The sequence below is a fragment of the Streptomyces sp. NBC_01264 genome, assembly GCF_026340675.1.
GTDB lineage: Bacteria > Actinomycetota > Actinomycetes > Streptomycetales > Streptomycetaceae > Streptomyces.
Genome location: NZ_JAPEOX010000001.1, coordinates 4,780,676 through 4,892,964 on the forward strand (window position 1 = coordinate 4,780,676; position 112,289 = coordinate 4,892,964).

The 112,289-nt window shown below is 71.2% G+C and carries 107 protein-coding genes, 9 tRNA genes, 1 other RNA gene and 1 pseudogene (1 of these 118 cut by a window edge); 68 read left to right on the forward strand and 50 right to left on the reverse strand.

All coding sequences use genetic code 11. The annotated features are described in order from the left end of the window. The 3 genes in view from purL to purS are tightly spaced (at most 2 nt apart) and all read right to left on the reverse strand, a layout consistent with a single transcriptional unit that may run on beyond the window. Positions 1-792, reverse strand: the 5' portion of a protein-coding gene (gene purL / locus OG435_RS22130; RefSeq protein ID WP_266878998.1) for a phosphoribosylformylglycinamidine synthase subunit PurL. Its footprint begins 1,458 nt before the window's first position; only the first 792 of its 2,250 coding nucleotides appear in the window; it begins with the start codon at positions 790-792; its stop codon lies beyond the left edge, outside the window. Next, on the reverse strand, positions 789-1,469 hold the full coding sequence (purQ, locus tag OG435_RS22135) for a phosphoribosylformylglycinamidine synthase subunit PurQ (RefSeq protein ID WP_266878999.1): 681 nt from the start codon (positions 1,467-1,469) through the stop codon (positions 789-791). The genes purL and purQ overlap by 4 nt, the downstream gene beginning before the upstream one ends. Before the next feature lie 2 nt (positions 1,470-1,471). Then, positions 1,472-1,723, reverse strand: coding sequence for a phosphoribosylformylglycinamidine synthase subunit PurS (purS, locus tag OG435_RS22140; RefSeq protein ID WP_008740952.1), 252 nt, complete (start codon positions 1,721-1,723; stop codon positions 1,472-1,474). Between the two features lie 355 nt (positions 1,724-2,078). Between purS and OG435_RS22145 the strand changes: the two genes are divergently transcribed. From OG435_RS22145 to OG435_RS22170, 6 genes are all read left to right on the forward strand, one after another. Beyond that, positions 2,079-2,396: a histone-like nucleoid-structuring protein Lsr2 gene (locus OG435_RS22145; protein WP_266879001.1), complete on the forward strand. Its 318-nt coding sequence runs from the start codon at positions 2,079-2,081 to the stop codon at positions 2,394-2,396. Between the two features lie 86 nt (positions 2,397-2,482). Next, positions 2,483-2,554, forward strand: a tRNA-Gly gene (locus tag OG435_RS22150). Positions 2,555-2,633: 79 nt separating this feature from the next. After that, positions 2,634-2,706, forward strand: a tRNA-Gly gene (locus OG435_RS22155). A 127-nt stretch (positions 2,707-2,833) separates the two neighbouring features. Then, a complete protein-coding gene (locus OG435_RS22160; protein WP_266879003.1) occupies positions 2,834-4,078 on the forward strand; it encodes a sensor histidine kinase in 1,245 nt (414 codons plus the stop codon). Further along, a complete protein-coding gene (locus OG435_RS22165) occupies positions 4,075-4,686 on the forward strand; it encodes a response regulator transcription factor (RefSeq protein WP_250751962.1) in 612 nt (203 codons plus the stop codon). Before OG435_RS22160 ends, OG435_RS22165 begins: the two co-directional genes overlap by 4 nt. Before the next feature lie 24 nt (positions 4,687-4,710). After that, a tRNA-Gly gene (locus OG435_RS22170) sits at positions 4,711-4,783 on the forward strand. Between the two features lie 106 nt (positions 4,784-4,889). Here OG435_RS22170 and OG435_RS22175 read toward each other — a convergent pair. From OG435_RS22175 to ffs, 6 genes are all read right to left on the reverse strand, one after another. Further along, complete coding sequence (locus OG435_RS22175) at positions 4,890-5,792, reverse strand: phosphoribosylaminoimidazolesuccinocarboxamide synthase (protein WP_266879006.1); 903 nt, start codon at positions 5,790-5,792, stop codon at positions 4,890-4,892. A gap of 77 nt (positions 5,793-5,869) precedes the next feature. Further along, positions 5,870-7,357, reverse strand: a complete 1,488-nt coding sequence (locus tag OG435_RS22180) for a N,N-dimethylformamidase beta subunit family domain-containing protein (RefSeq protein WP_266879007.1) — start codon at positions 7,355-7,357, stop codon at positions 5,870-5,872. Between the two features lie 164 nt (positions 7,358-7,521). Then, positions 7,522-9,120 (reverse strand): hypothetical protein, encoded by a 1,599-nt coding sequence (locus OG435_RS22185; protein WP_266879009.1) that lies wholly within the window; start codon positions 9,118-9,120, stop codon positions 7,522-7,524. 309 nt (positions 9,121-9,429) lie between these two features. Further along, positions 9,430-10,683, reverse strand: coding sequence for a phosphoribosylamine--glycine ligase (gene purD, locus OG435_RS22190; RefSeq protein WP_266879011.1), 1,254 nt, complete (start codon positions 10,681-10,683; stop codon positions 9,430-9,432). 60 nt (positions 10,684-10,743) lie between these two features. Beyond that, positions 10,744-12,978: a DNA polymerase III subunit gamma and tau gene (locus tag OG435_RS22195; protein WP_266879013.1), complete on the reverse strand. Its 2,235-nt coding sequence runs from the start codon at positions 12,976-12,978 to the stop codon at positions 10,744-10,746. A gap of 176 nt (positions 12,979-13,154) precedes the next feature. Next, positions 13,155-13,253, reverse strand: an RNA gene (gene ffs, locus OG435_RS22200) — signal recognition particle sRNA small type. 142 nt (positions 13,254-13,395) lie between these two features. Between ffs and OG435_RS22205 the strand changes: the two genes are divergently transcribed. Continuing rightward, positions 13,396-13,483 (forward strand) — tRNA-Ser (locus OG435_RS22205). 132 nt (positions 13,484-13,615) lie between these two features. Here the strand turns inward: OG435_RS22205 and OG435_RS22210 are convergent. Continuing rightward, complete coding sequence (locus OG435_RS22210; RefSeq protein ID WP_266879014.1) at positions 13,616-14,044, reverse strand: type II toxin-antitoxin system VapC family toxin; 429 nt, start codon at positions 14,042-14,044, stop codon at positions 13,616-13,618. Beyond that, positions 14,041-14,316, reverse strand: coding sequence for a hypothetical protein (locus OG435_RS22215; RefSeq protein WP_266879015.1), 276 nt, complete (start codon positions 14,314-14,316; stop codon positions 14,041-14,043). Before OG435_RS22215 ends, OG435_RS22210 begins: the two co-directional genes overlap by 4 nt. Before the next feature lie 1,853 nt (positions 14,317-16,169). On the opposite strand from OG435_RS22215, the gene OG435_RS22220 reads away from it, so the two are divergent. The 7 genes from OG435_RS22220 to OG435_RS22250 all read left to right on the forward strand — a co-directional run bounded on the left by OG435_RS22220 (position 16,170) and on the right by OG435_RS22250 (position 23,850). Next, positions 16,170-18,599 (forward strand): helicase-associated domain-containing protein, encoded by a 2,430-nt coding sequence (locus OG435_RS22220; protein WP_266879016.1) that lies wholly within the window; start codon positions 16,170-16,172, stop codon positions 18,597-18,599. Positions 18,600-18,891: 292 nt separating this feature from the next. After that, positions 18,892-19,593 carry a histone deacetylase gene (locus tag OG435_RS22225; protein ID WP_266879018.1) on the forward strand — a complete coding sequence of 234 codons (702 nt, stop codon included), beginning with the start codon at positions 18,892-18,894 and terminating at the stop codon, positions 19,591-19,593. A gap of 9 nt (positions 19,594-19,602) precedes the next feature. Then, on the forward strand, positions 19,603-20,496 hold the full coding sequence (locus OG435_RS22230) for an RNA polymerase sigma-70 factor (protein WP_266879020.1): 894 nt from the start codon (positions 19,603-19,605) through the stop codon (positions 20,494-20,496). A 68-nt stretch (positions 20,497-20,564) separates the two neighbouring features. After that, the gene (locus tag OG435_RS22235) at positions 20,565-21,341 is read left to right on the forward strand and encodes an SDR family oxidoreductase (protein ID WP_266879022.1); all 777 of its coding nucleotides are present in this window, start codon (positions 20,565-20,567) and stop codon (positions 21,339-21,341) included. Between the two features lie 95 nt (positions 21,342-21,436). Next, the gene (gene aspT / locus OG435_RS22240; protein ID WP_266879024.1) at positions 21,437-23,137 is read left to right on the forward strand and encodes an aspartate-alanine antiporter; all 1,701 of its coding nucleotides are present in this window, start codon (positions 21,437-21,439) and stop codon (positions 23,135-23,137) included. Positions 23,138-23,215: 78 nt separating this feature from the next. Next, positions 23,216-23,431: a type II toxin-antitoxin system VapB family antitoxin gene (locus tag OG435_RS22245; protein ID WP_266879026.1), complete on the forward strand. Its 216-nt coding sequence runs from the start codon at positions 23,216-23,218 to the stop codon at positions 23,429-23,431. Then, positions 23,428-23,850: a PIN domain nuclease gene (locus OG435_RS22250; RefSeq protein WP_266879028.1), complete on the forward strand. Its 423-nt coding sequence runs from the start codon at positions 23,428-23,430 to the stop codon at positions 23,848-23,850. Before OG435_RS22245 ends, OG435_RS22250 begins: the two co-directional genes overlap by 4 nt. A 3-nt stretch (positions 23,851-23,853) precedes the next feature. On the opposite strand, the gene OG435_RS22255 is transcribed toward OG435_RS22250, so the two are convergent. Next, positions 23,854-24,699: a universal stress protein gene (locus tag OG435_RS22255; protein WP_266879030.1), complete on the reverse strand. Its 846-nt coding sequence runs from the start codon at positions 24,697-24,699 to the stop codon at positions 23,854-23,856. A 133-nt stretch (positions 24,700-24,832) separates the two neighbouring features. Between OG435_RS22255 and OG435_RS22260 the strand changes: the two genes are divergently transcribed. After that, positions 24,833-25,234, forward strand: a complete 402-nt coding sequence (locus OG435_RS22260) for a TOBE domain-containing protein (RefSeq protein ID WP_266879032.1) — start codon at positions 24,833-24,835, stop codon at positions 25,232-25,234. Between the two features lie 21 nt (positions 25,235-25,255). On the opposite strand, the gene OG435_RS22265 is transcribed toward OG435_RS22260, so the two are convergent. Continuing rightward, positions 25,256-26,734 carry a helix-turn-helix domain-containing protein gene (locus tag OG435_RS22265; RefSeq protein ID WP_266879034.1) on the reverse strand — a complete coding sequence of 493 codons (1,479 nt, stop codon included), beginning with the start codon at positions 26,732-26,734 and terminating at the stop codon, positions 25,256-25,258. A gap of 222 nt (positions 26,735-26,956) precedes the next feature. Here OG435_RS22265 and OG435_RS22270 point away from each other — a divergent pair, with 222 nt between their 5' ends. From OG435_RS22270 to OG435_RS22280, 3 genes are all read left to right on the forward strand, one after another. Beyond that, entirely contained in the window at positions 26,957-27,793 is an 837-nt protein-coding gene (locus tag OG435_RS22270) for an FAD binding domain-containing protein (protein WP_266879036.1), read from the forward strand. Beyond that, positions 27,790-30,600 (forward strand): molybdopterin-dependent oxidoreductase, encoded by a 2,811-nt coding sequence (locus OG435_RS22275; protein ID WP_266879038.1) that lies wholly within the window; start codon positions 27,790-27,792, stop codon positions 30,598-30,600. The genes OG435_RS22270 and OG435_RS22275 overlap by 4 nt, the downstream gene beginning before the upstream one ends. 116 nt (positions 30,601-30,716) lie before the next feature. After that, entirely contained in the window at positions 30,717-31,193 is a 477-nt protein-coding gene (locus OG435_RS22280; protein WP_266879040.1) for a molybdopterin-dependent oxidoreductase, read from the forward strand. Between the two features lie 186 nt (positions 31,194-31,379). Here the strand turns inward: OG435_RS22280 and OG435_RS22285 are convergent, their stop codons facing one another. Continuing rightward, positions 31,380-32,192: a VOC family protein gene (locus OG435_RS22285; protein WP_266879042.1), complete on the reverse strand. Its 813-nt coding sequence runs from the start codon at positions 32,190-32,192 to the stop codon at positions 31,380-31,382. 108 nt (positions 32,193-32,300) lie between these two features. On the opposite strand from OG435_RS22285, the gene OG435_RS22290 reads away from it, so the two are divergent. Further along, positions 32,301-32,945 (forward strand): HhH-GPD-type base excision DNA repair protein, encoded by a 645-nt coding sequence (locus OG435_RS22290; protein ID WP_266879044.1) that lies wholly within the window; start codon positions 32,301-32,303, stop codon positions 32,943-32,945. A 90-nt stretch (positions 32,946-33,035) separates the two neighbouring features. Further along, positions 33,036-33,512, forward strand: coding sequence for a cupin domain-containing protein (locus OG435_RS22295; protein WP_266879046.1), 477 nt, complete (start codon positions 33,036-33,038; stop codon positions 33,510-33,512). Here the strand turns inward: OG435_RS22295 and opcA are convergent. Continuing rightward, on the reverse strand, positions 33,458-34,393 hold the full coding sequence (opcA, locus tag OG435_RS22300; protein ID WP_266879048.1) for a glucose-6-phosphate dehydrogenase assembly protein OpcA: 936 nt from the start codon (positions 34,391-34,393) through the stop codon (positions 33,458-33,460). The two genes, OG435_RS22295 and opcA, sit on opposite strands and share 55 nt — an antisense overlap. Positions 34,394-34,447: 54 nt before the next feature. Further along, positions 34,448-36,031: a helicase HerA-like domain-containing protein gene (locus OG435_RS22305; protein ID WP_266879050.1), complete on the reverse strand. Its 1,584-nt coding sequence runs from the start codon at positions 36,029-36,031 to the stop codon at positions 34,448-34,450. Positions 36,032-36,119: 88 nt separating this feature from the next. On the opposite strand from OG435_RS22305, the gene OG435_RS22310 reads away from it, so the two are divergent. Together OG435_RS22310 and OG435_RS22315 are read left to right on the forward strand one after the other, a co-directional pair. After that, positions 36,120-36,416, forward strand: a complete 297-nt coding sequence (locus tag OG435_RS22310; RefSeq protein ID WP_266879051.1) for a type II toxin-antitoxin system VapB family antitoxin — start codon at positions 36,120-36,122, stop codon at positions 36,414-36,416. Between the two features lie 124 nt (positions 36,417-36,540). Beyond that, the gene (locus tag OG435_RS22315) at positions 36,541-37,185 is read left to right on the forward strand and encodes a LytR C-terminal domain-containing protein (RefSeq protein WP_266879053.1); all 645 of its coding nucleotides are present in this window, start codon (positions 36,541-36,543) and stop codon (positions 37,183-37,185) included. 82 nt (positions 37,186-37,267) lie between these two features. Here OG435_RS22315 and upp read toward each other — a convergent pair whose 3' ends face one another. Next, a complete protein-coding gene (upp, locus tag OG435_RS22320; protein WP_266879055.1) occupies positions 37,268-37,903 on the reverse strand; it encodes a uracil phosphoribosyltransferase in 636 nt (211 codons plus the stop codon). 194 nt (positions 37,904-38,097) lie between these two features. Between upp and OG435_RS22325 the strand changes: the two genes are divergently transcribed. The 10 genes from OG435_RS22325 (at position 38,098) to OG435_RS22370 (ending at position 45,068) form a co-directional block, all read left to right on the forward strand. Beyond that, entirely contained in the window at positions 38,098-39,063 is a 966-nt protein-coding gene (locus OG435_RS22325; RefSeq protein WP_266879056.1) for a universal stress protein, read from the forward strand. Positions 39,064-39,167: 104 nt separating this feature from the next. Beyond that, the gene (locus OG435_RS22330; protein ID WP_266879057.1) at positions 39,168-39,341 is read left to right on the forward strand and encodes a hypothetical protein; all 174 of its coding nucleotides are present in this window, start codon (positions 39,168-39,170) and stop codon (positions 39,339-39,341) included. Positions 39,342-39,604: 263 nt separating this feature from the next. Further along, positions 39,605-40,183, forward strand: a complete 579-nt coding sequence (locus tag OG435_RS22335; RefSeq protein ID WP_266881984.1) for a hypothetical protein — start codon at positions 39,605-39,607, stop codon at positions 40,181-40,183. A gap of 77 nt (positions 40,184-40,260) precedes the next feature. Beyond that, the gene (gene tadA / locus OG435_RS22340) at positions 40,261-40,689 is read left to right on the forward strand and encodes a tRNA adenosine(34) deaminase TadA (protein ID WP_266881986.1); all 429 of its coding nucleotides are present in this window, start codon (positions 40,261-40,263) and stop codon (positions 40,687-40,689) included. A gap of 47 nt (positions 40,690-40,736) precedes the next feature. Further along, positions 40,737-40,823, forward strand: a tRNA-Ser gene (locus OG435_RS22345). 102 nt (positions 40,824-40,925) lie between these two features. Further along, positions 40,926-41,246 carry a hypothetical protein gene (locus OG435_RS22350; protein WP_266879058.1) on the forward strand — a complete coding sequence of 107 codons (321 nt, stop codon included), beginning with the start codon at positions 40,926-40,928 and terminating at the stop codon, positions 41,244-41,246. Positions 41,247-41,636: 390 nt separating this feature from the next. Continuing rightward, positions 41,637-41,798: a hypothetical protein gene (locus OG435_RS22355; protein WP_214954785.1), complete on the forward strand. Its 162-nt coding sequence runs from the start codon at positions 41,637-41,639 to the stop codon at positions 41,796-41,798. A 217-nt stretch (positions 41,799-42,015) separates the two neighbouring features. Then, positions 42,016-43,032: an RNA polymerase sigma factor SigF gene (locus OG435_RS22360; RefSeq protein WP_266879060.1), complete on the forward strand. Its 1,017-nt coding sequence runs from the start codon at positions 42,016-42,018 to the stop codon at positions 43,030-43,032. Between the two features lie 246 nt (positions 43,033-43,278). Continuing rightward, positions 43,279-44,133 carry an RNA polymerase sigma factor SigF gene (locus OG435_RS22365; protein WP_243341827.1) on the forward strand — a complete coding sequence of 285 codons (855 nt, stop codon included), beginning with the start codon at positions 43,279-43,281 and terminating at the stop codon, positions 44,131-44,133. A 92-nt stretch (positions 44,134-44,225) separates the two neighbouring features. Next, complete coding sequence (locus OG435_RS22370) at positions 44,226-45,068, forward strand: hypothetical protein (protein ID WP_266879063.1); 843 nt, start codon at positions 44,226-44,228, stop codon at positions 45,066-45,068. Positions 45,069-45,074: 6 nt separating this feature from the next. On the opposite strand, the gene OG435_RS22375 is transcribed toward OG435_RS22370, so the two are convergent. Next, positions 45,075-45,314, reverse strand: coding sequence for a hypothetical protein (locus tag OG435_RS22375; protein ID WP_266879065.1), 240 nt, complete (start codon positions 45,312-45,314; stop codon positions 45,075-45,077). Positions 45,315-45,493: 179 nt separating this feature from the next. Here OG435_RS22375 and OG435_RS22380 point away from each other — a divergent pair, with 179 nt between their 5' ends. Next, a complete protein-coding gene (locus OG435_RS22380; protein WP_266879067.1) occupies positions 45,494-45,952 on the forward strand; it encodes a MarR family winged helix-turn-helix transcriptional regulator in 459 nt (152 codons plus the stop codon). Between the two features lie 14 nt (positions 45,953-45,966). Continuing rightward, entirely contained in the window at positions 45,967-47,571 is a 1,605-nt protein-coding gene (locus tag OG435_RS22385) for an MDR family MFS transporter (RefSeq protein ID WP_266879069.1), read from the forward strand. 12 nt (positions 47,572-47,583) lie between these two features. Here OG435_RS22385 and OG435_RS22390 read toward each other — a convergent pair whose 3' ends face one another. From OG435_RS22390 to OG435_RS22440, 11 genes are all read right to left on the reverse strand, one after another. Beyond that, positions 47,584-48,249 (reverse strand): TetR/AcrR family transcriptional regulator, encoded by a 666-nt coding sequence (locus OG435_RS22390; RefSeq protein WP_266879071.1) that lies wholly within the window; start codon positions 48,247-48,249, stop codon positions 47,584-47,586. An 89-nt stretch (positions 48,250-48,338) separates the two neighbouring features. Further along, the gene (locus OG435_RS22395) at positions 48,339-50,567 is read right to left on the reverse strand and encodes an ArnT family glycosyltransferase (protein WP_266879073.1); all 2,229 of its coding nucleotides are present in this window, start codon (positions 50,565-50,567) and stop codon (positions 48,339-48,341) included. Continuing rightward, positions 50,567-51,832 carry a glycosyltransferase gene (locus tag OG435_RS22400; protein ID WP_266879075.1) on the reverse strand — a complete coding sequence of 422 codons (1,266 nt, stop codon included), beginning with the start codon at positions 51,830-51,832 and terminating at the stop codon, positions 50,567-50,569. The genes OG435_RS22395 and OG435_RS22400 overlap by 1 nt, the downstream gene beginning before the upstream one ends. Before the next feature lie 25 nt (positions 51,833-51,857). Further along, complete coding sequence (locus OG435_RS22405) at positions 51,858-53,402, reverse strand: sensor histidine kinase (RefSeq protein ID WP_430625673.1); 1,545 nt, start codon at positions 53,400-53,402, stop codon at positions 51,858-51,860. Between the two features lie 131 nt (positions 53,403-53,533). Beyond that, positions 53,534-54,301, reverse strand: a complete 768-nt coding sequence (locus OG435_RS22410) for a response regulator transcription factor (protein WP_266879077.1) — start codon at positions 54,299-54,301, stop codon at positions 53,534-53,536. A gap of 76 nt (positions 54,302-54,377) precedes the next feature. After that, on the reverse strand, positions 54,378-55,259 hold the full coding sequence (locus tag OG435_RS22415; protein WP_266879079.1) for an amidohydrolase family protein: 882 nt from the start codon (positions 55,257-55,259) through the stop codon (positions 54,378-54,380). After that, entirely contained in the window at positions 55,240-55,581 is a 342-nt protein-coding gene (locus OG435_RS22420; RefSeq protein WP_266879081.1) for an antibiotic biosynthesis monooxygenase family protein, read from the reverse strand. The genes OG435_RS22415 and OG435_RS22420 overlap by 20 nt, the downstream gene beginning before the upstream one ends. Before the next feature lie 103 nt (positions 55,582-55,684). Further along, complete coding sequence (locus OG435_RS22425; protein WP_430625674.1) at positions 55,685-56,578, reverse strand: DUF2797 domain-containing protein; 894 nt, start codon at positions 56,576-56,578, stop codon at positions 55,685-55,687. After that, positions 56,575-57,009, reverse strand: a complete 435-nt coding sequence (locus OG435_RS22430) for an Lrp/AsnC family transcriptional regulator (protein ID WP_266879083.1) — start codon at positions 57,007-57,009, stop codon at positions 56,575-56,577. The genes OG435_RS22425 and OG435_RS22430 overlap by 4 nt, the downstream gene beginning before the upstream one ends. Before the next feature lie 114 nt (positions 57,010-57,123). Beyond that, positions 57,124-57,489 (reverse strand): PH domain-containing protein, encoded by a 366-nt coding sequence (locus OG435_RS22435; RefSeq protein ID WP_266879084.1) that lies wholly within the window; start codon positions 57,487-57,489, stop codon positions 57,124-57,126. A gap of 354 nt (positions 57,490-57,843) precedes the next feature. Next, positions 57,844-59,235 carry a hypothetical protein gene (locus tag OG435_RS22440; RefSeq protein ID WP_266879086.1) on the reverse strand — a complete coding sequence of 464 codons (1,392 nt, stop codon included), beginning with the start codon at positions 59,233-59,235 and terminating at the stop codon, positions 57,844-57,846. A gap of 124 nt (positions 59,236-59,359) precedes the next feature. Between OG435_RS22440 and OG435_RS50155 the strand changes: the two are divergent. Next, positions 59,360-60,199: pseudogene (locus OG435_RS50155) on the forward strand (tyrosine-type recombinase/integrase); the annotation flags it as partial. 79 nt (positions 60,200-60,278) lie between these two features. Here OG435_RS50155 and OG435_RS22455 read toward each other — a convergent pair. Further along, positions 60,279-60,351 (reverse strand) — tRNA-Arg (locus OG435_RS22455). Positions 60,352-60,612: 261 nt separating this feature from the next. Continuing rightward, positions 60,613-60,703, reverse strand: a tRNA-Ser gene (locus OG435_RS22460). 185 nt (positions 60,704-60,888) lie between these two features. Here OG435_RS22460 and OG435_RS22465 point away from each other — a divergent pair. The 3 genes from OG435_RS22465 to OG435_RS22475 all read left to right on the forward strand — a co-directional run bounded on the left by OG435_RS22465 (position 60,889) and on the right by OG435_RS22475 (position 65,481). Then, a complete protein-coding gene (locus OG435_RS22465) occupies positions 60,889-61,317 on the forward strand; it encodes an SSI family serine proteinase inhibitor (protein ID WP_266879091.1) in 429 nt (142 codons plus the stop codon). Between the two features lie 119 nt (positions 61,318-61,436). Continuing rightward, positions 61,437-64,889: a response regulator gene (locus OG435_RS22470; protein ID WP_266879093.1), complete on the forward strand. Its 3,453-nt coding sequence runs from the start codon at positions 61,437-61,439 to the stop codon at positions 64,887-64,889. A gap of 13 nt (positions 64,890-64,902) precedes the next feature. Then, positions 64,903-65,481, forward strand: a complete 579-nt coding sequence (locus OG435_RS22475; RefSeq protein WP_266879095.1) for an antibiotic biosynthesis monooxygenase — start codon at positions 64,903-64,905, stop codon at positions 65,479-65,481. Between the two features lie 18 nt (positions 65,482-65,499). Here OG435_RS22475 and OG435_RS22480 read toward each other — a convergent pair whose 3' ends face one another. From OG435_RS22480 to OG435_RS22520, 9 genes are all read right to left on the reverse strand, one after another. After that, positions 65,500-67,149 carry a long-chain fatty acid--CoA ligase gene (locus tag OG435_RS22480; protein WP_266879097.1) on the reverse strand — a complete coding sequence of 550 codons (1,650 nt, stop codon included), beginning with the start codon at positions 67,147-67,149 and terminating at the stop codon, positions 65,500-65,502. Positions 67,150-67,291: 142 nt separating this feature from the next. Then, the gene (locus OG435_RS22485) at positions 67,292-67,825 is read right to left on the reverse strand and encodes a SigE family RNA polymerase sigma factor (RefSeq protein WP_250738541.1); all 534 of its coding nucleotides are present in this window, start codon (positions 67,823-67,825) and stop codon (positions 67,292-67,294) included. Between the two features lie 200 nt (positions 67,826-68,025). Next, positions 68,026-69,192 (reverse strand): lipid-transfer protein, encoded by a 1,167-nt coding sequence (locus OG435_RS22490; RefSeq protein WP_266879100.1) that lies wholly within the window; start codon positions 69,190-69,192, stop codon positions 68,026-68,028. Beyond that, positions 69,189-69,587, reverse strand: coding sequence for a MaoC family dehydratase (locus tag OG435_RS22495; RefSeq protein ID WP_266879102.1), 399 nt, complete (start codon positions 69,585-69,587; stop codon positions 69,189-69,191). The genes OG435_RS22490 and OG435_RS22495 overlap by 4 nt, the downstream gene beginning before the upstream one ends. Then, positions 69,584-70,630 (reverse strand): acyl-CoA dehydrogenase family protein, encoded by a 1,047-nt coding sequence (locus tag OG435_RS22500; protein ID WP_266879104.1) that lies wholly within the window; start codon positions 70,628-70,630, stop codon positions 69,584-69,586. The genes OG435_RS22495 and OG435_RS22500 overlap by 4 nt, the downstream gene beginning before the upstream one ends. Next, positions 70,630-71,625: a bifunctional MaoC family dehydratase N-terminal/OB-fold nucleic acid binding domain-containing protein gene (locus OG435_RS22505; RefSeq protein WP_266879106.1), complete on the reverse strand. Its 996-nt coding sequence runs from the start codon at positions 71,623-71,625 to the stop codon at positions 70,630-70,632. The genes OG435_RS22500 and OG435_RS22505 overlap by 1 nt, the downstream gene beginning before the upstream one ends. Beyond that, positions 71,622-72,779 carry an acyl-CoA dehydrogenase family protein gene (locus OG435_RS22510; RefSeq protein WP_266879108.1) on the reverse strand — a complete coding sequence of 386 codons (1,158 nt, stop codon included), beginning with the start codon at positions 72,777-72,779 and terminating at the stop codon, positions 71,622-71,624. Before OG435_RS22510 ends, OG435_RS22505 begins: the two co-directional genes overlap by 4 nt. A 182-nt stretch (positions 72,780-72,961) precedes the next feature. Then, positions 72,962-73,273 (reverse strand): hypothetical protein, encoded by a 312-nt coding sequence (locus OG435_RS22515; RefSeq protein ID WP_243331303.1) that lies wholly within the window; start codon positions 73,271-73,273, stop codon positions 72,962-72,964. Positions 73,274-74,034: 761 nt separating this feature from the next. Further along, positions 74,035-74,445, reverse strand: coding sequence for a DUF6344 domain-containing protein (locus OG435_RS22520; protein ID WP_266879113.1), 411 nt, complete (start codon positions 74,443-74,445; stop codon positions 74,035-74,037). 305 nt (positions 74,446-74,750) lie between these two features. Between OG435_RS22520 and OG435_RS22525 the strand changes: the two genes are divergently transcribed. Further along, complete coding sequence (locus tag OG435_RS22525; protein ID WP_266879115.1) at positions 74,751-75,959, forward strand: FAD-dependent monooxygenase; 1,209 nt, start codon at positions 74,751-74,753, stop codon at positions 75,957-75,959. Between the two features lie 64 nt (positions 75,960-76,023). After that, positions 76,024-76,794: an alpha/beta fold hydrolase gene (locus OG435_RS22530; protein WP_266879117.1), complete on the forward strand. Its 771-nt coding sequence runs from the start codon at positions 76,024-76,026 to the stop codon at positions 76,792-76,794. A 91-nt stretch (positions 76,795-76,885) separates the two neighbouring features. Here OG435_RS22530 and OG435_RS22535 read toward each other — a convergent pair. Then, positions 76,886-76,989, reverse strand: a tRNA-Ser gene (locus OG435_RS22535). A 52-nt stretch (positions 76,990-77,041) separates the two neighbouring features. Next, positions 77,042-77,854: a class I SAM-dependent methyltransferase gene (locus tag OG435_RS22540; protein ID WP_266879119.1), complete on the reverse strand. Its 813-nt coding sequence runs from the start codon at positions 77,852-77,854 to the stop codon at positions 77,042-77,044. Positions 77,855-77,911: 57 nt separating this feature from the next. Here OG435_RS22540 and OG435_RS22545 point away from each other — a divergent pair, with 57 nt between their 5' ends. The 14 genes from OG435_RS22545 (at position 77,912) to OG435_RS22610 (ending at position 88,692) form a co-directional block, all read left to right on the forward strand. Continuing rightward, the gene (locus tag OG435_RS22545; protein ID WP_266879121.1) at positions 77,912-78,628 is read left to right on the forward strand and encodes a GntR family transcriptional regulator; all 717 of its coding nucleotides are present in this window, start codon (positions 77,912-77,914) and stop codon (positions 78,626-78,628) included. 541 nt (positions 78,629-79,169) lie between these two features. Continuing rightward, the gene (locus OG435_RS22550) at positions 79,170-79,436 is read left to right on the forward strand and encodes a DUF6284 family protein (protein WP_266879123.1); all 267 of its coding nucleotides are present in this window, start codon (positions 79,170-79,172) and stop codon (positions 79,434-79,436) included. Beyond that, entirely contained in the window at positions 79,433-80,269 is an 837-nt protein-coding gene (locus tag OG435_RS22555; protein ID WP_266879125.1) for a DUF2637 domain-containing protein, read from the forward strand. The genes OG435_RS22550 and OG435_RS22555 overlap by 4 nt, the downstream gene beginning before the upstream one ends. Beyond that, complete coding sequence (locus OG435_RS22560; protein ID WP_266879127.1) at positions 80,266-80,643, forward strand: RRQRL motif-containing zinc-binding protein; 378 nt, start codon at positions 80,266-80,268, stop codon at positions 80,641-80,643. Before OG435_RS22555 ends, OG435_RS22560 begins: the two co-directional genes overlap by 4 nt. Next, positions 80,640-80,900 (forward strand): hypothetical protein, encoded by a 261-nt coding sequence (locus tag OG435_RS22565; protein ID WP_266879129.1) that lies wholly within the window; start codon positions 80,640-80,642, stop codon positions 80,898-80,900. The genes OG435_RS22560 and OG435_RS22565 overlap by 4 nt, the downstream gene beginning before the upstream one ends. Continuing rightward, a complete protein-coding gene (locus tag OG435_RS22570; RefSeq protein ID WP_266879131.1) occupies positions 80,897-81,280 on the forward strand; it encodes a DUF6251 family protein in 384 nt (127 codons plus the stop codon). Before OG435_RS22565 ends, OG435_RS22570 begins: the two co-directional genes overlap by 4 nt. A 34-nt stretch (positions 81,281-81,314) precedes the next feature. After that, positions 81,315-81,482 carry a hypothetical protein gene (locus OG435_RS22575; protein ID WP_266879132.1) on the forward strand — a complete coding sequence of 56 codons (168 nt, stop codon included), beginning with the start codon at positions 81,315-81,317 and terminating at the stop codon, positions 81,480-81,482. A 76-nt stretch (positions 81,483-81,558) separates the two neighbouring features. Further along, a complete protein-coding gene (locus tag OG435_RS22580) occupies positions 81,559-81,798 on the forward strand; it encodes a DUF6257 family protein (RefSeq protein ID WP_266879134.1) in 240 nt (79 codons plus the stop codon). A 96-nt stretch (positions 81,799-81,894) separates the two neighbouring features. Next, a complete protein-coding gene (locus tag OG435_RS22585; protein WP_266879135.1) occupies positions 81,895-84,015 on the forward strand; it encodes an ATP-binding protein in 2,121 nt (706 codons plus the stop codon). 293 nt (positions 84,016-84,308) lie between these two features. Further along, positions 84,309-85,226 (forward strand): bifunctional DNA primase/polymerase, encoded by a 918-nt coding sequence (locus OG435_RS22590; protein ID WP_266879136.1) that lies wholly within the window; start codon positions 84,309-84,311, stop codon positions 85,224-85,226. Next, complete coding sequence (locus tag OG435_RS22595) at positions 85,223-85,540, forward strand: hypothetical protein (protein WP_266879138.1); 318 nt, start codon at positions 85,223-85,225, stop codon at positions 85,538-85,540. Before OG435_RS22590 ends, OG435_RS22595 begins: the two co-directional genes overlap by 4 nt. Further along, positions 85,537-86,979 (forward strand): DNA primase family protein, encoded by a 1,443-nt coding sequence (locus OG435_RS22600; protein ID WP_266879140.1) that lies wholly within the window; start codon positions 85,537-85,539, stop codon positions 86,977-86,979. The genes OG435_RS22595 and OG435_RS22600 overlap by 4 nt, the downstream gene beginning before the upstream one ends. An 82-nt stretch (positions 86,980-87,061) precedes the next feature. Next, a complete protein-coding gene (locus OG435_RS22605; protein WP_266879142.1) occupies positions 87,062-87,247 on the forward strand; it encodes a helix-turn-helix transcriptional regulator in 186 nt (61 codons plus the stop codon). Between the two features lie 65 nt (positions 87,248-87,312). After that, positions 87,313-88,692 (forward strand): tyrosine-type recombinase/integrase, encoded by a 1,380-nt coding sequence (locus OG435_RS22610; protein WP_266879144.1) that lies wholly within the window; start codon positions 87,313-87,315, stop codon positions 88,690-88,692. Between the two features lie 146 nt (positions 88,693-88,838). On the opposite strand, the gene OG435_RS22615 is transcribed toward OG435_RS22610, so the two are convergent. The 5 genes from OG435_RS22615 to OG435_RS22635 all read right to left on the reverse strand — a co-directional run bounded on the left by OG435_RS22615 (position 88,839) and on the right by OG435_RS22635 (position 93,306). Further along, positions 88,839-88,923, reverse strand: a tRNA-Ser gene (locus OG435_RS22615). 85 nt (positions 88,924-89,008) lie between these two features. Then, the gene (locus OG435_RS22620; RefSeq protein ID WP_266879146.1) at positions 89,009-90,067 is read right to left on the reverse strand and encodes a YeiH family protein; all 1,059 of its coding nucleotides are present in this window, start codon (positions 90,065-90,067) and stop codon (positions 89,009-89,011) included. Further along, positions 90,067-90,621 carry a cysteine dioxygenase family protein gene (locus OG435_RS22625; protein ID WP_266879148.1) on the reverse strand — a complete coding sequence of 185 codons (555 nt, stop codon included), beginning with the start codon at positions 90,619-90,621 and terminating at the stop codon, positions 90,067-90,069. Before OG435_RS22625 ends, OG435_RS22620 begins: the two co-directional genes overlap by 1 nt. Positions 90,622-90,730: 109 nt before the next feature. Continuing rightward, positions 90,731-91,636 (reverse strand): LysR family transcriptional regulator, encoded by a 906-nt coding sequence (locus OG435_RS22630; protein ID WP_266879150.1) that lies wholly within the window; start codon positions 91,634-91,636, stop codon positions 90,731-90,733. A 119-nt stretch (positions 91,637-91,755) separates the two neighbouring features. Continuing rightward, positions 91,756-93,306: a S1C family serine protease gene (locus OG435_RS22635; RefSeq protein ID WP_266879152.1), complete on the reverse strand. Its 1,551-nt coding sequence runs from the start codon at positions 93,304-93,306 to the stop codon at positions 91,756-91,758. Positions 93,307-93,554: 248 nt separating this feature from the next. Between OG435_RS22635 and OG435_RS22640 the strand changes: the two genes are divergently transcribed. The 3 genes from OG435_RS22640 to OG435_RS22650 all read left to right on the forward strand — a co-directional run bounded on the left by OG435_RS22640 (position 93,555) and on the right by OG435_RS22650 (position 96,160). Continuing rightward, positions 93,555-94,343, forward strand: a complete 789-nt coding sequence (locus OG435_RS22640; RefSeq protein WP_266881992.1) for a glycerophosphodiester phosphodiesterase — start codon at positions 93,555-93,557, stop codon at positions 94,341-94,343. Positions 94,344-94,523: 180 nt separating this feature from the next. Beyond that, the gene (locus OG435_RS22645; RefSeq protein WP_266881994.1) at positions 94,524-95,030 is read left to right on the forward strand and encodes an ATP-binding protein; all 507 of its coding nucleotides are present in this window, start codon (positions 94,524-94,526) and stop codon (positions 95,028-95,030) included. 155 nt (positions 95,031-95,185) lie between these two features. After that, a complete protein-coding gene (locus OG435_RS22650) occupies positions 95,186-96,160 on the forward strand; it encodes a DUF5926 family protein (protein ID WP_266879154.1) in 975 nt (324 codons plus the stop codon). A 263-nt stretch (positions 96,161-96,423) separates the two neighbouring features. Here the strand turns inward: OG435_RS22650 and OG435_RS22655 are convergent, their stop codons facing one another. Both OG435_RS22655 and OG435_RS22660 read right to left on the reverse strand, forming a co-directional pair. After that, positions 96,424-97,056, reverse strand: a complete 633-nt coding sequence (locus tag OG435_RS22655; RefSeq protein ID WP_266879156.1) for a hypothetical protein — start codon at positions 97,054-97,056, stop codon at positions 96,424-96,426. Between the two features lie 150 nt (positions 97,057-97,206). Further along, positions 97,207-97,905, reverse strand: a complete 699-nt coding sequence (locus OG435_RS22660) for a bifunctional DNA primase/polymerase (RefSeq protein ID WP_266879158.1) — start codon at positions 97,903-97,905, stop codon at positions 97,207-97,209. Between the two features lie 407 nt (positions 97,906-98,312). Between OG435_RS22660 and OG435_RS22665 the strand changes: the two genes are divergently transcribed. Continuing rightward, positions 98,313-99,920, forward strand: coding sequence for a PP2C family protein-serine/threonine phosphatase (locus OG435_RS22665; RefSeq protein ID WP_266879160.1), 1,608 nt, complete (start codon positions 98,313-98,315; stop codon positions 99,918-99,920). Positions 99,921-100,060: 140 nt separating this feature from the next. After that, on the forward strand, positions 100,061-101,527 hold the full coding sequence (locus tag OG435_RS22670; RefSeq protein ID WP_266879161.1) for an aminopeptidase P family protein: 1,467 nt from the start codon (positions 100,061-100,063) through the stop codon (positions 101,525-101,527). Between the two features lie 109 nt (positions 101,528-101,636). On the opposite strand, the gene OG435_RS22675 is transcribed toward OG435_RS22670, so the two are convergent. Then, complete coding sequence (locus tag OG435_RS22675; RefSeq protein ID WP_266879163.1) at positions 101,637-102,146, reverse strand: ATP-binding protein; 510 nt, start codon at positions 102,144-102,146, stop codon at positions 101,637-101,639. Between the two features lie 268 nt (positions 102,147-102,414). On the opposite strand from OG435_RS22675, the gene OG435_RS22680 reads away from it, so the two are divergent. The 9 genes from OG435_RS22680 (at position 102,415) to OG435_RS22720 (ending at position 112,252) form a co-directional block, all read left to right on the forward strand. Next, a complete protein-coding gene (locus tag OG435_RS22680; RefSeq protein WP_266879165.1) occupies positions 102,415-103,230 on the forward strand; it encodes a hypothetical protein in 816 nt (271 codons plus the stop codon). Between the two features lie 110 nt (positions 103,231-103,340). Then, positions 103,341-104,069: a YcnI family protein gene (locus OG435_RS22685; RefSeq protein ID WP_266879167.1), complete on the forward strand. Its 729-nt coding sequence runs from the start codon at positions 103,341-103,343 to the stop codon at positions 104,067-104,069. Between the two features lie 104 nt (positions 104,070-104,173). After that, positions 104,174-104,827, forward strand: a complete 654-nt coding sequence (locus tag OG435_RS22690; RefSeq protein WP_266879169.1) for an SCO family protein — start codon at positions 104,174-104,176, stop codon at positions 104,825-104,827. Then, entirely contained in the window at positions 104,824-105,315 is a 492-nt protein-coding gene (locus OG435_RS22695) for a copper chaperone PCu(A)C (RefSeq protein ID WP_266879171.1), read from the forward strand. The genes OG435_RS22690 and OG435_RS22695 overlap by 4 nt, the downstream gene beginning before the upstream one ends. 22 nt (positions 105,316-105,337) lie before the next feature. Beyond that, a complete protein-coding gene (locus OG435_RS22700; protein WP_266879173.1) occupies positions 105,338-107,347 on the forward strand; it encodes a copper resistance CopC/CopD family protein in 2,010 nt (669 codons plus the stop codon). Between the two features lie 71 nt (positions 107,348-107,418). Beyond that, positions 107,419-108,660, forward strand: coding sequence for an iron uptake transporter deferrochelatase/peroxidase subunit (gene efeB / locus OG435_RS22705; RefSeq protein ID WP_266881996.1), 1,242 nt, complete (start codon positions 107,419-107,421; stop codon positions 108,658-108,660). A gap of 42 nt (positions 108,661-108,702) precedes the next feature. Continuing rightward, on the forward strand, positions 108,703-109,638 hold the full coding sequence (gene pheA / locus OG435_RS22710; protein WP_266879175.1) for a prephenate dehydratase: 936 nt from the start codon (positions 108,703-108,705) through the stop codon (positions 109,636-109,638). 527 nt (positions 109,639-110,165) lie between these two features. Further along, positions 110,166-111,443 (forward strand): serine--tRNA ligase, encoded by a 1,278-nt coding sequence (serS, locus tag OG435_RS22715; protein WP_266879177.1) that lies wholly within the window; start codon positions 110,166-110,168, stop codon positions 111,441-111,443. Beyond that, entirely contained in the window at positions 111,440-112,252 is an 813-nt protein-coding gene (locus OG435_RS22720; protein WP_266879179.1) for an HAD family hydrolase, read from the forward strand. The genes serS and OG435_RS22720 overlap by 4 nt, the downstream gene beginning before the upstream one ends. Positions 112,253-112,289: the final 37 nt, after the last annotated feature.

Consider the following 112,289-nt stretch of genomic DNA (forward strand, 5'->3'; position numbering starts at 1 on the left):
GGTGCACTCGATGAGGAGCTTCTCCTGGAAGGGGTCGCCGACCTGCACCGCGGGGCGCTTGGTGGGCTTGGTGTCGTCGAAGGTCTCCGAGGCGAGGACGGAGACGCCGCCGATGCCGTCGCCGCCCGTGCGGGCGCCGTAGAGGATGACCTTGTTGCCCGGGCCGGAGGCCTTGGCGAGGTGGATGTCCTCGTGCTTCATGACGCCGATGCAGCCGGCGTTGACGAGGGGGTTGCCCTGGTAGCAGGCGTCGAAGACGACCTCGCCGCCGATGTTCGGCAGGCCGAGGCAGTTTCCGTAGCCGCCGATGCCCGCGACGACGCCCGGCAGGACGCGCTTGGTGTCGGGGTGGTCGGCCGCACCGAAGCGGAGCGGGTCGACGACGGCGATCGGGCGGGCGCCCATGGCGAGGATGTCGCGGACGATGCCGCCGATGCCGGTGGCCGCGCCCTGGTAGGGCTCGATGTACGACGGGTGGTTGTGCGACTCGACCTTGAAGGTGACCGCGTACCCCTGGCCGACGTCGACGACTCCGGCGTTCTCGCCGATGCCGACGAGCATGGCGTCGTTCTGCGGGACCTTCTCGCCGAACTGCTTCAGGTGGACCTTGCTGCTCTTATATGAGCAGTGCTCGGACCACATGACGGAGTACATGGCGAGCTCGGCGCCGGTGGGACGGCGCTCCAGGATCTCGCGGATCCGGGCGTACTCGTCCTCCTTGAGGCCGAGTTCCTTCCAGGGCTGGGAGGCGTCCGGGGTCTCGGTGGCGTTCTTGACGGTGTCGAGGCTCATGCGCTGACCAGCTTCTTCAGGACCGAGGTGAAGAACGGGAGGCCGTCGGTGCGGCCCGTCCCGATCAGCGGCTCGACCGCGTGCTCGGGGTGCGGCATGAGGCCGACGACGTTGCCCGCGGCGTTGGTGATGCCAGCGATGTCGCGCAGCGAGCCGTTCGGGTTGACGTCCATGTAGCGGAAGGCCACTCGGCCTTCGGCCTCCAGTTCGTCCAGCACCCGCTCGTCGGCCACGTAGCGGCCGTCCATGTTCTTGAGCGGTACGGAGATCTCCTCGCCGGCGGTGTAGTCGCCGGTCCAGGCGGTCTCCGTGTTCTCCACGCGCAGCTTCTGGTCGCGGCAGATGAAGTGCAGGTGGTTGTTGCGGAGCATCGCCCCCGGCAGCAGGTGGGCCTCGGTGAGGATCTGGAAGCCGTTGCAGATGCCGAGGACGGGCATGCCGCCCTTGGCCTGCTCGATGATGCTCTCCATCACCGGCGAGAAGCGGGAGATGGCTCCGGCGCGCAGGTAGTCCCCGTAGGAGAAGCCGCCCGCGAGGACGACCGCGTCGACCTGGTGCAGGTCCTTGTCGCGGTGCCAGAGCGATACGGGCTCGGCTCCCGCGAGGCGCACGGCGCGCAGCGAGTCACGGTCGTCGAGCGTTCCGGGGAACGTGACGACTCCGATGCGAGTGGTCACCGTCAGGCCTCGACCTTCACGGTGAAGTCTTCGATGACGGTGTTGGCGAGGAAGGTTTCGGCCATCTTGTGGATGCGGTCGAGGGCGGCCTGGTCGACCGGTCCCTCCACCTCCAGTTCGAAGCGCTTCCCCTGACGGACGTCGGCGATCCCTTCGAAGCCCAGGCGCGGCAGTGCACGCTGCACCGCCTGGCCCTGGGGGTCGAGGATCTCCGGCTTGAGCATGACGTCGACTACGACGCGTGCCACTGGCACTCCCGATGAGGTGGTTGGTGCGAAGGCGGTTCCCTCAGCGTACCTGGAGGAAATTTCTACGCGGGTAGATATCTCTCTTGTATGATCCTCCACGCCGTTTCGGCTTCACCAACGCTTCGCAAAATCCACCGGAAAACCACGTACCCGGGATTGCGGCGAGACACGCGGAGATAATTAACTGGGCTTCGCAATGCAATGAGAATCGGGGTACAAAGGAATCCTCCGGCGCGCCGGTATTTTCCGGTGCACGGCGATGCCAGAAAGATGCATTCCTCCGATACATCCACACAGGCGACATCACCGCTCCGTCCGCGCACATCAGCGGGAGCGGCGTCGCGCGAAGGGACCGATATCCGTGGCGCAGCGCGTAGTAGTCACGATCTCCGACGACATCGATGGCGGAGATGCATCGGAAACGGTCGTCTTCGGGCTGGACGGTAAGTCGTACGAGATCGACCTCAATGTGGCCAACGCAAAGAAACTGCGGAAGAGCCTCGCCCCCTTCGTGGCCGCCGGCCGCCGGCAGGCCCGCTCCGGCAAGACCTTCAAGCACACCTCCATCGCCCCCGACCCCGCGGTCGTCCGGGCCTGGGCCCGCTCCAACCAGCTCGACGTCCCCCCGCGCGGGCGGATCCCCAAGAAGGTCTACGAGGAGTACAACGCGGCTCACTGAGAGCCGATTTGCCATCCACCCCTACCGGTCCGCTAAGGTGTGGATCACGCCAAGGGGCGAGGCCGCAGGTCAGACCCCGAAGTCGTGCGGGTGTAGTTCAGTAGCAGAACATCCTCCTTCCAGGGGGAAGGCGCAGTGTGCGATCCCTGTCACCCGCTCTGCTCGCTTTACCGACCACGGTTGTGGATCAGGTAGAGTGATGCACGCATCGCACGGCATTTTTGTCGTGGGAAGCATGCGGACGTAGCTCAGTTGGTAGAGCACCACCTTGCCAAGGTGGATGTCGCGCGTTCGAGTCGCGTCGTCCGCTCAGCGTATGAAGGCCCCGGTCATTGACCGGGGCCTTTGTCGTATGTCCGGTCGCGGCTATTCGCCGGGTCCGAGATCCATGACAGGTGTCATGGCCACCCCGGCCCGGAGCCCGCGAGACTGGGGCCATGAAACTCAGCGGCTGGTGGAAGAACCGCAGCAGCGCGGGGAAGGTCGAGCTGTACACGCGCTGGTCGTTCCACTTCTTCGTGGTCATCGAGATCGTGTCGATCGGACTGGTCGCACTGGGATCGATGGTCGAGAAGACCGCCCCGGCGCTCGCGGTCACGCTCTTCCTGATGGTGTGCGCGCAGTCCGTGCTCGTCGGCTTCCTCTCCTCCCGGTCGATCGACTGGATCCTGGGCCGGCGCGAGCGCCCGGTGCGGCTCGCGGTCGCCGTCACCGCCGTGACCGCCGCCGCCTCCCTGGGCGTCCTCGGCGCGCGCGCGGCGGGCCTCGTCACCGGCCCGAGCGTGGCCCCGACCCTGGTGGTCGGCATGACCTGCTTCACCAGCGGCACGCTCGTCCTGTGCCTGCGCAAGGTCCGGCACATGCGCTACGTGGCTCCGGCCGCCGCGGCCTTCGTCGGCCTGGCGTCCCTCGCCTTCGGTGTTTCGGCGGGCGAATCCGCCGGTCTGGCCGTCGGGGTGGTGCTGACCAGCGCCTTCCTCTGCTTCGCCTGCGGGTTCTCCGGCTGGCTGCTCGACACGGTGTACGAGCTGGACCGGGCCCGCGAGGTCCAGGCGCAGCTCGCGGTGGCCGAGGAGCGGCTGCGGTTCGGCCGGGACCTGCACGACGTGATGGGCCGCAACCTGGCGGTGATCGCCCTCAAGAGCGAGCTTGCCGTACAGCTCGCGCGGCGCGAACGCCCCGAGGCCGTCGACCAGATGATCGAGGTGCAGCGGATCGCCCGGGAGTCCCAGAAGGAGGTCCGCGACGTGGTCCGCGGCTACCGCGAGGCGAACCTCGCGGTGGAGCTGGAGGGTGCGCGCGGGGTCCTGCACGCGGCCGGGATGGAGTGCCTGGTCGAGTACGAACGGGGCCACGAGCTGCCCGCCGAGGCCCAGTCGGCGCTCGGCTGGGTGGTGCGCGAGGCGACGACGAACGTGCTGCGGCACGGCGACGCCCGCAGTTGCGCGATCCGGCTGACGGCGGGTCCCTCGGGCGCGCTCACGCTGGTGGTGGAGAACGACGGTGCCCCCAAGGCCCCGGCCGGGCCGCCGGGCTCGGGGCTAGCGGGGCTGCGGGAACGGCTCGCGGTGCTGGACGGCACGCTGGAGGCCGGGCCGGTGGAAGGCGGCCGGTTCCGGCTGATGGCGCAGATCCCCGGCCCGGCGGCCGGTCCGATCCGAGAACTGGAGGCGCGGGCATGACCCCCGTACGCGTACTGCTGGCCGACGACGAGCACCTGATCCGGGGCGCGCTCGCCGCGCTGCTGGGACTGGAGGACGACCTGCTGGTCGTCGCCGAGGCCGCCTCGGGGCCGGAGGCGCTCGCGATGGCGCGGGCCCACCGGCCGGACGTGGCGGTGCTGGACCTGCAGATGCCGGGGGCCGACGGTGTGAGCGTGGCCACATCCCTGCGGGCCGAACTCCCCGACTGCAAGACCATGATCGTGACCAGCCACGGCCGGCCCGGGCACCTGAAGCGGGCCCTGGCCGCCGGCGTACGGGCCTTCGCGCCGAAGACCGTATCGGCGCAGCGGCTGGCCGAGCTGATCCGGACCGTGCACGCCGGAGGCCGTTATGTGGACCCGGAGTTGGCTGCCGACGCGATCAGCGCGGGCGACTCCCCGCTGACCGCCCGCGAGGCCGAGGTGCTGGAACTGGCCGGGGACGGGGCGCCGATCGCGGAGATCGCGGAGCGGGCCTCGTTGTCCCCGGGGACGGTACGGAACTACCTGTCCTCGGCGGCCACCAAGCTGGGGGCCGAGAACCGGCACACGGCGGTGCGTCTCGCACGGGCCCGGGGTTGGGTATAGTAGTTCTCGCGCTACGGCGCACCTGCGGACATAGCTCAGTTGGTAGAGCACCACCTTGCCAAGGTGGATGTCGCGCGTTCGAGTCGCGTTGTCCGCTCAGTAGTGAAGAAGTCCCGGTCCTCGGACCGGGACTTCTTTCGTTTCCGGACCCGGGCCGCACGGTGAAGGGGCCCCGTTTCCGGGGCCCCTTCACCGTTTTCGCCTCAGGCCCAGGTCTGGCCGGTGAGGCGCTCGTAGGCCTCGACGTAGCGGGAGCGGGTCTGCTCCACGACCTCCTGCGGGAGGGCGGGCGGCGGGAGTTCGCCCTTGGAGTCCCAGCCGGAGGCGGGGGAGGACAGCCAGTCGCGGACGTACTGCTTGTCGAAGGACGGCTGGCTGTGGCCCGGCTCCCATAGGTCGGCCGGCCAGAAGCGGGAGGAGTCCGGGGTCAGCACCTCGTCGGCGGCGACCAGGCTGCCGTCCTTGTCGAAGCCGAACTCGAACTTGGTGTCCGCCAGGATGATCCCGCGGTCGCGGGCGATGTCCCGGGCCCGGCCGTAGACGGCGAGGGTGGTCTGGCGCAGCAGGGCGGCCGTCTCGGCGCCCTGGGTACGGGCGACCTCCTCGTAGGAGACGTTCTCGTCGTGCTCGCCGACCTCGGCCTTGGCGGCCGGAGTGAAGATCGGGCCGGGCAGCTCGGAGCCGTCGACCAGGCCCTCGGGCAGGCCCAGTCCGCAGACCGTACGGGTCTTCTCGTACTCGGCGAGGCCCGAGCCGGTCAGGTAGCCGCGGGCCACGCACTCGACGGGGACCATGTCGAGGTTCCGGCAGACCAGGGCGCGGCCGGCCCAGTCGGCGGGGGCGCCGGCGGGCAGCTCGGTGCTGATGACGTGGTTCGGGACGAGGTCCGCGAGCTGGTCGAACCACCACAGGGAGAGCTGGGTCAGGATCCGGCCCTTGTCCGGGATCTCGGTGGGCAGCACCCAGTCGGCGGCGGAGATGCGGTCGCTGGCGACCATGACTAGATGGCCGTCCTCGTCGCGGTAGAGGTCGCGGACCTTGCCGGTGTGGAGGTGGACGAGGCCGGGCACCTGCACCGGCTCGGGCTTTTCGACGAATCCGGGCACGGAGTCTCCCTGTGGTTCTGTACGAGCGCGCGGCCCATTCTCCCGTACCGGTTCGCGAACAGGGACAACGGGTCCGGTCAGTCCCGCTTGCAGATCCGGTCGAGGAGATTGGCGGTGGCCCGCTGGACCCGCTCGTCCACGTGCCCGGGGCGGTCGAGGGCCGGGGACCAGGCGAAGGTTCCGGACGCGAAGACGAGCGCGCCGCTGGGGGCCCGGTAGAGGGAGGTCTCCTGGTGGCGGCGGTGGCCCTCGCCGTCCTCGTACGGGGAGTGCGCGAGCAGGATCCGGCTCTGGTGCTCGGGGAGCTGCGTGCGCGGGAAGTACCGGTCGGCCTCGCCCGCGACCAGGCCGGGGAGCTCGTCGTTCTCGGCGGCGCCGGTGGAGTCCCAGAGCCAGTGCGTGGAGTTGCGCACGATGAGCGGCGCGGGCTCGGGGACCCGTCCCGCGTACTGGATGCCCAGCAGTTGCTGCTCCGGGCGGTCCACCTCGCGCCAGAGGCTGGGGCGGCCGGGGCCGCGGCGTTTTCGGCACGTGAGGAGCCGGTCGTCGACCCCGGAGGGCGAGGGGGAGAGCTCGACCTGCCAGTACATGGTGTTGGCCGAGAGGAAGACGAGCGAGGTGCCGTGGTCGCGGGCGCGCTCGACGGTGCGGCGCATGGGGCCGGACCAGTACTCGTCGTGGCCGGGGAAGACCAGGCCGCGGTAGCGGGTGGGGTCGACGCGGCCGGCGTGCAGGTCGCGGGCGTCGGCGTAGGCGAGGTCGTAGCCGTAGCGCTCGGCCCAGCGGATGAAGTCGTAGGCGTGGCCCACGTGCAGGGGCAGGCCCGCGCCGGCGTAGGGGCGGTCGAAGGAGACCGTGATGGCGGCGTCGCGCTCGCCGAGCAGCCGGCCCTCCTCGTCCCAGGCGTGGTAGAGGCTCGCGCCCGTTCTGCCGTCCTCCGGGTAGAGGTTGTAGGCCTGCCAGGTGATGTCGGGCAGCAGGAGCAGCAGATCGGCCGGGTGGTCGTCGCGCACCGTGAAGGGGATGTGCGAGCGGTATCCGTCGGCGGTCGTCAGCACCGCCACGTAGGCGCCGACGCTCCAGTACGAGGGGACCTGGAGCCGCCAGGAGAGCCACCAGTGGTGGCAGGAGACGGTGCGGTCGGCGGTCAGGGGCGCCGGCTGGACGATGCCGGAGAGCCGGGGACTGGTGGTGATCTTGGAGGCGCCGTCGCCGCCGTAGTGCCCGATGCGGTAGACGTCCACGGAGAACTGCTGGGGCGGGTCCACGGTGATGTGGAAGTCGATGGCCTCACCGGGCGCGACGGCTCCGGTGGAGGCGAACCCCTTGATCTGCCGGTGCACGTCGTCGGCGGTGCGGGGGCCGCCCGCGCCCCGGGCGCGGGGGATCTGCTGCCCCGGCCCGGCGGCGACCGCCGGGTCCACGTACCAGGGCACGACCTGGCCGTTGTCGTCGTAGTAGAGCTCGCTCCCCCGGAACCACGGCAGGGGGCCCTGGCCGAAGGGATCGGTCACCGCGTGCGCGAGCGCACCCGACTCCCAACGCCTGATCTGCTCCGCACCCATACCGCTGCTCCCCTCCCTCGCTCCCCCGAACGCCGCGACCGGCCCCCAGCACATCACATAACGCACGCACTCCGTCACCCTTCGTCGCGAAAACTTCAACGGGGATCCCGGATGGGCCCGGCCCTGGGACCAGGGGTGCCAGGGGTACCGGACGGCCCAAAGGCCTAGACCAGGCGGACCGGCTTCTCGGGGCGTACGCCGACCTCCGCGAGCCAGTCCCGGAGCGGGCCGGGGTCGCGGTCCTCCACGAGCGACAGCACCGGTCCGGCGAGATCGGCCCGCCGCACCCCGGCGACCAGCAGGACCGGACCGTCCAGCCAGTCCAGCCCGGGCTCGCCTCCCGCGGAGTCGACCGCGGCGCAGCACACCAGCGCCACGACGTGGTCCGCCAGCAGGTCCCGGCCGCTGCGCGGGGCCTCCAGCGGGAACAGCGGCAGCGCGTCGGCCCCGCGGCCCGCGGCGGCCGCCAGGGCGGGCACGGCCTCCCGCGCCAGGTCACCGCTGAGCCGGCCCGCCAGGGCGTCGGCATCGGCGTCCGCGAGGTGGATCAGGACCCGCTCCACCGTGGAGGCGGCGGGCCCCGGCGAAGCCGACAGCGCGTCCAGGGCGGCCAGCAGGCGGGCCGCCTCCGTGCGCCATTTGCGGTCGACGACCTCTTCGGGATAGGCCGCCCAGTCCACCGGCGACCAGTCCGGCCCGGCCTCGGCGGGGCCGCCGTGGAACAGCCGCGCGGCCAGCAGCGAGGCGGCCTCGTCCACCGCGCCCGGCTGGTCCAGCAGATCGCACGCCGGGCGCTCGCCCAGCCGGGAGGCGAACCCGTCGGCCAGCCGGTCGCGCCGGGACAGCTCGGTCAGCGCGGAGACGACGCCCGCGTCCAGGTGCGCGGGCCAGCGGCCCATCCGCCAGGCGGGCAGGGCGACGCGGGTCAGCAGCCGGTCCCAGCCGGCGTACGCCAGCCCGACCTGCTCCTGGGCGACGATGCGCAGCGCGTAGTCCACACCCTGTGCACGGTCCGAGGCGGCGGCGGCGACCCCGCGCTCCATCTCGGCGGCGTCCACCCGGCACAGCCGCAGCAGCAGCCGCGCGGGGGCGGCGATCCAGCCGAGGAAGGGCCGGCCGCCCACGTCCACGGCGGCGTCCAGGCCCCGTACGAATCCGCGCGCATCGGCTATGTCCGGGTGCGCGGAGGGTCCCGTACCGGCGACGACGGGCGCGAGGACGGCGCGGAGTTCGGCGACCCTCATCCACCACAGGAACGGCGAACCGATCACCAGCACCGGGGCGGCGCCGGGCTCGCACTCCGGGCCACCGGCCGTACCGGATATGCGGGTGCCGGTCCGGCGGTGCGCCGGGTGCGTGCGGTCCTCCAGCCAGCTGTCGCAGTCGGGGGTCAGGGCTATCGCGGAGGGCGCCGGAACGTCCATCCGGTCCGCCAGGTCCCGCACGAGCCGGTAGAGATCGGGGGCGGCGGATTCCGACAGCGGCACGGTCGGGGTCATGGCGGGGCTGGCCCGCAGCACGACGGCGGCGAAGATCCCGCCGACGAGCAGGACGAACGCGGCGACGGCGCACACCGCGAGGGTCACGGCCGGCCAGGGGTCACCGGCGAGCCGGCCCGTCATGCGGGCGCTCACCAGCACCACGGCCACGGCGGCGGGCAGCAGCCCGACGGCCAGTGCCCTGCTGCGCACACGCAGCACGGCCAAGGCACGGGAACGCGCGGACGGCGTACCCACTTCAGCGATCGAACTGGTTCCGGACACGGCCGGACCTCACCCCCTCTGCCATGCGGCGGCGTTGCTCACTCCCCCACTGTGACACCAGCCACTGACATCGCAATGCCGGTGGGCCATGTGCCGGAATGAGAGCCGGAATGCTTGCGCCGCACCATAGTTGGGGCGCGGGCGGACGTCAGGCAGACCGGGTGACGATCACCCGATGGAATGGCTTTGGGTAAAGCTGGGTGCGTTCGAACGCGGCTGGATGCACTCGCACGCGAGCATGCGCGCGGGCCCGGCCGCACCGAGTGCGCACCGGGCCCGCTTGCGTCGAATCGCGCTGAACGCCGCCGGTCAGCGGGATTCCGCGGCCTTCGCCGCGATGTCCGTGCGGTACTGCGAGCCGTCGAGCCCGATCCGCGCGACCGCCTTATACGCCCTGTCCCGGGCCTCCGCCAGATCGGAACCGGTCGCGGTCACCGACAGCACGCGGCCGCCCGCGCTGACCACGGCGTCGCCCTCGGTGCGGGTCCCGGCGTGCAGGACGTACGCGTACGGGGCGTCCTGCTCGGCCACCTCGGCCAGGCCCGTGATGGGGTCCCCGGTGCGCGGGGTCTCTGGGTAGTTGTGGGAGGCGATGACCACGGTGACGGCCGCGTCCTCGCGCCAGCTGAGCGGGGGCAGGGTGTCCAGGGTGCCGTTGGCGGAGTTCAGCAGCACGCCGGCGAGCGGGGTGCGCAGCCGGGCCAGGACCACCTGGGTCTCGGGGTCGCCGAAGCGGGCGTTGAACTCGATGACCCGCACGCCGCGCGAGGTGATCGCCAGGCCCGCGTAGAGCAGCCCGGAGAAGGGGGTGCCGCGGCGGCGCAGCTCGTCCACGGTCGGCTGCAGGACGGAGGCCATGACCTCGTCGACGAGCTTCGGGTCCGCCCAGGGGAGTGGCGAGTACGCGCCCATGCCGCCGGTGTTGGGACCCGCGTCGCCGTCGAGCGCGCGCTTGAAGTCCTGCGCGGGCTGGAGCGGCAGCACGGTGACGCCGTCGGTGATGGCGAAGAGGGAGACCTCGGGGCCGTCGAGGAACTCCTCGATGACCACGCGGTCGCAGCCCAGCGCGTGGGCGCGGGCGGCGGCCCGGTCGTCGGTGACCACGACGCCCTTGCCGGCGGCGAGGCCGTCGTCCTTGACCACGTACGGGGCGCCGAAGGCGTCGAGGGCCTCGTCGACCTCTTCCGGGGTGGTGCACACGTAGCTGCGGGCCGTCGGGACGCCGGCGGAGGCCATCACGTCCTTGGCGAAGGCCTTGGAACCCTCCAGCTGCGCTGCCTCGCCGGACGGGCCGAAGACGGGGATGCCGACCGCGCGCACGGCGTCGGCGACCCCGGCGACGAGCGGGGCCTCCGGACCGACGACGACCAGGTCGGCGTGGAGCTCGGTGGCCAGGCGGGCGACGGCTTCGCCGTCGAGCGGGTCGACGGGGCGGAGCTCGGCCACCTCGGCGATGCCGGCGTTGCCGGGAGCGCAGTACAGCGCGTTGACGTCGGAATCGAGGGACAGAGAGCGGCACAGGGCATGTTCGCGGGCGCCGCCGCCGATGACGAGGACCTTCACGCCATGAAGACTAGCCCGCGCACCCGGGTGCCCTTCGTGCGGGCACCCAAGTCGGACCCCCTAGTCGTTCGTGTATTCCTCTACAACGGTGGCCCCGAGCTCGCGCACGATCAGGTCGTGTCCACTCAGTGCGGTGTCCACCAGGTCCGGGTCGTCGGCCTCCGCGACGTCGTCCTCGGGGGCGACCGGCGGGGGCGCCTGGTGGGTGGGCTGCTGGTGCTGCTGGGGCTGGTGCTGCTGGTACGACTGCTGCGGCTGCTGGGATTGCTGCGGCTGCTGCGGCTGCTGCTGGTACGACTGCTGGGGCTGCTGCGACTGCTGGGGCTGCTGGTACGACTGCTGCGGGGCCTGCTGGGCCGGCGGCTGGTTGTAGGCGGGCGCGGGCGGAGCTCCGTAGGAGGACGCGGAGACGGGGGCCATGGGCTGGGCCCCGCCGCCGACCACGGCCTCGATCTTCCAGCTGACCTGGAACTGCTCGGCGAGCACCGCCTTGAGGACGTCCTCGCTGCCGCTGCTCGCGAAGTTGTCGCGGGCTCCGGCATTGGGGAAGCCCAGCTGGAGGGTGGTGCCGTCGAAGCCGGCGACCTGGGCGTTCTGGCTGAGCAGGATCCAGGTGAAGCGGCGGCGGTTCTTGACCGCGTCCAGGACGGCCGGCCACATGGCCTGGATCTGCCCGGCGCCGGCGGCCATGCCGGGGTCCGGCACGGCGTGCGCGGCAGCGGTCGGGGCCGCGGGGGCCTGGGCAGGTGCCACCGGCGCGGCTGCGGGAGCCGTCGGGGCGCCGGGCGTGGCCGCGCCGGGCCAGGCACCGGGGGCGCCGCCACCGGGCTGCGCGGCACCGGGCCAGGCACCGGCGGCCGGAGCCGGGGCCGCGGGGGCGCCGGGGGTGGCCGCGCCGGGCCAGGCACCGGGAGCGGGGGCCGCGGCCGGAGGAGCGGCGGCCGGGGCCACGGGCTCGGGCGGAGCCACGGGGGCGGAGGCGGGGGCCTGGTGCGCGGGAGCCTGGTGCACCGGAGCCGGCTGCACGGGGGGCCGTACCGCCGCGGGGGCCATGGCGTGGGCCTCCGGCCCGGGTACGTAGCCCATGGCGGGGGCGGCCGGGGCCGCGGCGAAGGCGGCCGCGGCGGCGGAGGCCGCACCACCGCGCTCCAGCCGGTCGAGCCGCGCCTGCACGGAACGCTCGTCGTCGAAGGCGGCGGGCAGCAGCACGCGGGCGCAGATCAGCTCCAGCTGCAGCCGGGGCGAGGTGGCTCCGCGCATCTCCGTGAGCCCCGTGTTGACCAGGTCGGCGGCCCGGGACAGCTCGGCGGCCCCGAAGACGGAGGCCTGGGCCTGCATCCGCTCGACCACGTCGTTCGGGGCGTCGATGAGCCCCTTCTCCCGGGCGTCGGGCACGGCGGCCAGGATCACCAGGTCGCGCAGCCGCTCCAGCAGGTCGGCGACGAAGCGGCGCGGGTCGTTGCCGCCCTCCACCACCCGGTCCACGATCTCGAAGGCGGCGGCCCCGTCCCCGGCGGCGAACGCGTCCACGACTGCGTCCAGAAGGGTCCCGTCGGTGTACCCGAGGAGCGAGGTGGCCATGGCGTACGTCACACCCTGGTCGGCGGCGCCGGCCAGGAGCTGGTCCATGACGGACATGGAGTCACGGACGGATCCGGCGCCGGCCCGCACGACGAGCGGCAGCACGCCCTCCTCGACGTGGGCGCCCTCGCGGCCGCAGACCTCGCCGAGGTAGTCCCGCAGGGTGCCGGGGGGCACGAGCCGGAAGGGGTAGTGGTGCGTCCGGGACCGGATGGTCCCGATGACCTTCTCGGGCTCGGTCGTGGCGAAGATGAACTTGAGGTGCTCCGGCGGCTCCTCGACCACCTTCAGCAGGGCGTTGAAGCCCGCCGGGGTGACCATGTGCGCCTCATCGATGATGTAGATCTTGTACCGGCTGGAGGCGGGCCCGAAGAAGGCCTTCTCGCGCAGGTCACGGGCGTCGTCCACACCACCGTGCGAGGCGGCGTCGATCTCGATGACGTCGATCGACCCCGGCCCGTTGCGCGCGAGGTCCTTGCAGGACTGGCACTCACCGCAGGGCGTGGGCGTGGGGCCCTGCTCACAGTTCAGGCAGCGGGCGAGGATGCGCGCGCTGGTGGTCTTGCCACAGCCTCGCGGCCCGCTGAACAGGTACGCGTGATTGACCCGGTTGTTGCGCAGGGCCTGCATCAGCGGGTCAGTGACATGCTCCTGCCCGATGACCTCGGCGAACGACTCGGGGCGGTAGCGGCGGTACAGCGCAAGGGACGACACGTATACGAGGTTATCCGGGCCCACCGACAACGGTGGCCCGCAGACCCGCCAGGTCCGCCGTGGGCGCCAAGTCCGCCGTGAGCGCCCGGTCCACCGTGAGCGGCCACTCCGCCGTGAGCGCCCGGTTTCCCGCGGTCCTCTGGCTAAGCGGCCCGGCCGGCCCGACCCGTCCCGGAACGCAAAGCGCCCCCCACGCACCCGCCAGAGCCCACTTACCCTTGCTGCCTTCCGGCCCTGGGGGAGTTGGGTGAGATAGCGCCACGTGAGGGGCTGGGCCCCACCCTAGCGGATGCGGGGCCCCGGAATCGACCCGCACCCCGACCCGGACCCCGACTCAGACCCCGACCCGGATCCCCGCCGGAGTCCCCCGACGATCACGTTCGCGAGCACCCCTCAACGTCTTGTATTGTTTGCCCCGGAGGATTCGCCTAGTGGCCTAGGGCGCACGCTTGGAAAGCGTGTTGGGGGCAACCCCTCACGAGTTCGAATCTCGTATCCTCCGCCATTGCTCTCACCGGGCAATACGTTGAAGAGCCCCACCGCTTGCGGTGGGGCTCTTTGCGTTCCATGGTCTCAGTTCCAGTCTCATTTATTTGCCGCATAGCCGGGCGATCCACCAGATCCCGGCCTCGATGGCCTATCCCTCGTACTCCCATGGGTTCAGCAGGAGTGCGCCTGATCGCGCCAGATGCTTGATGTTCCGGCTCACCAGCGTCCAGCCGTTCGCCAGGGCGGTGGCAGCGATCAGCGCATCGGGAGGATCGATGCTGGTCCCGGCACTCTTGAGCCTCCGGTGAAGAGCGAGGTAGGCGAGTGCCTCCCGCTCTCCAACGGCGGCGATCCGGTCGCGGTACTGATCACGGATGTCCATGAGCGCCAGCTCGAAAACGGTACGCCGCACCGGATCAGGTGTTCCCTCAATGCCCGCTTCGATCTCCGCGACCATGATGACGCTCAGGTAGAGGGCAGGAGCCGGAACCGACCGAGCCCAGGCGACAACAGCCGGGGCAGGCTTCGGCCGGGTGGTGATCTCTGCGACCACGTTGGTGTCGAGTAGATAGATCACCCGCCGTCCGCCTCGTCGTCGTAGGACCGCTGCCCGAACTCCAACCCCTCGAACGGAGCCTCCGTGAGCCGATCGAGAAACCCGTCGCTGCCCAGGGTCGCCCAGCGGTGAAGCATGTCGGGCAGGGCATCGATGTCGGTGTCGGCGAGCTCGGCATCGAAGTGTCCGAGCTGCCGCTCGGGCAGAGACTCCCGGATCTCCCGGATCGTCCGGAGCGGATGAGGCTCCTCAGGTCTGCGCGGCGGGAGCGGCAGATTCGGGGCAGTGCTCATAATCGGCTCCTCCACGCTGTGGTCCACGGGCCCATGCCTGAAGACCACCCTAGGCCGGACAACCCTGGAGAGGGCCGAAAACGACCCGAATCCGAGCTTTGACCGAACGCATCCGCCGGGTCGCCGCCGGCTGTGTCCGGCAGTCGCAGTCAGCCTGCGACAGCGATGGCCCCTTTGGTCGCGAACCAGCTAGACGAAGCTGTCGGGCTGGACGCAACGGGGAGCGCCACCCCGTAGCCAGCTAAGTGACACGTCGCGAGCACCGCGCCAGTGGTACGTCGTGAAGATCAGCCGTGTTCATGGCAGCACAGGCAACAGCCAGGCTGCGCCCGCAGCGGTTGACACAGCCATGCGCGAAGCGGGGCTGGTTCCGATGGACCGTCATGCCCTTTAACGCAAGGTCGACATGCGGCCGCCTGAGGCCGAGGATCCCACCCTGCCGCAGGCAGAGCGCCACCTGTCGAGTGCCGCCACTCACACCTCGCATATCACCATGCCGCCAAACATTGTTCACTCGATGGGGCTGGATTCCAGCAGGAATCCCCGAAGCGCAACGACCGCGCCCCATGTTTTTCCTCAGGCCCGATCTAGCGGCGCGAGAGGAAACATGCGCGATATCTTCACCCTAATCACTGAACGAGTTCAGCGTGACTGCAACGGGGAACCCATCTGCACACATGTCGGCGATGTTCAAGCGTGCGCGATCAAGAGCCATCCCACATATCCGGTGTTGCGCGAGAAGGCTCGACTTGGCCGAACGAAGTCCGTAGCAAGCTTGCGCCTCTGGGAATCGGTGGGCACTTTGGCGAGAGAAAGCGACCAACAGGAGAGGGAGAAAGTGGCCGATGATCCTACTGGATCTACTGACCCCATATTTTGGAGGATGGTCGAAAGAGTTGGCGCGAAAATGGCGTTACGAGGTTTCCGACATCACCAGCGATGATAGAAGGGGCCTTGGAGGTATGGTTTTCCGCGGCAGGTGACATGCCATCCAAGAAACTCCTGGACACAATGATGACCCGTGCGTTCACCGGCGCTCGCGGCCTGCTGGAGGCCGGAAGCTCGGAAACGTGTGCGGCAAGTGCGGAGCATCTGATTGCCGATGCCGTGCGTGAGGAGGATTCCACGCTGTGCGCATCGTCATCATTGACGCCAGCATGGTGCAGGATCCGGATGCCGATGAGAGAATTCGTGGCGAACGCACGGGAGCCCTGCTGCAACGAATGGGAGTCATGAGCCGCGTCAAGGTTCTCCATGAGAAACTCCGCAGCGGTTGCCGTGATGAGGCAGATACTCCCGCCATTACTCCCGCACAGATGGGGCGATCCTGGGTGGACGGGATCTCTACTATCGAGTTTCCGATCTATTGCCACAACACATCGGCTTCAGCGAGGCGGCCAAGATTGTTGGCCTTTCAGAATCGCAAGCATCAAAGATGGCCGGGAAGGGATCCCTCTCCTTCAGGGTGCTCTGGATTGGCAATAGCCGAGTCGTGTCGGTCAAGTCACTTATGCGCATCTTGGGCATCCAGGACTCCCTCGTGCATCCCGACGATGTGGAGAATGGAGCTTCTCATGTCGGCGGAGAATAGAAAATCGATGCCGACTGGCCCGAGTAGTCGCCAATCGGGAGGACTCCTCCTCCGCGGACCGCGCTCGTTGGAGGACCTGTCACCCTGACGAACCCGCCCGGCGTCAGGGTGGGCAGGGCGTCCGCGGCTCGATGTCACCCGTGGGCGGGGATCTTTCACCCTGCGAGACGTCCACACCCACCGGATGGGCCATCCTTGAGCCCGGTGCCGGACTGGCCGAGGTCCGGCCACGGCCCGTTTCCTGGCCGGAGGAGAGGTTTCGATGGCGTCCGGATCAACGCTGACAGCCTGGCTGAGCGGTCTCGACGGCCCGCGCCTGGCACGTGTGCTCGCGACACGGAACGACACCGCGTCCCCTCCGGAGCCCCGCTCGGTAGGGGAGCTGGCGGACCGACTTCAGCGGCCGGGGTCGGTGGCACTAGCGCTGCCCCTGCTCACCCTGCCCGACTTGCAGGTGGCCGAGGCCGTGGCGGCGCTCGGGACGACCGCGTCGCGCAAGGCCCTGGCGAAGCTGCTGGGAGCGACGGCAGGCGAGGCCGGTCTCGCACTGGGAGCGGTCCTGGAGACTCTGGCCGAGCACGCGCTGGTTTGGCCGGACCACAACGGAAGGCTCCACACGGCGGCACCGTTGCGGGCGGCATGGGACGCGCCGCTCGGCCTGGACGCACCAATTGCGGAGCTGCTGGCGGACATGACCTCCGACGAGCTGCGCGGCATGTTGGCGGCGCTGGGCATCAAGCCGCCCGGCACCAAGCAGCAGCGTATGGCGGCGCTCGTCGCGCACCACAGCGACCCCGAAGTCATTGCCGAAGTGGTGGCACGAGCGCCCGCGGTCACACAGAAGCTGCTGTCCCACCGGGCAGGGTCTGCGCCGAGGCAGCCGCAGGCCATCGTGTTCGGGACCCCTGGCCCCGTCCTCGAACCGGGGGCGCGGTGGGCACTCGACCGGGGCCTGCTGATCCAGGACCGCCGCCGATACGATCCCGCGCGTATGCCGGTCGAAGTCGCGCTGGCGTTGCGCGGGCCCACTTGGCGCGCCCCCTTCACCCCGCTTCCACCGTCCCCTCAGCTGGTGTCCATCACCCCCGCCGAGGTGGAGCGGGAGGCCGCAGCCTCGGCTGCGGCGTTGTTGACCCAGGCCGCCTCGGTCCTCTCGGCCTGTTCCGCGGCTCCGCCCGCCAGACTCAAGTCCGGTGGGATCGGCGCGCGTGAGCTGGCCCGAATCGGCAAGGCCGCCCATGCCGGCGATGCCGTGGTCCGCATCACCCTGGAGGTCGCGTACGCGGCCGGGCTGCTGGCCCGGGTCGGCGACCGCGTGGCACCGACCGAGGCCTATGACGTCTGGGCGGAACAGGAGCCCGCGGAGCGGCTTGCCACGCTGCTCCAGGCATGGCGCGAACTGCCGCTCACTCCCACCCGGGCACGCGACGAGGACAACAAGGCGCTACCAGCCCTCGCGGGAGCGCCGCCCTGTAACGGCTGCCGGCAGGCCCGCGACGGGCTGTTTGCCGCAGCGGCACGGCTCCCGGCCGGTCAGGGTGTGAAGGACGTTTCCGATCTCGGACCGACGGTGGCCTGGCACCGCCCGCTCGCCGACACCTCACCTACGGACATCACCCCGTTCGCCACGGTGATCCGCGAGGCCGAAATGTTCGGAGTGATCGCCCGAGGCGCCCTGTCGGCTCTGGGCGTCCATCTGCTCGCCTACGACGCGGAAGGACTGACCGCCACCTGCCGACGACTGCTGCCCCCGGCCGCCGAAACCGCCCGGATCGGCGGCGACCTCACCGCCGTCGTCGCCGGCACACCGGCCGCGCGGGTCGCCGTGGTCCTCGATGCCACCGCTGACCGGGAAACCAGTGGCACGGCCTCGGTGTGGCGGTTCAGCTCCGGCAGCATCCGACGGGCCCTGGACGCCGGCCGCGCCCCGAGGGACATCGCAGCCGATCTGGCCGCCATCGCAGCCGGGCCCCTGCCCCAGCCGCTGTCCTATCTCATCGCCGACACCGCGCGGGGCCACGGACGCGTGCACATCGCCCCGGCCGCCTGCGTCCTCCACGGCGAGGAGCCGGCGCTCCTGGCCGAACTCGCCGCCCACCGGGGGCTCTCCAAGCTCGGCCTGCGCCAGCTCGCGCCAACTGTTCTGGTCAGTCGTAGCTCGCTCGACACAACCCTCGCAGCGCTCCGCGCCGAGGGCTACGCCCCCGTCGCCGAAACGGCCGGGGGAACCGTACGCGTCGAGAAGATCCGGCCCCAGCGGGCGGCCGCTCCTGTTCCGGCCCCTCGGCAGACCAACGACAAGCGTGGCACCCGAAGCGGCGCGGCCATTCGTACGTCGAAGGTCCCGGGCGGCGCCGACCTCGATGAGCTAGCTGTCCGGCTGCTGGCCGCACCACCGACCGTGCCGGAACCCGACCCCTTCGGCAGCGGAGTCCCCTTCGGGACGGACACCGAAGAAATCGTCGCCAGATACGCGAAGCACCTTGCGTACAGCGATGTCCGCCAGCTCGCCCGAGCCATCGACGCCGGCACCGCCATCACCGTCGAGTACGTCGCGGCCTCGGGCAGTCGCACCGTCCGCACCCTGAGCAGCCTGGAACTCGACCCGCCCTACCTGGAAGCCTGGTGCCACCTGCGCGAAGCCGAACGCGTCTTCACGCTCTCCCGCATCCACGGCGTCATGCCCCAGTAGGCCGAACGGGCTCAGGGACCGGAGACCGGTCTCAGTTCCGGTCTCATTCGTACCCGTCCAGGGCCATCCGGCGAACCCTCTGGGTCAGGTTCCGGCCCAGGTCAGAACGGATACGACCCTCTCCGGACGGGCGTACGAACATTTGGAAAGCGTGTTGGGGGCAACCCCTCACGAGTTCGAATCTCGTATCCTCCGCCATTGCTCTCACCGGGCAATACGTCGAAGAGCCCCGCTGCTTGCAGCGGGGCTCTTCGACTTTCCCCCCGCATACGGTCCGCAGGCGAGGAACCGCATGGTCGTCCACACCGCCGTCCCGCTCCCGCTCGGCGTCGATGCCCCGGCGGTTCACGGCCGGGTCTGGTACGCCTCGTACGGGTCCAACATGCACAGGGACCGGCTGACCGCCTACATCGCCGGAGGGACGCCGCCCGGCGCGGCGCGCTCGTATCCCGGGTGCCGGGACCGGCGGGCGCCGGAGCGGTCGATCGCCGTCCGGCTCGCCGGATGCCTCTGCTTCGCCACGGAGTCCCCGGTGTGGACGGGCGGGAGGGGCTTCTACGATCCTTCGGCGCCGGGTCGCCTGCTGGGGCGCGCCCACCTGGTGACCGTGGGCCAGGTGTCGGACATCGCCGCGCAGGAGATGTACCGGGAACCGGGACCGGATCTCGACCTCGCCAAGGTGCTGCGCGACGGCCGCGACGAGTCGGGCGGCGGCCGCTACGGGACCTTGGTCTGCCCGGGGGCGGTCGAGGGCATCCCGGTGCTGACGTTCACCGCCCCCTGGTCCCTGCGGGACATCGAGCCGCTCGCGCCGTCCGCCGCGTACCTGCGGTACCTGGCGGGCGGCCTGCTGGAGTCGGGGCCGTGGGGGGAGCGGGAGATCGCCGACTACCTGTCCGCCTGCCCGGGCGCGGCCGGGCACTGGACACCGCGGCAGGTGCTCGGCCTGCTCACGGGGCCGCCTGCCGGGGGGCCGCCGGGGGCCCGCGCTTAGCGTGGTGCCATGGACACGGCACAGGAGTTCGAGGCCCACCGACCCCGTCTGTTCTCGCTGGCGTACCGGATGCTCGGCTCGGCCGCCGAGGCCGAGGACGCCGTGCAGGACGCGTACCTGCGCTGGCACGGCGCCGAGCCCGGCCAAGTGGCGGCGCCCGGCCCCTGGCTGGCCAAGGTGGTCACCAACCTGTGCCTGAACCGGCTCACCTCCGCCCGGGTGCGGCGCGAGGAGTACTTCGGGCCCTGGATCCCCGAGCCGGTGGGGACCGGCGACGGGGTGCTGGGGCCGATGGAGACGGCGGAGCAGCGGGACTCGGTGTCGTTCGCCGTGCTGACGCTGATGGAGCGGCTGTCGCCGCCCGAGCGGGCCGCCGTGGTGCTGCGCGACGCCTTCGGCTACAGCCACCGGGACATCGCGGGCGTCCTGGACTGCTCGGAGGCGAACGCGCGCCAGCTCCACGGCCGGGCCAGGCAGCACCTGGCCGACGGCCGGCCCCGGTTCACCAGCTCGCGGGAGCAGGACGACGAACTGCTCGCCCGGTTCCTGGCCGCCGCGTCCGAGGGTGCGATGGACGGGCTGGAGCGGTTGCTCTCCGAGCAGGTGGTCGTCTGGTCGGACGGCGGCGGCAAGGCGAGCGCCGCGAGCCGGCCGGTGGCCGGGCGGGACAAGGCGGCCCGATTCCTGGTCGGTCTCTTCTCCCGGTGGGTCAACGCCGCGGAGATCTCCTTCGCCGAGGTGAACGGCGTTCCGGCGGTGGTCGGCTGGGCGGACGGCGAGCTGACCGCGTTCGGGGCGCTGGAGCTCGGCGAGGGCGGGATCACCGGCGTCCGGCTCGTGCTGAACCCGGACAAACTCGGCTTCCTCGCGACTCAGCTCCGAAACCTGTCACAGAACGCCTGACCCGTCGGTTCTTCATCGGTGACGGCGGCGACAGCGGCCGTGACGGCGGCTTCGAAAGGCTGGGACCGATGGAGAACGACACGATCATGGTGACCGGGGCGACGGGCATGCTCGGCCGCGAGGTGCTGGAGCGGGTCCGCCGCACCGGACGCCCGATCCGCGCGCTCACGCGCCGGACGGACCTGCCGGACGACGCCGGGGTGGACTGGTACACCGGCGACCTGACCGCCGGCGCCGGACTGGACGAGGCGCTCGCGGGCGTCCGTACGGTCATCCACTGCGCGAGCGACCTCCGGCACTTCAAGAACGACGTCCCCGCCCTCCGGCACCTGCTGGAAGCCGGGAAGCGGGCCGGCGTCGAGCACGTCGTCAACATCTCGATCGTCGGCGTCGACCGGATCCCCTACCCCTACTACCGGGTGAAGCTGGAGTGCGAGCGTCTGCTGGCCGCCTCGGACACCGGCTGGACCAGCATCCGGGCCACCCAGTTCCCCGCACTGCTCGACCTCGCCCTCGGGGCCCTGTCCAAGCTCCCGGTGGTCCTCGTACCGTCCGGCACCGACTGCCAGCCGGCCGACCCGGGCGAGGTGGCGGACCGGCTGGTCGAGCTGGCCCTCGGCGACCCGGCCGGCCGGGTGCCCGATTTCGCCGGACCGGCCGTGTACCGGGCCGCCGATCTCGCCAGGGGCTGGCTGCGCGCGACGGGCAAGCGCCGCGCCGTCCTTCCCGTCCGGATCCCCGGAAAGGTCGGGGCCGCCTGGCGCGCCGGCCACCTGACCGCCCCCGACCACGCGTTCGGCAGGCGCACCTGGGAGCAGTACCTCGCCGAGCGGGTCACCGGCTGACCCGCTCGGGCGGCAGCGGTTTCTGGACGTGCGGGCGGACATACCCGCACATACCGTTGCCCGAGACGGCCGAGGAGGCGCGGGAGGAGGCAGGGATGGACTGGCTCAGGAAGGAGATCTTCCAGCCCTACCCCGAGCTGCTGATCTTCCTGACCATCGCCGTCGGCTTCCTGCTCGGCCGCGTCCGGTACAAGTCGATCGCGCTGGGCGCCGTCACCGGATGCCTCGTCGCCGGCCTGGTCATCGGCTCCCAGGCCAAGGTCGAGATCGACGGTCCGATCAAGTCCGTCTTCTTCCTCATGTTCCTCTTCGCCCTCGGCTACGACGTCGGCCCGCAGTTCTTCCGCGCCCTGCGCAAGGACGGCCTCCCCCAGGTCGTCCTGGCCCTCATCGTCTGCGTCACCGGACTCGCCACCGCCTGGGCCTGCGCCACGCTCGCCGGGTACGGCACAGGCCTGTCCGCCGGTCTGCTCGGCGGCGGCCTCACCCAGTCCGCCGTCATCGGCGTCGGCTCCGACGCCATCGCCCATCTGCCCGGCGTCAGCGCGGCCGAGGCCCGGGACCAGTCGCATCTGATCGCCGTCGCCTACGCGGTCACGTACCCCCTCGGTACGGTCCTGCCCGCGCTGCTCCTCGCCGGGATCCTGCCCAGGATCCTGCGCCGGGACCTGGCGGTCGAGAGCGCCGTGCTCGCCGCCGACCTGGAGGCCTCGGACGACGACCCCGACGCCGGGGAGGGCTACTACAAGCACGTGCTGCGCGCGTACGCCGTCGACGTGGCGGCCTTCGCGGGGCGCACGATCGGGGACTTCGAGGCGGAGCAGAAGGCCGCCGGGCGGCGGCTCTACATCACCCGGCTGCGCCGCGCCGGGGAGATCCTGGAGCACACCGCGGAAACCCGGGTGGAGCTGGGCGACATCCTGGCCGTCAGCGCCGTCCGCGGCGACCTGGTCGCGTACGACGCGCGCACCCACATCGGGATGGAGACGGACGACTTCGAGCTGCTCGCCTACCGCACCGAGTCCCTGCACGTGGTCATCACCGACCGGAACCTCAGCGGCCGCACGATCCGCACCCTGCGCCACGAGGAGTTCATGCCGGGCGTCTTCGTGGACGAGCACTGGCGGGCCGGCGCCGACCTGCGGGTCCGGCTCGACAGCACCGTGGAGCGGGGCGACACCCTGGTCCTCACGGGGCCGCGCAGCCGGGTGGAGGCGGCCGCGGCGGAGCTGGGCAAGCCGGTGCCGACCAGCTTCGCCACGGACATGGTGTGGATCGCGCTCGGGCTCTTCCTCGGCGGCTGCCTCGGCATTCCGGCGCTGCACGCGGCCGGCGCCCCGCTGTCGCTGTCCACCTCCACCGGGGCGCTGCTGATGGGGCTGGTCTTCGGCTGGATCCGGAGCAAGTACCCCACGTACGGGAACCTGCCGTCGGCGGCGCAGTGGCTGATGGGCACGCTCGGGCTGTGCGTGTTCGTCACGGTCGTCGGCCTCAACGCCGGCCCGAGCTTCGTCCCGGGCCTGCGCGAAGCCGGCTGGCCGCTGCTGCTCTGGGGCGCGGCCGTGACGACCGTGCCGCTGCTGGCCGGATTCGTCTACGGGCACTTCGTGCAGCGCCTCCCCCTCCCGATCCTGCTCGGCGCCCTGGCCGGAGCCCAGACCACGACGGCCGCGCTGGGCGCCCTGACGGAACGCGCGCGCAGCCAGATCCCGGCCCTGGGGACGACGGTGCCGTACGCCCTGGGCAACGTACTGCTGACGATGTGGGGTTCGGTGATCGTGCTGCTGCGGCGGTAGGGGCCGCCCGTAAAGGTTCCCCGGAAGATCCTTCGAAGATATAATCGGCATCCGAGTTGATATCAACGGAGGTGCCTCGTGAGTAGAACCGTGATCGATCTCGACGATGAGCTGCTCGCCGACGTCGCCCAAGCCCTTGGCACCAGCACCAAGAGGGACACCGTCAACACCGCCTTGCGCGAGGTGCTGGAGACCCGGCGCCGAGCTCTCGCACTGACACGTCTCCGTGCGGCCGCCGCCGATGGCGCCGTCGAACTGGATCTTTTTGACGACAAGGGGAACTACCGGCGGTGAGCGCTGCCCAATTCCTCATCGACACGAGCGCGTTGGCCCGACTCATGCGGGGCGACGCCGAACAGTACGGCTGGGACCAGGCGGCGGCAGCCGGGCTCATCGCCACCTGCCCGATCACCGAGCTGGAGTTCTTCTACAGCGCCAGGTCCGCAGAGGACCGGATCCGGGGGATCGAGGACATGCGGCTGGTGTTCGGCTGGGTGCCGGTCGACGACCGCGCCTACGACCGGGCCTGGCACGTGCAGGACCTGCTGACCCGGCGGGGGCAGCACCGCAGCACCGGCGCGGTGGACCTCGTCGTCGCCGCGACCGCGGAACTGCAGGGGCTGACCCTCCTGCACCGCGACCGCGACTTCGAGTGCATCGCGGCCGTCACCGGCCAGGCCCTCCAGTGGTACGGCCCGGCGGGTGACAAGTAGGGCCTAGCCGTGGGGGATCAGGGCCACCGGGCTGTGGGCGTGGTGGGACACCGCGTGGTCCGTGGGGCCCATGCCGTGCAGGGGGCGGTGGTGGCGACGGCCCACGACCAGGAGGTCGGCCTCGTCGAACTGGTCGAGCAGGAGCTTCGCCGGGTCGCCGGGGCGGGTCACGCACTCGGCCCGGACCTGCGGGTGGCGCGTGCCGGCCGCGGCCACGGCGGCTTCGAGCGGCTCCGGGTCCACCGGCCCCGTGGACACCGCGTGCACCGCGCACAGCAGGAGGCCGTGCCGCGCCGCCCAGGCGAACGCGAAGTCGAGCACCGCGCCGTGGTCGCCCGTCGGGTCCACCCCGACGACGACCCCGCGTCCGTGCGGTGCGCGCGCGGCGGACTCCCGTACGAGGACGACCGGGATCTCGGCGCGGCCCGCGACGTGCAGCGCGGTGGAGCCGAGCTGCGGAACCATGTGGCGGTCCTCGCCGCTCGCACCGAGCACGATCAGCCCCGTATCCGTCCGGCCGGCCTCCCGCGGGATCTCGTTGCCGGGGCCGCCCTCGGCCGTGGCCGTCTCGACGGTCAGGCCCCGGTGGGCGGCGCGGAGCTCCTCGGCGAGGGCCGACATCGCGGTCCTGGCGACGTGCTCGCTCGCGCCGAGCACGGGCTGGAACTCCACGGAGATCGGCTGGACCTTCGGCCAGGCCTGACCCACGTGGAGCAGCCGGAGCGGCGCCCCGGCCGCCACGGCCTCGCGGGCGGCCCACTGGGCGGCGGCGAGGCTCCGGGGCGACCCGTCGAACCCGACGAGGAGGGGGAGTGCGGGCGGGGTGGGCGGGACAGGCGGGACGGACATCGGCGGCACCCTTCTTTCACGTTTCCGGTCGCTCCTACGACGCTACGCCCCTTGACCTCTTTGCCCCGTTAGATGAATTTTGCACCCACCCGGACGGGCCCGCCGGGCCCGGGCGCGCCACTAGGCTGCGCGCGTGCCTTCGTACTCGATGGGGCAGGCCGCCGGCCTGCTGTGCGTGAGCCCCGAAACCGTCCGCCGCTGGGCCGACGGGGAGCGGCTGCCCGCCCTGCGAGCGCCCGACGGGGGGCGGACCGTCGACGGGGTGGCCCTCGCCGCCTTCGCCAAGGAGCGGGCCGCCGGGCTGCATCCGGTGCCGGAGAAGGCCCCCGCCACCTCCGTGCGCAACTCCTTCGCCGGGATCGTCACCGCCGTCCGGGTCGACGAGGTCGCGGCCCGGGTCGAGATCCAGTCGGGCCCGCACCGCTTGGTCTCCGTGGTGACCCGGGAGTCGGTCGAGGAGCTCGGCATCGCGGTCGGGGTCATCGTGACGGCCCGGGTGAAGTCCACGGACGTGCACATCGACCTGGCGTTCTAGACCCCGCCCGGCGGGCCGGCCCTAGCAGCGCAGGGCCGCGTACAGGTCCAGCTTGTGGTCGAGGCGGGACAGGTCGCGGCCGGTCAGGGCCTCCACGCGCTCGATCCGGTAGTGGACCGTGTTCACGTGCAGGTGCAGCGCCTCCGCCGTACGCGTCCACGAGCAGTTGTTCGCGAGGAACACCTCCAGCGTCTCGCGCAGCATCCCGTCCCCGAGCGAGCCCAGCGTCCGCGCCCCGAACACGCCGCGGACCTCCGGCGGGACCCCCGACAGCAGTTCGGCCAGGGTGTCCAGCTGCTCGACCCCGCGGACCGCGACCTGCGCGTCCGCGGCTGTCAGCGCGAAGCGCGCCTGGCACAGTGACGCGCCCAGCCCCTCGGCCGAGGCCGTCCGCGCGCCCACGCCGAGCCGCAGGTCGCTCCCCGGTTCGGCGCACGCCTGGAGCAGCGGCCACACCGCGCGCAGCCGGTCGGCGAGATCGTCGGTGGCGGCCGCCGCCTCGGGGGAGGCGGCCCCGTCCGGGCCCTCGTAGAGCACCGCCCCGCCCGGACCCGCCGCCCACCGGGCGCCCTCCAGGTGCCCCAGCGCCTCCGCCAGCGCGTCCCCGTCGGTCGCCGTCACCACGCGGTACGGGCCCCCGGCGGGCAGTCCGGCCACCTGGAGGGCGGCGCCGACGAGATCCGGTTCGGCACCGTCCGCCACCAGGGCGAGCAGGTCCCGGCCGGCGGCCCGGCGCGCGGCCACCCGGCGGGCCCGGCCGTCGCGGTACTGCGCGAACACCTCGGCGATCTCGTGGAGCACCCGCGGCGGCGCCGCGTCGGCGTCCGGGACGTGCAGCAGCCAGGCGTCGTACGGGGAGCTCTCGCTCTCGACTCCCAGCGAGACCCCGCCCTTCGCGGCGGAGGCGGCCCGCCGCGCCGGGATCGGGGGCGCCGAGGGGGTACGGGCCACCGTGCGGCCGCTCGCGGTCAGCAGGTAGCAGGGCAGTCGGCCCAGGTGCGCGCACGCCCGGTCCAGCAGCTCCGCCGGCCCGGCCCCGCCCTCCAGGAGCCGGCTGAGCTCGCTGCGCACGTTCTCGGGGAGCGCGAAGTGCCGGGTGGGGCGCCTGCTGAGATCGCCCCACTGGCGCAGGTACACCGCTTCGGTGACGGCCCGGAAGCTGGTCTGCGCGGGCACCGCCACGAGCGGCATCCGGTGGGCCCGGCAGGCGGCGACGAGCTCCTCGGGCACCCCTCCGTGGGTCTCCTCGCCGGCCAGCAGCGCCCGCGCTCCGGCGTCGGCGAGGGCCGCGACGAACCGGTCGGTCCTGGCGGCGGCCGACGCCCCCGGACGCCACCACACGAGGCCGCTGAGCACGAGCTCCCCGGGACCCAGGAACCGGCCCGGGTCCTCCAGGTCGGTGGCGGTCACCCCGCTGACCTCCTGGCCGAGAAGGGACTGCTCGCCCCACAGCAGGGTGAGGCCGAGGTTGTCGGACTGGAGTAGGTCGAGGACGTGCATGGCGGGGACTCCTTGCGGCGGGTGGCAGCCCACAATCGCGAGGCGAATATGAGAGTTACCATGGTAAATGCAAGGGCAACACCTCGAACAACCTCTTGGATGATCCACCAGGGACGCCCCGTCGGCCCTGGTGTTTTTCCGTGCCGGGGACCAGTCGTCCCGGTGCCCGGCCCGTTGTTTCACTGGCTGGAGTACGAGACGACGACGGAAGGATGGCGGGAAATGGATCTCAATACGGTGCTCGACGTACGCGACGCACGCCGCCGCGAACCCTGGCGACCGGGTGACGCCTGGCTCGGTGGCGGGACGTACCTCTTCTCCGAGCCCCAGCCCCACGTCCGCCGTCTCGTCGACCTCTCCCGGATGGGCTGGCCGCCCCTGTCCTGGCAGCCCGACGGCTCCCTGGACATCGCCGCCACCTGCACCGTCACCGAGCTGTCCCGCTTCGGCCGGACCCTGCCCGCCACGGCCGCGCCGCTGTTCGAACAGTGCTGCCGGGCCTTCCTCGCCAGCTTCAAGATCTGGAACATGGCGACCGTCGGCGGCAACCTCTGCAACGGCCTGCCCGCCGGCCCGATGATCTCCCTCACCGCCGCCCTCGACGGCACCGTCCTCCTCCAGGGCCAGGACGGCGCCACCCGCCGCGTGCCCGTCACCGACTTCATCCGCGGAGCCGGCGTCAAGGACCTGCGCGACGGCGAGCTGCTGCGCTCGGTGCGGCTGCCCGCCCGCGCCCTGGACTCCCGTACGGCCTTCCGGCAGGCCTCCCTCTACGGTCTCGGCCGCTCCGGCGCCCTCGTCATCGGCGCCCACGACCCCCAGGACGGCTCGCTCGCCGTCACGGTCTCGGCGGCCACCACCCGCCCCTTCCGCTTCTGGTTCGCGCTGCCGCCGACGGCGGACGGGCTGCGCCGGGCGATCGACGACACGGTCCGGCCCGACGAGTGGTACGACGACATCCACGGACTGCCCGCCTGGCGGCGCCACATGGGCCTGCTCCTGGCGGAAGAGGTCCGCCGCGAACTGACGGGCGAGGACGCTCCGGAGGAACTGCGATGACCATCAGCGGCAGCGACAACGCCGGCGCCAGCGGCTACGAGATCGACATCAACCAACAGCGTTTCACCGAGGAGCCCCGCGCCGGCCAGTGCCTGCGCACCTACCTCCGCGAGCGCGGCTGGTTCGGCGTGAAGAAGGGCTGCGACCAGGGCGACTGCGGCGCCTGCACCGTCCACGTCGACGGGCAGCCCGTCCACAGCTGCCTCTACCCGGCCGTCCGCGCCGAGGGCCGCTCCGTCACCACCGTCGAGGGACTGTGCTCGCCCGGCGGCGAACTGCATTCCGTCCAGCAGCAGTTCCTCGATGCCCAGGGCTTCCAGTGCGGCTTCTGCACCGCCGGATTCCTGATGACCACCTCCGCCCTCCGGGCCGAGCAGGGCACCGCGCACGACGACGGCAAGCTCGACGACCTGCCCCGCGCCTTCAAGGGCAACATCTGCCGCTGTACGGGCTACCGCGCCATCGAGGACGCCGTGCGCGGCGTGAAGCACGTCGAAACCCCCGAGGCGGGCCAGGCCGTGGGCAAGTCCCTCGGCGCGCCGGCCGGCCCGCAGGTGGTCACGGGCACGGCCCGCTACACCTTCGACGTCGAGGTGCCCGGGCTGCTCCACATGAAGCTGCTGCGCTCCCCGCACCCGCACGCCCGGATCGTCTCCATCGACACCACCGACGCCCTCCAGGTCCCCGGTGTGCACGCGGTCCTCACCCACCACGACGCCCCCGACCGCCTGTACTCGAGCGCCCGCCACGAGCACCCGGCCGAGGACCCGATGGACACCCGGGTCCTGGACGACGTGGTCCGCTTCGTCGGCCAGCGCGTGGCGGCCGTCGTCGCCGACTCCGAGCAGGCCGCCGAGGAGGGCTGCCGCCGCGTGGTGGTCACGTACGAGGAACTCCCGTACGTCATCGACCCGGAGGAGGCGATGCTGCCCGGCGCGCCCGTCCTCCACCCCAAGGGACCCGAGTCGGGCATCTTCCGCGCCGAGAACAACGTGTGCGGCGAGGTCCACAACACCCTTGGAGACATGGAGAAGGGGTACGCGGAGGCGGACGTGGTCTACGAGGAGACCTTCCGGACGCAGCGCGTGCAGCACGCCAGCCTGGAGACCCACGGCAGCGTCGCGTACTTCGAGCCGAAGGAGGAGGGGGACGGCGAGCGCATCACCGTCCGCTCCTCCACCCAGGCGCCGTTCCTGACCCGGCGGGCGCTGTGCGCCCTCTACGACCTGAACGAGGACGAGGTCCGCGTGGTAGCGGGCCGGGTGGGCGGCGGGTTCGGCGGCAAGCAGGAGATGCTGACCGAGGACATCGTGGTCCTCGCCGCCCTGAAGCTGCGCCGCCCGGTGAAACTCGAATTCACCCGGGCCGAGCAGTTCTACGGCACCACCACCCGCCACCCCTTCAAGATCACCGTCAAGATCGGGGCCAAGGCCGACGGCACCCTCACCGCGCTGCGCATCCGCGTGGTCTCCAACACCGGCGCCTACGGCAACCACGGCCCGGCCGTCATGTTCCACAGCGTCGGCGAGTCCTTCGCGGTGTACAAGGCGCCGAACAAGGAGGTCGAGGCGTACTCCGTCTACACCAACGGCGTGCCCGCGGGCGCCTTCCGCGGCTACGGGCTGGGGCAGGTCCTCTTCGCCGTCGAATCCGTCATGGACGAGCTCGCCGTCCGGCTCGGCATGGACCCGCTCGAACTGCGCGAGAAGAACGTCATCGGCCCGGGCGACCACATGGTGACCCCGATCGGCCACGAGGAGGACCTCTTCATCGCCTCGTACGGGATGAAGCAGTGCATGGACGTCGTCCGCAAGGCCATCGCCGAGGACCGCAGCCACGAGGACGTTCCCGAGGGCTGGCTCACCGGCACGGGCACGGCGGTCGCCATGATCGCGACCGGTCCGCCCGGCGGCCACTACGCCGACGCCCGGATCAGCCTGCTGCGGGACGGCACGTACGACATCGCGGTGGGCACGGCCGAGTTCGGCAACGGCACCACCACCGTCCACAAGCAGATCACCGCCGGCGCGCTGAACACCACGGTCGACCGGATCGCGGTCCGCCAGTCGGACACGGACGTGGTCCGCCACGACACCGGAGCCTTCGGCTCGGCCGGCACGGTGGTGGCGGGCAAGGCCGTGATGCTGGCCGCCGACTCCCTCGCGGAGCGCCTCAAGAGCTTCGCGGCCCGCCACACCGGCGTGGCGCGGCACCTGTGCACGCCGGGGGCCGAGGCCTTCGACTGCGCGGGCCGGACCGTCACCCTCAAGGAGCTGTACGAGGCCGCGTACGACAAGGGCAGGCTCGACGAGATCGCCGCCGACGGCCACTGGGGCGGCTCCCCGCGCTCGGTGGCCTTCAACGCCCAGTGGTTCCGCCTCGCGGTCGACCCCGGCACGGGCGAGATGAAGATCCTGCGCAGCGTCCACGCGGCGGACGCGGGCAAGGTCATGAACCCGATGCAGTGCCGCGGCCAGGTCGAGGGCGGCGTGGCCCAGGCCCTGGGAGCCACCCTCTTCGAGACCGTACGGGTGGACGAGCGCGGGGAGGTCACCACGGCCGCCTTCCGCCGCTACCGCCTCCCGCAGTACGCGGACGTCCCGCGCACGGAGGTCCACTTCATGGAGACCTCCGACTCGATCGGCCCCCTCGGCGCCAAGTCCATGTCCGAGAGCCCCTTCAACCCGGTGGGCCCCGCCTTCGCCAACGCGCTCCGGGACGCGACGGGGATCCGTTTCACGGAACTGCCGGTGACGCGGGACGTGGTCTGGCAGAAGATCGACGAGGCCCGGGGCCGACGCCCCTGACGCTCGCTCCATCTGCCAGGCAGATACGACCAAAATCGGCATAGTTGCGGCTCATATCATGGCACCAACCTTGCAGATGAGGTTCTGGCGGGCATCGCGCCGGGCATGAGTGAGCCATGGCCGAACTCATGCTGCACAGAGACCTGGACCACCCGGCGACGCTCAGCGTCGCGGACCTGCGGGACTGGGCACAGCACCGTGCCGCGGTCACCTTCGACTGCGCGACGAACGGTCCGCAGCACCACGTGTTCGAGGGCCCGCTGCTCCGGGAGGTCGTCTCGGACGCCGGCCCGGCCTTCGACGCCCGCCGCCGCAAGGACCGTTCGCGGTTCCTGCTCGCCGTGACCGGCGGGGACGGACACCATTCGATGCTGTCCTGGGCCGAGCTGGACGCCGACTTCGGCGCGAGCCCGGTGCTGCTGGCGACCCGCCTCGACGGTGAGGACCTCGACCGGGCGGGTGCGCAGCTGGTGGTCCCTTCGGACCGGTGCGGGGCGCGCTACGTCAGCGCGGTCACGCACGTGTGGTTCGGCGCGCTGGCGCCGCCGAGCCTGGGCCTGGGCAGGGGCCTGGGTGTGCGGGTGGGTGTGTAGATCTCCAGGTTCCTGTCACACCCGTGCGGCGGCGCGGGTCAGTGCCTGGTCCTCTACTACACCGGCGCGGTGGTCACCGTGGCCCGGGCCCGGGCCTATGCCCACACCCCCTTCCCGGTGATCCACCTGGCCCCGGTCGTCGCCGCCTTCGCACTCGGCTTCGCCGCCTGAGGGTCCGTACGCCCGTCAGGCGAACTTCGGCATCTCGCCGACCGTCTTCGCCACGTCGATCACGGCGAAGGCGGCGCCCTGCGGGTCCGTCACGGCCGCGAAGCGCCCGAAGGGGCTGTCCATCGGGCCGAAGTGCAGCTTGCCGCCGTGGGCCTGGGTCTTCGCGACCGCCTCGTCGCAGTCCGGGACGGCGAAGTACACCTGGACGTACGAGGGGATCTCGGGCGGGAAGTCGGTGCCCATGTTCATCCGGCCCAGCACCGGGTTCTCCGGGCCGCCCAGGCTGAAGACCTTGAAGTCCATCCCGGCCATCTCGGGGTCGTCGCCGGCGTCCATCTGCTTGCCTTCGTACGGGAAGACCTGCGGGAGGAACGCGTCCGGCTTGGCCACGTCGCGCGAGAAGAACTCGGCCCAGCAGTACGCGCCCGGCTCGCCGGTCTTCTCGAAGCCCTTGTGGTCGCCGGGCTGCCAGACGCCGAAGACGGCGCCGCTCGGCTCCTTGGCGATGGCCATCGTGCCGAAGGAGCCGACCTGCATCGGCTCCATCAGGACCTCGCCGCCGGCCGCCTTGATCTTCGCGGCCGTGGCCGTCGCATCGGGCGAGGCGAGGTAGAGACACCACTGCGACTGGCCCTCCGCCCCCGGCATCGGCGGCACCACGGCCGCGACGGCCTTGCCGTCGGAGTAGGCCTGCGTGTAGTTCCCGTACTCGCTGCTGGACTCCCCGAAGGTCCAGCCCAGCACATCGGCGTAGAAGGTCTTCGCGCCCTCCAGATCGGAGAACATCGCGTCCACCCAGCAGGGCGCGCCTTCCGTGAACTCAGCCATGATCGATCGACTCCTGTGTCGTGTACGACGTGACCCGTCTCGGTACTCACGCTAGGCGCGGGCTCTGACAACCGCGCGGGGAGCACGGCCGCGCGGCACCCTGGGGTCATGGACGACAAGAACGAGGTCGACAAGAACACGGTCGGCAAGAACAAGAGCGTCACCATCCGGCTCGCCCAGCAGCCGGAGGCGGACGAGCTGCTCGGGCGCAGCCCGCTCGCCGCGCTGGTCGGGATGCTGCTGGACCAGCAGGTACCCATGGAATGGGCGTTCTCGGGGCCCTGGACGATCGCCCGGCGCCTGGGCTCCGACGACCTGGACGCGCACGCGATCGCCGCCTACGACCCGGAGGCCTTCGCCGCACTGCTCTCCGAGAAGCCGGCCGTGCACCGCTACCCGGGGTCGATGGCGAAGCGGGTGCAGCAGCTGTGCGCGTACCTGGTGGAGCACTACGGAGGGGACGCGGCGGCGGTGTGGGCCGACGCGGGTACCGGCGCCGAGCTGCTGGCCCGGCTGCGGGCGCTGCCCGGATTCGGGGAGCAGAAGGCGCAGATCTTCCTGGCGCTGCTCGGCAAGCGGTTCGGGGTGCGGCCGCGCGGCTGGCGCGAGGCGGCCGGCGGGTACGGGCCGGCGAACGTCTACCGGTCGGCGGCCGACATCACCGGCCCGGAATCGCTGGCCAAGGTGCGGGCCCACAAGCAGGAGGCGAAGGCCGCCGCGAAGGCCGGGAAGGCGGCCGGCGCGAAGGCCTGAAAAGCGGCCACCAGCGGTTCCAGGAAACGGAATTGACGATTCGGGCGAGTGCCGCGCCGGTTGTCAGACCCTGCCCCTAAGCTCGTGATCATGACTGAGAACCTGACGCGCGCCGCTTCCGCCGAGATCATCTCCGACGGTCCCGGCAGCCTGATCACGCTGCTCACCGACACCGCCGAGCTCACCTGCAACACGGCCACCTTCGAGGTCGGCGCGGCGGGCGCCCCGGTGCACTTCCACACCAAGGCGACCGAGTTCTTCCACGTGACGGACGGCACGCTCGACGTCCTGCTCGGCGACGAGATACACACCCTGACCAAGGGCGACTTCCTCGCCGTGCCCCCCGGCGTGAAGCACGCCTTCGCGCCGGCCGCCGACAGCACCGCCGAGGTGTTCGTCGGCTTCACCCCCGGCATGGGCCGCTTCGACTACTACCGGCTGCTCGGCCGGGTCCGGGCCGGCGAGGCCACGGTGCAGGACATCATCGACAGCCAGCCCGTCTACGACAACCACTACGCGGAGAGCGACGCCTGGGCCGGCCGCCTGAAGCGCAGCGCCGAAGCGTAGATCTCGTCGGCGTCGAGCCGTCGCAGTTCCTCCGCTATCAGCTCGGCACTGCTGCGGATCTTCAGCGCCACCTTGCGGTCGGGGCTGCCCGGCAGGAGCAGGGTGGCCAGGACCCCGTCCGGGCGGTCCACGCGGATCTCCCCGGCCGAGGTCGTCAGCCGGACCCGGGTGATGACCGGGCCCCCGGTCGCCACGCGTTCCACGGGCACGCCGAGCCGGTCCTCCAGCCAGCGGGCCAGCAGCTCGGAGCTGGCGTTGCCGGGCTCGCTCTCCACCGAGGCGCCCGTCACCGGGAGCGGCTTCTGGTCCAGGGCGGCGGCCAGCAGCGAACGCCACGGAGTGAGCCGGGTCCAGGCCAGATCGGTGTCCCCGGGCACGTAGGCGCCGGCCCGGGCGTCGAGCGCGGCGACCGGGTCGGCGGCCGCCTCGGCATCCGTGATCCGGCGCTGCGCGAGCGCGCCCAGCGGATCCCGGGCGGGCGCGTCCGGGGCGTCGGCGGGCCACCAGGCCACCACGGGCGCGTCCGGCACCAGCAGCGGGAGCACCACGGAGCCCGCGTGCTCGGTGAGCGCCCCGTGCAGCCGGAGCAGCACGATCTCCCCGGACCCGGCGTCCGCGCCGACCCGCAGCTCGGCGTCGAGCCGGTGCTGACGCAGCCGGTGCGAGCCCCGTGCGGTGCGCTTGATCACCGCGATGATCCGGCAGGGGTGCTCGCGCGAGGCCTCGGAGGCCGCGCGGACGGCGTCGTAGGCGTTCTCCTCGTCCGTGACGACGAGGAGGTTGAGCACGAGCCCCATCGTGGGGCTCCCGACGGCCCGTCGCGCGTCGAGCAGGGCCCGGTTGACCTTGCTGGAGGTCGTATCGGTGAGTTCGGTCCGCATGCTCCGAGTCTCGCAGGCCCGACGGGGCCTCAGGTACGGATCCCCCGTGCGGGGTCAGCGGCGCCGCCTGGCCGTGCCGAAGATGGACCGGGAGATCTCGCGGCCCAGTTGGGTACCGATCGACCGGGCCAGCGAGCGGAAGAGCCCGCTGCCCACCACCTGCTCCGCCAGCGAGGGATCTGGCTTCGGCGCGGCCTTCGCGGCCGCCTTCGCCTGCTTCTCCGCCTCCGCCGCGGCCGCCGCCGCCTCGGCTTCCGCCTCCGCCGCCGCCTGCTCGGCGGAGATCTTCTCGTACGCCGATTCCCGGTCGATGGGCTCCGCGTACCGCGAGTAGAGCAGCGAGGACTTCACCGCCTGGTCGAGCGCGGCCGCGTCGATCGGCCCCATCAGCGACTGCGGGGCCCGCAGCCGGGTCGCCGCGACCGGTGTCGGCGCGCCGTTCTCGCTGAGCACCGTGATCACGGCCTCGCCCGTGCCCAGCTGGGTCAGCAGCTCCTCCAGGTCGTAGGCGGAGTTCGGGAAGGTCTTCACCGTCGCCTTCAGCGCCTTCGCGTCGTCCGGGGTGAAGGCGCGCAGCGCGTGCTGCACCCGGTTGCCGAGCTGCGCCAGCACGTCGGCCGGCACGTCCTTGGGGGTTTGGGTGACGAAGAAGACGCCGATGCCCTTGGAACGGATCAGCCGGACCGTCTGCGTGATGGCTTCGAGGAAGGCCTTCGAGGCCCCGTTGAACAGCAGGTGCGCCTCGTCGAAGAAGAAGACCAGCTTGGGCTTCTCCAGATCGCCGACTTCCGGAAGATCGGTGTACAGGTCCGCAAGCAGCCACATCAGGAAGGTGGAGAAGAGCTGCGGTTTGTCCTGCACCGCCGGGAGCTCCAGTACGGAGACCAGGCCGCGCCCGTCCGCCGCCGTCCGCAGGAATTCGCTGGTGTCGAATTCGGGCTCGCCGAAGAATTCCGCCGCCCCCTGCTGTTCGAAGGCGGTGAGCGCCCGAAGAATCACTCCGGCGGTCACCGTGGAGAGTCCGCCGATGCCCTTGAGCTCGGGCTTCCCCTTGTCCGAGACGAGGAAGGCGACGACGGCCCGCAGGTCCTTGAGGTCGATCAGCTCCAGGCCCTTGGTATCGGCGTAGTGGAAGATCAGCCCCAGCGACTGCTCCTGCGTCTGGTTGAGCTGGAGCACCTTGGACATCAGCACCGGGCCGAAGCTCGTCACGGTGGACCGGAGGGGGATTCCGGGTCCGATCCCGCCCAGCGAGTAGAACTCGCTGGGAAATCCTGCGCCCTCCCATTCCTGGGCCACGTCCTTGGCGCGTTCGCCGATCTTCTCGTTGGCCGTGCCGGGCGCGGAGATCCCCGAGACATCGCCCTTGATGTCCGCGAGGAAGACCGGAACGCCGTTGGCCGACAGCTGCTCGGCGATCAGCTGCAGCGTCTTGGTCTTGCCGGTCCCGGTGGCGCCCGCGACCAGTCCGTGCCGGTTGAGCATCGACAGCGGGATCCGGATCTGGTGCTCCGGCAGGCAGGCCCCGTCCCAGAGCAGGGCTCCCAGATCGAGCGCGGGTCCGGTGAAGGCGTACCCCGTGGCGATCTGGCCGGCGGGGGACGCGGCAGGGGATGCGGAGTCGGTGCTCTGGCTCATATATCACTCCCGAATTAGCACTATCTGCCACCTTTGCACCGTCATCGCAAGGCTGCGCCCCTGGGCCCTTGCCCGGTAGGCTTTCCGTGTGATCTTCAAGCGCATCGGAAATAGGCGGCCGTACCCCGACCACGGCAGGGAAACCACCCGGCAGTGGTCGGATGTCGCCCCGCGCCCGGTCCGGCTCGACCAGCTTGTGACCACCAAGGGCCAGCTCGACCTCGAAACGCTGCTCGCCGAGGATTCGACCTTCTACGGGGACCTCTTCGCCCACGTCGTGAAGTGGCAGGGCGACCTGTACCTGGAGGACGGTCTGCACCGCGCCGTCCGCGCCGCGCTCCAGCAGCGCCAGGTCCTGCACGCGCGCGTCCTCGAACTGGGCTGACGGGCTGGGCTGACGGGCCCCTCCCGGTTGTCTGATAGGTCCCGGTTGCGCCTTTCGGGTCAGGCTTGCCCTATGAACAGATGATTCAGTGGGCATCGGCAGCGCTCGGCATTACGCTGCGCACATGAGCATGCTCACTCCCCCTGGCATGGGCGGAAAGTACAAGGTCACGGGAGCGGCTTACCCCCGCATGACCCGCCCTCGACGCCGTCGCCGGATCGTCCTCGTGGTGCTCGGATCGATCATCGGGCTCGCCCTGATCGCTTACGGGGCCGTGCAGCTCATCGACGTGTTCGGCGGTGACGCGGACAAACGCAAGACCGCCGCCGCGGCCAAGGACTGCGCCACCCCCGCCCCCAAGGCGGGCTCCACCGCCTCCGCCGCGCCGCAGGTCGTGCTCCCGCCGCCCGCAGGCATCACGGTCAACGTCTACAACGCGACCCCGCGCGCGGGCCTGGCCAAGGCCGTGGGTGATGAGCTCAAGAGCCGCGGCTTCGCCATCGGCAAGGTCGGCAACGCCCCCGCCCACTTCGACAAGAAGGTCCCGGGCGCCGGGATACTGGTCGGCTCGCCGCAGACGGACAAGGCCGCCTTCTCCGTCCTGGGCACCAACCTCGCCGGCGCCACCCAGCAGACCGACGCCCGCGAGAGCGCGGACATCGACCTGATCCTGGGCGACGCCTTCAAGGAGCTCACGCCGAAGGCCGACGCGGACAAGGCCCTCGCCGTCCTGGCCAACCCCCGGCCCGCGCCCGCCAAGAAGTGCTGACCTGGCGACCTGCTGACCTGCTGACCTCATGAAGAAGCCCGGCCTCCCCCAAGGGGGGCCGGGCTTCCTCGCGGTCGCGCCGCTACTCCGCCGAGCCGTACATGCGGTCGCCCGCGTCGCCCAGTCCCGGCACGATGTAGCCCTGCTCGTTGAGCCGCTCGTCCACCGCGGCCGTCACCACCGTCACCGGCGTGCCCGCCAGCTCGCGCTCCATGACCTCGACGCCCTCGGGCGCGGCCAGCAGCACCACCGCGGTCACGTCGTCCGCACCGCGCTTGATGAGCTCCCTGATCGCCGCGACCAGCGTGCCGCCGGTGGCGAGCATCGGGTCCACCACGTAGACCTGGCGGCCCGAGAGGTCCTCCGGCATGCGCGTCGCGTACGTGGAGGCCTCCAGGGTCTCCTCGTTGCGGACCATGCCGAGGAAGCCCACCTCGGCGGTCGGCAGCAGCCGCACCATGCCGTCGAGCATGCCGAGACCGGCGCGCAGGATCGGTACGACCAGCGGCCGCGGGTAGGAGAGCTTCACGCCGGTGGTCGGGCCGACCGGGGTGACGATGTCGGCCTGCTCGGTGCGCACGTCCCGGGTGGCCTCGTACGCGAGCAGGGTCACCAGCTCGTCGGCGAGGCGCCGGAAGGTGGGGGAGTCGGTGCGCTTGTCGCGCAGAGTGGTGAGTTTGTGCGCCACCAAGGGGTGATCCACGACCAGCAAACGCACAACATCCTCCAAGACTCGGCTGCCGCAGCGAAAGCTGCGACCTGCGACGCCGCTACCTGCGAAAACGGCCGCAAACGCGCGACCCACACCCAAAAGGCTACGCGCTGCGCCCACCGCTTCGCGCCCGATGCGGCGACCGCGCCCGGGAAACCCCTGGAGATGCGGCCCGCCCGGACCCCCAGCACGCTGGACTGATGACCCACGCAATGGTGATCGCCGCCGTAGACGGATCCGAACACAGCCTCAAGGCCCTCGAGTGGGCAAGGGCTGCGGCAGTGCGCCACGGCACCGGGCTCGTCGTCGCCCACGTCCTGTCCGACAGCGTCCAGCTGTACGCGGCACGCCGTTCCTCCCTCCAGGACCGCACCGAGCCCGAAGAGGTCGAGGACCCCGTCAGCGGACGCATACGGGCCCACCTGGCGGCCGGGGGCAAGCTGCCCTCCGAGGTCCGCTACGAGTCCCTGGAGGGCTCCGTCCCGGAGGCCCTGCGGGACATCGGGGAGGGCGCCCGGATGCTGGTGATGGGCTCCCGGGGCCGCGGCGGCTTCGCCGCGCTGCTGCTCGGCTCGAACAGCCGCGCCGTGGCCACCAGTGCCGCCTGCCCGGTGGTCGTGGTCGCGCACGAGGCGCGCGGAGTGGACGCGGCCTCCCAGGCCTCGGCCGGGCGGGTCGTGGTGGGGCTGCACGCCGCGGAGACGCCCGACAACGTACTGGACTTCGCGTTCACCGAGGCCGCCGCGCGGGGCACCACCCTCCAGGTGGTCTCGGCGTACAGCATCCCGCCCTCGCCGACGATGGTGATCGACAGCCCGTTCGCGGTGATCCCGCCGGAGGCGCTGGTGGGGGAGGACGAGAACGCGGTGCCGGCCGAGCGGGAGATGCTCCGCTCCCAGACGGAGCGGCTCGCACCGTTCCGGGCGAAGTACCCGACGGTGCCCGTCGAGCAGGCCGCGGTGCCCGGGGACGCGGCCGGGCGCCTCGTCGACACCTCGAACTCGGCGGCACTTGTCGTGGTGGGCCGCCACCACCCGCGCCGGCACATCCGGTCCCTGATGATCGGCTCGGTCGCGAACGCCGTGCTGCAGCACGCGCACGGGCCGGTGGCGATCGTCCCGACGCTGTCGGAGGCCGAGGAGTCGGGTTTGTCGGAATCTGACTGAATTCCTGCGGAGTCGTAGCAGAAGGTGGCATCAAACGGCCGGTCCGAGGGAAGGTGGGGGTTCGGGGGGACGGACCGGACCGGACCAGCCAGGGGCGGTGACCCATGCCCGAAGACGATCACGAGCCACTGGAGACGACGGCGCAGCGCAGAGCCCGGCGCGCGCAGTTCCTCCGCGACCTGAACGAGGCCCGCGAACTGCGCGACCGGGTCCAGCCCAGGCGTGCCCGCGCCGCCCGCATGCGCCAGCAGATGCGCATGCGCACCTTCCGCTGGTGAGCCCCGCCGACGGCCCCGGCGAGCTCCCTTCCGGCCGCCGCGCGGCCCCCGCCCCGCCGCCCTCCCGGCCCCGGCACGAGGCCCCGTACAACACGCGCGGCCAGCGCCACGGCGCGGAAGACCTCTCGCATCGGCTCCGTTTCTGCCACGATGCCGACTGGGCGGGGTACGAAACGGCGAGCACGGCGGCCGTTCCACCCCCCACCCACCTCCGGCCGGGGGGAACTCCAACCGGCACGCCTATGACCAGTGGGAGAGTCACGGTGTATTTCGCCGCACTGCTCGCGCGCACCGAAGACGGGTGGGAAGCGAGCGACATGGAACTCGACGATGTCGAGTCTCTGAGTGATCTGATCGATCTCACCCGCTCCGCCTCTGTCGACGACGACACGGTGGTAGCCCTCATCGAACAGGAGGACACCTGGTTCGGGGTCGTCCGGGTGGACGGCGAGGAGGACCCGCGCTACTTCGTGTCCAACGCCGCCGCCGCCTCCCGCAGCTCCTACGGCTCGATGCTGACCGATGAGCTGCTCGGCAAGGACGAGGAGGACGACGAACTCGACGAGCTGGACCTCGACGGCACCGAGGACGGCGAGGACGAGGTCATCGCCTCCTACTCGGACGGCGGATCCGCCGACGGAGACCAGGAGGACGAGGACGAGGACGACCACGACGACGTCCGGGCCGGTGCCGAACCCGCACCGGCCGGCCCGCTCGGCGACCCCCGGCTGCTCGACGACCTCGGGGTGAGCCACAAACAACTGATGACCCTGGACGGGGACGCCCTCTCGGAGATCGCCGATTCCCTCGGCGCCACCGAGGTCCTGGAGGCCGTCCGCTAGTGATCCCCGCGCACCACCACACCCCGCGGCCCACCCCGTACACGCCCGATCCCGTACGGGACCCGTGGCAGGACTCCATGCGCCTGGCGCTCCGGGAGGCCGCCCGGGCGGTGCCGGCCGGCGACGTGCCGGTCGGCGCCGTGGTGCTCGGCCCGGACGGCACGCTCCTCGCCTCCGGGCACAACGAGCGGGAGGCGACCGGCGACCCGACGGCGCACGCCGAGGTACTGGCGCTGCGCCGGGCGGCCACCGCCCTCGGGGAATGGCGGCTCCCGGGGTGCACCCTCGTGGTGACCCTGGAGCCGTGCGTGATGTGCGCGGGCGCCCTCGTGCAGTCACGCGTGGCCCGGGTCGTCTACGGGGCGCCCGACGAGAAGGCGGGCGCCGCCGGGTCGCTGTGGGACCTCGTACGGGACCGCCGGCTCAACCACCGGCCCGAGGTGATCTCGGGCGTGCTCGCGGGGGAGTGCGCGCGGCAGCTCACGGACTTCTTCCGCGACCTCTGAACCAATGGATTTCAGAGCACGGGTCTCCTTGGGCTAAGCTCTCTCTCGGTAGCGTGTCCGAGCGGCCGAAGGAGCACGCCTCGAAAGCGTGTGATGGTGCAAGCTATCCGTGGGTTCAAATCCCACCGCTACCGCTCTGATCGAGAGCCCCGCCCCGCAAGGGTCGGGGCTCTCGTCGTTTTCCCGGTACAGGGGCACCTGGGGTGCGCGGCTTCCGGCGTCCGGGGGACATCCGCGTGACCGCCCGCGCCCTGGGCCGTTGTCACGGCATGACCAAGACCCAGCGCATCCTCGCCGCCATCGCCCTCGCGGGGGCCGCCGCGGGCCTCGCGGCTCCCGCCTCCTCCGCCGCCCCGATCTCCCCCCTCACCCTCCCGGACCTGCCGGCTCCGCAGGGCATGCCCGAGGGTGCGAGCCCGTCCTCGGTGCAGGAGATCGGCGGACAGGTCAGCGGCGGCCTGAACCAGCTCAACCAGCTGATGGAGCTGCCGAACCACCTCGCCCCCGTGATCGCCCCGGTCCAGCCGATCGCCGACCTGGCCGGCGGGCTGGAGTAGGCGCGCGAAGCCCCCCCCCCCCCCCCGAGAGGCCGGGAACGCGAAGAAGGCCCCGACCTGAGTCGGGACCTTCAACGGTTGGGACGGGGGAAGTGGCATCGGGGGGACAAGCCACTTCCCCCGATGAGGACGGAACCTGCCAGTCCAAGCCGCAGTCAGGGGGGAAGCTTGCGGCTCGGACCCCGCAGTGAGGTCCTGTCCCTCGCTCACCGATTTCCTGCCAGAACCGGTGGGCTTGTGTTCAATCCTGCGCCTTCCGGGGCCGGAGACACACCGGCAAAGGGCCTGCGTCGCCAGGTCATTGGTCCTTAAAGGTCAGGTGAGTGTTCGAACGCGACGGGCTAGACTCTGCCGACCTTGCAGGACCGGTTGGGGAGGCCGACAGCGCACGTGGAAACCAAGAAGCTGATCTCGGGCGCCCTTGTCGTCTTCGTCCTCTTCGTCATCATCACTCAGCCCAAAAAAGCCGCCGATATGGTGCAAATAGGCTTCCAGGGGATCTCGGATGCCGCAACGGCGATCGGCGAGTTCATGACCGAACTGGTGCGCTGAACCCGTACGCTGAAGCGGTTTCCGGACTTCCCGGCCCCCCACTCCGACGGGTGGGGGGCTTTTCGCGTTCCCGCACACGGGGCAAGATGCCCTGTTATGCCCAACTTACTACCAACACGGCGTTATACGGTGCTTGCACACAGTGCACATGTCTTGTGATGCTATGACCGCTTTTGACGGATGAGTTGATGACGTGAAGTGAAGGGGTGGCGTGACCGTGCCGGCCAGTACTGCGCCCGAGGTGCCGCCCCAGCAGGACCCGCAACAGGAGCAGCCCCACCATCCGCACGAACCACACCGGGACTGCGCCCAGGCCCCGCACCAGGGCCCGCACCGGGACTCCCCGCAGGCGCCGCACCAGGCCCCGCACCAGGCGCACCCGGACTCCCCGCAGCCCCCGCCGCAGGAGGCCCACGTACCGCCCCAGCAGGAGGCTGTCGAGGAGCCTGCGGTCGCCCCCAGGCCGCAGAGCCGGGGGGCCGACACCCGGGCCCTCACCCAGGTGCTGTTCGGGCAGCTGAAGGACCTGGAGCCGGGCACCAGCGAGCACTCCCGGGTCCGCGGGGCCCTCATCGAGGCCAACATCCCGCTCGTCCGGTACGCGGCGGCCCGCTTCCGCAGCCGCAACGAGCCGATGGAGGACGTGATCCAGGTCGGCACGATCGGCCTGATCAACGCGATCGACCGGTTCGACCCCGAGCGCGGAGTGCAGTTCCCGACCTTCGCGATGCCGACCGTGGTGGGCGAGATCAAGCGGTACTTCCGCGACAACGTCCGCACCGTCCACGTCCCGCGCCGCCTCCACGAGCTGTGGGTCCAGGTCAACGCCGCCACCGAGGACCTCACCACCCTGCACGGCCGCACCCCGACCACCCCCGAGATCGCCGAGCGGCTGCGCATCGGCGAGGACGAGGTGCTCTCGTGCATCGAGGCCGGCCGCAGCTACCACGCGACCTCCCTGGAGGCCGCCCAGGAGGGCGACGGGCTCCCCGGCCTGCTCGACCGCCTCGGCTACGAGGACCCCGAGCTGGCCGGCGTGGAACACCGCGACCTGGTCCGCCACCTCCTCGTACAACTGCCCGAGCGCGAGCAGCGGATCCTCCTCCTGCGGTACTACAACAATCTGACCCAGTCGCAGATCAGCGCCGAGCTCGGTGTCTCCCAGATGCACGTCTCCCGACTCCTCGCCCGGAGCTTCGCCCGGCTGAGATCCGCAAACAGGATCGAGGCCTAACCGGATCGAGTGGAGATCATTCTCCGCGTTTCCTGACAGAGCGGCAGATTCCCGCCCTAGAGCAGGCCTATCGTGTTCTGTCGCTGGAGATACTTGTCGACATGGCGCTACAGCGTGTTGCCGACATGTGACATTCTGCTGGAACCGCGTTTGCCGCAGCCCCGCCTCCGGTATTCAGGTGGAGGCTGCGTTCCTCCGACGGGCGCGCAGATGAAGCGCGACCGTCCGCGACCTCAAGGGGGTGGCATGTCCGTAGACCAGGGCAGCTCACAGGTGCTCACGCTCGTCAAGCAGCGTGAAGTGCCGGCAGTGTCCCACCGCTCGGAAGCCATCGACACCCGGATCGACACCCGCACGCTCTCCCGCTCCCTCTTCAAGCGCCTCGCCGGCCTCGATGCGGACAGTCCCGAGCGGACGTACGTGCGCGACACCCTGATCGAGCTGAACCTCCCCCTAGTGCGCTACGCCGCGGCCCGCTTCCGCAGCCGCAACGAGCCCATGGAGGACATCGTCCAGGTCGGCACGATCGGGCTGATCAAGGCGATCGACCGGTTCGACTGCGAACGCGGGGTGGAGTTCCCGACCTTCGCCATGCCGACGGTCGTCGGTGAGATCAAACGGTTCTTCCGGGACACCTCCTGGTCCGTGCGCGTCCCGCGCCGGCTCCAGGAGCTGCGACTCGCCCTCACCAAGGCCAGTGACGAGCTCGCCCAGAAGCTCGACCGCTCGCCGACCGTGCCGGAGCTCGCGGCCGTGCTCGGGGTCTCGGAGGAGGACGTCGTCGACGGCCTCGCCGTGGGCAACGCGTACACCGCCTCCTCGCTCGACTCGCCCTCCCCCGAGGACGAGGGCGGCGAGGGCTCGCTCGCGGACCGCCTCGGGTACGAGGACACCGCACTGGAGGGCGTCGAGTACCGCGAGTCGCTCAAGCCCCTGCTGGCCAAGCTCCCGCCGCGGGAACGGCAGATCATCATGCTGCGGTTCTTCGCGAACATGACCCAGTCGCAGATCGGCGAAGAGGTCGGCATCTCCCAGATGCACGTCTCCCGGCTGCTCACGCGCACGCTCGCGCAGCTCCGCGTCGGCCTGATCGGCGAATAGCCTGCGCGGGCACCGGAGTACCGCCTCGGGCCCGCCCGGGCAATCCTCAGCACCCGCTTCACAATTGACGGCACGTCAGTAAAACTGCCGGGATGCGAAAGGTATCCCGGCAGGCCGCCGTCCTCGTCCTGGGCGTCACGGCCGCCACCGCCGCCCTGACCGGTTGCGGCGGCCCCGCGCGCGAGGGCTACGTGGCCGTGGGCGCGGCCGCTCCCGGCCCGGAGCGGGGCGCCGGGGAGAACGTCGCACCCAAGGCCGGGGTCGAGCTCCAGTCGCTCCCGCAAGGCCCTCCCGGATCCTCCGCGTCCGGCGCAGGCACCTCCGGCAGCGCCTCGGCGGACATTCCGGCCGACGCCCCGGGCGCCACGCCCGGCGGCAGCTCGGGCGGGGTCGCTGGTGGAGCCTCGGGCGGGGCCCCCGGCGGTACACCGCCCGGCGACCCGGGATCGCGGCCCCCGGCCGGCTCCACCTCGGGCGGCGGCACGGCCACGCCCCCCGGCGGCTCCGGGAACCCGCCCGGCACCGCACCCGGCACCACGCTCCCGACCGCCCCGGGCGGCAAGCCCGGGACACCGTCCGGCCCGCCCCCGAAGCCCGGGCCGTCCACCCCGGCGCCGCCTCTGGCCACGCCGGCGAAGCTGAGCATCGGCGCGCCGACCCGTACCGCGACGGCGGAACGCTGGTGCGAGCAGGTCACGGTGGCCTTCACCAACACCGGAGGCACCGCTGCCCGTTCCGGCACCGTCAGCTTCGCGACGCACATCATCGGCGCCCTGGGCGTCGACTGGAACACCATCAACTCGACCCAGCCGCTGCCCGCCCCGATCGCGGGCGGCACGGCGAAGACGCAGACCTACCGGATCTGCGTCGAGGCCTGGCGCGTCCCCCTGGGCATGCACGTGGAGACCCAGCGGGTCACGGCCACCTGGAACTGAGGCCCGTCAGAGCGCCAGCCAGGCCACCACGGCGATCAGGACCACCGCGGCGACGCCGACGCCGATCCACAGAGCCGCGCCCGGGCCCGACTTGCGCGCGGCGCGGTTCTGCATGCGCGAACCGGGGACGGCGGGAGCCGGTGCCGGCTCCTCGACGAACGCCCGGAACATCTGGGTGCTGCCCGCGGGGTCGTAGTCACCCTCGGGAGCCTGTGAGTTGTGGTTCGAGTCGTGATTCGCAGCCATGCGCAGGACCCTAGCCGGTTTTCCGATTCCTTTACCGCCCGGGCCTCCGATTCATTTGCCTGTAGCAACCATCTGCTTCTATGGTTGCCCGAAGCAACGACATTTGGAGGGGGGTCCCGATGACCACAGCGCCCGCAGCACACGCAGCTCCTGTGGCTCCCGCAGCTCCTGTGACTCCCGTGGCTCCCGTGGCTCTCGCCGCGCCGACACCCGCCACGCGTTACGCCGAGCTGGCCCGTCAGCTCACCGGCATCGGCGCCGTCAAGCGCGACCTCGCCCGTCTCCTGCCCTCCGACTGCCCGCCCGGCTCGGCGGCCGTGCTCACCGTGCTCGACCGCCACGGCGAGATGCGGCTCGGCCGCCTCTCCGAGTACCTGGCCATCGACATCTCCGTGACCAGCCGGCACGTCGCGCACACCGCCGACCGCGGCTGGATCACCCGCGACACCGACCCCGTCGACGCCCGCTGCCGGATCCTGCGCCTGACCCCGGCCGGCCGCGCGCTCCTCACCGAGCTCGGCGACCGCCACACCACCGCCTTGGCGAAGGCCCTGGCCGACTGGTCCGACGCGGACGTCGACCACCTCAACATCCTGCTGGCCCGGCTCCGGTCGGGCTTCACGCTTCCAGACAGCTAGACCGAAGGAAACACATGGCTACGACCACACCCACCGGTGTGCGGGGAGGCGGCCGGCCGGAGACCACGTCCGACAGCGCGCCCATGACCCACCCGCAGATCATGAAGGCGCTCTCCGGGCTGATGCTCGGCATGTTCGTGGCGATCCTGTCGTCCACGATCGTCTCCAACGCCCTGCCCCAGATCATCGGCGACCTCGGCGGCACCCAGTCCTCCTACACCTGGGTGGTCACGGCCGCCCTGCTCTCGATGACGGCGGCGACCCCGCTGTGGGGCAAGCTGTCCGACCTCTTCAGCAAGAAGCTGCTCGTCCAGATATCCCTGGTGATCTACGTCCTCGGCTCGATGGTCGCGGGCATGTCCCAGAACACCGGCATGCTCATCGCCTGCCGCGTGGTCCAGGGCATCGGCGTCGGCGGGCTCTCCGCCCTCGCCCAGATCGTGATGGCCGCGATGATCTCCCCGCGCGAGCGCGGCCGGTACAGCGGCTACCTCGGCGCGGTCTTCGCCGTCGCCACCGTCGGCGGTCCGCTGCTCGGCGGGGTCATCACCGACACGAGCTGGCTCGGCTGGCGCTGGTGCTTCTACGTCGGCATCCCCTTCGCCGTCATCGCCCTGATCGTGCTCCAGCGGACCCTGCACCTGCCCGTCGTCCGGCGCGACGTCAAGGTCGACTGGCTCGGCGCCTTCCTGATCAGCGGCGCCGTCTCGGCCCTGCTGATCTGGGTGACGCAGGCCGGCACCTCGTACGACTGGATGTCCTGGCAGACCGCGGCGATGACCGGCGGCGCGCTCGCGCTCGGCCTGCTCTTCGTCCTCGTCGAGTCCAGGGCGAGCGACCCGATCATTCCCCTGCGGCTCTTCCGCAACAAGACCATCAGCCTCGCCTCGGCCGCCTCGCTCTTCGTCGGCATCGCGATGTTCTCGGGCACCGTGTTTTTCAGCCAGTTCTTCCAGTTGGCCCGCGGTGAGTCCCCCACGATGTCCGGAATCCTCACGATTCCCATGATCGGCGGGCTCTTCGTCTCCTCCACCGTTTCCGGTCAGGTGATCACCAACACCGGCAAGTGGAAGGCCTGGCTCGTCTCCGGCGGTGTGCTCCTGACGGCCGGACTCGGCCTGCTGGGCACCCTGCGGTACGACACCCCGTACTGGCACATCGCGATCTTCATGGCGCTGACCGGCCTCGGCCTCGGCATGATGATGCAGAACCTGGTCCTCGCCTCCCAGAACCAGGTGGCCCCCGAGGACCTCGGCGCCGCCAGCTCGGTCGTCACCTTCTTCCGCTCGCTCGGCGGCGCGATGGGCGTCTCCGCACTCGGCGCGGTCATGGCCAACCGGGTCACCCACTACGTCCAGGACGGCCTTGCCGCGCTCGGCCCGAAGGCGGCGGCCATGGGCCACGGCGGAACCGGCGGGGGCGCGATCCCCGACCTCGCCACGCTGCCCGAGCCGTTCCGCACGGTCGTCGAGTCCGCGTACGGGCACGGAGTCGGTGACGTCTTCCTCTACGCCGCCCCCACCGCGCTGTTGGCGCTGGTGCTGGTGGTGTTCATCAAGGAGGTCGCCCTGAGGTCGAAGCCGGCGGCCCACGAGCCGGCCGCCGCGTCGGCGGAGTAGCCGGGCGGCCGTCTACGGGGCTGCGGGCGCGGGGTCCGCGGTGTGCGCGGTGTACGCGGTGTACGCGGTGTGCGCCTGGATCCCGGCGATCAGGACGTCGAGCGCCAGACAGAACTCCCCTTCGGGCGGCCGCCGGACCGTGCCACCGCAGCCGTGCAGGAACTGGAAGACGGCCAGCCGGGCCCCGGCACGGGTGGCGTCCGGCAGGCCCGTGGCGTCCAGTACCCGGTGCAGGGCGGCGTCGAAGGCCTGCGCGTGCGGGCCGATGTTCGGGTACGCGGCGGTGAGCGGAGCCACCCACGGGTGGTCCGCGAGCAGCCGGCGGTAGCCCCGGGCCAGCGAACGGAGCCGGCCGGGCCAGCCCACCACGGGCGGCCCGGCCGGCTCCTGTCGTTCACCGAGCTCCCCCAAAGCGCTGTCCAGGGCGAGTTCGAGCAGATCGTGCTTGGTGTCGACGTACCAGTACAGGGACATCGCGGTGACCCCGAGCCCGGCGGCGAGCCGCCTCATGGAGAACCGGGCCAGCCCCTCGGCGTCCAGCAGCCGTACCGCCGCGGCCGTGATGCGTTCCCGGTCCAGTCCGGCGGGGGCCTCACTGCGGCGCCGGGCGGGTGCGGCCTGCCGTACCGCCAGCCAGACGCTGGTCCGGGCCGTACCGGGATCGGCCGGAGTGACCATGGAGGCATCCTCCTCACGCACACGGGACCGGCCCGCAGTGCCCGGTCCGCCCCCTTGATGCTAGGGGGTGGGACCGGGTCGGGTGGGCCTCAGGACGTCTGCGACGTCGGCGCGGTGAGGTCGTAGAAGGTGGCTCCGCCGATGGTGGAGGCCTTGAAGTTGGCCTTCACCCAGGTCTCGATGGAGCTGCTCACGCCCCCGCCGGGGCCGCCCCCGCCGCGGACCGCGGTGCCGGTCCCGGCGCCGCCGGTCTCGCCGCCCGCCGCGGCGCCGTCGGCTCCCGTGCCGCTCTGGCCGATGAAGTAGTGGATCTTCCCGGCGCTCACGTACGCCTTGAACTGCTCCAGGGTCGGAGAGGGGTCGCTGCCGTTGAAGCCGCCGAGGGCCATCACCGGCTCCTGCGAAGCGAGCTGGTAACTCGCGGCGTTCTGCGAGCCGATGGCGGCCGCCGCCCAGGTGTACCGGTCCGCGTCGGCGCGCAGCGCGGCCGTGGCCTCGGCGCTGGTCCGCGTCCCGCCGAGCAGGCCGCCCATGCCGCCGCCCATGCCTCCGCCCGGTCCGCCGCCGGTCCTGGTGCCCCGGCCGCCGTCGGTGGAGCGGTTGCCGCCGGGGGCCCGGCCGCCCGGAGCCTGGCCGCCGGGGGCCTGGCCGCCCTGCGCGGCGGCGCCCGGGGGCGTGCCCTGTGGTGCGGCTCCGCCGCCGGGCAGCGCGCCGCCGCCCGGCGTCTCGAAGCCGCGCATCCCGCCGCCGGGGCCGCCGCGGCCGCCCGCGACCGCGGGGCCCGCCGTGACGATCGAGCCCGTGTGCGAAGTGGTCACCGTGGTCAGGCAGTACGCGAGGGGTCCGGCCAAGGCCACGCCCAGGCCGACTGCCGCCACGCCGAGTGCGGTGCGGCGGCCCAGCCGCGCGGTGAACGGCAGCAGCAGGGCCGTGCCGAGTCCGACAGCGAGGACCGACCAGCGCAACCACGGCACGTACTCCGCGGAGCGACCGAGCAGCACGAAGGCCCAGTACGACGTGAGTGCGAGGGTCCCCGAGAGCGTGAGGGAGGCGGCCCGGCTGCCCCGCTCCTCCCACAGGACCGCGACGCCCATGCCGACCAGGGCCGCGATGTACGGGGCCAGGGCGACGGTGTAGTACTCGTGGAAGATGCCCTGCATGAAGCTGAACACCACCGCGGTGATCAGCAGCGCCCCGCCCCAGGCCAGGAAGGCCGCGCGGGCCATGCCCTCCAGGGTGTCGGTGGCCCGGCGGGCCCGCCAGGTGACCACGAGGCCCGCGACGAGCAGGATCAGCGCGGCGGGCAGCAGCCAGCCGATCTGGCCGCCGATGTTGGAGGAGAACAGCCGGTCGATGCCGGTCTCCCCCCAGCCCATTCCGCCACCGCCGCCACCGCCGCCGGGGCCGCCGGTCATGCCCTCGGCGGCCGCCGTGCGGGCTCCGCCGCCGACGCTTCCGGTCTCTTCGCCGTTGATCCGGCCGAGGCCGTTGTAGCCGAGGGTCAGTTCCAGGAAGGAGTTGTTCTGCGAGCCCCCGATGTACGGGCGGGAGGAGGCGGGCCACAGTTCGACGATCGCCACCCACCAGCCGCCGGCCACCACCATGGCGAGGGTGGAGAGCAGCAGCTGTCCCAGGCGCCTGCGCAGCCGGGTCGGCGCGCAGACCGCGTAGAGGAGCGCGAGGGGCGGCAGGATGACGAAGGCCTGCAGGGTCTTGGTCAGGAAGGCGAAGCCGACCGCGACCCCGGCCCAGACGAGCCACTTGGTGTGGGCTCCGTCCAGGGCCCGGAGCACGCAGTAGACGGTGACGGTCATGAGCAGCGTCAGCAGCGCGTCGGGGTTGTTGAAGCGGAACATCAGCGCGGCCACGGGCGTGAGCGCGAAGGCGGCTCCGCTGATGAGGGCCGCCGCCGGGCCGAACTGGCGGCGTACGGCCGCGTGGAGGACGGCGGTCGTGCCGACGCCCATGAGGGCCTGCGGGACGAGGATCTGCCAGGCACCGAGCCCGAAGAGCCGGACGGACAGCATCATCGGCCACAGCGCGGCCGGGGGCTTGTCCACGGTGATGGAGTTCCCGGCGTCGGAGGAGCCGAAGAAGAAGGCCTTCCAGCTCTCGCCGCCCGCCTGGACCGCGGCGGAGTAGAAGGAGTTGGCGTAGCCGGAGGCACCCAGGTCCCACAGCAGCAGGGCGGCGGTGACGAGGAGCAGCCCGAAGTAGGCCGGGCGTTCCCAGCCGGGCCGTGCGGCGTGCGCCCGGGCGGAGCCGGTCGACGGGGCGGCCGGGGAGGGCGGGTGGAGCGGTAGGGCTGCCGTGGTCATCAGGAGTGGTCCTTCGCGGGAGTGGCGCGCCGTTCGGGGAAGACCCAGGCGCGGAAGAGCAGGAACCGCAGCACGGTGGCGGCGAGGTTGGCCGTGACCAGGACCGCCAGCTCGGTGCCGTGCCCCGGCTCGGTGCTGGCGGCTCCGAGGGCGGCGAGCGATCCGCTGGTCAGGGCCAGTCCGATGGCGAACACCACGAGCCCCTGGGCCTGGTGGCGCACGGCGCGGGCCCGGCCCCGGACGCCGAAGGTGAGCCGGCGGTTGGCGGCGGTGTTGGCGACGGCGGAGAGCAGCAGTGCGGCGGCGTTGGCGAGCTGGGGGCCGGCGGCGGTCCGGGCCGCGGAGTAGAGGAGCAGGTAGAGGAGGGTGGACAGGGCGCCGACCGCGCAGAAGCCCAGGAGCTGGCGGGCCAGCCCGCGCGGGACCCCGGGCAGTGCGGTGCGGTCGCGCGGGTCGTCCCCGAAGGGGCGGGCGAGCCGGTCCAGCGGGAGCGCGCCGACGGCCAGCGCCCTGCCCACCCGCCAGACGCCCTTGAGGTCCTCGGCGGCGGTGCGGGCGATGTGCACGGTGGAATCGGGGTCGTCGACCCAGTCCACCGGGACCTCGTGGATCCGCAGGCCGGCCCGCTCGGCGAGGACCAGCAGCTCGGTGTCGAAGAACCAGCCGGAGTCCTCCACCAGCGGCAGCAGCCGGGTCGCGACCTCGCGGCGGATCGCCTTGAAGCCGCACTGGGCGTCGCTGAAGCGGGCGGAGAGCGAGGAGCGCAGCAGCAGGTTGTAGGCGCGGGAGATGAACTCCCGCTTCGCTCCTCTGACCACCCGCGAGGAGCGGGCCAGCCGGGTGCCGATGGCGAGGTCGGAGTGGCCGGAGATCAGCGGGGCCACCAGCGGCAGCAGGGCGTTGAGGTCGGTGGAGAGGTCCACGTCCATGTATGCCAGGACGGGCGCGTCCGACTCCCCCCACACGGTGCGCAGGGCCCGGCCGCGGCCCTTCTGCTCCAGCCGGGTGCTGCGCACCCCGGCCACGGAGGCGGCGAGGGCGGCCGCGACCTCGGGGGTGCGGTCGGTGCTCGCGTTGTCGGCGATGGTGATGCGGAAGGGGTACGGGAAGGTCCGCGTGAGGTGCTCGTGCAGCCTGCGCACGCAGGGGCCGAGGTCCGTCTCCTCGTTGTAGACCGGGATCACCACGTCGAGGACGGGCTCACCCGGCACGGGAGCGAGGGGCGCCCGTACCGGGAGCGCTCCGGGAGAGGTGTCGGTAGGCATGCCCCGACCCTCCCGGGCCGGGCTGTCACCGCTGTGTGCTGACCCTGTGGCCCGTCTGTGAGTACGGCTGCGCGGGAGCGGGGGCGGCGGGGTGGGCCAGGGGCAGCAGGACCTCGAAGGAGGTGTGGCCGGGGGCGCTGCGGACGTCGACGTGGCCGCCGTGGGCCGCGACCACGGCGGCCACGATGGCCAGGCCGAGGCCGGTGGAGCCCGCCGAGCGGGAGCGCGAGGCGTCGCCGCGGGCGAAGCGCTCGAAGACGTGGGGCAGCAGCTCGGGCGGAATGCCGGGGCCGTCGTCCTCGATCCGGAGCCGGACGAGGGATGTTTCACGTGAAACATGCGCCGTGACGGTGGTGCCGGGCGGGGTGTGCGTCCGGGCGTTGGCCAGCAGATTCACCAGCACCTGCTGGATCCGCGCCGGGTCGGCGTGGACCAGCGCGGGCTCCTCGGGCAGTTCCAGGCGCCAGTGGTGGTCGTGGCCGGCGGCCCGGGCGTCGCTGACGGCGTCCACGACCAGCGGGGCCAGGTCCGTGTCGCAGGTGGACAACGGGCGGCCCGCGTCGAGCCGGGCGAGCAGCAGCAGGTCCTCCACCAGACCGGTCATCCGGGTGGCTTCGGACTCGATCCGCCCGAGGGCGTGCCGGGTGTCGGGGCCGGGCTCCTCGCGGCCCCGGCGGGTCAGTTCGGCGTACCCGCGGATCGAGGCCAGCGGGGTGCGCAGCTCGTGGCTGGCGTCGGCGACGAACTGGCGGACCCGGGTCTCGCTCTGCTGGCGTGCGGTCAGGGCCGAGGAGACGTGGCCCAGCATCCGGTTGAGGGCGGCGCCGACCTGCCCGACCTCGGTACGGGGATCGGCCTCGGCGTCGGGGACCCGCTCGTGGAGAGCGGGCTCTCCGCTGTGCAGGGTGAGTTCGGAGACCCGGGTGGCGGTGGCGGCGACGCGGCGCAGCGGGCGCAGGGCGACACCGACCAGGGCCTGTCCGGCGAGGGAGGCCGCGATCAGTCCGGCGAGGGTGACGAAGACCTCCACCGCGATCAGGGTGTGCACGGTGGAGTCGACCTCGTTGAGCGGGAAGCCGAGCACGATGCTGCCGTTGCTGCCGGTGCTGCCGACGCTGCTGTTGCTGCCGACGGGCGCGGCCAGCACCCGGTAGCCGCCGAGGCCGGGCAGGTGCAGTTCGACCGGGTCCCCGGGACGGCCGTCGGCGGCCTTGTGGGCGGCCCCGGCGAGGGCGGAGGCCTGCTCCGCGGTGAGGGGAGGGTGGCCGTCGGATCCGGATCCGGCCCCGGCCCCGGCCCCGGAGCCTCCGAGGGCGGCACTGCGCTGGCTGCGGACGCTGTCGACGGTCTTGCCCGCGGCGTCGAGGCGGACCCCGACGGCCCCCAGCGGGGATCCGGGTCCCAGGACGACGCCGAGGTTGTTCTCCCGGGGGGCCTTGCCCGCGCCCGGGCGGCTCGCCATCTCGACGGAGAAGCGCAGCTGTTCGTCGACCTTGTCGACCAGGTACGAGCGCAGAGCGACGGTGGTGACGGTGCTGATGGCCGCGCCGACGACGGCGATGAGGGCCACCGCCGAGACGACGAGCCGGGTCCGCAGCGACCAGGGCCGCCGACTCCGCCGGGGGCGGCGGGGGCCGGGGGGACGCGCCGGGCGACCCGGCCGGCGCGGACGGCGGGTGCGCCGGGGCTCGCCGGCCGCCACTAGTCGGCCGGCTTGATCAGGTAGCCGGCGCCGCGACGGGTGTGGATCATCGGCGGGAGGCCGGTTCCGCCCTCCAGCTTGCGCCGCAGGTAGGAGATGTACAGCTCGACGACGTTGGCCTGGCCGCCGAAGTCGTACGACCACACGCGGTCCAGGATCTGCGCCTTGCTCAGCACCCGGCGCGGGTTGCGCATCAGGTAGCGCAGCAGCTCGAACTCGGTCGCGGTCAGGTGGACGTCCTGACCGCCCCGGGTCACCTCGTGGCTGTCCTCGTCGAGCTGCAGGTCGCCGACCTGCAGCACCGACCCGCCGCGCGCGGCCTGCGCCGCTCCCGAGCGCCGGACCAGGCCGCGCAGCCGGGCGACGACCTCCTCCAGGCTGAACGGCTTGGTGACGTAGTCGTCGCCGCCCGCCGTCAGACCCGCGATGCGGTCCTCCACCGAGTCCTTCGCGGTCAGGAACAGCACCGGGACCTGCGGGAGCTCCCGCCGCAGGCGGCCCAGGACGGCCAGCCCGTCCATGTCGGGGAGCATGATGTCGAGCAGGACGACATCGGGCCGGAACGCCCGTGCCGCGCGCACCGCGCCCGCGCCGTCGCCCGCGCTGCGGACCTCGCAGCCCTCGTAGCGCAGGGCCATGGAGAGCAGCTCGGACAGGGCGGCCTCGTCGTCCACGACGAGGACCCGGCAGGGGCTGCCGTCGGGCCGGACGAGGGCCGTGTGGTTGCCGGTGGACGTGGACGCGTGGGATGTGGTCGTCGCAGTCATGCGTACACGCTGGCCGCCGCCCGTGAGAGCGCTCTTGCCTGAAGCTGTGAATTCCCTGAGAAACCCCTCCCGCCCCTCAGCCCAGGTGGAAGAGCCGGGCCGCGTTGTCGTGGCAGACGGCGCGCAGCCAGTCGTCGCCGAGGCCGAGGCGTTCCAGGGCCTCGAGCTGGTGCTCGTAGGGGTAGGGGATGTTCGGGAAGTCGGTGCCCAGCAGGATCCGGTCGCCCAGATCGGCGAGCCTGCCCCGGTCCTGCGGCGGGAAGCCGCTGAACTGCTCCGAGAAGTCGGTGAAGGCCATGGTGGTGTCGAGGCGGACTTCGGAGTACCGGTCGGCGAGGTCGAGGAAGTCCGCGTACTCCGGCATTCCCATGTGCGCGACGATCAGCGGCAGCCCGGGGTGACGGGCCAGCAGCCGGGCGATCGGCTCGGGTCCGGTGTGCTTGCCCGGGACGGGCCCCGAACCGCAGTGCACGACCGTCGGGATCCCCGCCTCGGCGAGGAGCCCCCACACCGGGTCGAGGCGGTCGTCGGTCGGGTCGTACCCGCCCACCTGGAGGTGCGCCTTGAAGACCCGGGCCCCCGCGGCGACGGCCTGGCCGACGTACTCCCGCACCCCGTCCTCCGGGAAGAAGGTCGCGGTGTGCAGGCAGTCGGGGGTGCGCGCGGCGAAGTCCGCGGACCAGGAGTTGAGCCAGGCGGCCATGGCGGGCTTGTGCGGGTACAGCATGGCGGTGAAGGCCCGGACCCCGAATTCCCGGAGCAGCGCGACCCGCTGCTCCTCCTCGTGCCGGTAGGTGATGGGCCACTCAACTCCGGTCAGCGGGCCGACCGCGTCGAAGTAGTCCCACACCTTGTCCAGCACGCGCTCCGGCATGAAGTGCGTGTGTACGTCGACCAGCCCGGGCACCCCGAGCCGTTCCCGGAACGCCCGGACGGCCTCAGCCGTCTTCGCGGACAAAGCCGTGGCTCCGCTCGACCGTCGCGACGTGCAGCGTGTAGCTCTCGTACCAGTCGGCGCGGCCCTGCTTCATCGCCGCCTGGTGCTCCATGTCCTTGCGCCAGAGGGCCATGGACTCGTGGTCGCGGAAGTACGCGACGGTGATGCCGAGCCCGCCGGGGGTGCGCGCGGACTCGTAGCCGAGGAAACCCGGATTGCCGCTGACGAGCTCGCTCATCCGGTCGAGCGTCTCGGGGTATCCGCTGCTCTCGGCGGTCCGGACACTGGTGAACACGCTCATGACATAAGGAGGTTCGAAGGCCTGTACGGGCTGGATACTCATGCCCCCACCCTCTGCGGCGGGTACGTGGCATGTCCACCGGAAAACGGCCCGGGGAGCCAAAGAGATCCAAGTTTTGACCTTGCCCCTTCCTCCGCCGGTCAGGTCAGAACAGCCCGTCCTGCGCGGCCGCGGCATCGCGCCCGGAGACCGAGATCTCCGCCTCGGGCACATCGGTGACACCGCTCTCCCCGGGCGCCACCAGCTCCCACCCCGCGAGCAGCCGGGTGTCCACGACCAGCCCGTCGGCGAAGTGCAGATCGGGCCCGGCCGCGCCGACGAGCCGGCCAGCGACCCTCCCGCCGGGCACCATCTCGGTGATCACCCGGACAGGGGCGGGCAGCGCGTCGAGCCCGAACGCCCCGGCGTGGTCGGTCACCTCGCTCTCCAGCCTCTCCAGCGACTCAGGCCACCCCTCCAGCGCGGCCGCCCGCGCGTGCAGGGCCGCGACCTCCGCCGCCCGCTCGGGCGCCGGCGGCAGGTCCCCCCGCAAGGACCGCTTACGGGCATAGGCGATCCGGTCGGGCACGCCGAGCGCGGCCCGCAACAGCTCCTCGGTCCGGCGGGTGGCCATCAGCGGCCCGCGCCCCAGCCAGGCCCAGGCCACTGCGCCCTGCTCCAGCAGCCGGACGGACCCGCGCTCCTCGGCGGTGATGCCGACCTTGACCAGCCCGGCCCCGAACCAGGCGAGGTACACCCGGTAGGTACGCGGATCACCGGCGTTGGTGTCGGCCGCCACCGAGAAGGAACGGTTCAGGCCGGCGCACTCGGGGCACTGGGCGTTCCCGGCCCGCCCCGGCACGGTCCGCCCCGTCGGGCACGGCGTCCGCCGTCCGGCCCGCCGGATGCCGAGGCAGTGGCGCTCTCCCCGGGCGGCGAAGCCGAGCGGCTGCCCGTACCCGAGGAGGCTGACGCGCTCTCCCCTCCCCGGTCCCCGGCCGTACCAGCCCATGGCCGGCCGCCCGTCGTTCCACCGGAGGCCGGTGCACCACCAGGTCACAGGGGGAGCGGTCGCTCGAAGAAGGTTTCCAGGACGACGGTGGCCTGCGTCCCGCTGACACCGTCGATGGCGTAGAGGCGGCGCAGGACGTCCTGCAGCTGCTCGGTGGTGCCCGTGCGGATCTTGACCATCACCGAGGCGCTGCCGGCGATGATGTGCGCCTCCTGGATCTCCGCGATGCCCTCGAAGGCGGCCCGCGAGTCGCCCATCCAGGCCGTGGAGTCGACCATCACGTAGGCCAGCACCCCGCTGCCGACGGCCGCCGGATCCACCTCGACCGTGGTCCGCCGGATGACCCCGCGCTCGCGCAGCTTGCGTACGCGCTCGTGGGTGGCGCCCGCGGAGAGCCCCACGGAGGCCGCCAGCGCCGCGTACGACTGGCCCGCGTCCTCCTGGAGGCGCTGGATCAGCGCCCGGTCGATGTCGTCCACCGAACTCCTTCTACGTCCCTGCACACCCTGGCGGAGACGCTACCTGATCCTGCATTCACCCCCCGTGGCCGAACAGCATTCGGCCGAGCCCTCCCCCTTCCTCCCCCGGCCCGGCTAGCGGGCGACGAACTGGGTCAGGATCGCCTGCACCTCGTAGATGTCGACGCCCTTGGTGAAGGTCTTCGCTATCGGTGTCGAGCTCCCGGAGAGCCATATCTTCAGCTCCGCGTCGAGGTCGAAGTGGCCGGCGGTCTCCACGGAGAAGTGCGTGATGCTCCGGTACGGAATCGAGTGGTACTCGACCTTCTTGCCCGTGAGCCCCTGCTTGTCGACGAGCACGAGCCGCCGGTCGGTGAACAGGATCGTGTCGCGGATCAGCAGGTACGCGGCGTGCACCTGCTCCCCCTGCCCCAGCAGCCGCGCGTACTCGCGGTGCGCCGACGCCGGATCCACGGCGTGCGCGTTCCCGAACAGTCCCATGTGCGTTCCCCCTGCTTTCCCGGTGAACCGGTCTCCGGTGATCCGATCTCCAGGAAACCGTAGCCTCGCCCCGCCGCACACCGCGTCCCCCGGCAGAGCCATCTCACCCCGTAGCCCCCCGGAGCCAGGTCTCATCACTGAGGAGGAGAGAGGGAGAGGGAGAGGGCGGGGGAGGAAGAAGAAGAGCGGAAGCACAGCCCAAGAGGCCCCCCGGTGAACCGGGGGGCCTCTTGGGCTGTGCACTCGGCAGGATTCGCGAGCGATCATCTCGTGCACCGCACCGTGCGAACCATGGCGATCTCTTGTCAAGGGCTATGGGCGCTCCAAGGGTCACGAAATTTCTCGGCGCGCCGATCAGAGCTGTCGTGACGTGCTACCGCTTGGGTCGTTCTGGGCCTGCTGGGCCTGCTGGGCCTGCCGGGCCAGCGTGCGGACGATCACCAGGATGAACCTTCTACACGTGATCCAGCTTTCATTGAGGCGCGCCAAGACAACCTCGCTAATGGACGCGATTGCCTCCTGCGATCGCATCTCTGCATTCAGGGTCCGAGATTCAAGCAGGAAGGGGTCCTGCTCTACCTGGGCTTTGAACTCGCTTCTCGGAATGCCATAGAAGTCCGCGAGTGGGTTCATTCCTTCGTGATTATTTTCCGCCAGGTGCTTGGATTTCACATCCATGATGAGACGTCGCTCAGCCAGCGCTTGAACGAGTTTTTCGACGTCCACAGATCCCCACAAGAGCAAGTTGCTGCGCATGAACTCTTCCAGCTCCAGCTCACACGTGATGCGATGAGTATCGTGGATGCCCGGCAGGGTTGATATGATGTCGTAAAGGGCAAGAAGACCGAACGTCTCCTTGAATTCCCCCTTGCGATGCGCGGCCAAATTCAGATAAGAGCCAAAAGCGCAACGCGCCTGTTCGAGCCGGTGAGCCTCTTCATAAGAATCCGGAAGTGCGGCACCTTTGAGCACATCAGGAAAAAGGGTTACACCGACTTCAGAGAAATCTTTAGGATCGACGGGACTGAGGGAAATCTGACGCTTTTCCTTTTCGTCGTACCCCAACCCCATCTGCGCCAGTGTCGCTTTCGAGATTCCCCTCAAGGTCCGCGATGGGTCGCGATCGATCTCTTCTTGAATTTTGCGCGATTTTCTGTGCAGCTGGGGGTACAGCCTCTCATCCTCCTCCGGGTATGTTTCGGGATACATGAGAGGAGTGTCATCATACGAACGCTTCTTCTCGTTGCCCACCGCCAGGGTGCGCTTCGGCGGCGGTGCATTTTCCCCGTCGGGATGAGCGGGAGCGAGACAGGCCACAAGGTGGAGGTGGTACTCCACTTTCGTTCCGTGATTTTCTACCAGTTCCGTGAAGAGTCTCTTCATGATGTAGTCATCCGTCGGCGCCTTGAGGAGTTTAACTCCTGCATCCATGTCACCCTGTGACAATTCTTGGAGTCCGTGAATGTAGACGACGCCGCCAGTAGCGGAGCTGATCGAGTCGCGAACCCGGTCTACTTCATGCTTTTCGAGGGGGCTGAAAATGTACGGCGTGATCATGGATTCGCCATTTTTTTCAAACTTCTTCCGACTGCCGATCGCACCTCCGGAGTTAATCGCGGCGCAGCCGTTTGAAAACATGGCAACCTCGCCCGGGTCTGCATAGACGCAGATATGAAACCCGGGTGGCACCCCAACTTTCTGCCCCCCAAGGTCGGTTCCATGCGCAAATACGAATATTTTTTCCATCTTGCCTGTCTCTCTGGTCCGGCACGAGAATTCACTTAGAGTGATTCCTCACAAGATAGGGCGGCCATACGGCCTGGCGCATGGCCGATCAGCCCGGAGAACGGGCACGTTTGGTGCGAGCCGCGCGGAGGCCAAGAAGGGGCCCGTCGCCCCTCGGCACCGGACGGTCACTGCCTTCCTCTCGTACTGGCTGGACTCGATCGTGAAGCCGAACCTGGCGCCGCTCTCCTGCATCTCGTACGAGGGGCACGTGCGGCTCTACATCGCCCCGCACCTCGGTACGAAGCGGCTCGACAAGCTGACCGTCCGGGACGTCCGCGAGTGGCTGACCAAGCTGTCGGCCATCTGCCAGTGCTGCGCCCAGGGCAAGGACGCGAAGCGCGCCACCGCAAGCCGGCGGTGCTGCGCCGTCGGGGAGTGCTGCGAGTCGTTCCCGTCCCGGCGGGTGATCCAGGGCTCCCGCGACGCCCTGCGGGCCGCCCTGACGCATGCCGTCACCGAGGAGGAGATCACCAAGAACGTCGCCTCCCTGGTGAAGGTGCCCAAGTCCCGGCGGAAGCGGATCAAGCCCTGGTCCGTGGCCGAAGCCGGCCAGTTCCTCGCCGATGCGGCGGACCGGGACGACCACCTGTTCGCCGCAAAGCTGCCGGGGATCTGTGGCAGGACAGCCATGGGCTGATCTTGACGACGAAGTAAGGAACCCCGATCGAGCCGGGGAACCTGACCCGGATGTTCGGCCTGCGGGCACGTCGCGCCGGTCTTCGCGTGATCCCGCTGCCGGAACACCCGGCACACGTGCGCGGCGCTCCTGGTGGTGCTCAAGGTGCACCCAAAGGTGGCGCAGCGGATGCTGCGGCACTCGCAGATCACCATGACGATGGAGGTCTACGCGGCGGCCGGCGACGAGGACGTGCGCGATGCCCTGGACCGGCTGTCCTCCGCAATGGGGGGCACCAGCGGCTGAGCCGGTTGCTGTACTTCACTGCTGTACGGCCTGAAACGCCAGAAGCCCCGGACTTTCGTCCGGGGCTTCTGAGCTGCTGTGCACTCGGCAGGATTCGAACCTGCAACCTTCTGATCCGTAGTCAGATGCTCTATCCGTTAAGCTACGAGTGCTTGGCGGGCCGGGGTTTTGCGCCCCGTTGGCCTTGCGAGAACAACAATACATGGACCTCGCCGGGACACGAAATCCATTAGGTCCACCCACTCTGACCTGCGGAAACGACCTGGAAGAAGATCATCCAGTTGGGTGGCGCGACGTCCCCGGCGCAGCTCCGCGCGGGCAGATCCCGCCATCTCCCGGACCTCGAACGGACCCCAGACGAACCCCGAACGCACCGAAGCCCCGGTCCGCAAGGACCGGGGCTTCGTGATGTGCGGAGGCGGAGGGATTTGAACCCTCGATGGGGCGTAAACCCCAAACCGCATTAGCAGTGCGGCGCCATAGACCGGACTAGGCGACGCCTCCAGCACACCCCCGCGTACGAGGGTGCGTGCAGATGATGACACAGGCCAGGGGCCGGTCACCAATCCGCTCCCACGGTACAAGGAGGGCGGCCCGCAGAGCAAAGCCTTAAGCACCCCACATGCGGAACGTCGGCGCCCGCTCGTCGTTGGTGTGTCGTACGACGTACGGACGACCTGGAGTTCCCCATGCTGCGTCTCGCCGCTTTCGCCGTCACCTCCGCCCTGGCCGCAGCGGTGGCGGGCCCCCTTCCCCCGCTGCCGCCCCTCAGCCGGCTGCTGGCCTCCCCCGACCGGCTCACGATCGTCGTGGCCGACACGGGCAATCCGAGGGCGGACGGTGAATACCGGCTGGAGTGCGGCCCGCCCGGCGGGAACCACCCGCAGGCACAGGACGCCTGCGCCCGCCTCGAAGCCCTCGCGCGCGAGGGGAAGGACCCCTTCGCCCCCGAGCCCGCGAATCAGCTGTGCACCATGCAGGACGGCGGCCGCGCCACCGCCCGGATCACCGGAACGTGGCATGGCCGCAGCGTGGACTCCCGGTTCCGCCGGACGAACGGCTGCGAGATCCGCCGGTGGAACGACTTGGAACCTGTGCTTCCAAGTGGGCGTTCCTGACCTGGGAGGATGCGCGCGTCGGGCGGTATGCGCCGGGCATCCGCCCCCTCACCGGGAGCCCGTGCGCTTAGACTCCTCCCGTGACATGCCGGTAGTTGTGGTCAGGGAGGAAGCTCGTCGTGAGCAGCAGGCCATCCCGAGGCGCTGCTCGCCTCGCAGCAATACTCGACGCTCTTCCGGACGCGCTGTTGCTCGTCAACGCCAACGGCACGGTCGTCAACGCCAATTCGATCGCCCTCGAGGTCATGGAGAGCCCCGGAACCGGGCTCGTCGGCCGGGGCGTGCTCGACCTCCTGCCCGAGTTCGACTCCAAGCTGATCCCCGGCTCTATGCGCCGGCCCGGCGAGGACGAGGGCGGCCGCGCCCGCCCGAAACGGATGGTCGCCCGCCGCACCGACGGCAGCGAGTTCCCGGTGGAGGTCACCGCGGCCCATCTCGACGGCCGTGACGCCTACCGCGAGCCGCAGCCCTCGTACACCGGCGACGAGCTGCTGATGCTCGTCGTACGGGACCTCTCGCAGACGGTGGACACCGAGGCCGAGCTGGCCCGCTCCCAGCGCCAGACCGAGATGATCCTGCGCGCCGCCGCCGAGGGCGTCGTCGGCACGGACACCGACGGCCGGGTCGTCCTGGTCAATCCGGCCGCCGCCCAGATCCTCGGCTACCGCGCCACCGACCTCGGCAACCGCGAACTGCACGGGCTGGTCCAGCACTCGCGCGCCGACGGTTCGCCTTTCCCCTTCGAGGAGTCCCCGCTCGCCGACACCCTGCGCAGCGGGCGCAAGCACCGGGTCCGCGGCCAAGTGCTGTGGAACAAGGCCGGGCAGCCCGTCGCCGTGGACCTGACCACCTCTCCCGTACGGGACGGGGAGCAGCTCGTCGGCGCCGTCATGACCTTCACCGACCGGCGTTCCTACGACGCTCTGGCCGCGCGCCACGCCCAGCTGCTGTCCGTCCTCGGCGACTCCCTGCGCGGACCGCTGGAGGAGCTGCGCGGAGAGCTGGCCACACTGGCCGCCGACGACGCGGGACAGCTGTGGCCCGAGGCCAACCAGCTCCTGCACCACCTGGCCGCCGGCTACTCCCGGATGACCACGCTGGTCGACAACGTGCTCTCCTTCCAGCGCCTCGACGCGGGCGGCGAGAAGCTCGACAAGAAGAAGGTGCTGATCGACGGGGTCGTCGCGGCCGGTGTCGACGGCGCCGTCGAGCTGATCGGCCCCGGGCGGGCGCAGTTCGCCGTGCACGCCCCGACCATCGAGGCCGAGGTGGACGCGGAGCGGATCGCGACCGCCCTCGCGCACCTGGTCGCGGACGTCGCCGGGGTGGACGCCACCGGCAAGACCCGCCAGGGCAGCGGGTACATGGACTCGACGATCGTGGTGGCCGCCGCGCAGCGCGGCGAGGTCGTACGGATCGAGGTGCGCGGCCCGTACGAGGGCGGCAACCCGGTGCACGAGCCGATCGTGCGGGGCATCGTGGAGGCGCACGGCGGTGTGCTGCAGACGGTCGAGGTACCCGGCGCGCCCGGCGGGGCGTACGTACTGGAGCTGCCGCTGGGCTCGGGAGCCGGGACGGTCACCCTGCCCGAGCCGAAGGAGGCTCCCCCGGCCGAGCCCGGGACCGAGGGCGGCCCGGGGCAGGTCTCCGGCGGCCGGCGGTCCCGGCGCGGCGTGGACGCGTTCCTCGCGGACGACGACGCCGAGGGCAGCGGCTCCGGCACCGGCCTGGCGAAGGCCGGGCAGGACACCGACGGAGCTGCCGGGGCCGACGGCGGGAGCGCGCTCGCGCTGCCGTCCGGGCGGCGCCGGGGCGGCGAGGCCGCGGCTGTCGCCCGGACCGGCGACGGCGCCCCCGCGGAACTCGCCCAGTCCCCCGTGAACCCGGCGGGCCTGGGCGGAAGCGGCACGGGGCGGCGGCGCGGCCAGAACGGCGACGGCAGCGGCGACGGCCCCGCCGGCGGCAACGAGCTCCCCGGTGGCCCCGGGCGGCCCGTGCCCCCGCAGGTGACCGCCGTACCCGCGCTCCCGCCCATGCCGGTGGCTCCCGTGCCGGTGCCCCCGTTCCCCGGGCTTCCCGTTCCGCTGACGGAGCACCCCGCGGGTCGGCGGCGTGCCCTGGGCGCGGCAGGACCGGCGCAGCCGGGCGGCCCGGTGCCGGCGACCGGGCTCGGGCCGACGCCCGCGCCCCTGCCGGCTCCGATGCCCGCACCTCCCTCCACCCCCGCTCCCGTACGGCCCATCGCCCCCGAGGGGGGCTTCGCCCTGCCCGCCGGGCCAACGCCGGCCCCGCAGCCGCAGCAGGCCCCCGCCATGGCCGGCTCCGCCGCCGAGGCCGGCTCCGACACCGCGGGCGGGCGGCGGGGGCGCCGGGTCCTGGGCGCACCGCCCGTCACCGACTCCGAGGGCGCCGAAGCTTCCGCCGGGGGGCCGGATGCGGGCGCGCAGGGCCCCGTAGGCCCCGAGACGCATCCCACCGGGCGGCGGCGTGCGCTGCCCGCAACCCCGGCCTGGCCGGTTCCGGCGGCCCGTACCGCGCCCGAGGACTCCGACGGCAGCGGGCAGATCGCCGTACCCGGAGCCCGGCAGCCGCAGGACACCCCCGCCGAGGCCGCCGGGGCGCCGATCAGCGTCCGCGCACTGGGCAGCCTCGGCCAGGGCGGCGGGGCCGGCGACACCAACGGCTCCGGCCGGCGGCGCCGGCTCGCGGAGCCCGCTCCCGAGGGCCGTGCCTTCGCCATAGGAGCCCCCGAGGAGGGCTCCGCCGAGGGCCCGGAGCCGCTGGACGGGCCCGGTGGCGCCGTGGAGGTGGTCAACCGGACGGTGCCGCGTCCCGTGGACGACGAGCTGCCGCCCGAGCCCCTGGACAACCCGCGCCGGCTCCTGGTGTGGCCGGCTCCGGACGCGCAGACGCAGGCCGCGCTCAGCGACCGCGGCTACCGCCCGGTGATCGTGCACTCCCGCGAGGAGGTCGACGCGCAGATCGCCGCGTTCCCCGCCGCGCTGTTCGTGGACCCGCTCACCGGACCGATCACCCGGACCGCCCTGCAGTCGCTGCGTCAGGCCGCGGTGGCCGCCGAGGTGCCCGTGCTGGTCACGGCCGGGCTGGGGCACGCCACGCGCGAAGCGGCGTACGGCGCCGATCCGGCCGTGCTGCTCAAGGCGCTCGCGCCGCGCGACAGCGAGCAGCACCCCTCCCGGGTGCTGCTGATCGAGGAGCACGACGAGATCGCGACCGCGCTGACCGCCGCCCTGGAGCGGCGCGGCATGCAGGTCGCGCGGGCCGACGCCGATACGGACGCCGTGGAACTGGCGACCCGGATGCGGCCGAACCTGGTGGTGATGGACCTGATGCAGGTGCGCCGCCGCCGGGCCGGGATCGTGGACTGGCTGCGCGCCAACGGGCAGTTGAACCACACTCCGCTGGTCGTCTACACGGCCACCGGGATCGAGCCGTCCGAACTGCCGCGGCTGGCCTCGGGCGAGAGCGTGCTGTTCCTCGCCGAGCGGTCCACCACGGCGGACGTCCAGGGCCGCATCGTGGACCTGCTGGCCAAGATCGGCACCAACTAGTCATTCTGGCCGCATGGCCATCATCGACACGAGCGAGCAGACCGTCCCCGCCGACAACGGGGAGGTCAGCCTGCTCATCGCGCGACAGGTTGACCCGGGCCACGAAGAGAACTTCGAGGCCTGGGCCCACGGGATCCTGGAGACGGCCGCGGCTTTTCCCGACCACCTGGGGTACGGCCTGTTCCGCCCGGCCGTAGACGGCGGGCCCTGGTTCCTGGTGCACCGGTTCCGCAACCAGGCGGCCTTCCAGCGGTGGCAGGACTCCGCCGAGCGCGCCGCCTGGTTCTCCAACTGCCTCGGGCACCACCACACCGAGATAGCCCGGCGCGAACTGCACGGCATGGAGACCTGGTTCGCGAAGCCGGGTACGGCCCGGCCCGCGCCGCCGCGGTGGAAGATGGCGATCAGCTCCGGGCTGGCCATCTTCCCGATCTCGCTCGTGGGCAACGCGCTGCTCGGGCCGTACCTGGTGAACCTGCACTTCGTGCTGCGGACGGCCGCGTTCGCCGTCGTCTTCAGCACCCTGATGACCTACGTGGCCATGCCCGCGATCAGCAAGCTGCTGCGGCCATGGCTCACGCGCGGCCAGTAGCCCCCCGGGGCCGGTGACTCAGTCGAGCTTGGTGACGTCGAGGAGGCCGTCCGCGTACTGCTTGCGGATCACCTTCTTGTCGAACTTGCCGACGCTCGTCTTCGGCACGGCCTCGACGATCGCCCAGCGCTCCGGCAGCTGCCACTTGGCGATCGACTGGCCGAGGAAGGCGCGCAGTCCCGCGTAGTCCACGGTGGCGCCCTCCTTGAGGACCACGGTGGCCAGCGGGCGCTCGTCCCACTTGTCGTCGGGTACGGCGACCACCGCCGCCTCGGCGACCTCGGGGTGGGCCATCAGCGCGTTCTCCAGCTCCACGCTGGAGATCCACTCCCCGCCGGACTTGATGACGTCCTTGGCCCGGTCGGTGAGGGTCAGGAAGCCGTCGGGGCTGATCACGCCGACATCGCCGGTCTTGAGCCAGCCGTCCTCGCTGAACTTGTCCTCCGGGCGGAAGGGCTCCCCGGACGCGCCGCCGTAGTAGGCACCCGCGATCCAGCTGCCGCGGACCTCGAGCTCGCCCGCCGACTCGCCGTCCCAGGGCAGCAGGCCGCCCCCGGGGCCGACCAGGCGGGCCTCGACGCCCGCCGGGAAACGGCCCTGGGTGATGCGGTACGGCCACTCCTCCTCGGGAGTCAGACCGGCCGGCGGGTGGGCCATGGTGCCCAGCGGGGAGGTCTCGGTCATCCCCCAGGCGTGGTTGAGGCGTACGCCGAGCTTGTCGTAGGCCTCCATCAGGGCCGGCGGACAGGCGGCGCCGCCGATGGTGACCTGCTTCATCGAGCTCAGATCCCGCGGGTTGGCGGTGACCTCGGCGAGCAGGCCCTGCCAGAGGGTGGGGACGGCCGCGGCGTGCGTGGGCTTCTCCCGCTCGATCATGTCGGCGAGCGGGGCGGGCTGCAGGAAGCGGTCCGGCATCAGCATGTTGATGCCGGTCATGAACGTGGCGTGCGGCAGGCCCCAGGCGTTGACGTGGAACTGCGGGACGACGACGAGTGAGGTGTCCTTGTCGGTCAGGCCCATCGACTCGGCCATGTTGACCTGCATCGAGTGCAGGTAGATCGACCGGTGGGAGTAGACGACGCCCTTGGGGTCCCCGGTGGTGCCGGAGGTGTAGCACATGGCCGCGGCCTGGCGCTCGTCCAGCTCGGGCCAGTCGTAGGTGTCCGGGCGGCCCGCCAGGAGCTCCTCGTACTCGTGCACGCGCACGCCGAGGCCCTCCAGCGCGGAGCGGTCGCCGATGCCCGCGACCACGACGTGCTCGATGGTCGGCAGGTGCGGCAGGAGCGGGACGAGCAGCGGCAGCAGGGTGCCGTTGACCAGGACGACCTTGTCGGCCGCGTGGTTGACGATGAAGACCAGCTGCTCGGGAGGGAGCCGCAGGTTCAGCGTGTGCAGGACGGCGCCCATGGAGGGGATCGCGAAGTACGCCTCGACGTGCTCGGCGTTGTTCCACATCAGGGTCGCGACGCGGTCGTCCTGCCGAACGCCCAACTCGTCGCGCAGGGCGTTGGCCAGGCGCGTGGCACGGGTCCCGATCTCGGCGAAGCTGCGGCGGTGCGGCTCGGCCTCCCCGGTCCAGGTCGTGACCTGGGACTTCCCGTGGATCGTCATCCCGTGCTGCAGTATGCGGGTGACGAGGAGTGGTACGTCCTGCATGGTGCTCAGCAAAGCGTCCTCCCGGTGAGCGCTGCGGCGCTGCGGCGGCTACGGATGCTGCGATTCTGCGCACGTACCGGTCGGCATGTCACTACCCAAGAGTAGAAAACGCGGGCGTTGTTTCACGTGAAACATCGCCCGGGAGGGGCCGGGCTCAGCGGACGGGGGTCAGTTCCGGGTCCTCGCGGAGCTTGACCAGCGCGCGGGAGACGGCGCTCTTGACGGTGCCCACGGAGACTCCGAGCAGCTCGGCGGTCTGGGCCTCGCTCAGGTCCTCGTAGTAGCGCAGCACGACCATCGCCCGCTGCCGGTCGGGCAGCCGGGTCACCGCGCGCCACATCGCGTCGCGCAGCGCCTGCGCCTCGGCGGGGTCGGCGGCCGGCGGCTCGTCGGCCTCCGGGAGCTCGTCGCAGACGAACTCGTCGACCTTGCGCTTGCGCCACTGACTGGTGCGGGTGTTGACCAGGGCCCGGCGGACGTATCCGTCCAGGGCGCGGTGGTCCTCGATGCGGTCCCACGCGACATAGGTCTTGGCCAGTGCCGTCTGGAGGAGGTCCTCGGCGTCGCAGGGGTTGGCGGTGAGCGAGCGCGCGGTGCGCATCAGGACCGTGCCGCGGGTCCGGACGTACGCCGAGAACGACGGGTACGGCGTCGGATTCGAGGCGAGCGTGCACACAGGCGTGGTCATGCCCCCACGCTAGGAGCGGCGCGGCCCCACCGGATCGGCCGCAAGTGCCGAAGCGGGATCCCCCTCAGGTTGTAGGGGTGGGGCCCGCCCCACCTCCTGAAGGTGGAGGAGGCGGGGCTTCCGCGGGATGTCCGCGCTGCTTCCGCGGGGGTGCCGCGCGGCTTCCACGCGGCCGCCGCCCGGCTTCCCCACCGGGCGGATCAGCCGTCCGCGCCCAGGATCAGGCCGGAGGTCGGGACCCCGGTACCGGCTGTGACCAGGGCGTGCGCGGCTCCGGAGACCTGATTGACGGAGGTGCCGCGCAGCTGGCGGACCGCCTCGGCGATGCCGTTCATGCCGTGCAGGTACGCCTCCCCGAGCTGGCCCCCGTGGGTGTTGAGCGGCAGCGCGTCCGCGGCCACGAAATCGGCCGCCTCTCCCGGTGCGCAGAAGCCGAACTCCTCCAGCTGCATCAGCACGAAGGGCGTGAAGTGGTCGTAGAGGATGCCGACGTCGATGTCCGAGGGCCGCAGTCCACTGGTCCGCCACAGCTGGCGGGCGACCACGTCCATCTCCGGGAGCCCGGTGAGGCCGTCCCGGTAGAAGGAGGACATGGCCTCCTGACGGCGGCCCGCGCCCTGGGCCGCCGCCGTGATCACGGCGGGCTTCTGCCGCAGGTCGCGGGCCCGTTCGGCGGTGGTGACGACGAGGGCCTGGCCGCCGTCCGTCTCCTGGCAGCAGTCCAGCAGCCGCAGAGGTTCGACGATCCAGCGCGAGGCCGCGTGATCGGCGAGGGTGATGGGTTTTCCGTAGAAGTAGGCGGCCGGATTGTTCGCGGCGTGCCGGCGGTCGGTGACCGCGACGTGGCCGAAGGCCTCCGGGGTCAGGTTGTAGGCGTGCAGGTAGCGCTGGGCGGTCATGGCCACCCAGGAGGCCGGGGTGAGCAGCCCCCAGGGCAGCGACCAGCCGAGCGCCGCGCCCTCCGCCGAGGGTTCGCGCTGCTGGACGCCGGAGCCGAAGCGGCGGCCGGAGCGTTCGTTGAAGGCGCGGTAGCAGACCACGACCTCCGCGACCCCGGTGGCGACGGCGAGGGCGGCCTGCTGGACGGTGGCGCAGGCGGCGCCGCCGCCGTAGTGGATGCGGGAGAAGAAGGAGAGGTCCCCGATCCCGGCCGCCTGGGCGACGGTGATCTCGGGGCTCGTGTCCATGGTGAAGGTGACCATGCCGTCCACGTCGGTGGGGGTGAGCCCGGCGTCGTCGAGGGCCGCGTGCACGGCTTCGACGGCCAGCTTGAGCTCACTGCGGCCGGAGTCCTTGGAGAACTCGGTCGCGCCGATGCCGGCGATGGCGGCGCGGCCGCCGAGCTGGTCACGGGTGCGGACGCTCATGCGGTGCCCTCCGGGGTGCCGAGGGTGACGGTGACCGTGCCCGTGACGTGGTGGCCGATGCCGTTGGCGCCGACCACGCGGATCTCGGCGGTGTCCCCGTCGAGGGCGGTGACGGTGCCGGTCAGCGTCATGGTGTCGCCGGGGTGGTTCGGGGCGCCGAGGCGGATCGCGACCTTGCGCAGGACGGCGTGCGGGCCGAGGTGGTCGGTGATGTACCGGCCGACCAGACCGTTGGTCGTCAGGATGTTCATGAAGATGTCCGGGGAGCCCTTCTCCCGCGCGAGCTCCGCGTCGTGGTGCACGTCCTGGTAGTCGCGGGAGGCGATCGCGCCCGCGACGATCAGGGTGCGGCTGACCGGTATCTCCAGCGGCGGCAGTGCGTCGCCGATGTTCATGCCTCGTCCCCCTCTGGCGTGTCTTCGGACAGGACCGCGCCCAGCTCGGCCAGCAGTTCGCTGCCGCAGCCCAGGTACGCGTCGAGCTGGCGTCCCCACAGGAAGTGCCGGTGGACGGGATGGTCCAGGTCGGCGCCCATTCCGCCGTGCAGGTGCTGGCCCGCGTGGACGACCCGTTTGCCGGCTTCCGAGGCCCACCAGGCCGCCGTCAGCGTGTGCTCCCCCGCCGGCAAGCCCTCGTCCACGCGCCAGGCCGCCTCGTACGTGGTGACCCGTATCGCCTCGGTGTCCATGTAGGCGTCGGCCGCGCGGAGCATGACCCCCTGGTTGGTGGAGAGCGGCCGGCCGAACTGCTCGCGGGTGGAGGTGTACTCCACGGCGCGGGCCAGCGAGCCCGCGCAGACCCCCGCCTGGAGGCCGGCGAAGGCGGTCCGGGCGACGGCCAGTACGTCCGCGTAGGCGCCCTCGCCCCCGACCCGTTCCGCCTCGGCGCCGGTCAGTGTCAGGCTGCCCGCCGACCAGGGAGCCGTGGTCTCCACCGGCTCCGTACGCACCCCGGGCGCGTCGGTCCGTACGAGCCACAGGGCTCCCGTCCGGTCCGGGACCAGGACGTGCGTGGCCTCGCGCAGCCAGGGCACGGCGGGGGCGCCGCCGGTGAGCCGGCCGTCCGGCGAAGCGGTGATCCGGCCGCGGTCCGGGAAGGCTCCGGTGGCGACCGCGTCGCCGGAGCCCAGCGCGGGGAGCAGCCGGGCACGCTGCTCCTCGCTGCCGTGCCGGGCCAGGGCGAGGATCCCGTACACGCAGGTGGCGGCGTACGGGACCTGCGCGGTCGTGCGGCCCTGTTCCTCCAGCAGGAGCACCAGGCCGAGCAGGCCGACGTCCTCGACGGCGGCGGTCAGTCCGGCGGTGGTGAGTGCCTTCCACAGCTCGGCGTCGCTGCCGGTGCCCGCGGCGCCGAGGCGGTCGTGGGTGGCGAGGTCGCCGAAGATCTGGGCGGCGAGTCCGGCCGCGGCGGCCTGTTCCTCGGTGGGGTGGAAGTCCATCAGGCTTCGCTCCCCCGGAAGACGGGCAGTTCCAGTTCCTCGTCCACGCGCAGGAACTCCAGGCGCACGGGCAGCCCGATGCGGACCTTGTCGTACGGGACGCCGGTGATGTTGCTGACCATGCGGACCCCTTCGGCGAGTTCGACGAGCGCCACCGCGTAGGGCGGGTCGAAGGCGGGGAAGGGCGGATGGTGCATGACCACGTAACTGAACACCGTGCCGGCGCCGGACGCCTCGACCGTGTCCCAGTCCGGGCTCCCGCAGGTGTTGCAGCCGGGGAGCCAGGGGAAGCGGAGCGTCGCACAGGCGGTGCAGCGCTGGATCAGCAGCTTGTGCTCGCGGACGCCGTCCCAGAAACCCTGGTTGTCGCGGTTGATCACGGGGCGGGGGCGCTGGGCGGCCGGCTTCTTCCTGCTCGGCTCCGTGGCCTTCTTCGCCGCCGGGGTGTACTTGAGGATCCGGAAGCGGTGCGTCCCGGCGAGTTCGCCGTTCGCGCGGACGTCCATGCGCGTGGTCACGAAGTGGCCGGTGCCCAGCTTGGTCGTCTTGCGCGGCGACACCGACTCGATCACGGCGTCGAAGGTGATGGCGTCGCCGGGGCGCAGTGGCCTCAGGTACTCCTGCTCGCAGTCGGTGGCGACCACGGAGGTGCAGCCCGCGCCGTCGAGCAGCGTGAGGAGCTCGTCGTAGGCCGAGGAGCGGTCGGAGTGTCCGGAGAGCCCGCCCATCGTCCATGCCTGGAGCATCGTGGGCGGGGCGATGGCGTCCGGTCCGGTGTAGGCGGGGTTGGCATCGCCCATCGCCTCGCACCAGTGGCGGATCATCGGCTCGTTGACCGGGTCCTTGCCCTGGCCCGCGGTGGCGGCGGGCAGGCCTTCGAAGGACGCGAGGAGGGTGTGGAAGCGTGCTGCTTCCGCCTCCGCCTCTGCTGCTCCTGCTGCTGTTCCTGCTGCTGCTCCTGCTGCCGCGGCTTCGGTGGCGGGCCTGGCGGTCATCGCTTCCTTCCCTTCATACCGAGCCGCATCATGGCGACGATCTCCCGTTGGACCTCGCTGACTCCGCCCCCGAAGGTGTTGATCTGGGCGGCCCTGTTCATCCGCTCCAGCTCGCCGCCCGCGAAGACCCCGGGGCCGGATCCCCGGATGAGCGCCTCCTCCCCCACCACCTCCTGGCAGATCCGGTACACCTCGACGGTGGACTCGGTGCCCAGGAACTTCACGCCGCTCGCATCGCCCGGCGCCAGGGTGCCGGCGCCGACGTCCTGGACGAGGCGCCAGTTGAGGAGGCGTACGGCGGCGAGGCGCGCGTGGGCCTCCGCGAGCCGCGACCGCACCCAAGGGCGGTCGGCGGGACGCTCGCCGGTGACCGGGTCGGGGGTGCGGGCGTGGTCGAGTGCGCCGCGGTAGAAGTCCTCGGCCTGCATGCCGATGGCGGCGAGGGCGACGCGTTCGTGGTTGAGCTGGTTGGTGATCAGACCCCAGCCGCCGTGCTCGGGACCGACGAGGTTGCCGGCGGGCACGCGGATGGAGTCGTAGTACGTGGCGGTCGTGGTCAGGCCGCCGACGGTGTCGATCGGTGTCCAGGCGAAGCCGGGGTCGTCGGTGGGCACCAGGATGATGGAGATGCCCTTGTGTTTGGGGGCTTCCGGATCGGTGCGGCAGGCGAGCCAGATCCAGTCGGCGTTCTGGGCGTTGGAAGTGAAGATCTTCTGGCCGTCGATCAGCCAGCCCTCGTCTTCGCGGACGGCCCTCGTGCGCAGGGAGGCGAGGTCGGTGCCCGCCTCGGGCTCGGAGTAGCCGATGGCGAAGACGAGTTCGCCCTTGAGGATCTGCGGCAGGAAGAAGTCCTTCTGCTCCTGCGTCCCGTACTTCATCAGGGTCGGGCCCACGGTGTTGAGGGTGACCATGGAGACGGGGGCGCCGGCCCGGTAGGCCTCGTCGAAGAACACGAACTGCTCGTCCGGGCCGCGGCCCTGGCCTCCGTACTCGACGGGCCAGCCGAGGCCGAGCAGTCCGTCGGCGCCTATCCGGCGCAGTAGTGCGCGCTGCTCGGCGGGGTCCTCGGGCACCCCGTCCGGCAGCAGGTTTCCGAAGTACTCCCGCAGCTCTGAGCGGAGCCGCAACTGGCCTTCGGTCGGGGCGAGGTGCACGGCGCTGGCCTCCCGGCATCACATCATCAAGTGGACCTGACTGTCCGTCAGATTCCAGGTGGATGTCAAGGCCGGGGCACGGTGACGGAGCACCGGGAACGCCCGAGGGCGCCCGCACTACCGGACCCCAGCCGGTCCGGTCGCGCAGGCGCCCTGGGCAGTCGTCGCCGTTCAGGCCGCGGCTACCACCAGGGGTAGAAGTTCACCGCGACGTTGGAGTTGTGCTGTTCGATGGCGGTGAAGGCCGAGCCGTTGACCTGCGCGGTGTTGTTCTGGTTGGAAGCGCCGGATCCGGTGGCCACCTGCTGTGAGGTGGAGGAGTTGCCGTGGTTGTTGCCACCCACGCCGCTGCCGATGATGCTGGCGACGCTCGCATTCGATCCGTCGTTCGCGAAGGAGCCGTTGTCTGCCGATGCCACCCCGCCGAAGAGGGCGACGGCGAGGGGGAGAGCGGCGACGGCGGCGATGACGCGGGCGGTACGGATGCTTGCCATGTCTGAATCCTCCAGAAAACCGAAGTGGGGTTTACTCCAAGGCAGTTGGCCGACCGCCTCGGTCGTTCCGTGTGGTGACGACGTCGCGAGACCAGAGTTGCCCACCGAATCCCCGGCGAACCACCCCGGAGTCCTCGATTCCCCCGCAAGCATGACCAACATCGGATAAACCCCATTCGCGCCCCCGACGCCCCAGGTCAGCGCGTCGAGACCCGCTGAAACCCCTGCCGGGCAAGGGGCGAACCGTTCCGCCAAAGCGGCCGGCCCCGGACATGCCGAAAAGGGCCGCGCCGTCCGGGAACCCCACCGTCTCCCGGGCCTGCGGCCCTGCGCTGCCACGCTTCACGCCCCCTGCACGCCCCCGGCGCTCGCCGGGGCCTTCCCACTGTGCCCCGCTCCGGGGCACCCTCATGGCGCGATCCGCGGTCGCGGCCTACTCACCGACCGACCGGGCTCCAGCGCCTGCGCTGTGCTGTGCTGTGTTGCTGCTCTCGCGTTCTGCTGCCTTGCTCCTGCGTGCTCTGCGGTGCTGCTGGTACTGGGTCCTCGTGGTACTGGGGCCTGCTGGCACTGCTGGGCCTACTGGGTACCGGGCGCCGCGCACTGGGCCCTACACCTTGCACCTGCGCGCACTGCGTCCTGCGGTCAGCGGATCCCGCGTCTTTCGTCCTGCGTCCTGCGTCCTGCGTCCTGCGTCAGCGGATCCCCGGTTGAAGGGGGCCGACATCCGCGCGGTACGAGTACTCCATACCGTGCATGCGCTACGCGGCGAGCGCCATCTCCCGGCGGGCGGCTCCGACGCGAACCGCTGCGGCGATGGTGGCGCTACGGACGCTGTCGTCCACTCCGGGCTCGGACCCGGTTCCGGAGCCGGCGGACAGAGCGGTGGTGGAGCGGCGGACGGACGGGGTCTTGCCGTGGGCCTCGGCGCGGATGCGCTGCTTGATGGTGGGCGGGAGCGAACCACCGCGCATCATCGCCCTCCAGGTCCGCCGGGCCATGAAGGCCGGCCGGTTCACCGCGGCGGCCGCGGGGGCGGCGGCGGGGGAGGAGGAGAGCGGGGTGGCGGCGGCCTGTGCGACCTTGGCGCCGAAGCCGAGGGAGGTGAGGAGGGCCACGAGGGCCGCGAGGACGGTGGTCCAGATCGACGTGATGGTGCTGCGGTGAGCCATGACGGGTCCCTCATTTCGCGATGTTCCGACGGGCGGATCTGAATACATTCGTCATGATGCGGGCGCAACCGGAGCGCCCCCACGCCCCGCGCCGTTCTTCCGACAAACACCACCCAAAGGGGCTAATCGCATAATTCCGCCCCCTCTGGACCCGTGCGGACCTGCGCGTATGGCGCGGCCGGATTCTCGCCCGCCGTTCGCCATCTCCCCTTTCCTGGACGGATGTTGACACCCGCCAACCTGCCCAGCATGCTCCACCCACAGCACGGCGGATCTTCTTCTCATGGTCGGGGGACCAGGTTTCCATGCAGAACCGAGACGTACTGATTTCCGGTGCGGGCATCGCGGGCACCGCCTTGGCCCACTGGCTGCGCCACCACGGTTTCCGGCCGACCGTGGTCGAGCGCGCCCCCGCCCTCCGGGAGGGCGGCTACAAGATCGACATCCGGGGTGCCGCGCTCGACGTGGTCTCCCGTGCCGGGGTCCTCGACACGGTTCGCGCCCAGCGCACCGACGTCCGGGGCGGCTCCATCGTCAACGCGGCGGGCAAGCGGGTGGCGACGCTGGACGGCGACACCTTCGGCGGCCGCACGGGCCACGACGCGGAGATCCTGCGCGGTGACCTCAACCGGATCCTCTACGACCTCACCGTCGGTGGAGCCGACGGCGTCGAGTACCTCTTCGGTGACTCCATCACCTCCGCCACGGAGACCGCGGACGGCATCGAGGTGTCGTTCGACAGCGGTACGAGCCGCGTGTTCGACCTGGTCGTCGGCGCCGACGGGCTGCATTCCCACACCCGGGCCCTGGTCTTCGGCCCGGAGGAGCGCTTCATCCGGGACCTCGGCCACTACGTCTCGATCTACAGCGTCCCCAACCACCTCGATCTCGATCGCTGGGAGCTGACCTACGTCTCCCCCCTGCACACCGCCCTGACGTACAGCACGGCCAAGGACACCGGCGCGAAGGCGATGTTCCTCTTCGCCTCGGAGCCACTGGAGTACGACCGCCAGGACGTCGCCCAGCAGAAGAAGCTGCTGGCGGAGGCGTACGCGGGCGAGTCCTGGGAGGTGCCGCGGCTCCTCGCGGCACTGGACGGGGCTCCGGACTTCTACTTCGACTCCCTCAGCCAGGCCCACCTGGACCACTGGTCGAAGGGCCGCACCGCCCTGGTCGGCGACTCCGCGTACTGTGCCTCGCCGGCCTCGGGACAGGGCACGAGCCTGGCCCTGGTCGGTGCCTACGTCCTGGCGGGCGAGCTCGCCGCGGCCGGCGGCGACCACACGACCGGCTTCGCCGCGTACGAACGCGAGATGCGCCGCTTCGCCGAGGAGAACCAGAAGCTCGGCCCCTCGAACATCAAGCACATGGTCATGCGGACCAAGCGCCAGATCTCGGTCCAGCTGACCGTCCTCTCCCTCCTGGGCCGCCTGCCGGGCAAGGAACGGATGATGAACAAGGTCATGCAGCCCATCCAGAAGGCCGCGAACTCCATCACCCTCAAGGACTACTGACCCCGGCCGGCGGTGGGCCCGCCACGACTACATTTGTGATCCACATCGATAGGGGGAGTTCGGGATGCTCAGTGCCGTCGTCACAGCGGGCGGTGACCGGATGCGCTGGGTGGAATTGCCCGGGGGCGGGCCGGCGCGGGTCTACCTGCACGGGCTGGGGTCCACCTCGCCCGCATACTTCGCGGCGACCGCCGTGCATCCGCTGCTCGCCGGGCGGCGGTCCCTGCTGATCGACTTGCTGGGGCACGGGCACAGCGACCGGCCCGAGGACTTCTCGTACACGCTGGAGGCGCATGCCGACGCTCTCGCCGCCGTGCTGGAGCAGGCCGCCGCCGGCGGCGCCGAGCTGATCGCGCACAGCATGGGCGGCGCCGTCGCCATCGTGCTGGCCGACCGGCACCCGCACCTCGTCTCCCGGTTGGTGCTGATCGACGCCAACCTGGACCCGACCCCGCCCGATCCCGCGGCCGTGGGCAGCAGCGGGCTCGCCACCTACACCGAGCAGGAGTTCCTGGCCGGCGGCTGGGCCGAGGTGCGCGATCGGGTCGGCGCGCACTGGTGGTCCACGATGCGGCTGGCGGGCCGCGTCGCCCTGCACCGCAGCGCCGTCCACCTGGCGGCGGGCACGACACCGACGATGCGCGAGCAGCTGCTGCGGCTGAAGATCCCGCGCAGTTACCTGTTCCCGGCCGAGGACGGCAGCCTCCCCGGGACCGAGGCCCTGGAGGCGGCCGGAGTGGCCGTCGTCCCCGTCCCCGACTGCGGGCACAACATCATGCTCGACAACCCCGAGGGCTTCGCCCGGGCCGCCGCGAACGCCCTGGCCGGGGACTGAGAACGCGGGCAGTGGCCAGGACGGCAGGGCAAGCGGAGAGGGCGGGCACCCGAATCGGGTGCCCGCCCTCTGACCTGCTACTTCTCTGAACTGGCGGTGGGTGTGGGATTTGAACCCACGGTGACTCGCGCCACGACGGTTTTCAAGACCAACCGCTTGCGAGGCCCAAGAGGCCATCTGAGCTGGGAACTCACCCTGCTCTACCGCCCGGCGGCAAGCCGCTTGGCCGCAGGTTGGCCACACGTCGTCAGATTCCGCCCTCTGGCACCCGTCCCACCGCGAGGAGGTGCGAACTTGCGGCGAGCAGTTCGGGGTATGACTCAGCCATCCGCGCTGCGGTTAGGGCAGAGGCAAGCAGGTCCTCCGAGGGCACAGTGCCAGACTGCTCAACCGCCTTGAGGAGCGACCAGGCGGGGCCCTCCACTCCGAACACCTCCACATCGGTGAGCCCGGCATCCCTCATCTCCGCCACAAGCTCTTCTGCCCGGTGGAAGTAGGCCAGAGTGAAGCCCTTCCCGTCATGGACGGCAGTGCTGAGGATCTTCGAAACCGCTGTCTGCAACCGCTCCGTGTGCAGGTGCGCGTACGTCACGTGCTCGAACAACGACGAGTAGCGATTGATCGCCGCAGCAGCCACTAGCCCCCCGGGCCTCGCGACCCGCCTGGCTTCGGACAGCGCCGCCTGCCTGTCCCGCAGTTCCGGCAGGTGGTACAGCGGGCCCAGCACCTGAACGACGTCAAAGGAGCTGTCCAGGGCTGCCAGCTTTCGCGCATCGCCCAACTCCGAGGGGCAGACCTTCGCGGCTTGCTCCACGTGGCGGATCACAGGGTCGACAAGCTCAACCTCGTAGCCGTCCTCTACCAACCATCGGGCGTGGACGCCGGTCCCTCCGCCCACGTCCAGGACTCGGGCCGGCGCGGATGGCAGGTAGCGCCGGAGGATCTCTTGAGTCCGGAGCAGTTCGAGGCGTCCGTCCGCCGACATGGTCAGCCGGTCGTTTTCGTCGATGACCTGCGAGTAGAAGTGCTCGATCTGAGGGGCCAGCTCTGGTTTCGACATACCGGCAGTATCCTGTGTACCGGTGGACCAGTCCACCACACCACCGATTGGGGAATCATGGCGCTGCTGAAATACGAGGAAATCGCCGAGTCCCTGCGGTCCCGGATCGCAGCAGGAGAGTTCACTCCTGGCGACACCGTGCCGTCCGGGCGCGACCTGGCTGAACAGTGGTCCGTCTCGCGTGCCACCGCGATCAAGGCCATGGACGTCCTGCGAAACGACGGCGTGGTCGAGGCCCGACAGGGAACGGGTTTCATCGTGACCGAGACGCCTGTAGCCCGGCCGGCTGGTAGCCGCCAGGCAGGTTCGGCGCGCGTGTCCGGCGGCCTGCCGTTCCTTCGTGTAGGCGCCCCGGACTGGTCCGTGCCGCCCAACCACATCGCCGAGGCGCTCCGAATGGAGTCGACGGCCGAAGTCCTTCGCCGGGTTCGCGTGCTGCAACTGCCGGACGGCAGCCCGCACAGCTACGTCGTGGCGTGGTTCCCCCCGGAGGTGGCGGAAGCGTCTCCCCGCCTGACCCAAACGGCCCCCATCGCCGAAGGAACAACGCGCTACGTGCGACGCCAGACCGGCCGCTTCCCGGTGGAAGGGACGGATACGACAACGGTGCGCCTGGCATCTGAGAACGAATCAGAGCACCTCGCACTGACCGAGCCGACGGCGGTCGCTGTTCTCCTCCACACGGCGTACGACCAAGAAGGCCGACCGCTGGTCTGCGAGGAAGGCATCACTCCCGGGTTTCTCTACGAGCGGGTGGATAGCTACTCGATGTAAGAGGCTCTTCTAGTGGCTGGACCGGTCCGCCGGTCCAGCCTTTTTTATTTCTTCTCAGCCTGCTGATCAGCCAAGACCTCCTACGGCGAACGGCTTTGACGCCGAGTCACTTGACTGGACCGGTCCACCGGTCCAGTCTTGGTTCATGGCCGCAAGCCAGCCCGCCTCCTCGGAGCGGGTCGGCTGCGGCATGCCAAGAGGGCCCGGGACAGAGCGGGTCGAGGGCGCAGGAAATCTGGACCGAATACGCCCGGAGGGCTCCGTGAAACGGGCTCGAAGGAAGCGGCAGTTCCTTGAGAACTCAACAGAGTGCCGACCCAGCCACCTGCTCACGGGTGGTCGATGGGTCTGAACGAAGCAACGTCCTCGCGGGCCGTCGGCCCGCGAGGAGCACCAGTGCTCACGGTCCCTGGCATCCCCGGATGCCAGGGAGCCGTGGCCGCTCGTGTGTTTCGAGAGGCCCCCAAAACGAAGCGCAGCCCCCGACGCGGGAACGCCGGGGGCTACTGAGTCCCGTTCCTCCTCAGAAGGAGCAAGACCCATGAAGTCCATCGCTGCACTTCAGAACCTCGTTACCCCGTGGTCGGACGGCTTGGAGCCGTCCGACGCGGAGCTGGACGCGATCGAGTTCGAGTTGCCGCTGATCCTGGCGGAGGTCGACCTGCTCGACGCGGAGATCACGGTCCTGGACCGGGCGCCGGCCGAGCTGGACGAGCGGCGGATCCGCAGGGCCCGCCGCAAGGTCCTCGCCGCCCGCCGCTCGCTGATCAACCGGTCGATCGCCTCCCTGCCGGGCGGCGTGGCATGAACCGCAAGGCCAAGACCGCGCTCGTCCTCGCGCTCGTCGTCGTGGTCGCCATGGCCTTCCGAGTCTCCTGGAACGCCCTGCGTGACGTCGCCAGGGCGATCGGCGCGGACGGTACGGCGGCGACGCTCTACCCGTTCGTCGTCGACGGCCTGATGGCCCTCGCGCTCGTCGCCGCCCTCGTCCTGACCGACGATGCCCGACGATTCGCGCTCCGGGTCCTGGCCGCGTACACGCTCGCCTCCCTGGTCCTGAACTACGTCCACGGCCTGCTGCCCGAACTGCATGCCGAGTCGATCGACTGGACCCGACTGGCTGACTGGGATCCGGCGAACTGGTTGCTCGTGCTGCTGGCGACGTCGCTTCCGGTCGGGTCGATCTACTTCGGCTCTGACCTCGTCGCCAAGGTCCTCCACCACAAGCCCCCGATCGAACCGACCACCCAAGAAACGTTCCAGATCACCGTAAATCGGTCTACACCTGACCAGGGTGAACCCACGGTCGAGCTGCCGGAGTCGGAGCGGGAGGTGGAATCTTCCACCCCGGTCGCGGTCGAGTCGATCGAGGAGCGTCCGGTGCTGGTTGCGGCGGCTGAGTCGCCGCGTCCTCGTCGGGCGACCGGTCGAGTTCCGGCGGCTGCCCGATCGACCCGACCGACCCGTACCGATGTCGAGTTGCTCGGTGAGGCGCGGAGCCTGACGGAGTCGTGGCCGATCGAGAAGCTGACCGGTGAAGGGATCCGCAAGGCCCTGCGCACCTCCCCGGCCAAGGCCCGGATCGTGCGGGAGGCCTTGAAGGCTGAGCGCGAGCGGGACGCGGCGGCGGTGGCCGGATGAGCCTGTCGTTCGCCGACTGCCACGACCCGACGGGAAGAGTCCACGGCCTGCCCACCTTCCCCTGGCGTCTGGCCCCCGATGGCCTTGCCACCCGCCGCCAGCTCCGCGCTCTGGGGCTGCGGCCCGGCGGTCAGGACATCGCCGGACAGGTGCTCCGCCCGCGCTTTCGGCGCGGCCCGCTGGCCGCGTTCCTGTACCGCGTCGACCGGGCCAAGCCGGTCCGGCCGATGACCCCGGCCAAAACCGCCGCGCTGGCCAAGGCCAACACCGCCCGCCGCACCTGCCCCGAATGCCGCCGCGACGCCGGATACGTCATCCCGGCCCAGCTCGGCATGTGCGTCCCCTGTGCCTACCCCGAAGGAGCCACCCCGTGACCAACACGACCGCATGGCCCGCCGGCGTCATCGCCCGCTACCTGACCAAGGCCGCCGAGATCACCGGCGACCACGAGGCCACCGTCGACGTCAGCCAGGACCGCGACCGGACCACGGCGACCTGCCGGGGCTGCGAGCGGGACATCTCCACCAACCTCAACTACATGACCGAGGGCGCCAAGCGCGACGCCCAGAAGCACGCCGAGACCTGCCGCGCCCTGCCCCGCCCCACACCGACCGCCGGGAGCACCCGGTGAACAACCTCCCCGAACTCCCCGCGCACGCCAACGTCGTCCGCCTCCCGGACGGCACCCACGTCTACGCCGATCCGGCCACGCTGCCCGCCGCGTACGCCGGGCCGCAGGTTGTCCATCAGCACATCCACCAGGCCCCGCCCGACCGTACCGTCCAGCGCATCGCCCTCGGCTCCGGAGTCGGGGCCGGGGCGGTGGCGGCCGGCGTGTACTTCGGTCCGCTCCTGATCGCGGCCTTGACCGCGATCGCCGCGAACATCGCCTTCCTCGCCTTCCTCGCGCTCGTTCTCGGCTGGGCCGTCCACACGGTCGTGAAGTCGGTCGGCAGCCCGCACGGGACGCAGGCCGTGAAGAACGTGCGCAAGGCCCGCCGCCGGGGCTGACCTCCCCCCTTCACCTCTCGTGAGGAGTTCTCGCATGCTCTCGATCGTCAGCCGCTACGTCCTCATCGTGGCTCTCGGCCTCGCGCTCGGAATGGCCCTGCTGTGGCTGTCTCGCACGTGGGGACATCAGATCGGCTGGACTGCGTTCCTCGCCGTGGAAGCCGTTCTCGTGGTCCACATCCTGCTCCCGCGCCGCCGCTGACGGCTGCCCGATCCACCCGGCCCCGTGCCGGGTGGTGAGGGGAGTCGGACAGACCGGCCCCGGAGTGGAGCCCGTGATGGAGAAGAACCCGAAGTTCACCGTCGGCGAGATCGCCAAGCTGACGTGGCTGACCGCCCGGATGGCCAAGCGCGGTATCGCCAGCCAGACCGTCTACCAGGGCGACCTTGAGCGCAAGTTCGAGCGAGTCATCGAGAGCGCCCGCAAACGCGAAGCCCAGGAGGCCGCCGACAAGGCGGAGGCCGAGAAGGCCGTCCGCAAGGCGAAGGCCAAGGCCAAGGCCCTCAAGACGAAGTAGTTGTGCCCCGGGGCGGCCGTCCCTCTCGCCAAAGAATGCCGGCCGCCCCGGGCCCCACCCACCCTGAGCCAGTCAGTGAGAGCAGGAGCTTTCAGCATGACCGACAACGTCGTTCCCCTGTTCAAAGACCCCTCCACCTCGACCGACACCGTTACCGCGGCTTCCCCCACCCCGGCCCCCGTCGCCGCTGACGTGGTGCGGCCGGTTCGGGTGTGGAGGCGCACCGCGCGCGGTCTGCGTACGGCCGTCACCAGCGAGCAGTCCCGCACCGCCGCCCGCCTCGTCGCACGGCACGGCATGTACGTCATCGGCGGTACAAGGATCACCGCGAAGCGAACGTGGGACGGACGGACCGCCTCCCGGTACGAGCGGATGATCCGCGCCGCCGAAGCGGGCGGGAACTTCGAGGAGGCCAAGGAGTGGGAGGACCGGCTGCAGCGCTTCCGCTCCGGCCGCCACCACCGCCGCATGGACCTGCTCCGCTCCGCCCCCGACCTCGCCAAAAGCGCGGCCGTCGGCACCGGCCTCACCGTCGGCGGCCTCCTGCTCCTGGGGATCGTGCTGGCCATAGCCAACAAGGACATCTCGTGGCTGTTCGCCCCGATCGGCGCGGTGATCGAGGCGATCCGCATGGTCGTGGTCGTGGCCACCGTCGTGTGGGGCCCCGCGCTGGTTGTCGGGCCGTGGCTGGCCTTGCTGGCCCTGTGGGGCGTAGGCCGCCGGCAGCAGACCGCACCACAGTGGACGCTGCCCGCGCGGCAGCGCGACGACGCCGGAGCGCCCATCACCCCGTCGATCGTGGTGACGGCCCTGCGTGACCTTGGTATCGCCCCGCTGCGGGGTGCGATCAAGGACATGGGGGATGCCGGGGCTGCGATGCTCGGCCCGATCCGGATCGCCGGATGCGGCGTCGAAGTCGACGTCACCCTCCCCTCCGGTGTCTCCACCGCCGAAGTGCAGGGCCGCCGCCGGAAGCTCGCCGAGAACCTCGCTCGCCACGAACACGAAGTCTTCATCACCCTCCCGGCCGCCGCGCGCACGGTCCGGCTGTGGATCGCCGACTCCGGCGCACTGGACGAGCCGATCGGCCCCTCCCCGCTGACCACCGACGCCACGATGACCGCGAACTACAAGACCGGCAAGGCACCGTGGGGTCAGGACCTGCGCGGCGACGCGGCGGCCCTCAGCGTCTACCAACGCCACCTCCTCATCACCGGCCTGTCCAACCAGGGCAAGACCGCATCCCTCCGAGCGCTGGCCCTGTGGCTCGCCAAGGACCGCACGGTCGAGTTCCGGATCGCCGACCTCAAGGGCGTGGGCGACTGGGGCATGTTCGACGGCCTGGCCACCACCCTGATCCAGGGGCCGACCGACGAGCACGTCATCGAAGCCACCGAGATGCTCGAAGGCCTCGCAGCCGAGATGGACCGCCGCATTCTGGCACCGCCGGGAACCGTCTTCACGCCGCTCGTCGGCATCGTGGACGAGGCGCAGGTCGCGTTCATGTGCCCGGCCATCGGACCCGACAAGCGCCCGTACGGCGGGTCGAAGGCCACCTCCCGCTACTTCATGGCCGTACGGAAGATCCACAACCAGGGCCGGGCCGTGGACGTCACCCTGTGGGAAGGCACGCAGGACCCCACCGACCAGAATCTCCCCAAGCTCGTCCGCGAAGGCGCCCACACCCGCATCTCCCTCGTCCTGGGCACCGAATCCCAAGCCCGCATGGCCCTGGGAGACAAGGCCATCGACGGTGGGGCAGCTCCGCACCTGCTGCGCCAGGGTCTCGACAAGGGCACCGTCGTGGTGGCGTCGGACGGCATCTCCGTCCCGGCCGGGCAGGCGTCCATCACGGTCCGCACCCACTTCATCGACACCGAGCAGGCCGCCGAGATCGCCGAGCAGGCCAAGGCCCTGCGCGACGGCATCACCACCGCCCGCACCACCGACCACGGACCGGCCCTCGACCCGCTCGCCGACATCCTGACCGTCCTCGGCACGGACTCGCGTGTCCTCACGCAGGACGTCCTCAAGCGCCTCGCCGCGCTGAACGAGAAGGCCTACGGAGGCTGGTCGTTCCTCGACCTCAAGCGCGTCCTCGACGGCACCGGCGCCGACCCGTACAAGTCCGAAGGCCGCATGTCCATCAGCCGCGAACGCCTCACCCGCGTCCTCGCAAACCGCCCCGACACCGGTTCCGCTTCCGCCGCCGAGTAGAGGGAGCCGACCCCGATCCAGTCAGGGAGGCAGGGAGAACTCCCTCACCCCCTCCCTGACCCGCCTCCCCGGGCTTGACCAGCGGAAATGATCTGCCAGGGAGGCAGGGAGGCACCGCAGGTCAGACCCCCGAAACCCCCTCCACAAGCCTCCCGGCAGAGGGTGCCCAAGCCTCCCTGCCCACCCGGTGGCAGGGATTCCGTTTTACCCGTCCGAACATGCCGAGAGCGGCCCCCCTCACGCCAATGGTTGGGGCCGCTCTCGTCCAGAACGCAAGAACTGGAGAGACCAGCATGACCCACCCGATCGACTTCCCGCGAGACCCCGCCCGACCGGCCTTACCCACGCACCTGCGCGCCGCGCTCCAGCTCGCCGAACTCGGCATCCCGGTCCTGCCCCTGCGGGAGGGCAAGCTCCCCTTCGGGAACTGCTGGGACTGCACGAGCAGCGCATGCGGCGACCGACCCCACATGAAAGCCGCCGGCCCCTGCCACTGCCCGGCCCCCTGCCACGGCTGGGCCGCCGCAACCACGGACTACGACCTACTCGCCTCACCGGCATGGGCCTTCGCCTGGAAGCAGGCTGAAGCAATCGCCTACCACCCCGGCGGCGGCAACCTCACCGTCGTCGACCTCGACAACCCCGACGCGGTCACCTGGGCCCGCCGCAACCTCCCCCCGACCAAGGTCGTCCCCACCACCCGGGGCCAACACTGGATCTATCGGGGGGCCATGCAGTCCGCCAACAACGTCCGGCCCGGCATGGACATCAAGTCCCTTATGGCCTACGCCGTGTGGCGCGGCCCTGGCACCGGCCCCATCAACACCCTGCCGGACCTCGTCCGGGCGCTGGTCGTCAGGGAAGAGTCCACCCGGCCCCTTCGCGGGGAGGTGGACTCTTCGTCACCCGCCCGCGCCACCTGGGACCGATCGGTCGCCACCGGCTGCCGACACACCGACACCTTCGTCCAGACCGGCCTCAACCGGGGACTCGCCAGGGTCGCCGCCTGCCACGACGAGGGGGCCGGCAGCGCCGCCTACGGGGTCGCCCGCTTCCTCGCCAACCAGCACATCGCCTGCCCCGGCCCGTGCGGGCTGGAGACCCTTGGGCGCCTGATCATCGACGCGGCCGTTGCCGTCGGCGTGCCCGAGGCGTACGCCGAACGCGCAGTCACGCGTGGCCTTGCCGCTGTGGCGGTGAGGGCGGCGTGACCACCGGCCCCCGCTCCGCCGAACCGACCCCCGCCCCGGACGGCAGTGGTGCGCCGAAGGTCGTCGCCGAAGGCGTCCCTCCTGCTGTTCGCTCTGACCCCGGCTGGGACGACGGGCGCCGCCCCGTCGCCTGGCTCCGCATCACCGCCCCCGGACGCGGCGTGACCCCGTCCGTCCGGTCTTGGTGCGCGTGCGGGCGGGACCTGTTCGCCGCCGGCCAGCGGCGCGCGCTCGCCCTGATCGCCGACCACGAGCAGCACCGCACCGACTGCCCCCACATCACGCCCGCCCAGGAAGGGAGGAAGGCCGCATGAGCCTCGCCGAGGAGCTGCCCGCTCCGTCCAACCCGATGGCCGTCGCACGCAGGATCCTGCCCGGCTGGCAGGACGAACAGGGGCGCCTGCTATGCCGCCGGTGGCGGGGCTCGTGGATGCGCTGGACGGGCACCTGCTGGCGCGAGTTCGAGGAGCAACAGATGCGCGCCACCCTCTACAAGGAGCTGGAGCACGCGACCTACGTCGCCGGCCTCGACAAGGACGGCCTGCCCGAGGTCAAGGACTGGGCGCCCACCCGCACCAAGCTCGGCAACCTCCTGGACGCCCTCTCGGCCATCACCCTGCTGCCCTCCGAGGTCGACGCACCCTCCTGGACCGACCGGGAAGAAGCCGCAGGGGACCGCAGCCCGATCGTGGCGTGCGAGAACGGACTCCTGCGGATCCGTGACCGGGCCCTGCTGCCCCACACCCCCGGATTCTTCAACCTCGTGTCCGTGCCGTTCGCCTACGACGAGAACGCCACGGCCCCGACCTGGCAGAAGTTCCTCAACCAGCTCTGGCCCGACGACCCCAGCGCCATCCAGGCCTTGCAGGAATGGTTCGGCTACGTCCTGTCCGGCCGCACCGACCAGCAGAAAATCCTGCTGATCAAGGGGCCCACCCGGTCCGGGAAGGGCACCATCACCCGGGTCCTGACCGAGTTCGTCGGCAAGAAGAACATCGCCGGTCCGACCCTGGCCAGTCTCGGTACCAACTTCGGACTGTCCTCCCTCGTGGACAAGCCGCTGGCCGTCATCTCCGATGCCCGTCTGACCGGCAACGAGGGCGGTCAGGTGGTGGAGCGGCTCCTCACCATCTCCGGTGAGGACACCATCGACATCGACCGCAAGTACCGCGACCTGTGGACCGGGAAGCTGCCCACCCGGTTGATGATCCTCACCAACGAACTCCCTAGCTTCGGAGACTCCTCCGGCGTGATCGCCCGGCGGTTCATCGTTCTCAACATGACCGTCTCCTGGCTCGGCAAGGAAGACACCACCCTGGATGAGTCCCTCAAGCGCGAGATGCCCGGCATCCTCAACTGGGCCCTCGATGGACTCGCCCGCCTCCAGCAGACCGGCCGGATCACCCAACCCGCCTCCTCTCAAGACGCGGTCATGATCATGCAGGACACCGCATCCCCCACCAGCGCATTCGTACGTGAACGCTGCGCCACGGGGCCCGACTGTGTCGTGCCCGTGGATGCTCTGTGGAGCGTCTGGCGGGAATGGGCCGAGGACAACGGCGTTCGCGCCGGAACGAAGCAGGTCTTCGGTCGCAACCTTCAATCCGTCGTTCCCCAGCTTCGTCGGGAACGGCCTCGCGACGAGTACGGCCGGCAGGTCCCGACGTACAGCGGGATCACGCTCACGCAGTTCGCTCCACAATCCCCTGAGTCGCGACTCAAGCGACTCAACCCCGCTCAGACCGCCCTCTGAGCCGCTCTGAGTCGCTTGAGTCGCGACTCAACGCAATGTGAATCCAACACGCACAGGACCGTCAGACGGCAAGGAGTGGACGATGGCCCGCCCGCAGATACTCAAGCTTGCTGAGGTGCTCGCAGAGATCGACATGAGCCGAGCCGCCTTCTACCGGATGCGCGCCCGGGGCCAGGCCCCCCGGTTGCGGAAGCTCCCCAACGGACAGATCCGCGTTCGGCGCGCGGACCTCGACGACTGGTGGGAGACCTGCGCCAACGCCGCCTAACCCCGCACATGACTACGAAGGGGCCCACACGTCCGTGGGCCCCTTCGGCCATTCAGGAGAGCTGCATGCAGACCTATGACGTGCGCGTCTGGAACATCCGGCGCCGGACCAGCAAAAGCGCACCCTTTCAGCTTCGTTGGACCGTGGACGGCAAGGTCCACCAGGAACCGTTCCTGACCAAAACACTCGCGGACGCTCGCCGGGCCCAGCTCGTGACGGCCGCTGGCCGGGGCGAGGCCTTCGACACTGAGACCGGGCTGCCGATCTCGGAACTGCGCCAACTGAATCGCACGTCCTGGTACACCCATGCGCGGGCGCACGTCGCGATGAAGTGGCCGCAGGCTGCTGCCAAGCATCGCGCGAGCATTGCCGAGAGCCTGAGCATCGCCACGATGGCGCTCTGCCCGAACGGCAGGGGGCGGCCGGACGATGAGCTACTGCGCCGTGCCCTGTACCAGTGGGCGTTCAACGCCGGCCGCCACGGGCAGGACCCCCCGGAGGAGGAGATTCGGGCGCTGACCTGGATCGAGAAAAACTCTCCGGCGATGGTGGACCTCGACAGCGCAAGCAAGATGCGCGCGGTTCTGGATGCCCTGGCGAGGCGGAAGGACGGGAAGTCGGCAGCTCCCAACACCATCCGGCGCCGTCGGGCCGTACTGAGTAACTGCCTCCGCCTGGCCGTCGAGAAAGAACTCCTTCCAAGCAATCCTCTATACCGGGTGCACTGGGAGACCCCGAAGGCCGTCGAGGAACTCGACGAACGAAGCGTCGCCACTCCGGCGCAGGCCATGACGCTGCTGGAGGGCGTTCGCGGGCAGGGGCCTCGGGGTGAGCATCTCGTGGCGTTCTTCGGGTGCATGTACTACGCAGCGATGCGGCCCGAGGAGGTCTCTGTACTCAGCCTTGACCAGTGCACTCTTCCTGAGGACGGGTGGGGTCGAGTGGATCTCTCCGGGGCGCGCCCGCAGGTCGGCGCCGGGTGGACGGACGATGGCAAGCCCTACGAGGAAAGGGGCCTCAAGCACCGCGCCCGGCGGACCGTCCGGCGCGTCCCGATCCCGCCCGTGCTTGTCGCCCTGCTGCGCGAGCACATCGACCGCTTCGGGGCAGACGCGGACGGCCGGCTGTTCAAGGCCGTTCGAGGGGGACCGATCCGGTCCCAGGAGTACGGCGCAGTGTGGAAGGAAGCCCGGCGTCGGGCTCTCACTCCGACACAGGCGGCATCCCCCCTTGCGTTCATCCCGTACGACCTCCGCCACGCCTGCGTGTCCTTCTGGCTGCGTTCCGGGGTCAGCCTGGCCGAGACGGCCCGCAGGGCGGGGCAGAGCATCGCAGTGCTTCAGCGCTACTACGCCAAGGTGCTGGACGGTGAGGAGGAGCGCATGAACGAGCTGATCGACCAGGGGTTCGCGGACCAGGCGAAGAGTGATCGGACTACGTCCTGACGCTGCGGAAACCTGGCCGCAGGTTGGCCGTACGCACTGGTCAACAGTGGGATACGGGTGAGACAGCGTGAGACAGGCCGAACGCGAAAGGGGTGCCCCTCAATGAGGGGCACCCCTTCTGATCAGCGCGTTGTCTGACCTGCATGCGGTGGGTGTGGGATTTGAACCCACGGTGACTCGCGCCACGACGGTTTTCAAGACCGTTCCCTTAGGCCGCTCGGGCAACCCACCTGGCGGGTACAGAGTACCGGGCGGTGGGCGTGGGCGGCGCTGGGGATTCCCGGGTCATCGGCGATCGCCGTGAGGTGCTCCGCGGTCAGGTGGTGAGGAGGACGCCCGCGTACGAGGCTCCGGCCACGACCACCCACGCCGCGAGGCCCAGGAGGGCGGCCCGGCCGCCGGTACGGGACAGGGTGGGCAGGTGGACCGCGCTGCCCAGGCCGAACAGGGCGGCGGCCAGGAGCAGTTCCTGTGCGGTGTGCGCCCCTTCCAGCGCCATGTCGGGCAGTATCCCGGTGGCACGCAGCGCGGCCGCTGCGAGGAACCCGGCCACGAACAGCGGTACCGGAGCCGGGCGGCGGCCCGAGGACGTGCGTGCTCCGCGCCGGCGGGCCCGTACCGAGAAGGCCACCGCCGCGACCAGCGGGGCCAGCAGCGCCACGCGCATCAGCTTGACCAGCACCGCCTCTCCGAGGGCGCCGGGGCCGGCCGTCTGGGCCGTCGCCACCACCTGGCCGACGTCGTGGACGCTCGCGCCCACCCAGCGGCCGAAATCCGGGTCCGAGAGGCCGAGGGGGGACTGGAGGAGCGGGAGTACGGCGATGGCGAGGGTCCCGCACAGGGTGACCAGGGCCACCGAGGAGGCCACGTCCTCCTCGTCACTGCCCGACACCTGACTCACGGCACCGATGGCCGAGGCCCCGCAGATCGAGTACCCGGTGGCGATCAGCAACGGCTGGTCACCGGGGAGTCCGAGCCGCCGGCCGAGCCAGAGGGTGCCGAAGAAGGTCGCCGCCACCACCCCGGCCACCATCGCCACGGTGGCCCAGCCCAGCCGGAGCACCTCATCCAGCCCCAGCGCCAGGCCCAGCAGGACGATGCCGATCCGCATCAGGCGACGCCCGGCCAGGGAGAGTCCCGGGCGCGCAGGGCCGCGTACGAAGCCCCGTAGGCCGGGGAGGTGGGCCGCGGCGATGCCGAGCACCACCGACACCGTCAGCATCGGCGCCCAGGGCACCAGCCGGTGCACCGACCAGGCGACCAGGACTCCGGCCGCCGCGAGGCCCAACCCGGGCCAGGACGACGATGTTTCACGTGAAACATCGACCGGAACCGTTGATCCCGCCCCGCGCACCGGACGGTTCAGGATGGCCATCAGTCGGTCGGGAGGGAGTAGACGCGGCGGACACTGCTGCCCAGGCGTACGACGTCGGCGCCGTAGACGTGGAGGGATATCGCCTTCGTACGACAGGAGTTGCGGACCTTGTGGATGTCGCCGGGCGGGGCGAACCCGCAGACGTCACCGGGGCCGTTGACCACGTGCTCGGTCGCCACCAGCCGGGCCCCGGTGGTGGCCGTGGCGGGGGCGAGGCGGTAGCGGAGCTCGCTCTCCTCGCCCTCGTGGACCCCGGCCACGCACCACGAGACGTGGTCGTGGATGGCGGTCTCCTGGCCCGGCAGCCAGACCAGGGCCACCACGGAGAAGCTGCCGTCCGGCTCCGCGTGCAGCACGTGCTGCCGGTAGCGGTCGGGGTGCCCCTCGCTCTGCCCGGCGGTGAGCAGACCGGGCATTCCCAGGTGCGGGGCGAGGCGTTCACCGACCAGGTAGGCGGTCAGGTCGGGGGCCAGTCCCCGGTCCACGACCATACGGATCTCACTGACGAGGGCGGCCGTCCTCGCGGTCGTGCGGGCCGGCGTGGTGGTGGTCATAGGGGGAGCGTCGGGGAACCCACCCATCACGTCCAACGACAGTTATGAGCTGAAATCCCAAGACCGGCTTATGGGTTGGGGGAGGTGCGGGAGCATCCGGCCGAGCGGTTCAGCAGCCGACGCGGTTCGAGGCGGCCTGCCTCAGCGCCTCCAGCACCACCGCCGTCGCCGGGACCCGCAGATGGTCGCGGTACACGTGTGCGGCGATGTGGCGGCGGGCGGCCGGCTGCAGGGCCCGCCCGCACACCTTGCTCAGCGAGAGCGAGGGCAGCACCAGCGCGGGCATCATGGCCACGCCCAGCCCCTGTGCGACCAGGCTCTGGACGACCAGGTTGTCGTCGGTGGCGAACCGGATGTCGGGGACGAAGCCGAGCCCCGCGCATTCGTGCAGGAGGTTCGCCCGGCAGCGCGGGCAGCCGGCGATCCACCGCTCCTCGGAGAGGTCCGCGAGGTGCACGGCCCGCCGCCGGGCCAGCGGGTGCCCGGTCGGCAGCAGCACCGTCAGCTGATCCTCCATGAGCCTGACCTCGGCGACCTCCTCCGGCACCTCCTCGTGCAGGCCGGGATAGGTGAAGGCCAGGGTGATGTCGCACTCGCCCCGCTCCAGCCTGCGCAAGGAGTCCGGGGGCTCCCCCTCCAGCAGCTCGACCTGGATGCCCGGATGCTCCTTGGCGAGGCTGCTCAGGGCTTCCGGGACCAGGGTGACGTTGGCGCTGGGGAAGCCGCACAGCCTGACGCGGCCGGTGCGCAGCCGGGCGTACGCCTTCAGCTGCGCCTCGGCGGCGGAGAGGCTGCCGAGGATGGTCTCGGCGTGCCGGGCCATGGACTCCCCGGCCTCGGTGAGCTGCATGCGGCGTCCCACGCGGGTGAACAGCGGGGTGCCCACGGCGCGTTCGAGCGCCTTCATCTGCTGGGTGATCGCGGGCTGGGTGTACCCGAGGACCCGGGCGGCGGCCGAGTAGGACCCCGAGGCGACCACCTCGTGGAACGTCCGTATGTGCCGCGAATCGAACACGGTCGAAGCATAAGCGGACGTTGGGAGGGGCCGCAGGCACAATCGCGCCTACGGCCCCTCACCATCAAGCCAGTTGGTCCTGCCGCCCGCCGGGCCGGCCCGTGCGCAGCGGCCGGCCGCTACTTGTCGCCGACCCGCGAGCCGAGCGTGATGTCCACCGTCGTCGGCTTGCCGCCGCGCAGGTAGGTCAGCTTCACCGTGTCGCCCGGCTTGTACGTCCAGATCTCGCTGATCAGGGTCGGGCCGCTGTCGATCGGCTTGCCGCCGAACTCGGTGATGACGTCGCCGGGCTTGAGACCCGCCTTGCCGGCGGGGCCGGCCGGGTCGACCAGGTCGTTGGCCGAGGCGCCCGACTCGGAGATCTTCGCGCCGTCGGTCTTGGCCGCGAGGTCCACGGAGACCGAGATCACCGGGTAGACCGGCTTGCCCGTCTTGATCAGCGATTCGGCGACGTTCTTCGCCTGGTTGACCGGGATGGCGAACCCGAGGCCGATGGAGCCGGCCTGGCCGCCGCCGAAGCCGCCGTTGCCGGCCGACTGGATCGCGGAGTTGATGCCGATGACCGCGCCGCGGCCGTCGAGCAGCGGACCGCCGGAGTTGCCCGGGTTGATCGAGGCGTCCGTCTGGAGGGCGCTCATGTACGAGTTCTTGCCGCCGGAGCCGTCGCCCGAGGCGACCGGGCGGTTCTTGGCACTGACGATTCCGGTGGTGACCGTGTTGGACAGGCCGAACGGAGCACCGATCGCGATGGTCGAGTCGCCGACGGCGACCTTGTCCGAGTCGCCGAGGGGCAGCGGCTTGAGCCCGGACGGCGGGTTCTTCAGCTTGATGACGGCGACGTCGTACCCCTGGGCCCGGCCGACGACCTCGGCCTCGTACTTCTTGCCGTCGGAGAAGGTCGCGCTGAGCTTGCCGCCGTTGGCCGCGGAGGCGACCACGTGGTTGTTCGTGAGGATGTGGCCCTGCTGGTCGTAGACGAACCCGGTGCCGGTGCCGCCCTCGCCGTCGCCGGCGGAGGCCTCGATGGTGACGACGCTGGGCAGCGCGCCCGCGGCCAGGCCCGCGACCGAGGTGGGATCGCGCTTGAGGTCCTTGGGCGTGATGCCCGCGCTGACCGTGGTCGAGCCGGAGCCGTCGGTGCTGCGGTCGGCGGCCCAGTAGCCGACGCCGCCGCCGACGCCGCCCGCGATGAGCGCCGCCGCGAGCACGCCCGCGATCAGGCCGCCCTTGCCCTTCCGCTTGGGCTGCGGGGCTCCGTCGGTGCCCAGGGGCACGCCCCAGCCGCCACCGCCACCGCCGTGGCTGGCCCCGTACGCGGGAGCAGCGGGCGGCGGGGGCGGCCAGCCCTCGGCTCCCATCGCCTGCGGCGCGGGAGCGGGGGCGCCGGCGTAGGCCGGGGTGACGGGCGGGACCGGGTTCTCGGCGTACGCGGGAGCCGGGTACGCGGCCGGGGCCGGGGCCTGGGCCGCCTGGGTCTGCGGGAGCTGCTGGGTCGGCTCGGCGCCGGGCGCGGGCGTCGGCGGCAACTGCTGCGTCACCGGCTCCGCGGGCGTCGGCGCGGCGGGCGCGGCATGCGCGGCCGGCGCGGCGTCGACGGGCGCGGCCACCGGGGGTACGGGCGGAGCCGCGGGGGGTGTCGGGGCCGCGGTGCCCTCGTTCTCGGTGCTCACAGCGCTCTCTCCTCGTCACACACGGCTTCAGAAATACGGGCGATATCGGTCCGACTGAACGTTCGACGTGCCGTACAAGTTCCTGGGCAAAGCCTTTCCCATGCCCCGTCAGAGCACTGTAAGCCGGACCTGTGAGTCTCCCCCATCCTTTATCTCCGACATTTCGGGCGCATCCCCAGAAGCACGCACCGCGCCTTCCAAGACACCGGAGCCCTTCTCGGTGGCACCATGAGCCGGTGACCCACGCAATGCCGCGCACCATCCAGGTCGTCGCCCACCGCGGCGCCTCGGAGGATGCCCCCGAACACACGCTGGCGGCCTACCGCAAGGCCATCGAGGACGGGGCCGACGCCCTCGAATGCGATGTCCGGCTCACGGCCGACGGCCACCTGGTCCTGGTCCACGACCGGCGGGTGAACCGCACCTCCAACGGCCGGGGCGCCGTCTCCGCCCTGGAGCTGGCCGATCTCGCCGCCCTCGATTTCGGCTCGTGGAAGGACCGGGAGGAGTCCCCCGACTGGGACGCGGACCCCGAGCGGACCTCCGTGCTCACCCTGGAGCGGCTGCTGGAGCTGGTCGCGGACGCCGGGCGGCCGGTACAGCTGGCGATCGAGACGAAGCACCCGACCCGCTGGGCCGGACAGGTGGAGGAGCGCCTGCTCTTCCTCCTCAAGCGCTTCGCACTGGACGCCCCGCCCGCCGAGGGGCCGCACCCGGTCCGGGTGATGAGCTTCTCCGCGCGCTCCCTGCACCGGATGCGGGCGGCCGCGCCCACGGTCCCGACCGTGTACCTGATGCAGTTCATCTCGCCCCGGATGCGGGACGGGCGGCTGCCGGCCGGAGTGCGGATCGCCGGGCCGGGCATGCGGATCGTGCGCAACCACCCGGGCTTCATCCGCAAACTTCAGGCCGCGGGGCACTCCGTTCACGTATGGACCGTGAACGATCCGGAAGATGTTCAGCTCTGCGCTGATCTGGGCGTGGAAGCGATCATCACGAACAGACCGCGGCAGGTTTTGTCACAGCTGGGTCGCTGACATCCCCTTTTGCGCATCCGTCCCACGCGAAACACCCGTTACGGGGTGTGCACCGGCGCATCCACTCCGCGTTCGGTCGCCGTGAATGCGTCAGCGGGCGCCGGTCCGACGGTTTCCGGTCCAGGCCATTGGGGCATCCAGACCATGCGTGGGGCTAAGGAGGTTCCGGGGGTGGCGTTGATGGTGGCACAGGAAGTGCCCACGTCGTCGTGCATGGACGTGTCCCATGGTCCTGCGGGCGTGGGCGAGGCGAGGCACAGGATGCGCGAGCAGTTGCGCATCAGCGGGGTGTCCGAATCGATCGTGGATGACGCCGTTCTGATCCTTTCCGAACTGCTCAGCAACGCCTGCCGGCACGGCAGACCGCTGGGCGCACGGGAGATCGGTGACGGCGGCATACGCGCGTCGTGGCGCGTCGACAAGGCGGGGCGGCTGACGGTCGAGGTCACGGACGGCGGCGGGCCCACCCGCCCGGTCCCGGCCAAGCCCTCGGTCACCGCACGGGGCGGGCGGGGGCTGACCATCATCAGCGCCCTGGCCCAGGACTGGGGTGTCCGGGACGGAGCGGCGGGTGAGGTCACCGTCTGGGCGACCGTTGCCTGTGGGGCCCGGCACGAGGATTTCGCTACGCGCGTTGCGCCCCCGGCGATCGATTTCAGTACGGCCTTCGACGTGTCGGATACCTGATCCGACCGGTCCCCGACCGCGGGTGGACGGATGGCGGCCGTCCGGGAGCGCACGCCGACCGTGCTCCCGGCCGCACCCCACCGGTTGTGGCGGTACGAACGGCTAGGCTCGCGCCCAGACCGACGCCGTACCGCCGCAACCGGGAGACACCCACGATGGCCAAGAAGCGCCCCGCCGCGAAGTCCGCAAAGCCGCAGCTCAACAACGGGGAGATCCCGGTGGTGGGCGCCCGCGAGCCCTGCCCCTGCGGATCCGGGCGCCGTTACAAGGCCTGCCACGGCGCGGCCGCCGCGCACGCCGTGACCGAGCACGTGGCCCGCCCGTTCGAGGGCCTGCCCGGCGAGTGCGACTGGGTGGCGCTGCGCGAGCTCGTCCCCGCCGCCACCGTGCCGCTCACCCTCAAGGGCGGACTGCCCGAGGGCGTCCCCTCCGTCACGCTGGTGACGGTGCTCCCGCTGGCCTCGCCGGCGCTGCGCCGCGAGGACGGCTCCGTCCTGCTCGGCCTGCAGAACGACTCGACCAGCGGCGACCTCGCCCGGGACATGGCCGACACCCTGGAGCGCGCGCTCGTGGCCGAGCCCGGCACCGTCGTCGCGGCCCGCCGGGTTCCGGCCGAGGGTCCGCGACTTCAGGATCTCCTGTCCGCGGACGGCGGTTTCGAGCCGGTTGTGCACAGCGGGTTCGAATTCTGGATTCCGGAGGCGGAGAGCGCCCAGAACACCTCCCCGGAGGTCGCCGCCTCCCTGGAGCGCGCCAACGCCGCCGCCATCCCGACCGTCAAGCTGACCGGCGTCGATGCCGCCTACTGGTGCGAGACCCCGGACAAGAACCACCTGCGCTGGGTCATGCCGCACCCCGAGGAGAAGCTGCTCGACGCGCTCGCGCGGCTGTCCGCCGCAGGCACGTCCTCGCTCGGCGAGGGCACCAAGCTGGTCGGTTCCTTCCGCGCCCACGGTCTGATGGTCCCCGTCTGGGACCTGCCGACCGGAGTCTCGGCCGAGGACGTGGAGAAGCCCGCGGCCGAGCTCGCGGAGCGGCTCGCCACGGCCCTCGCCACCGACGCTCCGCTGACCACGGAGGAGCGCCGGGCACGCGGCGGCCTCACCAACCGCCAGGTCACGCTCAGCTGACCGGGTGGCCGGCCCGTTCGCGGGCCGGCCACACGCGTCGCGGGAGGCCCCTCCCGAGGAGCGGGGGGAAGGGCCGGGCAGAGGTCACCGACGACCTGCCACCGGTGACCGGAGTCACAACTCCCGCTAATCGCCTGCAAATCGGTGTCCGAATATCAGAGATCGAATTTGCGAACAGGCGATCTCTTGTTACCGTTCTTGTAGCCCGGTCGCTGGTGCATCCCCCGTCGCCAGCGACCGGGCCCTTGATTTTCCGGTGACGCTCAACCGTCACCCAGTACCGGTGAGTTGCTCCCGGACCGCAGGAGCAGGGCTCCTTCATCATCCGGAACTGCAAACTCCGCTACGGCCGAGTAGTCCGCCGGAACTCCGGCCGACTCCTCCCTCGGCGTCTCGCACAGCCCCGGTTCGTCGCCCGCGCCGACCGCACAGCGGATCTGCACCGTCCGCCCCGCCGGACCCATCACCGTGAGCACCGCGTCGAGCGCGCGGCCGCTGGTGTTCCGGTAGTAGCTGCGCCCCCACGTCCGGCCCTCGCCCGACAGGACGCACGTCTGCGCCTCCACCCCCTGCGGGGAGGACAGTTCGGGTCCGCAGCGGGCGTCCGTACGCGGCTGCTCGGCCGGGCCCGGGCGGGCCGGCGCCGCGGCGGGTGCCGGCGTACGGGACCGGCCCGGCGCGGAACTCGCTCCCGAACCGCGCGAATCGGCGGAGTCCCCGGACGCGGATCTGCCCGGAGCATCCCCGGACGCGTGCCCGAGGCCGAAGGTGGAGAGCAAGCCGCCACCCTTTCCATCGCTCTGACCGGCGAAATCCGGCCCGGCGATCGCTCCCGCCAGCGGGAGCGACAAGATGATCAACACACCGGCGCCGATACCGATCAGGCGGAGATTCATTCGCCGAAGATAGCGATGCGGGAATGGGGCACGGAGATCCCCGCGCCCAATTCCCTTGGAAACTCGTCTCGCTGACACCCGTACGAGTGATCTGCCAGTACGCGCACCCCAGTACGCGCACCCCAGCACACGAACCTCAGCACACGAACCTCAGTACGCGAGCCGGCTCCCGCCGCCCGGCGCTCCGCTGCTCGCCTCCACCAGCGCGTCCACGACCGCCTCCACCTCCGGCAGCCAGATCTCCCCTGATCCCTCCGGCTCGCGCTCCCACCGGACCTGGCCTCCGCCGATCGCGGGGGAGGGCGGGAGCAGCAAGTAGCCGCCCTCGCCGTGGAAACGCAGCGAGGAGGGCACGTGGTCCTTCGCATAGAGGATCTCGCCGAGCCGCTCCAGCGAGTACGGCGCCACGAGCAGCGACCACCGCGTGGGCGTGGCCACGACCGGCCCGAGCCGCATCCCCTCGGCGTCCAGTCGTACGACGGCACGCGCGGCCGCCGCGGCGGGCAGGCTCACCGCGCAGGGCGCGCTCCCGCCGGTGGCCAGCAGGATCGGGGCGCACGCCCGGTTGGCCCACCACCAGGACACCATTCGGGGGTCGGTGGTGGCCGCGAGCAGCCCGGGATCGAAGGGGTGTGCGCCGGGTACGACGCAGTCGGGGTCGGGGCAGGCGCACCGCGAGCTGTCGACGCCGGAGCGTCCGACGCCCGGCAGCACGGGCCAGTTCCAGGTGGTGGCGCAGGTCAGCGCCGCTTCGAGGAGAGCCGGCGCATCACCCTGCGGCGGGGCGGGGCGCAGGGATTGCAAGCGATTGCGGAGCCGCTGGAGACGCCTTCCGAGGATCTCGCGCATGAGCGCTCGTTCCTTTCCGTTGAACGCCGAGGGCCACATCACACCATGTAAGCGGTGGTTCACCACACGTGCACGTTTCGCGTCACTGTCCGCTTGAAGCAGGTTCACACGGTTCGTGCAGTTTTCTTACGGGTCCATGAAACGTCCGTCGGGGGCGGTACGCGACCCGGGGCCGCGCGGGGGACGGCTGTCGTCGATGGGGACGACGGGCCGTGCCCGACGGTTCCCGGCGGGCACCGGGCTGCGCCAACTCTCCCCGGGTGTAACGGATTACGTACCCGGACCGGCTGACGGACTCGCCCAGTCGACCGCAAAAACCGTCCGCTTCCCGCTTTTTCCGGCCAAGTTCTAGCCCTGACCGGACAGTGAGTTGCCGCCCCACGGACACCAGGATTCCCACCTGGGCAATGCTGGACATCGCTCCTCGTGTGCGTGTAGATGTGGATTCATTGATAGCGGCGCAGCATGATCTGGGGGTTTGCGATGCTATATGGCGAATCGCACCAGCTGGAAAGGCGGACGCCATGAGCGCCCCGCATCTGCCGAAAGTGGCTGGAATCGATCCAGCTGTCACAGCGTCCCCGCACACTGTGGCGCCCACACCGGCGCCCACGGCCGTGTCCACCTCGACGAGCCCGCGATCGGCCCCCGCGCCGGCTCAGGGCCCCGCCGCGAGCTCGGTCATTCAGGACCGCCTCGCGGGCATGGTCTCCGACCTCACCACCCTCCACGAGCTCACCGAGCGGCTCGCCCGCGCCAGTGACCTCACTTCTTCGCTCCACGAGTTCCTGCGGGCGGGCGCGGCCCTCGTCGGCGCCCGGCGCGGCCTGATCGTCCTGGAGCCCTCCGACGGACTCGGCCCCACCAGCACGATCGGCCTCGGCCTCGGCCACGCCGACCTCGGCCACATCGAGACGGTGCCCCGCAGCGCCACCTCCTACGGCCGCATCCTCGACGGCCTGCCCGACGCCCAGGGCGGCTCGGAGTTCCTGCCCGAACCCGGCACGAATCCCGGCGCCGCCGCCGGCGGGTACGCCACCCCCGTCGACCCCCGTCACCGCGAGGTCGCCGCCCGCCTCGGCTACGCCGCCAGCTACGCGCTGCCGCTGACCGCCGAAGCCACCGGCCGGCTCGGTGCGGCCGTCTGGCTCTACGACGAACAGGCCGAGCCCAACGACCGCCAGCGCGACCTGGCCGGGCTCTACGTCCGGCACGCCGCCGAGCACCTGGCCCGGATGCTGGAGGTGGAGCGCGCCCGCGCCGGCCTGGCCACCGTCGCCGAGGAGCTGCTCCCCAGCCGGCTCCCCCGGATCTCCGGGGTCCAGCTCGCCGCCCGGCACCACACCGGCCCGCACGGCGGAGGCGACTGGTACGACGCGCTGCCGCTTCCGGAGGGCGCCCTTGGCCTGGCCGTGGGCTCCGTCACCGGCTCGGGACCGAGCGCCGTCGCCGCGATGGGCCGGCTGCGCGCCTCGCTGCGGGCGTACGCCGTCATGGAGGGCGAGGACCCCGTCGCCGTCCTCTCCGACCTGGAGCTGCTGCTGCGCCTGACCGAGCCCGCGCGCTCGGCGACCGCGCTCTTCGCCTACTGCGAGCCCGCCGGGGGCCCGAACTCGAACGGCCCTGGCAGGAAGCTCATCCTGGCCGGGGCCGGGCACGCCCCGCCCCTGCTGATCGGCGAGCGGCGCACCGAGTACGTGGAGACCACCCTCTCCGCGCCGCTCGGAATGCTGTCCTGCTGGGAGGCGCCGAGCGTGGAGATCGAGCCCGCGCCCGGAGAAACGGTGCTGCTCTACACGGACGGCCTGCTCCGGCGCACCGGCGACCCGATGGACCGGGCGTACGCGCGGCTGCACGCCGCCGCCGCCGGGATCCCGCGCAGCGCCCGCGCGGACCCGGGCGCCATCTGCGACCACATCCTGCGCACGGTGCTGCCGGACGGCGAAGGGGACGGCCCGGCCGCCCCGGCGGACGCCTCCGAGGACATCGTGCTGCTCGCGGCGCGCTTCGAGTGACCGGGCGATGAAGGACAGGGCGTGTGACGGTGTGGCCGGGTTTAACTGATTTGTCACACGACCCGTCGGGGGGCGTCCGCTCACACATACGATGGATGAGGTCCATACCCGGTCCGTGTCCGTCGTACTGAGGAGAAGACGTGGCTGACGAGCTCACCCCGGAGACCCTGGAAGAAGAGCAGCCCAAGAAGAAGCACAAGCAGCGCAAGAACGGGCTGTACCCGGGTGTCAGCGAGGAGCTCGCCGCGAGCATGCGCACGGGCTGGGCCGACACCGAGCTGCGCGGGCTGGAGCCGATCGCTCAGGCCGCGCACACCGCCGCCCGCCGATCCGCGCTGTCCCGGCGCTTCCCCGGTGAGCGCCTCGTCGTCCCCGCCGGGCGGCTGAAGACGCGCTCGAACGACACCGAGTACCCCTTCCGCGCCTCGACCGAGTACGCGTACCTCACCGGCGACCAGACCGAGAACGGCGTCCTGGTCCTGGAGCCCACGGGGGACACCGGCCACCACGCCACCGTCTACCTGCTGCCGCGCTCCGACCGCGAGAACGGCGAGTTCTGGCTCTCCGGCAGCGGCGAGCTGTGGGTCGGCCGCCGCCACTCCCTCACGGAGGCCGAGCAGCTGCTGGGCATCCCGGCCAGGGACGTGCGCAAGCTCGCCGAGGAGCTGACCGAGGCCGAGGGCCCGGTCCGCGCCGTGCGCGGTCACGACTCCGTCATCGAGGCCGCTCTGACCGACAAGGTCACCAAGGAGCGCGACGAGGAGCTGCGCGTCTACCTCTCCGAGGCCCGCGCCGTGAAGGACGCCTTCGAGATCGGCGAGCTGCAGAAGGCCGTCGACTCCACCGTCCGCGGCTTCGAGGACGTCGTGAAGGTGCTCGACAAGGCCGAGGCCACCTCCGAGCGCTACATCGAGGGCACCTTCTTCCTGCGCGCCCGCGTCGAGGGCAACGACGTCGGCTACGGCTCCATCTGCGCCGCCGGCCCGCACGCCTGCACCCTGCACTGGGTCCGCAACGACGGTGACGTCCGCTCCGGCGACCTGCTGCTGCTCGACGCCGGTGTGGAGACCCACTCCCTCTACACCGCCGACGTCACGCGCACGCTGCCGATCAGCGGCACGTACACCGACATCCAGCGCAAGATCTACGACGCGGTGTACGCCTCCCAGGAAGCGGGCATCGCGGCCGTCAAGCCGGGTGCGAAGTTCCGTGACTTCCACGACGCCTCGCAGCACGTGCTCGCCGAGAAGCTCGTCGAGTGGGGCCTGCTGGAGGGACCGGTCGAGCGCGTCCTGGAGCTCGGTCTGCAGCGCCGCTGGACCCTGCACGGCACCGGTCACATGCTCGGCATGGACGTCCACGACTGCGCCGCCGCGCGCACCGAGGCGTACGTCGACGGCACGCTGGAGCCCGGGATGTGCCTGACGGTCGAGCCCGGTCTGTACTTCCAGGCCGACGACCTGACCGTGCCCGAGGAGTACCGCGGCATCGGCGTCCGGATCGAGGACGACATCCTCGTCACCGAGGACGGCAACCGGAACCTGTCGGCCGGACTGCCCCGCACCTCGGACGAGGTCGAGGCCTGGATGGCGCGGCTCAAGGGCTGACGCCACCGCTCGTACGCGCCGATGGGCGGGACCCTGCCCGGGTTCCGCCCATCGGCGCGTCTAGGGGGTGTCTTTCGGATCAGGCCCGGCCTGATCCGAAAGACACCCCCTAGGACACCTTCAGCAGGGAGTCGTCCCGCCACTTCAGCATCTTGTCGAAGCTGACCACGGCGCCCCGGCCCGGCCGGTTGCGGAAGCGGACGTGGTCCGCCAGTTCCTCGATCAGGTGCAGGCCCCGGCCGTGCTCGGCCAGGGAGGGTCTGCGGCGGGCCACCGTCGCGGCCGGGAATCCCGGACCCGAATCGCTCACCTCGATGCGGCAGCGGTCCCCGTCCAGATAGGCCGTGACGTGGTACGCCCCGGTCCCGTCCGGGGATCCGCCCGACGCGTCGTCCGAGGCTGCGTCCCAGGCCGCGTCGTCCGGACACCCGGAGCGCGGGACGGCTTCGCGGCCGCCGTGCTCCACGGCGTTCGCGCACGCCTCGCTCAGCGCCACCGACAGGTCGAAGGAGATGTCCGGGTCGACCCCCGCCGTCTCCATCGTCCCCAACAGCAGTCGCCTCGCCAGGGGCACACTCGCTGCTTCGCGCCTCAAGTGGAGAGACCACCAGATGCTCATACGGTTACCTATTGCCGCCCGGGGCGGAGGCTAAGCCCCCGAAGGCCGACAGAGCCCCCGTTCGGCCGATGCGGCGCTCCCGGGCGGCGGTGTATGCGGGTGCGGGCCGGGGGTTTCGCGACGCGGGCGGGGGGTTTAGCGACGCGGGCGGGGGAGTGGCCGGGTACGCGTGCACGGACGCACGCCGGGCATCGGTGCGCGGGAATGAGAACCGGCTGTCGCACCTGCCGTATGCGGCGCCTAAGGCCAGTGCGATGATGGCCCGGCCATGACTGCCCCCCACGCGACGCAGGCCGGACCCGGCCTCAGGCTGATCCGGGCCGCGGTGTTCACCGCGGTCTGTGTCGTGCTGTCCGCGGCCGGGCACGCACTGGCCTCCTGCGCGACGGTGCCCTGGTGGTCCCTCTGCGCCGGCTTCCTCGCCGTCTTCGCAGGTGCGGCCGCGCTCGCCGGACGCCGCCGCTCGCTTCCCGGCATCGCCGCCGCGCTGGCGGGCGGACAACTCGCGCTGCACACGCTGTTCGGCCTCGGCCAGCACGACGCCTCGGCGGGCAGCGGTACCTCCTCGGAGACCTCGCTCGCGGCACTGGCGGCCCAACTGGTGTGCGGGGGCAACTCCGTCCCGATCCACCCGGCGGACGCCCGGCGGATCGTGGAGAGCGCCGGGCTGAACCCGGACGCCGTGGCCGCGCAGGCCGGGGCGCAGGGGCACATGGCCCACGCCCACATGGGGCAGGGCCTGGTGGAACCGACCGGCGCACTGGTGGGGCTGCTCAGCCCGGCCATGCTGATCGGGCACCTGCTGGCCGCTCTCGCCGCCGGCTGGCTGCTCGGACGCGGAGACGCCGCGCTGTTCCGCCTCCTCGAACTGTCCAGGCTCTCCGCCGCGGCCGGGCCGGTGCGCCCGCTGCGTGCCGCGCTGGCCTACGTACGGGCCCTCGGCGCGGGCCTGCAGGACCGGCCCGTCCGTACCCCGAGGGCAGCGGACGCCGGGACCGGACCCGCGCTGTCCACGGGCCGGGACGCACTCCAGCACACGGTGATCAGGCGCGGGCCGCCCACGGCGTTCGCCCTCGCAGCCTGAAGCGGCACCCTTCCTCCCCGGGACTCACGACGGGAGCACCGGTGCCGCGAACTCCGTGCGCGCCGCGCGCGGAGCCACCGTCACCACTGCTTCCGTGGAGTGTTTCTGCCGTGAAGACCTCTCGCGTCTCCTCCGCCGCCGCCCTCGCCGCCGGTTCCGTCCTCCTCCTCTCCGGTACCGCCTTCGCCCACGTCGGCGTCCAGCCGATCGGGGAGGCCGCCAAGGGCGGCTACGCGACCCTCAACTTCAAGGTCCCCAACGAGCGCGACAACGCCGCGACCACGCAGCTCGAGGTCAACTTCCCCGTGGACCAGCCGCTCACGTCCGTCATGCCGCAGGACATCCCCGGCTGGACGTCCACCGTCGAGAAGACCAAGCTCGACAAGCCGCTCACCGTGCACGGCAAGCAGGTCAACGAGGTCGTCACCAAGGTGACCTGGTCCGGCGGCAAGATCGAGGCCGGCAAGTTCCAGCAGTTCCCGGTCTCCGTCGGCAAGCTGCCCGAGAACGCCGACCAGATGGTCTTCAAGGCGATCCAGACCTACGACAACGGCGAGGTCGTCCGCTGGATCGAGGAGTCCAAGGAGGGCGCCGCCGAACCGCAGACCCCGGCGCCCGTCCTGAAGCTGACCGCAGCCGGCGCCGACCACCACGACGACGCGGCCAAGAAGCCGGCGGACGAGGCGAAGAACTCCGAGGCCGACCACAAGGACGGGCACGACACGGCCGCTGCCAAGAGCGGATCCGACACGACCGCGCGCGCCCTCGGCGTCGCCGGCATCGTCATCGGACTCGGCGGTGTGGCCTTCGGCGTCGCCTCGCGCCGCCGCACCTCCTGACCGCCCGGCCTCCTGAACTGACGGTCCCGCGCAGCCGGTCGGCCATCCTGGCCGGCCGGGCTCGCGGATCCACCCGTACCATCCCCGATCTCAGGAACTTTCCCATGCGCACCACACGTGTGACGCTCGCCGCCCTCGTGGCGGCGGCCGCCCTCACCCTCACCGCCTGCGGTGGCGAACCGGCCAAGAACGGCCAGGTCACCCAGATCAGCGAGAGCCAGGCGAAAGCCGGGTCCGCCACCGTACTCGACCGCCCCTTCGACAAGCCGGACGTCGTCCTCACGGACACCACCGGCAAGCCGTGGAACCTGCGCGAGCAGACCAAGGGCAAGCCGACGCTCATCTACTTCGGCTACACCCACTGCCCCGACGTGTGCCCCCTGACGATGAGCAACCTCGCCGTCGCCAAGAAGGCACTTCCCAAGGCCGACCAGGACAAGCTCCAGGTCGTCTTCATCACCACCGACCCGGAACGGGACACTCCCGAGTCCCTCGGCTCGTGGCTCAAGGGCCTGGACCCGGCATTCACCGGGCTGACCGGGGACTTCGCCACCATCCAGGCCGCCGCACGCACGCTCGGCATCGGTATCGAGGCAGCCAAGAAGGACGCCAAGGGCAACGTGGTCTCCATGCACGGCGCCCAGGTCATCGCCTTCTCGCCCAAGACCGACGAGGGGTACCTCCTCTACGGCGAGAGCACCACCGTCGATGACTACACCAAGGACCTGCCGAAGATCGCCAAGGGAGAGAACCCGTGAACGCCCGCACCACCCGCACCCTCGCCGCCGCCCTCTCCCTGACGGCCGCGCTCGCCATATCCGGCTGCTCCTCGGACTCCGGGTCCGCTTCGGGCGACGCGCCGAAACTGACGGTCAGCGGGGGCTACATGCCGCAGCCCGTGAACGACGAGATGGCCGGCGCCTTCATGGTCATCAAGAACGACTCCAAGACGGCCGACAAGCTGACCGGCGCCACGAGCCCGCTCTCCGACGATCTCCAGGTCCACGAGACCAAGGATCAGAAGATGCAGCAGGTGCAGTCCATGGACGTGCCCGCGAACGGCGAGCTGAAGCTCGCGCGCGGCGGCAACCACATCATGTTCATGGGGCTCAAGAACACCCCCAAGGTCGGCGACAAGGTCACCATCGAACTGCGCTTCGAGAAGTCCGGCCCGGTCAAGGTCGAGCTGGACGTCAAGGAGCGGACGTACAAGGCTCCGACATCCACCGACGGCACCGCCCACTGACGGACCGAGGGACTGACACGCCATGACGGCCACCGCCCCGCCCCCATCCACGGCCCGCGTCCGCGCCACAGCACTCCTGCCGCGGCTCACGCTGGTCCTCGCCGCACTGCTGGCAGCCTTCTTCGCCGCTGCCGCGCCGGCTTCGGCACACGCCGCGCTGACCGCGAGCGACCCCACGGACGGGGCGGTGGTCGCCACGGCGCCCGCCCAGATCACCCTCTCCTTCTCGGAGGGGGTCGCCATGAACGGCGACTCCATCCGCGTCCTGGACCCCCGGGGCAAGCGCGTCGACACCGGTGAACTGCGCGACCTCTGCAGCGGGAACCTCATCCGCTACGGCACCGCCCTGCGCCCCGGACTGCCGGACGGCACCTACACCGTCGCCTGGCAGGCCATATCCGCGGACAGCCACCCGGTCTCCGGCGCCTTCACCTTCTCCATCGGAGCCCCCTCCGAGACGGCCGTCTCCCTGCCCTCGCGGACGGCGGGCGACGGTCCCGTCGCCGTCGCCTACGGCATCGCGCGCTACGTGGCCTACGCCGGGTTCGCCGTGCTCGTCGGCGCCGCCGCCTTCATCCTCCTGTGCTGGCGCCGGGGCGCCGCGCAGCGGCCGATGCAGAGACTGGTCGTACGTGCCTGGGTCGCGCTCACCGTGGCCACCCTGGTGATGCTGCTGCTCCGCAACCCGTACACCGGGTCGGGGAACTTCGCCGACGCCTTCGACCTGGCCGGGCTGAAGGCCGTCCTGGAGACGAAGTCCGGGGCCTCGCTCGTCTCGCGGCTGCTCCTCCTCGGCGCCGCCGCGCTGTTCATCACCGTCCTGTTCGGGTCCTATGCCCGGCGCCACACGTCGGCGGGCGAGGCCGGGACGGACGGCAAGGCCGGCACGGATGCTTCCGCCGCCTCCGAGGAGGACGCCAAGGGGGAGAGCGACCTCGTCTTCGGACTCGGCATCGGCGGGACCGTGGTCGCCGGCGGCATCGCCGCCACCTGGGCGCTGTCGGAGCACGCCTCGACCGGTATCCAGCCCGCGCTCGCCATGCCCGTCGACATCCTGCACCTGCTGGCCGTCGCCGTGTGGCTCGGTGGACTCACCGCTCTGCTCGTCGCGCTGCACAAGGTTCCCGGGATCGAGCGCACGGCCATCCGGCGCTTCTCCACCGTCGCCTTCACCAGCGTTGTCGTCCTGGCCTGCACCGGCGCCTACCAGTCCTGGCGCCAGGTCGGCAGCTGGTCCGCACTGACCGGGACCGATTACGGCCGGCTGCTGCTCGTCAAGATCGGCCTCGTCGGCCTCGTCGTCGCCATCGCCTACACCTCCCGCAAGTGGACCGCGCGGCTGGCCGTGGGCGAGGGCGAGAGCGCGGAGGAGCGGGAAAGCACCTCTGATGTTTCACGTGAAACATCGCCCGTGACCGTCACCTCCGACGCCGTCGCCTCCGACACCATCGCTTCCGACCCCCGGCGCGCCGCGCAGCTCGCGCGACAGAGCGCCGCCCGGCGCACCGCGCGGGAGAAGCAGGTCCGTGACGCCGACCCGGACCGCGCCGGCCTGCGCCGCTCCGTCCTCGCCGAGGCCGGCGTCGCCGTGGTCCTGCTGGCCGTCACCACCATCCTCACCAGCACCGAGCCGGGCCGTGCCGCGGAGCTGGAGGCCGGGCGCGGCTCCACCGCCACCGCCGTTCCCGACCGTGCGGTCAAGGTCACGCTGCCCTTCGACACCGGCGGCCAGGACGGCAAGGGCTCGGTCCGGCTCCAGCTCGACCCGGGCCGCGTCGGAGCGAACACGCTCCACGTGTGGGCCGAGACCCCCGACGGCAAGCCGCTGGACCTGCCCGAGCTGAGGGTGTCGTTCACCTTGGAAGCCAAGGAGATCGGCCCCCTTCCGGTCCTCCCCGAGCGCGCCGCTCCCGGGCACTGGACCGCTTCGGGCGTCCAGCTTCCGCTGACCGGAGACTGGCGGATCGACGTGACCGTCCGCACCTCCGACATCGACCAGACGACCGTCCAGAAGAACGTGAAGATCGGCTGACCAGCGTGACCCAGAACAGCGAGACGACCGAGCGCGGCGAAAGCACCGGGAGCAGCACGGAACCGCCCGGCATCGAGATCTCCCGGCGCCGCCTGCTGGGCACGATCGGCGCCGCGGGCGCCGCCGGGCTCGCGCTCGGCGCCGCCGGCGGAGCCCTCGTCCAGTCCGGGGCCTCCGGGTCCGGTACGGCCGGCTCCGGCGGCGCTCCCGGCAGCCTCGGCGCGACCCGGGTCGCCTTCCACGGGGAGCACCAGGCGGGCATCACCACGCCCCTCCAGGCCAAGGGCCACGTACTCGCCTTCGATCTGGCGCCCGGTGCCGGACGCACCGAGGCCGCCGCGCTGATGCGGCGCTGGTCGGAGACCGCGCGGCGGCTGACGGCGGGCGAGACCGCCCCGGTCGCCGACACCGGCATCGCGCTCGGCTCCGGCCCCTCCTCCCTCACGGTGACCTTCGGCTTCGGGCACTCCTTCTTCGAGCGCACCGGCCTCACCGCGCGCCGTCCCGCCGCCCTCGACCCGCTGCCGGTCTTCTCCGCCGACCGGATCGACCCCCAGCGCAGCAACGGCGATCTCTGGGTCCAGATCGGCTCCGACGACGCGCTGGTCGCCTTCCACGCGCTGCGCGCTCTGCAGAAGGACGCCGGGGAGGCCGCCCGGCCGCGCTGGCAGATGAACGGCTTCAACCGTTCTCCCGGTGCCACCGCCTCCCCCATGACCGCCCGCAACCTCATGGGTCAGGTCGACGGCACCAACAATCCGAAGCCCACCGAGGCCGACTTCGACCGGCGGATCTTCGTCCAGGGCACGGTGCCCCCGGAGCACGCCTGGATGGCCGGGGGCTCGTACGCCGTCGTTCGCCGGATCCGGATGCTCCTCGACTCCTGGGACCAGCAGTCGCTCGCCCAGCAGGAACAGGTCATCGGCCGTACGAAGGCCACCGGCGCCCCGCTGACCGGAGGCGGGGAGACCACCGCCATGGCCCTCGACAAGATCGGCGCCGACGGGAAGCCGGTCATCCCCTCCAACGCGCACGCCCGGATCTCCGCACCCGCACAGAACGGCGGGGCGGCCATGCTCCGGCGTCCCTTCTCCTTCCACGACGGGATCGCCGCCGACGGAACCCCCGACGCGGGGCTGCTCTTCATCTGCTGGCAGGCCGACCCGTCCCGCGGGTTCGTCCCCGTGCAGCGCAAGCTCGACCGCGGCGACGCCCTGTCGGAATTCATCCGGCACGAGTCGAGCGGCCTGTACGCGGTGCCGCCGGGCGCGGGCGCCGGGGAGTACGTGGGGCAGCGGCTGCTCGAAGGGTGAACAGCCCGGGTGGCGTCCGGGCCCCGGCATTAGGCTGATCGCATGTCGGCCACCCGCTTCACCTATCTCGGTCCCGAGGGCACGTTCACCGAAGCCGCCCTTCGCACCCTCCCCGAAGCCGCGACCCGGGAGCTCGTCCCGATGGTTTCGGTCCCGGCCGCTCTGGACGCCGTGCGCAACGGCGAGGCCGCGGCGGCCCTCGTTCCGATCGAGAACTCGGTGGAGGGCGGGGTCACCTCGACCCTGGACGAGCTGGCCGCCGGTGTACCGCTGATGATCTACCGCGAGGTGCTGCTCCCCATCGCCTTCGCGCTGCTGGTGCGGCCCGGGACCGAGCTGTCGGACGTCAAGACCGTCACCGGGCACCCGGTCGCCCAGCCGCAGGTGCGCAACTGGCTGCGGTCGAACCTGCCCGACGCCCTGTGGGAGTCGGCGGCGTCCAACGCCGACGGCGCCCGGCTGGTCCAGGAGGGCCGCTTCGACGCGGCCTTCGCGGGCGAGTTCGCGGCAGCCACCTACGGACTGGTCCCGCTGGTCACTGAGATCCACGACGCGCAGAACGCCGAGACCCGCTTCGTCCTCGTCGGGCGTCCTGCCCGGCCGGCCGCGCCGACCGGCGCCGACAAGACCTCCGTCGTGCTGTGGATGGGCGACGACCGGCCCGGTGCGCTGCTGGAGCTGCTCCAGGAGTTCGCCGTCCGCGGGGTGAACCTGATGCTGATCCAGTCCCGTCCTACGGGTGCGGGGATCGGCAACTACTGCTTCGCCGTCGACGCCGAGGGGCACATCTCCGACCGCCGGGTCGGCGAGGCGCTCATGGGGCTCAAGCGCACCTGCCCCCAGATCCGGTTCCTCGGTTCCTACCCGCGCGCCGGTGTCGCTCAGGGTGACGTCCAGTCCGCCCGGGCCGGGACCTCCGACAGCGACTTCACCGCGGCCTCGGACTGGCTGACGCGCTGCCTCGACGGGCGCCCCTGACGCTCCGTCCACTGTCCACAGAGTTATCCACAGGGGACGATGCGGACCTGGGGACAAGTCGACAGAGCAACACGACAAGGTCGACAAATCGGTCGGGTGGCGCAGGTTTCGCGCTGACGAGCGGGAGGTGAACAGCGTCACCCCTGTATCACCGATCAACTCTTTGGGGCGAGTCATTCCCACCCGAATGAGTGTGTGAGGGTGGTTTGAACCCTGATTGGGCCCGCTCGCCCCACGGCCGCGATTGATCTATTCCTGTGTCCACAGATCCCGCGCACAGCCTGTGGATAAGCCGGTCCCCTGGGGAATTCCTGTGGACAAGGAAGCCCCTTCCACCCTGCTCAGGGGCTGCCCGATCGCTACCGCGGTGCCCCTTTTCGGGGAATGGGGCAGGTTTTATCAACCTCCGCGGAAGGGGTGCTTCCACTCTCCCGGCCGAAGTTTTCCATTCGCGGCAATTAGGACAAAGCGACACGCAGCGTGATATCGGTGCGCTCCCCCGAAGCCCCGCCCGGTAGCCTGGAGGGGTGATTGACCTCCGGCTGCTCCGTGAAGACCCTGACCGTGTCCGCGCCTCGCAGCGCGCCCGTGGAGAGGACGTCGCCCTCGTCGACGCACTGCTCTCCGCCGACGAGCGCCGCAGGTCCTCCGGCATGCGATTCGACGAACTCCGCAACGAGCAGAAGTCGCTCGGCAAGCTCATCCCCAAGGCCTCTCCGGAGGAGCGGGCCGAGCTGCTGAAGAAGGCCGATCAGCTCAAGCAGGACGTCAAGGCCGCCGAGGCCGAGCAGAACGAGGCGGACGAAGCCGCCAAGCAGCTGCTCCTGAAGCTCGGCAACATCGTCCACACGGACGTGCCCGTCGGCGGCGAGGAGGACTTCGTCGTCCTGGAGACGCACGGGACCATCCGCGACTTCGGCGCCGAGGGCTTCGAGCCCAAGGACCACCTCGAGCTCGGCGAGTCCCTGGGCGCCATCGACGTCGAGCGCGGCGCCAAGGTCTCCGGTTCGCGCTTCTACTACCTCACGGGCATCGGCGCCCTGCTGGAGCTCGCCCTCGTCAACGCGGCCATCGCCCAGGCCACCGAGGCCGGCTTCACCCCGATGCTCACCCCGGCGCTGGTCCGCCCCCGTGCCATGGAGGGCACCGGCTTCCTCGGCCAGGCCGCGGAGAACGTGTACCACCTGGAGGGCGACGACCTCTATCTGGTCGGCACCTCCGAGGTCCCGCTCGCCGCGTACCACATGGACGAGATCATCGACGCGGACAAGCTTCCGCTGCGCTACGCCGGCTTCTCCCCGTGCTTCCGCCGCGAGGCCGGCACGTACGGCAAGGACACCCGCGGCATCTTCCGCGTCCACCAGTTCGACAAGGTCGAGATGTTCTCGTACGTCGCGCCGGAGGAGGCCGAGGCCGAGCACCAGCGGCTCCTGGACTGGGAGAAGCAGTGGCTGACCAGCCTGGAGCTACCCTTCCAGGTCATCGACGTCGCCACCGGCGACCTGGGTGCCTCCGCCTCCCGCAAGTTCGACTGCGAGGCGTGGATCCCCACCCAGGGCAAGTACCGCGAGCTGACCTCCGCCTCGAACTGTGACGGCTTCCAGGCCCGCCGCCTGTCGGTCCGCTACCGCGACGGCAAGAAGACAGCTCCGCTGTCCACGCTGAACGGAACGCTGTGCGCGGTCCCGCGCACGATCGTCGCGATCCTGGAGAACCACCAGCAGGCCGACGGCACGGTCCGGGTTCCCCCGGTGCTCCGGCCCTACCTGGGCGGTCGGGAAATCCTGGAGCCGATCTCCAAGTGAGCACGGCTCCCTTCCCGTACAAGCTCGTCGCGACCGACCTCGACGGGACGCTGCTGCGCGGCGACGACACCGTCTCGGAGCGCACCCGTGAGGCGCTCCTCGCGGCCACCGCGGCGGGCGCGGCGCACATCATCGTCACCGGCCGCGCCGTGCCGTGGACCCGGCACGTCCTCGACGACCTCGGCTACAAGGGCATCGCCGTCTGCGGCCAGGGCGCGCAGGTCTACGACGCGGGCGCACACCGGCTGCTGACCTCGGTGACGCTCGACCGGAAGCTGGCCGCGCTGGCACTGGAGAAGCTCGAGGCCGAGGTGGGTCCGCTGGCGCTGGCCGCCAGCCGGGACGGAGTCGAGGGCGAGGTGCTCTTCGGCCCCGGTTACCAGGTCCAGGAGGGCCTTCCCGCGATCTACCTGGAGGACACGGCCGAGGTCTGGTCGGCTCCGCTGAACAAGCTCTACATCCAGCACCCCGAGCTGGACGAGGACGCCCTGGTCCAGGTGGCCCGGGAGACCGTGGGCAGTCTGGTCGGCGTCGTCATGGCCGGTCCGGGCATCGTGGAGATCCTGCCGCTGGGGCTGACCAAGGCCACCGGCCTCTCGCTGGCCGCGCGCCGGCTGGGGGTGAAGGCGGCGGAGACGATCGCCTTCGGCGACATGCCCAACGACATACCGATGTTCGGCTGGGCCGCGCACGGAGTGGCGATGGCCAACGCCCACGCCGAGCTCAAGGCGGTGGCGGACGAGGTCACCACCTCCAACGAGGAGGACGGCATCGCCGTGGTCCTGGAGCGTCTGCTGGGCGCCGCGTAACCCGGCGGAAGACGAACGGAAGGTCCGGAACGGCCCG

Bases quoted from the DNA above. Each gene is read 5' to 3' on its own strand.
- OG435_RS22625 (WP_266879148.1), bottom strand. From the start codon at position 90,621: ATGACCACCACCACGCCGGCCCGCACGACCGCGAGGACGGCCGCCCTC.
- OG435_RS22235 (WP_266879022.1), top strand. From the start codon at position 20,565: ATGGAGAACGACACGATCATGGTGACCGGGGCGACGGGCATGCTCGGC.
- OG435_RS22365 (WP_243341827.1), top strand. From the start codon at position 43,279: ATGTCCGTAGACCAGGGCAGCTCACAGGTGCTCACGCTCGTCAAGCAG.
- OG435_RS22165 (WP_250751962.1), top strand. From the start codon at position 4,075: ATGACCCCCGTACGCGTACTGCTGGCCGACGACGAGCACCTGATCCGG.
- OG435_RS22540 (WP_266879119.1), bottom strand. From the start codon at position 77,854: ATGTCGAAACCAGAGCTGGCCCCTCAGATCGAGCACTTCTACTCGCAG.
- OG435_RS22435 (WP_266879084.1), bottom strand. From the start codon at position 57,489: ATGGGACTGTTCGGGAACGCGCACGCCGTGGATCCGGCGTCGGCGCAC.
- OG435_RS22580 (WP_266879134.1), top strand. From the start codon at position 81,559: ATGGAGAAGAACCCGAAGTTCACCGTCGGCGAGATCGCCAAGCTGACG.
- OG435_RS22490 (WP_266879100.1), bottom strand. From the start codon at position 69,192: ATGAGCGTCCGCACCCGTGACCAGCTCGGCGGCCGCGCCGCCATCGCC.
- OG435_RS22515 (WP_243331303.1), bottom strand. From the start codon at position 73,273: ATGGCAAGCATCCGTACCGCCCGCGTCATCGCCGCCGTCGCCGCTCTC.
- OG435_RS22525 (WP_266879115.1), top strand. From the start codon at position 74,751: ATGCAGAACCGAGACGTACTGATTTCCGGTGCGGGCATCGCGGGCACC.
- OG435_RS22700 (WP_266879173.1), top strand. From the start codon at position 105,338: ATGACGGCCACCGCCCCGCCCCCATCCACGGCCCGCGTCCGCGCCACA.
- OG435_RS22605 (WP_266879142.1), top strand. From the start codon at position 87,062: ATGGCCCGCCCGCAGATACTCAAGCTTGCTGAGGTGCTCGCAGAGATC.
- OG435_RS22275 (WP_266879038.1), top strand. From the start codon at position 27,790: ATGACCATCAGCGGCAGCGACAACGCCGGCGCCAGCGGCTACGAGATC.
- OG435_RS22215 (WP_266879015.1), bottom strand. From the start codon at position 14,316: ATGAGCACTGCCCCGAATCTGCCGCTCCCGCCGCGCAGACCTGAGGAG.
- opcA (WP_266879048.1), bottom strand. From the start codon at position 34,393: ATGCGGACCGAACTCACCGATACGACCTCCAGCAAGGTCAACCGGGCC.
- OG435_RS22400 (WP_266879075.1), bottom strand. From the start codon at position 51,832: ATGCCTACCGACACCTCTCCCGGAGCGCTCCCGGTACGGGCGCCCCTC.
- OG435_RS22385 (WP_266879069.1), top strand. From the start codon at position 45,967: ATGGCTACGACCACACCCACCGGTGTGCGGGGAGGCGGCCGGCCGGAG.
- OG435_RS22520 (WP_266879113.1), bottom strand. From the start codon at position 74,445: ATGGCTCACCGCAGCACCATCACGTCGATCTGGACCACCGTCCTCGCG.
- OG435_RS22160 (WP_266879003.1), top strand. From the start codon at position 2,834: ATGAAACTCAGCGGCTGGTGGAAGAACCGCAGCAGCGCGGGGAAGGTC.
- OG435_RS22285 (WP_266879042.1), bottom strand. From the start codon at position 32,192: ATGGCTGAGTTCACGGAAGGCGCGCCCTGCTGGGTGGACGCGATGTTC.
- OG435_RS22375 (WP_266879065.1), bottom strand. From the start codon at position 45,314: ATGGCTGCGAATCACGACTCGAACCACAACTCACAGGCTCCCGAGGGT.
- OG435_RS22220 (WP_266879016.1), top strand. From the start codon at position 16,170: ATGGCGTCCGGATCAACGCTGACAGCCTGGCTGAGCGGTCTCGACGGC.
- OG435_RS22325 (WP_266879056.1), top strand. From the start codon at position 38,098: ATGACCCACGCAATGGTGATCGCCGCCGTAGACGGATCCGAACACAGC.
- OG435_RS22680 (WP_266879165.1), top strand. From the start codon at position 102,415: ATGACTGCCCCCCACGCGACGCAGGCCGGACCCGGCCTCAGGCTGATC.
- OG435_RS22600 (WP_266879140.1), top strand. From the start codon at position 85,537: ATGAGCCTCGCCGAGGAGCTGCCCGCTCCGTCCAACCCGATGGCCGTC.
- OG435_RS22305 (WP_266879050.1), bottom strand. From the start codon at position 36,031: ATGAGCCAGAGCACCGACTCCGCATCCCCTGCCGCGTCCCCCGCCGGC.
- OG435_RS22225 (WP_266879018.1), top strand. From the start codon at position 18,892: ATGGTCGTCCACACCGCCGTCCCGCTCCCGCTCGGCGTCGATGCCCCG.
- OG435_RS22390 (WP_266879071.1), bottom strand. From the start codon at position 48,249: ATGGTCACTCCGGCCGATCCCGGTACGGCCCGGACCAGCGTCTGGCTG.
- OG435_RS22640 (WP_266881992.1), top strand. From the start codon at position 93,555: ATGCCGCGCACCATCCAGGTCGTCGCCCACCGCGGCGCCTCGGAGGAT.
- OG435_RS22440 (WP_266879086.1), bottom strand. From the start codon at position 59,235: ATGGAAAAAATATTCGTATTTGCGCATGGAACCGACCTTGGGGGGCAG.
- OG435_RS22180 (WP_266879007.1), bottom strand. From the start codon at position 7,357: ATGGGTGCGGAGCAGATCAGGCGTTGGGAGTCGGGTGCGCTCGCGCAC.
- OG435_RS22330 (WP_266879057.1), top strand. From the start codon at position 39,168: ATGCCCGAAGACGATCACGAGCCACTGGAGACGACGGCGCAGCGCAGA.
- OG435_RS22550 (WP_266879123.1), top strand. From the start codon at position 79,170: ATGAAGTCCATCGCTGCACTTCAGAACCTCGTTACCCCGTGGTCGGAC.
- OG435_RS22265 (WP_266879034.1), bottom strand. From the start codon at position 26,734: ATGCACGTCCTCGACCTACTCCAGTCCGACAACCTCGGCCTCACCCTG.
- OG435_RS22295 (WP_266879046.1), top strand. From the start codon at position 33,036: ATGACTGAGAACCTGACGCGCGCCGCTTCCGCCGAGATCATCTCCGAC.
- OG435_RS22395 (WP_266879073.1), bottom strand. From the start codon at position 50,567: ATGACCACGGCAGCCCTACCGCTCCACCCGCCCTCCCCGGCCGCCCCG.
- OG435_RS22585 (WP_266879135.1), top strand. From the start codon at position 81,895: ATGACCGACAACGTCGTTCCCCTGTTCAAAGACCCCTCCACCTCGACC.
- OG435_RS22555 (WP_266879125.1), top strand. From the start codon at position 79,433: ATGAACCGCAAGGCCAAGACCGCGCTCGTCCTCGCGCTCGTCGTCGTG.
- OG435_RS22560 (WP_266879127.1), top strand. From the start codon at position 80,266: ATGAGCCTGTCGTTCGCCGACTGCCACGACCCGACGGGAAGAGTCCAC.
- OG435_RS22545 (WP_266879121.1), top strand. From the start codon at position 77,912: ATGGCGCTGCTGAAATACGAGGAAATCGCCGAGTCCCTGCGGTCCCGG.
- OG435_RS22410 (WP_266879077.1), bottom strand. From the start codon at position 54,301: ATGACTGCGACGACCACATCCCACGCGTCCACGTCCACCGGCAACCAC.
- OG435_RS22590 (WP_266879136.1), top strand. From the start codon at position 84,309: ATGACCCACCCGATCGACTTCCCGCGAGACCCCGCCCGACCGGCCTTA.
- OG435_RS22620 (WP_266879146.1), bottom strand. From the start codon at position 90,067: ATGGCCATCCTGAACCGTCCGGTGCGCGGGGCGGGATCAACGGTTCCG.
- OG435_RS22675 (WP_266879163.1), bottom strand. From the start codon at position 102,146: ATGAGCATCTGGTGGTCTCTCCACTTGAGGCGCGAAGCAGCGAGTGTG.
- OG435_RS22280 (WP_266879040.1), top strand. From the start codon at position 30,717: ATGGCCGAACTCATGCTGCACAGAGACCTGGACCACCCGGCGACGCTC.
- OG435_RS22255 (WP_266879030.1), bottom strand. From the start codon at position 24,699: ATGTCCGTCCCGCCTGTCCCGCCCACCCCGCCCGCACTCCCCCTCCTC.
- OG435_RS22505 (WP_266879106.1), bottom strand. From the start codon at position 71,625: ATGACCGCCAGGCCCGCCACCGAAGCCGCGGCAGCAGGAGCAGCAGCA.
- pheA (WP_266879175.1), top strand. From the start codon at position 108,703: ATGTCGGCCACCCGCTTCACCTATCTCGGTCCCGAGGGCACGTTCACC.
- OG435_RS22655 (WP_266879156.1), bottom strand. From the start codon at position 97,056: ATGAATCTCCGCCTGATCGGTATCGGCGCCGGTGTGTTGATCATCTTG.
- tadA (WP_266881986.1), top strand. From the start codon at position 40,261: ATGCGCCTGGCGCTCCGGGAGGCCGCCCGGGCGGTGCCGGCCGGCGAC.
- OG435_RS22420 (WP_266879081.1), bottom strand. From the start codon at position 55,581: ATGAGTATCCAGCCCGTACAGGCCTTCGAACCTCCTTATGTCATGAGC.
- OG435_RS22485 (WP_250738541.1), bottom strand. From the start codon at position 67,825: ATGACCACGCCTGTGTGCACGCTCGCCTCGAATCCGACGCCGTACCCG.
- OG435_RS22610 (WP_266879144.1), top strand. From the start codon at position 87,313: ATGCAGACCTATGACGTGCGCGTCTGGAACATCCGGCGCCGGACCAGC.
- OG435_RS22270 (WP_266879036.1), top strand. From the start codon at position 26,957: ATGGATCTCAATACGGTGCTCGACGTACGCGACGCACGCCGCCGCGAA.
- OG435_RS22290 (WP_266879044.1), top strand. From the start codon at position 32,301: ATGGACGACAAGAACGAGGTCGACAAGAACACGGTCGGCAAGAACAAG.
- OG435_RS22665 (WP_266879160.1), top strand. From the start codon at position 98,313: ATGCTGGACATCGCTCCTCGTGTGCGTGTAGATGTGGATTCATTGATA.
- OG435_RS22475 (WP_266879095.1), top strand. From the start codon at position 64,903: ATGGCCATCATCGACACGAGCGAGCAGACCGTCCCCGCCGACAACGGG.
- OG435_RS22500 (WP_266879104.1), bottom strand. From the start codon at position 70,630: ATGGACTTCCACCCCACCGAGGAACAGGCCGCCGCGGCCGGACTCGCC.
- OG435_RS22645 (WP_266881994.1), top strand. From the start codon at position 94,524: ATGGTGGCACAGGAAGTGCCCACGTCGTCGTGCATGGACGTGTCCCAT.
- OG435_RS22575 (WP_266879132.1), top strand. From the start codon at position 81,315: ATGCTCTCGATCGTCAGCCGCTACGTCCTCATCGTGGCTCTCGGCCTC.
- OG435_RS22650 (WP_266879154.1), top strand. From the start codon at position 95,186: ATGGCCAAGAAGCGCCCCGCCGCGAAGTCCGCAAAGCCGCAGCTCAAC.
- OG435_RS22465 (WP_266879091.1), top strand. From the start codon at position 60,889: ATGCTGCGTCTCGCCGCTTTCGCCGTCACCTCCGCCCTGGCCGCAGCG.
- OG435_RS22495 (WP_266879102.1), bottom strand. From the start codon at position 69,587: ATGAACATCGGCGACGCACTGCCGCCGCTGGAGATACCGGTCAGCCGC.
- OG435_RS22230 (WP_266879020.1), top strand. From the start codon at position 19,603: ATGGACACGGCACAGGAGTTCGAGGCCCACCGACCCCGTCTGTTCTCG.
- OG435_RS22690 (WP_266879169.1), top strand. From the start codon at position 104,174: ATGCGCACCACACGTGTGACGCTCGCCGCCCTCGTGGCGGCGGCCGCC.
- aspT (WP_266879024.1), top strand. From the start codon at position 21,437: ATGGACTGGCTCAGGAAGGAGATCTTCCAGCCCTACCCCGAGCTGCTG.
- OG435_RS22370 (WP_266879063.1), top strand. From the start codon at position 44,226: ATGCGAAAGGTATCCCGGCAGGCCGCCGTCCTCGTCCTGGGCGTCACG.
- OG435_RS22315 (WP_266879053.1), top strand. From the start codon at position 36,541: ATGAGCATGCTCACTCCCCCTGGCATGGGCGGAAAGTACAAGGTCACG.
- OG435_RS22660 (WP_266879158.1), bottom strand. From the start codon at position 97,905: ATGCGCGAGATCCTCGGAAGGCGTCTCCAGCGGCTCCGCAATCGCTTG.
- OG435_RS22530 (WP_266879117.1), top strand. From the start codon at position 76,024: ATGCTCAGTGCCGTCGTCACAGCGGGCGGTGACCGGATGCGCTGGGTG.